We start from the raw sequence: 115,343 nt of genomic DNA on the forward strand, positions 1-115,343 counted from the left end.
GGGGCTCGACCTGCAGGTCGTCTATCATTCCCATCCGCACGACCCTGCCCGTCCGTCTATGACCGACATCAAGATCGCCACCGACTACGAAGAGATTTGGCCGAAAATCAACCTGCCCACCCCCACCTACATCATCCTCTCACTCATGCACAGCACGCCTGAAATCAAAGCCTACTGGATCAAGGGCGGCGCCGTTTCACCGGCCACCATCGCCTCAGCATAGCCGACAAATTCATATTTCCTTCTGTCGGTGTGAATGCGATAATGCCAGCCATCATCGACCTCTTTCCAAGGAGCGATCGTCATGGCCCTCATCCGTACGATACTTCTCGCCGTCTCCCTCACTCTCCTCATCTCCGGCCCAAGCCTCGCAGAGGACAAGAGCTACTACAGCCCGGTCATCCAGATCGATACTGAAAACCACCGCATTCTCATTTCCAAGCTCGGAGGCGTGTTCTACATCGACGTGCCTGAAGCAGGACGCCCTCACATGGAAAAGCTGCCCATTTCAGGATTGGTGGATTTCGTGGTCGAATGGAAGGGCGAGGATCAGATGCCCGTGATCAAGACCTGGAAGGTCAAATCCGGCGAGTCCACCTGCATGTTCTTCAACGGGAAAGAGTGTAAGTAGCCCCCAAGCTACTACTCACAGGTGGCTTTCCAAAAAGCCAATTTCCTTTTCTCCCAACTGCATCTTTTGATGAGATCTGTCCTTGCTTGGATGCCACCTGAAATTTCAGGGCAGGCTGTTCAAAACTCGCCTGATGCCAGGTGCCACCTGCATCAACGCCCTTCTTTATGGACCGATTCTCCTGGCTGTGAATTCATCCAGCGCGCTTTTGAATACACAGCCCGGCCGGTCGCCCTGGCGCACGAACGCAATCTCGTCTCCCGAGATCCGTCCCAGGAATTCGAACGAGTACGGATGTTTCTCGGAGTCGGTGCCTAATACATAGGCGTGCTTTGTGGTGAAAGCGAGACTCTCACCGTCGATTTTTCCATCAACGATCTTGGTTTCACCTGTAATGTGGTAGGCCATCGTTCCGAGCACCCTATCACCCATCACCTTAAACATGAAGCGCATGGGGTAGCACTGGCCGTCGAATGAAAGACCGGGATTATCGGCGACCCATGCCCCACTGATATCGGCAACTTTACGAACCGCAGCTTGAGCCGCTGCAGCTGGGTGAATCCACCCCTCGGCCCCATTCACCATACCGGCCAACACATCGATCAGCCGCAGGCAATCCTGTTGAAACCGCATGTCGCTGATCTCCATGGCCTGCCGGCGAGCCAGCAGGATGAGGGCATCCGGCAAATCCTGCTCGCGAGGCATGACCGCACCGCCGACCAATGTAGGTATCACCGGAATCCGCCGGTCGAGCGCGGTGGCAATTTCGAGTCGAACAAAATCATGCGGATCATCCAGGCGACGATGACCTTGCTGATCGACACAGGCCAGCCACGATTTCCCGATGACGACAACCAGCGCGTCACAGGACGTGACGTTCCGTTGAAGCACCTCGACAAAGTCCTCCCCCGGCGCAATGGCATCAATATCCATAAACACGCGCTCCGGCCCGAAGTGCCTGCTCAGGTGATCGTAGAGCCGTCCCGTATATCCTGCGCTGTCCTCCCGCCGATAACTGATGAAAATCCCGCCCATCCGAAATCCCCTTCTCCGCTGACGTTTCGACCCGACTCTTCAGTTATTTCCCGTTGCCCAAGGCACAGCACCAAGACACCGCTCAGGCACTGCTCGCGCAAGGCGCATAAGCAGTGATTGCTGCGACCCACCTTGCCAGATCGAGTACAAACATTCAAACGCGCGGTTGAGGTGGTTGAAGGCATCGGGGGAATTCGATACGCACCGGACGAGCCACGAGGCTTCTCACTACAAGATCACATTACAAGATGTGACCCTGCTTGCCCCATTCATGTATTTCAATGGGAAAGAGTGTAAGTAGCGGAGAATTGATTGGCGCTCCTCGCCTCTTTCACTTCTCACTCGAGGGTATTTCTTCGACAAGTCGAATCACTGGCTTTTTCTACCCTCGGAGGATGCTCTCTTCCGTGTAAATCGGGCGCCGCGGGCCCCTGCCTTTATCAATTCCAGCAGGGCGTGGTACTTGCTTCAAATCTGCAATGTACAGAACACTCTTGAATCCAGCATAGTCACCCTTATCACCTTGTCGCCATTTCGCAGGCCTGTGGGATGCCTCAGCAAGCAATGCATTCCGATCGAATTCTTCAGCTCGCTTAATTTCCCTTAGTTCGCCTCGATAATACCGATCCTCCCCCGTGATTTTGATCAGAATCGTCGTAGGGAGCACAAACCTTTCTTTTCTAACGACTGAATTCTCAAGCCAGATAACATAGCCATGGTCATCACAAACATCCACGGCTTCTTGAAACTTCCCGTTCTTTTTCTCATTGTAAGAAACGAAAAGGCCCAGGCGCGATTGCCTCGATTCCATGCTAATTCTCCCTTAGAAACCGATTCACCAAGTCTGCTGTCTAACCATGCCTCATAGTACCCGCACCAAATTCCTCCCTACTCCCTCTAATGCAACGCCACCTAGAGATCTGCGTAGTATGCCGTCACAGAATGCGCTGGCCTCCTTCAAAAGTGTCTGTCCAATCTTGCCAAATCTTATCGTCGCCTTATTTTGAGGTGTCCGTAAAACCCGGGCTAGCTCAGCCCCCCTTTATTCCCCCGCAAGCGAAAAGTGTTGAAGTTTAGTGGGCTCCGAAGACAATCTACAGGAACAAAGAGTTATCCATTCGTGCCTGATTGCTGCTGACGCGATTGTGAATCCCGAGTTGCTGCTCGACTCACCGCTCTTCCTACACCTTGCGACAAAACATAGCCACCTATTCCACCAAGGAGTGTCCCGAGAGTATTTTCGGTTAGAAACTTTGACATTCCGAGGACGCATACAACAATCAATAGCACCATAACGGTTGCAAATTGAATAACTTGACCCGACGCTATCAATTCAACCTGCACATCAGGAGAGAAGACTCGGACTGAGAGAAACATCAATATGCCAAATGCGCAGAACACCCCAATTATAAGCCCTAATTGATCTGCTACTTTCGTCGCTGGCGCACTTTGATCCTCGATAGATTTAAGTAGCAAGTCTCGATATTTCTCCCACGCCTCACTAAGCCGCTTAGCTCTTGGTGCCTGCTCTTTGAAAGCCGATATATTCGAGGTCAGTTGCTTGGATGCAATGGCCATCGCTGTGTCGAGTTGAAGGCGCATTGCTTCCATGCTCTGCTTGTCCGGGTATTGATTACAGAGCTTTTCTGGATCTAGCTGTAAGAACTGAGTCACCTCACTAACTGTGGCTTCCTCACTTTCAGGAAGGGACACCATTAAAGGAAAGCCATCAAACCCAAGTCCCTGAAATTGGCCAAGCTGCCTCCTTATAATAAGAAGATTTTCCGCAATCGACTTTCGCTGACATCCTTTTATAGCTAACGCCAATCGTCCAGCAGCTTCCGTTACTCTGTTCTTAGTAGCTTCAATTGAGATTTTTTCAAGTGCAGCGATATGCTCAGAATAACCAGAGTAGGCATCGATGGAGGAACGGGCCTCACCGAGGGACTCTTGATTTAGAGCAGGGCTTTTCGATGGCGCTAGTTTCTGAATTCTCTCGATCTCCTTTCTTGTGGCTTCCTCTGATTGCACAATGGGGGTGACGTCGGGTCCACCGAAGATGCCGGGCCTTGCGGCTGCTTGATCCAGCCACGCTAGACCCAACAAATAGAAAAGAACGAGAACGATTTTTTGCATAGTTGTCTCCCCATGACTCGCAATACCGCGCAAGATGATAATCGGCGAATTTCTATCCGTATAACAGCCAGCGACTCTACCGGTCAGACTTGAGATGGCAATCCCCTAGGTATCTTCGAGCGGGCACATTTTCTGCCGAATCGAGGATTCCGTCAAGCGCACCAATGTAGCCATCGGTGCGAATGGTTCCATTCAGACAAGAGCAGTCGTTCGACGTCGTGATGATCCCCTGGCGATATCACCATCAGATGAGGACGATGCGAGAGTGGACGGAAATGAGAGAGGTTACTCCGAACTGCCCAGCATGTCGTCGATCAGCGGACGATTGATGTCGGTGCAGCCCAGGCAGATCGTATCGAACAGAGCTTCGTGGTCTGCCACAAAATTCCTGGCGTCGGTTAATTTCTCCGCCATGACCTGGTCATAGCAGGTCTCGCACAACATCATCAGCCCCCGCGAGACGGAGACTGTTTTCCGTCCTGCACTTCCCGCCATGATTTATACCGATCCTTTTTGAAGGGCCATGAAGAAGTCTTCCGATTCGAGGTCGATGCCACAATCCGCGCACTCATAGGGTTTATCGGGCTCCGGTACGTTCAAGGGAGTCCGGTCGATCCGTCCCCGACAGACATGGTAGAAACTCCCCCGCGCATGCTCGTCGTCCAGGGGATCGCTTTCGTATATCAACACCATAGTCGTTTCATTCCTCTCCGGCCAAAAGTATAACGACGGGCTTTGCGGATTCGCAACCGCCCCGCTATCTACCTACCCTCACAGGATGCTCAAAAAGGTCGTCCAGCAAGGCCGCAGCAAGTGAAGAGGCGAGGCGTACGCTTCGGTACGTTGAGTCTCTGAGCGCAGCGAGAACGCCGCTGGCGGACTTTTTCAGCATCCTGTTACACCTGAAACTGCGCTTCATACAAACCGGCATACACGCCGCTCTTGGCGAGCAGCGCGTCATGAGTCCCGTCTTCGACCACCTTTCCATGATCCACGACCACAATGCGGTCCACATCCTGAATCGTCGAGAGCCGATGGGCGATGATGATCGTGGTCCGCCCCTTGGTCAGTTCGTTGAGGGCTTCCCGGATCTTCACCTCCGTTTCGGTGTCGATATTCGAGGTCGCCTCGTCGAACAGAACGATCGGCGGATCTTTCAGCAGTACCCGCGCGATCGACACCCGCTGCCGCTGTCCCACGGACAACTTCACGCCCCGTTCCCCGATCCAGGTGTCGTAGCCATCGGGCAGAGCCATGATGAACTCATGAGCGCGTGCCGCTTTGGCGGCAGTCTCAACCGCCTCCTGTCCCGCCAACAGGTTCCCGTACAGAATGTTCTCGCGGACGGTGCCGTTGAACAAAAACGGCTCCTGCTGCACCAGCCCGATCTGGCTGCGGAGAAAGCTCAAGGGCAGCTCGCGGATATCGTACCCGTCAATCGTGACAGCTCCCCCCGTCACGTCGTAAAACCGCGGAATCAGCTTGAGCGTCGTGCTCTTCCCCGCCCCGCTGGGTCCGACCAGCGCGACCCGCTCCCCGGCCCGCACGGCGATCGTGACGTCCATTAGAATCGGCACGTCCGCCCGATAGTGAAACTGCACATGGTCGAACAATACTTCGCCCTTCAAGCGTTTCACCGGCGCCAAGGTTCCGGGCCGGTCATGCACCTCGGGCACCGTGTCGAGAATATCGAAGACCCGCTCGCTCGCGGCCAGCGCATGTTGCAGCATGTGATTAACGGAATGGATCTGATTGATCGGCACATAAAACAGCGCCAGGTACGACACGAACATCACCAGCTCGCCGACCGAGAGATGCGTCGCCAGCACTTCGCCGACCCCGAACCACAGCACCAATGCCCCGCCGAGACTGCCGAGCAGGGTCATCCCCGGCGAATAGAAGGACCAGAGATACATGGCTTTCAAGGTATCCTGACGACAGCGGTCGCTCTTGCGGCCGAACCGGTCCTGTTCATAGGGCTGCCGGTTGAATCCCATGGTCTCGCGGATTCCCGCCAGCGAATCTTGAAGAAGGGCATTGAGCTCGGCCGATCCTTTGCGAATATCCCGATAGTAGGCGTGCACCCGCTTCGTGAAGCCCATCGCGCCCAGGATCAGCAGCGGAATCGGCACCAGCGCCAGCAGGGCCAGCTTCCAGTTCAGCCAGAAGAGCACCCCCATGATGCCGATCAACGTCAGCCCGGCGGTAATGACGCCTTCCAGGCCATCGACGAAGATGCGCTGCATGTGCTCGGTGTCGTTGAGCACCCGCGACATGATTTCGCCCGTCGGGCGGTTCTCGAAAAAGCTGATAGAGAGCCGTTGCAGCGCCCCAAACACCTGCACGTGGAGATCGTGCACCACCTGCTGTTCGAGCGTGTTGTTGAGGCGAATGCGCAGTGAGCTGGAGAGATTTCTGAGGAGATAGGCCCCGACCAATCCGGCGAAGACCCAGCCGAGCAGGTCCAATCGCCGGCCTTGAATCACATCGTCGATCAGGATTTTGATCAGCCAGGCCGGAACCAGTTCAAAGCCTGTCGTCAGGCCGGCGAACAGAAACGTTCCGATCACCATCAGACGATAGGGGCGAAGGTACTGGAGCACACGGAGCAGGGTGTTCACAGGGCAGGATCAGTCCCGTTGCGTCAGATGACCGCGGCGGGATCTTTCTTCCAATAGTGATCGAACTCGGCCAGCTGGGTGAGCGTCGAGAGATCCGTCATCCGGTCGAGAAACACCTTCCCGATGAGGTGGTCCATCTCATGCTGAATGCAGACGGCGTAGAGGCCGGTCGCTTCGATATCCAGCGGCTTCCCTTTTCGATCCAACGCTTGAACCCGGATCACGGACGGCCGCGTCACTTTCCCGCGCAAGCCGTCCACGCTCAGGCAGCCCTCCCAGTTCTCAACCTGCTGCGGCCCGTAGAACGCGATGGAGGGGTTGATCAGCACAGTCTCCGGAAATCCTCCCTCCCCTTCGCAGCCCATGACCACGAGCTGGATCGAGCGGGACACCTGAGGGGCGGCCAAACCGATACCCGGCTCGTCGTACATCGTTTCGAACATGTCGTCGATCAGACGCTGGATGTCGGCGGACGCGATCTGGCGCGGCGTAAGCGCCTCCGCCTGCCGCCGGAGGACCGGGTTTCCAAGTTTCGCAATGCTCAAAATCGCCATCGATTGCGGACTCACTGGTTAGAAGAACAGATCACCGAAGGTCTTAAAAACTAACACACCGATCTTTTTACGCGCAACCGGCCCCATGATCTATCCTTGCGATTTTTGACCTGACCGGCGGGGCTCCGGAATTTCAAAGATCTCCTTGTTCGCATCCCACCATTCCACCCATTCCGAAACCCAGGCCTGCCGGTCCTGCCTGGTCGAAGTATCCCAATCGTGAAACTCGGTTTCATGCCTGGTAAGAATCCACAGCGAGTGCAACGCCGACATCGCCACAAACCGCTCCTCGTCCGTCACCATGGGAATCAGCGTCGGAATCACCGCCTTTTCCCGCACATACCGCGCTTCAAAGGCCGCCGCCTTGCGCACCGAGGGGTTGAGATCCTTGGCCATGACGGCGATCGTGTCCGGCGTCTTGGCCGAATCGAGCCGGATGGCCACGCGTAGCGCATGCTCGCGGACGCGGGGAAGCTCGTTCGGCTCCTGCGCGGCGACCAGCAGCGCCGGCACCCCCGACACCCCCTTCATCATCGACAGCGTTTCAATCGTGTTGTAGCGAATTCTGGGGCTGGGCATCGTCAGCCCCTTGACCAGGACCGGAATCGCCGGCTCGCCGAGATGGACGAACTCACCCATGGCCCAGAACTCCTGCTTGCCTTCCAACAGCGGCAACAGCGCTTCAGCCCGCTTGATCTCCTCCGGACTGAGCGGCTTCGTATTGGGTGGAACCGAGACGTCCGGAATATCCTGGCCCTTCGGCGGCGCTTCATAGGGAATTTGCGCCAGGATCATGGGAGCGTTCTGATACGGCTCTCCCCAGGCCGCTCCTCCCGCGCACAGGACCACCAGGCTCAGCACTCCACTGACTAGGTTACGACTTTTCACAGGCTTCCACTCCTTTCAGACCGGCTCACGCACAGGTTCATCCGACTCGTTCCGATGCACCAACTCATACAACACCGGCAGCACCACCAAAATCAAGAATGCGGCCGTCAACATGCCTCCCACCACCACACGCGCCAACGGTTTTTGCGCCTGAGACCCGATGCCCGTCGCCAAGGCAGCCGGCAAGAGGCCGATGGCCGCCCCCAACGTCGCCATCAAGATCGGACGCATCTGCGAATCCGCCCCTTTGCGCACGGACTCGCGAAGGCTTTCCCCTGTCCGGCGGAACTCTTCGATACGCGAGATGAGGAGCACCCCGCCCAGAATCGCCACCCCCAGCGTGGAAATGACTCCCACCGCCGCCGAGATGCTGAAATTGGTATTTGTCATCACCAGCGCCAGCACCCCGCCGACAAGCGCAAAGGGAACCGTCGATAAGACCAGCAGCGCATTCTTGAGAGAATCGAAGGTCGTATAGAGCAGAAAGAGAATGATGACCAGACTAACCGGAACGATTTTGGCCAGGCGCTGCTGCTCCTCCTTCAACTGATCGTACTGGCCGGCCCATTCCATCCGGTACCGTTCCGGCAGACTCACCTCTTTGGCCATCCGGGCCTGCGCCTCTTCGACCGTGCTCTGGAGATCGCGGTCCCGCACACTGAATTTGATGGGGATATACCGCTCGTTGTTTTCCCGATAAATGATGAAGGCTCCGGTCTGCGTCGTGATGTTGGCGACCTGCTTGAGCGGGATACGGGCGCCGGCCGGCGTGCTCACGAGAATATTCCCGATGGACTCCACATCCTGGCGGAATTCCGGAAAGAAGCGCACCACAAGATCGAACCGCCGCTCTCCCTCATAGACCTGCGTAACGGCCTGGCCCCCCACCGCCGCTTGCACCACGGCGTTGACATCGGCGACCTGCAACCCGTACCGGGCGCTGGCTTCGCGATCCACCTGGATCAGCAAGTTCGGCTGGCCCAGTAACCGGAAAATTCCGAGATCTTTCACCCCGCGAATCTGCCGCATGACCCGCTCGACTTCGACCGCCTTCGCCTCCATCGTCTTGAGGTCGGCACCGAACAACTTGATCGAGTTTTCGCCTTTGACCCCGGACATTGCTTCTTCAACGTTGTCCTGAATGACCTGCGAAAAATTGAAGATCACACCGGGAATATCCTTCAACCGGCCTTCGATTTCTTCAATCAACGCGTCCTTGCTCAAATCAGGCCGCCATTCCTGCTGGGGCTTCAGGTTGGCCAGAAACTCGGCATTGAAAAAACTCGTCGGGTCGGTTCCGTCATCCGGACGGCCGAGCTGGGAGACGATCGTCGTGATTTCCGGCGACTCTTTAAACAGGCGGCGGATCTCCCCGGTCAACCGGGCGGCCTGATCGAACGAGATGTCCACCGGCATCGTGGCACGCACCCACAAATTGCCCTCTTCAAGGGCCGGCATGAATTCTCCGCCGAGAAACTGCAGGGCCGCCCCGGTCAGGAGCAAGGAGCCTCCGGCAAACCCCAGCACGATCGTGCGATGGTTCAGCGCCCAGTCGAGCGTCCCCAGATACACACGGCGCACCCCCCGCACCACCACCGTGTCGGCCTCGCTGATCTGGCCTTTCAGCAGAAAGGAGCACAGCACGGGCGCAAGAGTGAAGGCCATCAACAGCGCCCCGAGCAACGCAAAGCCGTAGGTGATCGACATGGGCGCGAAGATTTTTCCCGGCACGCCGGTCATCGTGAAGAGCGGGATAAACGCCACCACAATGATCGCGGTCGAAAAGAAGATCGGCCGCCCCACCTGCCTCGCCGCGCGTACGATCTGCTGGTGAGTGGTCAGGCCATGGACCTTGCCGTGCGCCAGGTGGAAGAAGATGCTTTCCACCATGACCAGCGTGGCATCAACGATGATGCCGAAGTCGATGGCGCCGAGCGAGATCAGATTGGCCGACTGCCCAATCAGAATCATCGCGGTAAAGGTGAACAGGAGCGAAAGCGGAATCGTGAGCGCCACGATCAACGCGGCGCGGAAGTGCCCCAGGAACACCACGAGAATGACGAACACCAGCACCATGCCGCTGATCAGGATATCCGTCACCGTTTCCACGGTGGTATGGATCAGCTTCGTGCGATCGTAGAAGGTCTTGACCTTCACGCCGTCCGGCAGTTTCCAGGCATTCAAGTCCTCTACTTTGGCGCGCACTTTATCCAGCACGGACAGGGCCTTATAGCCTCGCTGCAGCAGGACGACGCCTTCGACCACATCGTCACGGTCGTCGATCCCGACTTTCCCCAGACGCACCTGGTGGCCGACCGCCACCCTCCCCAGCGTATTGATATAGATCGGCGTCCCGTCTTTTTCCGCCACCACCACGTTTTCGATGTCTTCCAGGCGGTTGATGAGGCCGAGCCCGCGGATGTTGTAATTCTGCGCCCCGATTGTCAGATAGTTGCCGCCCACGTTGGCATTGCTGTTCGTCAGGGCTGTCATCACCTGCGAGAGGCTGACGCCGTAGCTGATCAGTTTTCCCGGATCGATTTCGACGTGGTATTCCTTCGTCGTTCCGCCGAAGGCCGTGACATCGATGACCCCGGGAATCCGTTTGAATTCCCGCCTCACCTGCCAGTCCTGAATCGTCTTGAGCGTCGTCAGATCGGTCCCCTCGCCCGTGAGTTCGTAGCGGAAGATTTCCGCGATTGCCCACCAGGGGGACAGCGCCGGGTCAGCCCCTGAGGGCAGTTGGACGGTGGCGATCCGGTTGAGCACCTCCTGGCGATCACGGAACATGTCCGTGTCGAAATCGAAGTACACTTTGATGTCGCTCAGACCGAAAATCGACAGGGACCGGATATCCGTGAGTCCCGGCATGCCGTTCAGGGCCACTTCGAGGGGAATCGTGATCTGGCGTTCCATCTCCTCCGCCGACCAGCCGGGATACTGCGTGATCAGCTCCACCATGGGAGGCGAGGGATCGGGATAGGCGACAATGTCCAGAAGATGGAAGGCGTAGAGCCCGCCGAAGAGGAGCAGCAGCCCCAACGCGCACAAGAGGAACCGCTGAACCAGCGAGATCTCAACGAGGCGTGTAATCATCGTGGTTCAGCATCCGGGAAGGCTGCCGGGAGACGGTTCACAGGAATCAAAATCCCTTCACTTCTTGGCCCTTGATGAGCACCGCCCCTTTGGTGACGATCCGCTGGCCGCGGGCGAGGCCTTCGAGCACCCGGACTTGCTCAGGGGAAATATTGGCGACTTTGACTTCGCGTTTCACGTACCGGTTCTGATCCTCCACCACGTACACGAACTGCTTGCCGTCCGCTTCCAACACCGCTTCCCTCGGCACCACGATGAATTGCGAGGCTTCTCCCACATCCAGGTGCAGTCGGGCGAACATTTCCGGCTTCAGCTTATGGGCCTCATTATTGACCCAGGCCCGGACCTTGATGGTCCGGGTCACAGGATCGACCACATCGCCGATCGCCGCCAGCGTTGCCGGAAAATCGACTCCGGGATAGGCCTCCACGCTCACGCGCGCAAACTGGCCCTCTCTGACTAGCGCCAGATCCCGTTCGTAGAGGTCGGCCAGGACCTGCAGCATATCCAGATCCGCCACGGTGAAGAGCACCTGGGTCGGATCGCCCCCGACGGACTGACCCGGCGTCACCGCCCGCTCGACGACAGTCCCAGTCAGCGGGCTCTTCATTTCAAATCGAGAGGTGATTTTTTGTTTATCGAGCGGTTTGCTCAACTCCTCGGCCGGCACCCGGAGCGAGAGGAGGCGTTCCTTCGCCCGGCGATACTCCGCCCGGGCTTTCACCAATTCATTCTCCGCCAGCTTCAGGTCCTTGAGCGGCATCGCTTTGTTTTCGTACAAATCCTTGGCCAGCTCGTACGACCTGGTGGCGTAGTGCAGCTCGGAGTCCTCCTTCACGTATTCCGAATAGGCCTGCGCGATATCGGGACTATCGACGATCAGCAGCACGTCTCCCGTCTTCACACGATCGCCGAGATGCACCCGCACTTCGACGACGCGGCCCTGGAGCGGGGAGGAAATTTTGGAATACCGGTCCTCTCCGTAGGCCACCTTGCCGGACAAGGTGAGCGCCTGATGCGAGGGGCTGAAATCGACGATGGCCGTTTCAACCCGCGCTTGCGATTCGCGCTGAGGCGCTGCCGGCGGGGGCGCCGGCAGGGTGGCCGCCTCAGAGGGGGACGGCTGGTCCGCCCGTCCGCAGGCCGAGAGCGTCAGGAGCATGACCGCCATGGTCAGAGAGGCCGCTCGTCCGTGCATCATTGGATCTCCTGCCCCGCGGCGCTCTGCAGTTGAATCACATTTCGCTGATAGGTGAAGAGCGCCTCAAAATAATTCTGCTGAATCGTCCGCGATGTTCTCGCCGCATCCAGCAGATCGAGGATCGTGGCTCCGCCCCGCTCGTAGGCGCGCTCCACAATGGTCAAGGTCGACCGTGCGTCGTCCAGAACGCCTCCCAGGTAGGCCTCCACCAAGCGCCGGCTTTGCATCAGGTTCTTGTAGGCCACATCCACCTCGTTTTCCACCTGATTCAGCGTCTTGTTCAGATCGGCCTCGGCGGTCTGCACCCCCACCTCTGCCTGCATGATACCGCCCTGATTCCGATTGAACAACGGCAACGGCACGCTCAGGTTCAACTGCGCCTGTCCGGGATTATCAGGCCCCTGCGGTCCCTGCACGGCGTACCCGGCGCCGACGGTTAAATCGGGAACCCGATAGGCCTTGGCGAGTTTCAGATCGGCTTCCCGCTGGGAAAAGAGGAGCCGTTTGGCCCGGACATCCGGTCGCACCTCGATCGCCACCGTGCGGAGTTTCCCGATATCGGGATCGATCCGCTTGTATTCGAGGTCGGTCAGCAACTCCAGTTGCGTCACAGGAGAGACTCGCAACAGTTGGCGAAGATCCGCGCGAGCAACCTCGCCCTCCTGAAGCGATTGAATGACCTGCGACTGGAAGTCGATAAACTGGAGCCGGATGCGAATCAGATCCACTTCCGCGATATAGCCCTTCTTGAAGCGGATGGTGTTGATCTCAAGAATTCTGGAGAACCGGTCCCGGTTCTCTTCTGCCAGGGCGAGGCGACGCTGGGCCAACTGGATGCGGTAATAGGCGTCCTTGACCGTGAAGCTCAGTTGACGGACCGCATCCTCAAAACCGGCCTCAGCCGATTGGGTCCCGAAGCCGGCGCTTTCGATGCGATAGCCGCGCTTCCCGGCCAATTCAAAGAGCTGCTGAATCTGGCCAAAGACGCCCCCGCTATTACTGGGTGTGCGCCCCTGAGTAAAAGAGGCGAGCGTCCCCATCGAGGCGACCGGATTAGGAAAGAGCCTCGCCGTGATCTGCTGCCCCCTGGCCGTCTCGATCCCGAATTTCGCGATCAGCAGATCGAGATTCTGGCGCAGGAACAAGGCGACCGCGTCATCCAGACTCAGGCGGAGCGTTGAAGAGACGGCGGGAGATACCGGGGTCTTTCCCGAAGACTCGGCCGGAGCCGCAAGCGCCGGTACGAGAAAAGGAGCAGCGAAAGCGCCCGCAGCCAGGAGCAGAGCCCCGACCACGATGCGACTGCCCAGGTCACTGCGAAGATATCGCCCTGAATTCGTAATACGCACTCCCCCACACATTTCCGGTAGACCGCGGCAGAGGGCTGAATGCAGGAGTAAAGTGTTCGCATTTTATACTGATTTCACGAGTACTTGCAAAGGCATAGCGGAATCGTGCTACCGCATCTTCAGTTCCGTCCAGGCCCGGTCGTAGAGGCGCATCGCTTTGCCCACATCCGTCATCCATTCCAGTCGCGGAATCAACTCGGCCGGCGGATAGACGGCGGGATTGTCCCGCACCTCTTGGTTGACGAGCGCCCGGGCTTCCCGGTTGGAGGCCGCAAACAAGAGCCGTTCGGAGGTCGTTGCCGCCACCCGCGCGTCGATCAGAAAATTGACAAAGGTCAGGGCCAGGGCTTTCTGCCTCGACGACCGGAGCACCACCAGACAGTCCGCCCAGATCGTCCCCCCTTCCTTCGGCACGACATAACGGATCGACGGCCGGTCGGCCATGGCCCGCGCGACGGGACCTCCCCACCCTTGCGCCAGGACGACATCCCCCGAGGCCAGCAGTTGATCGTAATGCTCGCTGGCATACGTCTTCACCAGCGGTTTTTGGGCGATCAGCTTCTGTTTCGCCGCCTCGATCACGAGCGGATCGGTCGTATTCATGGATTGCCCCAACAACCGCAACACCGCGCCGAAGACTTCCCGCTGGTCGTTCAACATGCTGATCCTTCCTCGATACCGCTCATCCCACAGCGCCTCCCAACTGTCAGGCGGCGGCGAGACCACGGCGCTGTCGTAGCCGATCCCCACCGTGCCCCAGAAATAGGGAACGGAATAGCGGTGCGACGGGTCGAACGCGAGATGTTCCAGATGGGCTTCCAGCAAGGCCATGTTGGGCACGGCAGCCGGATCCAGCTCGGCCAGGAGCCCCTGGGCGGCCATGATGGACACCATGAAATCGGACGGCACAGTCACATCGTAGCCGGAGGCCCCGCCTTGGAGCTTCGCCAGCAGCTCTTCGTTGCTGCTGAAGGTATCGACCACCACCTTCGCTCCATGCATCCGTTCGAACTCCCCGATCAGCTCCGGGCTGACATAATCCGACCAGGTGAGATAATGCAGCGTCCGGACGGAGCCGCTCTTGCCGTCCTGCCCCGGCTCAAGCGAGCGATCGCAGCCGATCAGGGCCATGAGGCTGAACACTGAGAGCAGCACGAGCGGTACGTTCATACGGCGCATGGCTACCGACGTTGGAAAATAAGGGAAAGCCCCACCAGCCCCATGGAGACCGTCACTAGCACAGCCGAAAGCGCGTTGATCTCCGGTGAGAGGCCGGACTTGATCATCGAGTAAACCTTCAGCGGCAACGTGGTCGCGCCTGGTCCGGCGACAAAGAAGGTGACGATGAAGTCGTCGAGAGAAATCGTGAAGGCCAGCAGCATGGCCCCGAGGATGGCCGGGAACAGCAACGGCAACGTGATCCGTCTGAATGCCTGCCACGGAGTGGCGCCAAGATCATAGGCCGCATCGAGCAGCCGGGAATCCAGCTTCTGCAGCCGCGCGCGAAGGACGACGATCGCCACGGGGAGATTGAACGCGACATGGCCGATGATCACCGTCGTCAGGCTCAGCGGCATCCGCAGAACAACAAACAACAAGAGGAGCGCCACGCCCATCATGACTTCGGGAATCACCAGCGGCAGGAGGAACATCGGCTCCAATACCCGGCGCCAGCGTGCCCGGACGAGCTCCAGTCCCATCGCCGCCGGCACTCCCAGCAACAGCACAATGACCGTGGAGAGCCCCGCCACCAGCAGGCTGTTCCCCGTCGCGGCACGCAAGGCCTCGTCCCGCCACAAGACTTCGTACCACTGCCAGGACAGCCCCTGCCAGGTCGCCGACAGACGGGAGGCATTGAACGAGAACACCACGAGCACGGCAATCGGCAGGTAGAGAAAGGCCAGGCCGAGCGCGCTCAGCGTCCTCAGCCAGACTCCCGGCGCCCTCATGAGGCCCCTCGTTTGTCATCCACGACCGATTGCGCCCGCAAGTACCAGATCATCGCTCCGGTCACAAGGGCCATCAGGACGATGGAAATCGCCGACCCCAGCGGCCAATCCCGTGCGATCAGGTATTCGTGCTGAATCAGATTGCCCACCATCATGCTCCGGGCGCCGCCCAGCAGATCCGGCGTGATGAAGGCCCCGAGCGAGGGAATAAACACCAGCACGCAGCCGGCCACGATGCCGGGCTTCGTGAGAGGAACCAGCACCAGGCGGAAGACCGACCAGCGGTCCGCGTAGAGGTCCCAGGCCGCCTCGATGAGCGAACGATCGACTCGTTCGATCGCCGCATAGAGCGGCAGGACCATGAACGGAAGATAGCCATAGACCAGGCCGAGCACCACCGCGCTGTTCGAGTAGAGGATCTCGACGGGAGTCGAGATCAATCCCAGCTTCAGCAGAACCGTGTTCATGAGGCCCTCGGTCCTCAGAATGAAAATCCAGGCATAGGTCCGGACGAGAAAGTTGGTCCAGAACGGCACCATGATCAGCACCAGCCAGAGCGCCTGCCGCCGTGGAGGCAGGCGGGCGATGTAATAGGCCAGGGGGAAGCCCATCCCGAGACAAATGATCGTGGTCAGCGCCGCCAGCAGGAGGGATTGCCCGAAGATCCGGCCATAGAGCAGGTGCAGCAGGTCCCGGTAATTCTCCAGACTCAGTTCCCACAGGATACCCCCGTAGGTTCCGCGGGTGGCGAAACTGACCGCGAGGATGACGGCCAACGGCAGGAGACAGAAGAAGGCGGTCCACAGCACGCCCGGCGCCAGCAACCAGCAGAGAGCGCCGCGCGCGTCACCCTTCCGGTTATGGCTCTGTGCAGGCGATGCAGGCATCATGAGAGCGGAAGCACCACCCCGTCCGACACATTCCATTGGACCGACACCTGATCGCCGGCCCTCCAGGGCGGTGATCCGCCCGCATGGTTGGGCATATGGATGGTCCAGGATTGCCGGTCGTTCATCCGAACGACACAATGCCACTCGCTGCCGAGATACCGCAGGGTCTCAACCCTGCCGGGCAGCTCGTTGTCGAACCCGGCCCCGCCGCCGTCCGGCGCCACACGCACACGTTCAGGTCTGAGAATCAGGGCCACGGGCTCGCCGGGCCGGAGAGCGTCGGAGACCGCCACCCGGATGGTTCGCGACAGCCCGGGATCGGAACAGACCAGGGTGGCCCGTCCGGCATGATGGTCGCTGAGGGTGCCGCGCAGTTCGTTGGAGGTGCCGATGAATTGCGCGACGAAATGCGTGGCCGGCGACTCATAGATCTCCTGGGGCCGGCCGATCTGCGCGACACGCCCCTGATGCATCACCGCCAGCCGGTCCGAGAGCGCCAGCGCGTCCTCCTGATGGTGCGTCACGCAGACGAACGTGATCCCCACCTGCGACTGAATCGACTTCAGCTCCACGTGCATCTGCTGACGGAGCTGCTGGTCGAGCGCCGCCAGCGGTTCGTCGAGCAGGACCACGGCCGGCCGGTTCACCAGCGCGCGCGCCAGCGCGACGCGCTGCTGCTCCCCTCCCGACAGCTGGCCCGGCATGCGATCCCGCTTTTCTCCGAGCCGCACCAGTTCCAGGCTCGATGCGACGCGCGCGTCGATGTCACGGCGGGGCACCCGCTTCATTTCCAGGCCGAAGGCGACATTGTCGGCCACCGACAGGTGTGGAAAGAGCGCGTAGGATTGGAAGACCAGATTGACCGGCCTCCGGTTGGGAGGCACACCGGCCATCGACCGCCCGTCGATGAGGATCTCGCCGGAGTCCGGCGTTTCAAATCCGGCCAGCATCCGCAAGAGGGAGGTCTTGCCGGCTCCGCTGGGCCCCAGAATGGAAAAGAATTCGCCCCGGCGCACGTCGAGCGTGACCCGGTCGACGGCCAGCGTGGCCCCGTGGCGTTTAACCAATGAACGGATGTCGATACTCAGATCGGCCACGGAATGGACGTCCTACAGGGCCGGACAAGGGGGCGGGAGGGCAGATCGCGACAGCGGCGGACGCTCAACTATCCAGCCTGCTCTTGGCATGGTGGTCGCGCAGATGTTTCCGCACACGCACCTTTTCGTGATGCTTCCGCAGGAGCTGCTGGCGGATCACATTCCGGTCCTCGGCCACGATCCGCACGAGACGATCCACATCTTCGGCATGGTCGCGGACCAGCTCGGTGAGTTTCTGAAGCTGCGCCTCCAGCCGCTCGATCCGCCACAGGGCATCCTTCACCGGCTCAACCGGCTTGCGGGCCACTTTGCCGTTGCTGCGAGGAAGAGCCGATACAATCAAATCGCGTTTCATAGACACTCCTTTTATACGCCCGGTCGCCCTGTCTCACCCCAAGACCTGGGCTAGTATTATCCGCGTTCTCCCTGAAGTCAATCGTTCAGCTTCCTTTCCATTTCCGGACGGTCCTGTTACAATTCGCGGCCATGCACAATGTATTCACGATGATCCTCGCCGGGGGCAAAGGCGAACGCCTCAACCCGCTCACCGAACAGCGGGCGAAACCGGCCGTGCCCTTCGGCGGCAAGTATCGCATCATTGATTTCACGCTCAGCAACTGCCTGAACTCCGGCCTGCGGAGAATCGCGGTTCTGATCCAATACAAATCGCACTCGCTCGACAAGCACATCCGCAGCGGCTGGAACATTCTCAACTCCGAACTCGGCGAATACATCGCCTCCGTCCCCCCGCAGCAGCGCATCAGCGAGGAATGGTACAAAGGCACGGCCGACGCGGTGTACCAAAACCTGTTCCTTCTGGACAGCGAACACGCCGACTACCTGCTCATCCTGGCCGGCGACCACATCTACAAGATGAATTACGCCGAGATGTATCACTGGCTGATCGCTAAGAACGCCGATGCCGTCGTCGGCGCCCTGGACATTCCGATCCAGGATGCCACGCGCTTCGGGGTCATCAGCGTGGATGAAGAGCTCCGGATCAAACGGTTCGACGAAAAACCGGCCGCCCCCACCCCGATTCCCGGCGATCCCACCCATGCCTTTGCCTCGATGGGGATATACCTCTTCAAGACCGAGGCCATCCGCCGGTACCTGACCGCGGACGCCCAGGAAGGCACCGCCCACGATTTCGGCAAGAACATCATTCCGCGCATGATAGAAGAAGGCCGCGTGTACGCCTTCAAATTCCAGGATGAGAACAAGAAAGCCGTCAAATACTGGCGGGACATCGGCACGCTCGACGCCTACTGGGAAGCCAACATGGATCTCATCGCCGTCGATCCCCTCTTCAACCTCTACGATCCGAACTGGCCGATCCGGACCTATCAAGGGCAGTTTCCTCCGGCGAAATTCGTCTTCGCCCAGGATTTCCAGGGGGGCCGCATGGGCGTCGCACTGGATTCCATCATCTGCGGCGGCTGCATCATCTCCGGCGGCCGCGTGCAGAACTCGATCCTCTCGCCGAACGTGCGGGTCCAGGACCACGCCGACGTGCGCGAATCGATCGTCATGGAAAATGTGGTCATCGGGGAGCAGAGCCGCATCCGGCGGGCGATCATCGACAAAGACGTCATCATTCCGCCCAAGACCGAGATCGGCTATGATCGCGAGGCCGACGCCCAGCGATTCAAAGTCACCGAGTCCGGTCTGGTGGTCATTTCAAAGGGAATGAAACTGCATGCCTCCCTCGATTCATCCGGTTGATCTCATCGCCGCCCTGCGGGACAAGTCGCTCACCCCCGCGATCGTCTTTTTGACCTCCCGCCGCGCCTGCGACGAAGCGATGGAAGCGTTCGACCATGCGAAGACGGTGCTGCCTCCCGCCAGGCAGGAGGCGATCGCCGCCGCGCTCGAGCGGGTCATCGCCCAATATCCCAGCATCGCCGAACATCCGTTGATCCCCACCGTCCAGCGTATCGGCGTCGCCGCCCATCACGCGGGGCATCTCCCGTCCTGGAAAATCGCGATCGAAGAACTCATGCGGCAGGGCTGCCTCGATGCCGTCTTCGCCACCACGACGCTGGCCGCCGGCGTGGACTTTCCGGCCCGCACCGTCGTCATCACGCAATCGAGCATCCGCAAGGCGCGCGACTTCATGGATCTCACGATCGGCGAAGTGCAGCAGATCGCCGGGCGGGCCGGCCGGCGCGGCAAAGACTTCGTCGGCTTCGCCGTCGTGGCCCCCTCGCCCTACATCGACCTCGGCGTCCTGACCAAAGGGCTTACGGGAAATCCGGAAGCCATCGACAGCCAGTTCAACATCACCTACCCGATGGTGCTGAATCTCCTGAAAGCCCATCCGCACAATCAGATCCAGGCGATCCTGGCCAAGAGCTTTGCCCAGTTCCAGCTCAACCAGCGCGCGGAACTGCTGGAGCGCAAACTGGATACCCTCCATGTGCAGATGGAACCCTTCGGACCGCGCGTCTGCACCGACTGGATCACCCAATGGCACACGTTCGATCAGGCCAGGCGGCAGAAATCGCACCGGCACCAGGTCGCTCGCCACGAAGCCCCCGAGGTCACCGCGCGGTTTCACTTCCTCACCCCCGGCCGGGTCGTGGGACTGAACCGGGGACGCGGCATCGTCCTGCGCCAGTACCGGAGCAAGGGCCAGAAGAGCCCCATGGTCACCATCCTGCGCCCCGGCGGCGCGGTCACCGAATGTCCGGCCGGCATCGTCACGGAAATCTTCGACCGCACCTTCGAATGCCAGGAACAACCGGCCTATCCCTGGTGCACCGCCGACTCCCTGGATGAACTGCTCTATCAGCTGACCGAGCTGCCCACACGCCTCCCGGTCCTGCCGATCCTCGTCTCCAAAGAATCGGAACCGCTGCCCGACTCCATCGTCCAGAGCCTGGGCGATTTTCCCTGTCCGACCTGTTCCTCACGGTCGGCCTGCCAGAAGGACTATCTGGTCGCCTCCCGGATGCGCCAGGAGCAGCAGCGGCATATGCGATCCATTCAGGCCCTCCGGACCAGTCTGTGGCACCGGTTCCAGGAGCGCATCGACGTGCTCCAGCAATTCGGTTATCTCACGCCCGCATCGCAGCTCACCGACGACGGGGAATGGGCGCGGCTCATCCGCATCGATCATTCCCTGCTCATCACCGAGCTGATCCGGGCCGAGGCCTTCACCGGAGCCGACCCGGCGGTGCTCACCGGCATCATGGCCAGCATTGCCCACGATGACGACCGCCCCGGCGCCTTTCCCCGCATCAGCTCCGGGCTGAGTTCGCTGCTGGGCCAGGTCCGGAAGCTGGCCGAGAGCCTCTCCCCTTATGAAGATCCGCCCCTGCTCCGGGCCGACATTGCCGCCGTGGCGGAGCGCTGGGTGTCCGACCCGAACCTGACCTGGATCGGACTCTGCCGCTCGACCACCATGGCCGAAGGGGACATCTATCGCCTGCTCGCGCGGACGCTTGAGTTTCTGTCACAGCTCCACACGCTCAAGGCCACCCATCCGGGTCTCGCCGATTCGGCCTCGAAAGCCCTCGCCCTCATCCGGCGGGGCGTACTGGAGGAACTGCCATGATACGGTCTCTCGTCGTTCGTGAATCGTCGTTCGCAATGCAGCAAAGATCGATGGCCGTTTTCTCGCGTTTCACGTTTCACGCTTCACGAGGCATTGATGACAACTGACGAACTGGCACAACTTCTGGCTCAGCAACCGGTGGCCATCCTGCATCGGCTGGCGCGCGGCCGCGTCCAGCGGCATTTCCGGGCTGGCAAGCGCCGCCTCGTCGAGATGATCCTCCAACATTCGGGGAACAATCTCGCCGGGCTTGAATCAGACTTGCAGGCCCTCATCGGAGAACGCCAGGCGCGAGCCCAGGCGGCGCCCCCGCCGGCCACACAGGCGCCCCCGCGCCAGGCGGCGCAGCACACCAGCCGGAGACCGCCGCGCGCCCAGGAGCCGGAATCAACCGAGCCCTGCGTCACGCTGGCCGCCTGGCTGGAAGGGCTCGGCGTGCCGGCCCCGCAGCCCTTCGTCGCGGACCCCTGGCAGGAAGAAGCCCTGGCGGGCCTGGCGGAAACGGATGTCGTCGTGAGCGTCCCGACGGGAAGCGGCAAGACCTACGTCGCCGTGGAAGCGGCCAGACGGGCGATGAGCGAGAACCGGACCGTGATTTACACGTCCCCGCTGAAGGCCCTGTCCAACACCAAGTTCACCGAGTTTTCGAAAATTTTCGGCAGCGACCAGGTGGGTATCCTGACGGGCGACCGCCAGGACAACAGCCAGGCGCCCATCCTGATCATGACGACGGAGATTCTGCGCAACCTGCTCTACGACGCGGCCAGCGGCGAAATCGACGTGCGGCTCGATACCCTCGGCCTGGTGATTCTGGATGAATCCCAATACATCGCTGACCCGGAGCGCGGCGTGGTCTGGGAGGAAACGATCATTTTCTGCCCCTCGCAGGCGAAGCTGCTGCTGCTCTCCGCCTCCATCGGCAACCCGCAGGACATCGCCGACTGGCTGACCTCGATCCGCCCCTCGCCCTGCCGCCTGGTGCGCCACAGCAAACGGACCGTGCCCTTGCGCGCCGGCTATCTGCACCCGAACGGCAAGCTCACGCCCCTTTTCCGCACGGCCGGGATTCCCTACGGCCATCCGGGACAACTCCATCCCGAAGCCAAACGCCTCTTCCTCCAGTATGAAGAAGAGACGCTCCCCTCCGGACGGTCGAGGCGATAACGACGCGGTCCCTGCCGTGCTTAAAATGACGCGGTCAGACCGACGGTCGGTCCGTGGCGGAGGGTCTGAAACTCGGTGAGGGGAAAACTCTGTGAGGCATACCCGACCGGGTGGTTTTCCATCGTGCCAGAGTAGATGACGTTCCACCAGACCCGATAGCCGCCGGTCAGCGCGAGGTTTTTGGTCAGCATGACCTTCACGCCCACATCGGCATCGACACTCGCCCCCGCCCCCCACATCGTGAAGCTGGGCTTCTGCAGATCGCTGCGCTGTTCATGCCGGTCTTCGTTATACAACACACTGATAGGACTCACTGCCACCTTACCGTCCACGCTGAACCAGCGGGTGAACCGATACTCGGTGTCGATGCCGATACGCAGCGGAGTAATCCATTGCGTGGTGTTGGTAATCATCAGGCCACCGGAGTGCGACGCAGGACATGGTGTGACGATGCCTGAATCACACACCTGGACATCCAACCCGGTCGCTTCATATTTGGTCCGCCAATACTGGAGGCCTCCGAAGACATCCAGGTAGCCGCGTCCATTCCGAAATTCCACCGCCCGAAAGCCCAGGTCCCCGTTCACATACCAGGTGCCGCTCCCGGAAATATCGCTCTTCGTTTGTAAATACAGATACTGCCCGGCCAAATAATCCTGATCAACGAAGCTCCCCCGATCAAGCGCGACCGAGAATCCGCCTTCGCCCCGCAGAAACCAGCGTTTCGAGATATTGAATTTCGCTCCGAATTCCAGGATGTGGGTATTGTTGTCCTTGTACGTTAACTTCGAGGTGGGGTTCCCCAAAAAAGGATAGGACCCGGACGCATTGTGGCCCCACGTGGTTTCCCCGTTCGTGAACATCCAGGACCGCATGGACAGCTCCCAGCGCGGCTTCGCTTGTGAATCCAATTCCTCAGCCCGCGAGACGCCCGAGGCCGCCACCAGGCACAAAGCCACCGCCGCAACGAGCACCCGCTTCCGCCACAATAGAATCACCGTCTCACCCCTCCGCGTTGAATCACCACCGTGTCATAGCACCGGTCGGCCGTGTCCGGCATCATCCGCTGGCAGGCCGCGCGTATATCCGCTTCGTTGAAGTTCCGTTGGACAACCACCGAAAACCATACGAGCCAGGTCCCGATCGCGGCCGCCAGCACCCCACCGGCAACCAGCAGCGCCCAAGGCCGCCATATCCGCGCCGGCTTCCGGTGAGCCGGGCCACTCTCGATCGCATCCTGCGCTCCCTCTGAACCTTGCATCTGGTGTGCCACTCCTGCGATTCTAAAACCGATCAGTCATGCGGGAATCATACCCGAGTACGTAGATCCTGAATAGCAATTTCCCACTCCACTCTGACGCGGGGAGAGATGGGATGAACCGTGGCATCACCGTGCCTCCGAACCTCGATGGACCTGAACCAAGAGGCAATCTCTCACTTGACCCTGTCTCCCCGGGGACTGTATAACCTCCCCTGCACTACAACGCCTCGCATACCCCTCCGCTCACTCCCTCATGGATTCGGCGTCCGGGTCCCCGCGAAGCAACGGCTCCCATGCGCCCGTAGCTCAATGGATAGAGCATCTGACTACGGATCAGAAGGTTACAGGTTCAAGTCCTGTCGGGCGCACCACTCCAAAGCACCGCAACTACAACACAGACGCCGCGATTCATGCGAGAGAGGCGTCGACCATCCGATGGGCTGAAACCGGTTTACCGGTTTAAATAGGTGTTTGATGCCGGTTCTTCGTCAAAAAGAGAGCGAAACAGTAGCAGAACCCTAGCAGTCGATCGGCCCGGCGCCATGGCTATCCCGCAGATGCCTGCACCCCTGGCATCCTGACAAACCAGGCCGTCCCTCTGGATGAAGACCACGACCAAGAACGGCAAGCCGCACGTCTTGCCGATGCCGTCGCAGCTCGTCCCGCTGCTCGCCCTCTTGGTCCGGCACAATCCGCCCGGCTGCCCCCTGGCTCTTTTTGGGGCGAGCGGCCTTTCTCGCATACCCTGTTGAGACGCCGCACTGTTCCCTGTAGCATGTGCCGGTCCCAGCCCATCAGAGGAAAGGACGATACACGATGGATCTGACCGACCCGTCTCTGTATATCAACCGGGAGCTGAGCTGGGTGCGCTTCGACGAGCGCGTCCTCGACGAAGCGCTCGACCGCCGCCATCCCCTGCTCGAACGGCTGAAATTCCTCTCCATCTTCAGCAGCAACCTGGACGAGTTCTTCATGATCCGCATGTCCGGCTTGTACTGGCAGTTGCAGACCGGCTCGGTCGAAGCGCCGCCGGACGGGCGCACGCCGGAGGAACAGATTGTGGCGATCCAGCAGGCCCTCGCCCCGCTTCTGGCCCGGCAAACGGCCTGTTGGGAAGAAGAGCTCCGGCCCGCGCTGCGCGAGGCCGGGATTCAGGTCCTGCCTCATGCGGACATCCCGGACGCGGCCGCCCGACAGCTCCGCGAGTACTTCCAGGAGGCCATCCTCCCCACGCTGACCCCGCTGGCCTTCGATGCCGCGCATCCGTTTCCCCACATCTCCAACTTGAGCATGAACCTCGCCATCGTCGTGACACAGCCGGACCGCGGGGAACGATTCGCGCGCCTCAAGGTGCCGCGCCTGTTCCCGCGCCTCCTCCGCGTCCCGCAGCTGGATCCGTCCGGCGTCGAGAGGATTCCCTCCGGTTTTGTCTGGATCGAAGAGGTGATCGCCGCCAACCTGGATCTCCTGTTTCCTGGCTGCGAGGTGGCCGCCGCCTATCCGTTCCGGGTCACGCGCGACGCGGATCCGGATATCGAAGTGGACGAAGCCGCCGATCTCCTGCTGGCCGTTCAGGAAAGCCTGCGACAGCGGGACTTCGGATCGGCCGTGCGGCTGGAAGTCAGCGCGCACATGCCCGACCGGATTCGCGAGATACTCGGGCAGAATCTCCGCCTCTCGGCCAATCAGCTCGTCACGGTCACCGGACCCCTCGGCCTCTCCGATCTGATCCAGCTGACCAAACTCGACCGGCCCGACCTGAAAGATCCGCCGGTGCCACAGAAGATCTGGCCGGTCCTGACCCAATCCGACATCTTCTCCGTCCTTCGCCAGCGCGATGTCCTGCTCTATCATCCCTATGACAGTTTCCTGCCGGTCGTGGAATTCCTGCGCGCCGCCGCGAGGGACCCTGACGTCCTGGCAATCAAACAAACGTTGTACCGCGTCGGCCAGGACTCTCCCGTGGTCGAAGCCCTCATGGAGGCGCGCGCCAACGGCAAGGAGGTCGCCGCGCTGGTCGAACTCAAGGCGCGGTTCGACGAAGAGAACAACATTCTCTGGTCCCGGGAGCTCGAACGGGCCGGCGTCCACGTGGTGTACGGGCTCGTCGGGCTCAAGACGCACGCCAAAATGTGCCAGGTGGTCCGGCGCGAGGGAGACCGTCTCGCCCGCTACGTGCATCTCAGCACGGGCAATTACAATCCCGCCACCGCGCGGGTCTACACCGATCTGGCGCTCATGACCAGCAACCCCGCCATCGCCTCCGACGTGGCGACGCTCTTCAACGCCCTGACCGGCTATGCCGGACAGACCCGGTACCGATGCCTGCTCGTCGCTCCGGATGAACTCCGCGCCCGCATCCTCGACCGGATCGAGCGCGTCATCGCGCGCCACCGCGATGGAGGAGAGGGCTACATCGCCTTGAAGCTGAACTCGCTCACGGACCCGGCCTGCATTCAGGCCCTCTACCGGGCCTCGCAGGCCGGTGTGACCGTCGATCTGCAAGTCCGGGGTATCTGCAGCCTGCGGCCGGGGGTCGGCGGCGTCAGCGAACGGATCACCGTCACCTCGCTGGTCGGTCGCTTCCTGGAACACAGCCGCATCTTCTTTTTCCGGTCCGGCCTGGAGGAGGAGTTGTGGCTCGGGAGCGCCGACCTCATGCCGCGCAATCTGGACGGCCGGATCGAAATCCTCTTTCCCGTCGAGGCGCCCCATCTCCGCCGGGCCGTTCGCGACGACATTCTCTTCGCCCACCTGCGAGACACGGCCCAGCTGCGCCGGATGAACGAGAAGGGAATCTACGAGCGCGTCCTCCCCCCTCCCGGCGAACTGCCCTTCAACTCGCAACAGCGGATGCTCCAGCTGGCCGGGACCTGGAATCACGAGGCCTCCTGACCGCCCGCCGCTGTCTCCTGGTGCCGTCAGCCCTTCCGGGCAAGACATCCCCCTGGAGATCGGTTATCATCCCCTGGCCGGCCCCGGTCGGACGGAGGGATCTCACGATGACTCGATCCGATACCCGGATTCCCGCTCGCCGCCCCGCTCGCGCCCTCTCCTCGACCGTCGAGCGCGAGATCAAGCTGGCTGTGGGCCCCGATTTCCGCCTGCCGCCGATTCCCGGCCTGCCGCTGCCCCCGCGCCTGCTGACTTCCGTCTACTACGACACCGCGGCGCACGACCTCGCCCATGCGCGGATCACCCTCCGCCGCCGGATCGAGCGGGGAAAGCAGGCCTGGCAACTCAAGATTCCCTTGAACAACGACCGGCAGGAGGTCGAACTCGTCGATCGGCAGACCCAGCCCCCGGCAGCGTTTCGCGAGTTGCTCCTGCTCCATCTGGGACCACGGAAACTGGCCCCGGTCGCCACGTTGCGGGTCTCGCGGACGGGCCTGCGCGTCCTGCGCCGCCGCCGGCCCGCCGCCGAGATTGTGCTCGACCGCGTGTCCGTGATGAAAGACCACCGTGCAATCCGGCGGTTCCGCGAAGTCGAAGTCGAGCAGCTCGGGGCCGATGACGGCGTCCTGAAAGAGATTGAATACCTGCTGCATCGTGCGGGCGCCGGCGAGCACGACGGCCGGCCCAAGTTGTTTCACGCCCTCTCTCTGCCGGCTCCCTCCCCCGATCCTCCGCCGGCCCGTGACGCGCCGGTGGCCGCCCACATCCGGTGGGCCCTGGCGCAACATGTCTGTTGGCTCCTGGCGCATGACCCCGGCACCAGGCTCGGGACGGAATGCGAAAGCCTGCATCAGATGCGGGTCGCCACGAGGCGTTTGCGCGCGGTCCTGCGCGCAGCCCGCCCGGTCCTCGTGCCGGACTGGGCAGGTTCGCTGCAAAGCGAATTGTCCTGGCTCGGCCGGTTGTTGGGACCGGCCCGCGATCTGGACGTCCAGATTGAGTATTTCACGAAGGAGGCTGAGGGCCTGGATGCCCGCGACCGCAAGCCGCTGGCGCAATTCGTCGCCCATCTGCAAGGCCGGCGGGAGCACGCGCAGCAGGTCCTGCTCGGTGAGCTGAGGAGCGCGCGCTACCTCGAACTCATCCGGCGGCTCAAGCACGCCGTCCGGGATCCGGCCGTCCTGGAATCCCCGGTGACGTTGCATGAACTGGCGAGGGGAGCGTTCAAAAAACTCCGGAAAGCCATCCGCCGCCTGAGCCCCTCGCCAAGTCATGTCGCGCTCCACAGACTCCGCATCAAGACGAAACGGGCGCGCTACGCCGCTGAACTGGCGGTCTGGTCGACCGGCAAGCCCGCCGTCCGCTTCATGAAACAGGCTGAAACGGTCCAGGATCTCCTCGGAATCAATCAGGATGCTCTCCAGGCGGAAACCTACATTCGCCGCTTCCTCAAGCAGTCGACCGGCGTGCGCGCGGCATTTGTCGCCGGCCGCATGGTCGAGCGCCAGCGCCAGCGCCGGGATCAGGTCCGGAAGAGCATGACCGGGCCGCTGAAGAATTTACTGAAGCAGGGCAGAAAGGCCTGGGACTGACCGACGCCCCCGGCCGGCTGCGAGAAGGACAGGGTCTCCCCCGGTCTCGTTTTCCCCTTCCTTATCCCCTCGCGACAATTTAGGATAGGCCCATGAAGACACCCGCACACCTCGCGCACGAAGATATTCAACGCATCGTCTCGGGAACCCACTGGAACCCGCGTTCGGTCCTGGGACCGCATCCCACCGCGGACGGCGTAGCCATTCGTATCTGGCACCCCTTTGCCGAGACGGCTCACGTCGTGCTGGAGGAGCGTCCGGCGCTCGCCATCCCCGCGCTGCGCATCCATGATGGAGGTCTCTTCGAGGCCGTCGTCCCTCAAGGACATCAGCCTCTTCGCTACCGCGTCAGAACCAGTGGCGCCGACGGCATCGTGACCGAGGGGTATGACCCCTATGCCGTTTCACCGCTGCTGACTGATTTTGAATTGCACCTCTTTGCGGAAGGCACGTTCTACCGCGCCTACGACACACTCGGCGCTCATGTCCGGACCATCGAAGGCATCACCGGCGTCCACTTCGTGCTGTGGGCTCCGAATGCCGCGCGGGTGAGCGTGATCGGCGATTTCAATCGCTGGGACGGACGCTGTCATCCGATGACCAATCGAGGCGCAACCGGGTTGTGGGAACTCTTTCTTCCCGACCTGCCTGAAGGCACGCTGTACAAGTACGAAATCCGTCCGAGGGATCGGGACGCGCTGCTCGTGAAGGCCGACCCCTACGCGCAGGCCGCTGAGCTGCGCCCCCGCACCGCCTCCAGGGTTCGGGATCTCTCCGGCTACCGCTGGCACGACAGCGACTGGATGACCGCCCGCGCCGCGCGGGATCCCCTGACCGGCCCCTTCGCCATCTACGAAGTCCATCTCGGGTCCTGGATGCGGGTGCCGGAGGAAGGGAATCGCTGGCTCACCTACGCCGAACTGGCCGGCAAACTCATCCCCTATGTGAAAGACCTCGGATTCACCCATCTTGAGCTGCTGCCGGTCACGGAACATCCTTTCGACGGATCCTGGGGCTACCAGACCACCGGCTACTTCGCCGCCACCAGCCGGTACGGCACTCCCGAAGACTTCATGGCCTTCGTGGACGCCGCGCATCAGGCCGGCATCGGGGTCATCATGGATTGGGCCCCCGCGCATTTTCCCGACGACCCGCACGGCCTCAACGAGTTCGACGGCACGCATTTGTATGACCATGCCGACCCCCGTCTCGGCTATCACCCGGATTGGCACAGCCGCATTTTCAATTACGACCGGGCGGAGGTCCGCAATTTTCTGCTGAACAGCGCGTTGTTCTGGCTGGACAAGTACCACATCGACGGATTGCGCGTGGACGCCGTGGCCTCCATGCTCTACCTCGACTACGGGCGGAAAGCGGGCGAGTGGATTCCGAATGCGTTCGGCGGACATGAGAACCTGGGCGCCGTGACTTTTCTGAAGGAAATGAACATCCTGGTCCACCGCGACTTTCCCGGCGCCGTCACCATTGCGGAAGAATCCACCTCCTGGCCCGGCGTCTCACGCCCGACCTATACGGGCGGCCTCGGCTTCACCTTCAAGTGGAACATGGGGTGGATGCACGACTCGCTGGATTATTTCAAACACGACCCGGTCCACCGGCGCTTTCATCACAGTCAGCTCACCTTCGGACTGCTCTACGCCTTCACCGAAAACTTCGTCCTCGTGCTGTCCCATGATGAAACCGTTCACGGCAAGGGCACGCTCCTGAGCAAGATGCCCGGGGATCGATGGCAGCAGTTTGCCAACCTTCGCAGCCTCTACGGTTATCTGTACGGACACCCGGGAAAAAAGATGCTGTTCATGGGCGGCGAATTCGGCCAGTGGCGGGAATGGAACCACGACACCAGCCTGGACTGGCACCTGTGCGAGGATCCGTCGCATCGGGGGTTGCAGCGGTATCTGCAGGACCTCAACCGGCTCTATCAGCGGGAGCCGGCTCTGTATGAAGCGGACAACGACTGGGCGGGGTTTCAGTGGATCGATTTCAGCGACGGGGACAACTCGGTGATCTCGTTCTTACGCAGACGGCGGGACTTGGCCGAGCACCTGGTCTGCGTGGGCAATTTCACGCCGATCCCCCGTGAGCACTACCGCATCGGCGTCCCCGCAGAAGGATGGTATCGTGAAATTTTGAACAGCGATGCCGCCGTCTACGGGGGAAGCAACAGGGGAAATTCCGGCGGCGTGCAGGCCACGGCCATCCCCTGCCACGGCCTCCCCTATTCCCTCAGCCTGACGCTTCCCCCGCTCTCGATGCTGTTCTTCAAACCGTCCCCCTGATCAGGGGGACGGTCTACTTCGACGGCGGGGCAGCCGCGCGGATCTCCAGGACCTTCACATCGAAGTACAGGGTCTTCCCGGCCAGCGGATGATTGAAGTCAAGGACCACCGAGTCGGCTTTGACCTCCGTGACACGCAGGAGCATCGACTGTCCATCGGGGCCTTTGGCTTCCAGCTCAGCGCCCACCTTCCAGGCCTTTTCCGGCACCTGGCTTTTCTTCACTTCCTGAAACGCCTTGGGATCGACCTCGCCATAGCCGTCCGCCGGCTTGACCGTCACATGTTTCTTGTCGCCGACCGCCAACCCTTCGAGCGCTTTCTCCAGGCCGGGCACGATTTCCTGCGCCCCGTGGGTGTAGGTCATCGGCTCGCGCCCCACGTTCGTCTCCAACACGTTTTTGTCGTCCAGCTTCAATGTGTACTCCAGGGACACCTGCTTGCCCTTCGACACGACCTGGGTGGACGCCCCCTTGTGGGTCTCGGCCTGGACCGGAGCCCCCGCCATACTCACGCCGGCCACCAACGCCACCACGCATAACGCCATCCGGGAATACCGACGAACCATCATAAAACCCTCCTCAGAATCGATTGAAATAGGCTGGAGAAGTCGCGCAGAACAATCCGGAAGGCGATTGAGTCCAGGCTATCGTGAACCTGCTTTGTTCACGTTACCACAGACGCGCGGCACGAGACGAGCCCCGTCTCGAAGAGGCGCGCGCCATGAGACCGAAGGCCTGATCACTACCAGTGCCGGAAGGGACCGGAGTCGAGATGCACGAACCTGGAGCGCGGATAGTACCCGACCCCGCCGAAGCCCAGCTCCAGGGCGGCCTGCCGGATGACTTTCGGATGCATGCCGGGGATCCGCAGATCGACGGCTTGTCCCTGCATGTGCAGGCTGTTTCTGGCCGCACGCCGGCCGGTCCGAACCAGCTTCGCGTTGTACTCGGGAGAGCGATACCCGGAAATGATGTGAATTTCCCGATCGCCGCCCAATTTTTTCTGCACGAGGTTCACATGCTCCAGCACCCGCACATCGATGACCGAGACTTCCCCGGTCGCATGGCAGCGAAAAATGTGGTTCACATCATCCAACGCATCAAGATCGTACTCCCCCGCCTCGTTGCGGTAGGTCACGGTCAGCCGCTCATCCGTCCAGACATTGAGAAAGGTCAACCGCCCTTCAGGCAACTGACCGGCTCGGGCGCGGGCGGAACTCAGCGCATGAACAGCCCCCGCCATGAGGCCGGCCACAGCGGTGCGCAAGAGCGTACGTCGGGTCCAGGCCCATTCGGATTCGACTCTCATCGGAAGTGCTCTCCAGAAGAATGCACCGTGCAGAAGACCGGCAGCAAACGATAGCGTTTGTACCAAAATGTGCAGGTCCGGTCAATCAGAATATCCCGCGCCTGTTCCCTCGCACCCTCGGAACCTTCGTCGTCCGGCGGACCACGCGGCCCTCGGAGAGAAAGGCGCTAATCAATTTCTTTCTAGACAGGTTGAGAAATGACGGGTCATAATACGACCCGGTTATCATCACGAAGGGCTGAGATTATTCATGGCTACCATCCTGGTTATCGACGACGAAGAATCCATCCGGGGCCTGCTCCGGGATATTCTGAGCAAAGCGGGGTATCGCGTGCTGGAAGCGAGCGACGGCCGGGAAGGCCTCGCCGCCTACCAGAAAGAACCCGTCGACCTCGTCATCATGGATCTCCTGATGCCGAACACCGACGGGCTTGAGGCAACCCTCCAACTCACGCGAGAATATGTCGATGCCAAAGTCATCGCCATGACCGGGGCACAAGGCGACCGCAATTTTCTCGATGTGGCCAACCTTTTCGGCGCGCGCCGGACTTTTCATAAGCCGTTCGACATGACCCAGTTGCTGCAAGCCGTGAAAGAAGAGCTGGCCGCGAAATAGCCGGCGTTCGCGGCCTGTTCCACCGGTATACCTGCGCCATCACGCAGACGCTTCCGCCCTCCCCTCACTCCCATCCCACCGGCTCGTAGCCGCGTTCCTGAAGGCAGCGATTCACGAATTGCTTATAGGCCTGGCTCGGCGGCGACTTGCGAAACAGGCCGCGCAGGAATCCGCCCGTCGCGCCGCTCGCCGCGCCGATCATCGCCCCCCGGCCCGGATGGCCGACCACCGCGCCGCCGACCGCCCCGGCGGCAGATCCGATCGCTCCCCCCGCCGCCGTGCTCCCGGCCACTTGCCCGCCCTTGCCCTGGCTCGGCCTGGCTCCGGCCTCTTTCGCTATCTCGAAACACTCTTCCATATCCCGCTGCGCGGCGGCCTCGCCGACTTGCTTGTAATGGGCGTTGGGATAGAGAATCGGCTTGGGCGCCGCACAGCCGGCAACGAAGAGCGACACAACGAGCAGGGAGTAGGCTTGTGGTGATCGAATCATCACACGAACGTCAACGATTGCCCGCACCATCCATCGACCGCCAGACTACCGGCCACCGGACAATTCTTTCCGCACCAGCGCCCGCATCATCACGGGGTCGTTGTAGGCGACCTCGCTTAAGGCATCCATGAGGTGCATCCCTTTCGCCGCGGCCAGTTCCTTCGCCTTCGCGGAGTTCTTGGCGCTGAACCTGGCCACCGCCGGCTGTCCGTTCACGATCTGGCAGGCCAGCACTTCTCCATTCACCTCCAGCGTGCCCCCCTGCTCGACCAGCGTCTTCGCCTGTGCCGTGCTGATGCCATGCAGTTGGGCAAACTCTTCCAACCCGCCCGTTTCGACCAGCCGCCCGTCCGGCATGATGCAGAGCCGCTTGAAATGCGGCGACCAATCCTTGCGGAAATCGATGTACTTGATGTCGCCGCCCTTGGCCACGGCCCGATCCAGCGTGCGATAGTCGATCCCCAGATTTTTCTGGTCCAACTTCTCCTTCAGTTCATCCGGCAAGGTCCGATGAAAGACCTCGTAGGCAGCCTGGGCAAGAGGAATGGCGCGCGCCCTGGCAAGCTGCTCCGCCTCGGCAAACTGCATCAGGTCCAGGACAAAGGTCCGCTTCGGCTGCGCGCCGGCGGCCTCCGCCACACAGGCAAACAGCCCCCGCGTGAGCAAGCCGCCGATTTGCGGGTAGACATACGTGCCCCCTTCGGTCAGCAACTGCGTCATCGTGTCGAGCGGAACGTCGTAGCTTTCTGAGAGAATCTTCGCGTGCCCCGGCAGATCTTCCTGGTGGGTCATGGCGCAGACCGTGACGTTCCCCGGCGCATCGAACTCCGAATAGTCCTCGATCACGTTGTACAGAACCGGCGCCTTCGGCTTGTCGATTTTCTTCTTGATCTTAAACATGCTTTCCTTCTCGTGAAGAGTGATGCGTGATGGGTTGGAGCCACGCAGCCACTGTGCTGATCACCCTTCACTGATCACATATCACGTTTTCCGTACGGCGGCAGGGTCATCAATCGCCGGTCTTCGACCGGGCCGCCCACCGTAAAATGGTAGAGCGACTGGAATGAGAGCCCCTTCACCCCCACCATCTCATGAACCGGGTCGTCGAAGAAACAGCCGATCCCCGTTCCCCGGAGCCCGGCCGCCTCCGCTTCCAGATACAACACCTGCCCGAGCAGCCCGGCCTCCCAGAAGAGCCGAGGATAAAACCACGACCCGGCCTGACGCAAGCGCCCTTCGAACTCGGCCAGCATTCCCAACGAGAAGGCACTGTCCCCCGCAATCGCCTGATCGCAACTCACCTGGATCGCAGCGCGCCGCGCGTCCCCCTCCAGCAGCCAATAGAGCGGCAGATCTTCCGGACAGCCGTCAGGCCCGGTCCAGGTCAGTTCGTGATTCAATGATTGCTGGATCAGCGGCAGCTTGGCCGGATCGCGGACCAGAAAGTACAAGCCCGGGGTGAGACCATCCACCCGATGCACGAAGATCATCAGATGAACCGCCGGATCATAGGGCCATGCATCCCAGGGCACCGGCCGTTCCAATTGACTTCGATCAGCGTCCGGCATCATGCGCCGCAGGATCCGAAAGAACGTCGCGGCCGCCATCGACGTGCGTCCGTCGAATGACACCGCGCTCCGCCGCTGGCGGATGACCCGGCCGGCCAGAGTCCCGGCGTCACTCGTCAATCGTGACGCGTCACTCGTTACAGGAGGAGCACACGACAACAGTGATTGCTCTGTGGATAGTTTCCATGAGGCATCGGCGGCCTGATCGATCGCGTCCCAATGGACTCCATGCTCGCGGCTTAATCGATTGGCTTTCCCATGCCACGCTCCGTTCGCGATCTCCTTCACCAGAGTTGCATCGACACACAATGGGATCTCATCATCCTTTCCGCTCGCCCCCGGCCAGAGCACGCACAGACAGTCAGGATGTTCCGTCTCGACATCGGCAAAATCGTCGACGCGATTGGTGCCCAGCAGCAACGCCACGGTATTCTGCGCCACCCCGTCCAGCAGCGACATGTGCCAGCCCAACGTGGCTGCGGCAATCCGTGCCGTGCCGATCGCATGACCGACGTCGTGATTGCAGTAGCGGAACGCCCGCTCGCCGTATTTCCAGGCTTCCCGCCAGTGGACAGACGTGAGCCCGAAGAGAAACGCGCCGGGAGGAAAGGGCGCCAGAAGACGAGCCGCTTGTTCAGGCAAAAATTCAGCGCGCAACTCCAGACCATGTTCCTTCGGCGCGTAGTGATAGAGCCCCGGCTTCAGATCGAGCCCATCGAGCTGCGGCAGGACGAGGTAGCCTTCGGTCGGATGCAGATTGCCGGAGGACGGATTGCTTCGCAGCGCCCATTCCGACTCCCCCGCCTTCTTCCAGGCCGAGAGCGCGAGCGCATATTCAAAGAAGCGCGAGAGCGTCCGCAGGCTGACGGGCTGACAAGCGACAGCGTCATGCCGATAGATCGCATCGTATGATGGCGACAGCGGCTCCTCATCCGCCTTCAGAAGCGGGAGCGATGCGAGCGGCGCGCCGACAAAGCGGCGAAAGGGATCAGGCTGATTCGCCCAGTCCAGAAACCCGAGCGACCGGGCATAGCGATTGAAATGATGCTTCGTCTGGATGTGATAGCGGATGACCCGATCGATTGGGTCGGTTGAGGCGGAATCTGTCTCGGTGGCTGGGGATGGCTGTTCGGTGCTCATTGCTTGATTCCAGGCAGTCTACAGAGCGGGAGGAAGGAAAGTAAACGAAACCTCCTTCCCTTTTCGTACCGCCCACCAGACCATTGACCTCCCTTTCTCTCCCCACGTATCCTTCCCCAACACAACTTGAGGCCCTCCATGCAATTCGACGCTGCCCTGGCCGCACAAGATACATTCCGACGAGCCGAAGCTGAGCTGGGTTCCGACTGGGATACGGCTGTCGAGCTGGAAGACACCTTTTCTTCCAACGCCGGAGCGACGGCGCGGGAGGCTTATGAGAGGCTGCTGTCTCTCGCCACCCGCCATCCCGACGCCCATTCCTTTCAGGCCTTCTGCATCTACATCACCTGGCAACAGGTGACGGAAGAGACCATCGCCCGTCATTTTGAAACCGGCCTGAAACTCTGTGAAGCGTACCTCGTCTCTCGTGAAGCAAAAGACCAGCTGGATATCAACTATGTCACGGAACTGTACGAATCGTTCCGGGCCGGATTGGGGCTGGAGGAGGAAGACGAGATCCAGGTCGAATTCAGAAAAGACACGCCGAAAGGCGGAGACTAGCACAGCCCATATCTCGTGAAGCCTCGTTCGTCGCTCGTACATCCGTTCAAGCGAGATACGCTTCACAAGCGACGAGATACCGCACCATGTCAGACGACGACAAACACCGCGCCCGCATTTTTCTCCATCGAGGCCAGCTCGCCCAAGCCAAGGCGGCCTACGAACAGGCCGTGGCGGACGACCGGCTGTCCGGCAACCAGACTGAGCTGTCGTCATCGCTCGGCAATCTCGGCAACGTCTGCGCGCTCTCGGGTAATCTTGAGCAGGCGGAAACCTGCTATCGGGAAGTGCTTGCCATCCAGCGGACTGAGCAGAATCAACATGCCATCGCCCACACGCTGGTGAACCTCGGCAATCTCCACATCGGCGCGGGCCGGCCGGAGAAAGCCCGCCCCTACTATCTCGAAGCGCTCGATCTGCTCAAACCCCTGAACGACCATCGCGCGCTGGGCATTCTGTATCACAATCTGGGAATGGAAGAAGCTCGCCAGGCCCATTGGGACGAGGCGACCGCGCACTTCAACCAGGCACTGGACTGTCATCGCGTCGTCGGAAACGAAGAAGGGCTGGCCGTCACCTACAGCCAGCTCGGCAAGGCGTTCCTCGACTCCGGTGCCCTCCGCAAAGCCGAAGCCTGTTTCAACAACGCGTCCGAGCACTTCATCAAGCTCGGGAATGCGGCCGGCGAGGCGGCGGTGCTGCGCTTACTGGCCGCCACCTATGTGCGCGAGAAGAATTCCGTCCCGGCCCTCCGGTGTCTTGAGCGCATCGTCTCCCTGGACAGTCACCACCGGCTTCCCGAACTGGCCCAGGATACGGCCCTGCTCGCCGAACTCCGTCAGCACATCCCGCGGAGCTGATAGGCTGACCCGGCAAGGATCGGGCGTTCTGCAAGACCGGCTGCGCGTTCCATCTCGACGTCCGCCACGACGGCCGCGCCTTAACCACGTCCCGCCACCAGCCCTCATCGCTCTCTCCTCCCGACCGGCCATAGTCTGGCCTGTCTCATCGCTCTAATGCTATGATGCGCTCCTCAGAAGAGGAGTACCCTATGGACATCGACGCATTTCGCCAGATGGTGGCCAAGAACCCGAAAGGATTCCTCGGCCGCTATGGACTGGGCAATAAAATCATTCAAGAAGGCGGGAACCTCGAAGAAGCCGTCGAACACCTGCGCGTGGCCGTGCAACTCGATCCCGTGCATGTGGCATCGCATCTGGCGCTGGGCCGGGCCCTTATCGGCCTGGGAAGGCCCGAAGAAGCCAGACCGGTGCTGAAAGCCGGCATCGACGCCTCCACATCCGGCCGCGCCAACGGCGGACGCGATCTCGTCCCTGAAATGCAGATGATGCTGCAGGGCTTGCACTAACCAGGGAGACCGCATCATGACACTCGACGTGGCGAAACAGCGGATCGAATCGGCCATCACGCAATACGGCGCACACGCGGCGGCGGCCATCGATCTGGTCATGAACGAAGTCCGTTCGGATATGGGCGCGAACGCGTTTAATCAACTCGTCGAAGAATTCGACCTGGAACTCGAATACAACATCGCCCCGTTGGAATCCGACTACTCGAACAGCTAACCCTCCGGCGAGTCATCGCTCCGTGCCACTGATCTGGTCCGCCATCTCATCCCACGGATACGGTCATGCCGCGCAGATCATCCCGGTCTTGAACGAGCTGGGCCGGCGCAGACCCGACCTTGCAGTCGTCCTGCGCACAAACGTGCCGCGCTCGTTTTTTGAATCCCGGCTGAACCTCACGTGGGAACTCAGTCCCTCCCAGCTGGATGTCGGATGCATCCAACATGGCCCGATCACGATGGATTGGCCGGCCACGTGGCAGGCCCACCGGGCCTTTCACGCGGCATGGGACAGCCGGCTGCGTGGGGAAGTTGAAGCGATCCGGCAGGCCCGCGCGGACCTCGTGATCGGCAATATCCCCTATCTCGCGATGGCGGCAGGAGCGGCAGCCGGCCTGCCCACCGTGGCCGTGGCAAGCTTGAGCTGGGACGAGGTCCTGCGGGAACACCTGTCCCCGCGCGAACCCTGGCAGCAGTCGATCCTGGAAGAGATCGGCCGGGCCTACGCGCAAGCCACCCTGCTCTTGAGGATCGCGCCGGGCCTGCCGATGCGCGCTTTTCCAACAGTGAAAGACGTCAACCCGATTGCGGCCCCCCTCGCCGCGGAACGGACGAGGCTGCGCGAGCTGCTGCAGATCGGGCCACCAGACGCGCTCATTCTGGTGGCGTTCGGAGGCATCCGCCTCGAAGCGCTGCCCTTTGCGGAGATGGAGGCGATGACCGGCCTGCAATTCCTGATTGATGGCCCGGTGCCTTCCGGATCAAGACGGGTACATTCGATCGCCGGGCTGCCGCTGCGGTTCAGCACGCTCCTCTCTTCCGTCGACACCATCATGACGAAACCCGGCTACGGAACCGTCATCGAAGCCGTGGCGGTGCACACACCCGTCGTCTATGTGCGGCGCTACAACTTTGCCGATGAGCAGCCGATTGTCGATTATCTGCATCGCTATGGACGCGGAGTAGAGCTGACCAGGGAAGACTTCGAAGAAGCCCGATGGGAGCCGGTCCTGCGCCAGGCTCTGGCGCTGCCTGAACCGGCAGGCCAACCGCCGACGCCCACCGGCTCGATCGAAGCGGCCGCGATCCTGGAATCGTTCCTCCCCGTCCGTGCCGGATAAGCTTCGTCCCTGCCCGACATTTATCTGAGTTCCCGCGGAGTTCAATACACATCTTTTTGCCGGATTCGTCCGTAGAGTGTTATAGTTGTGACGGATTTCACGCGTAAGCCGGGGTATCATCCTCTACCGAATCCGTTATGGACACACCGTCACAACCAGCCGCGTCGACGATCGACCCTGCGCTTCTTGCCCGTGTGGTCAAAGGCGACGTGCAGGCCTTTAGTCAGCTCTACGATCAATCAAGCACGCTCTTGTACACCATGGCCCTCCGTATGCTCGGCAATAAAGACGACGCGAACGAACTCCTTCAGGACGTCTATCTGGAAGTCTGGCGGAAAGTGTCCCGGTACGATGTGGGACGCGGCACACCTCTCGCCTGGCTGGTGACATTGACCAGAAGCCGGGCAATCGACCGGCTCCGCGCCCGCAATTCTCGGGCGCAGCAGAGGTTGGCCGACTCGCTGGACAGCGCGAGCCAGGTCCCGGATCACAGCCCCAGTCCCTTTGACGCCCAGGCGGACCAGGAAATCCGCATGCTGGTTCTTGGAGCGCTCTCGGCTTTACCCTCGGCTCAACAACAGGCCCTGGAGCTGGCCTACTACGAGGGCCTGTCTCACGCAGAAATCGCCGCCAGGCTCAATCAGCCGCTCGGCACGGTCAAGACCCGCATCAAGCTGGCCATGTCCAAACTCCGGGAATCATTGCGGCATTGCTGGGATCACGGTGAGCGCGTATGACGCACGAAGAACTTGAAGAAGCCGTTCCGCTGTACGCCGCCGGGGCTCTTGAGCGGCCGGAACGCCAGGCGCTTGAAGCGCATCTCCTCTCAGGGTGCGTGGCCTGCCACGGCGCGCTCAAGGAATATCAGACCGTGGCGGCCGTGCTCCCCTTCGGCTTGCACACCACACCGCCCCCTCGCACGCTGAAAGCCAGAATCATGGCGGCCCGGGCCTCGTCCGTCATGCCGGAGGAACCGGCCGACAAACAGGCCCTCAGGCCGAGCCTTGAACCGGGCGAATGGATGAACCATCTTTTCCCGCCGGAATCCTCCGCCTCTTCCCGGTCCCTGCAATGGGGGCTCGGCGTGGCGGCTCTTGGCATTCTGGCCACCGGCGCCTACATCGCCTGGAACTCGTACGCCGCCATGACAGACGGAACCGCCAGGCTCCAAGCCCTGCAACGAACTTCACAGGAACAGGCCGCACAACTGACCTCCGTTGAACAACACCTGCGGGAGCGTGAGCAGACCATCGCCCGCTTGACCGAAGAGGTGCAGCAGCGCCGTGCCGAGACGGAAGAATTGAATGAGCAATTGACCCAGCGAGAGATTGAACTCGAGGACCTTCGACTCCAAATGGTGGCTCGCGGGAGGGCACCGCAGGCCGCCCGCGCGCCGGAAGTCGAACTCGCCGCACTGCTTCGACAGGGCAACGTGCAGGCCATCTCGTTGAGCGGATCGGACATGGCCAGACAGGCCGCAGGTTTTCTGTTGTACGATGCCCGCACCCAAAAGGTGTGGCTCTACTCCCTCAATCTTCCGAAATGCCCCAAAGGCATGAATTACCAGCTCTGGGCAATGCATGACACACCGGTCAGCCTGGGCACGTTTCATAACCACGGCGGGGAAACCGCGCATCACTTCATCACTCGCCTGCCCAACCTCTCCACCGCGAATCAGTTCGCCATCAGCCTCGAACCATCGGGAGAGCGTTCCGCTCCCAAAGGCCCGATCTATCTGGCCAGCCAGTCCTAGTTCCCGTCTCCTCCTCGGGTCTCTTTGGGCAAACCATCTTCCTGTGCTACGATAATTCGTCTAACCGGAGCCCGATAAGCCGCGCGCATCTCATGACCACCCTACGGACAGAAGACATAGCCTTCATGCGCCTGGCGCTGGAACAGGCCGGACAAGCCCCGGCCTTGGGGGAGGTCCCCATCGGCACGCTCCTCGTCCGCAAGGGCGAGATCCTTGCCAGGGCCCACAACCTCCGCGAGGCCAGCCAGGATCCCACCGCCCATGCTGAAATGATTGTGATTCGAGAAGCGGCGGCCAAGCTGGGGAGCTGGCGGCTCACCGAGTGCACGCTCTATGTCACCCTCGAACCCTGTCCGATGTGCGCGGGAGCCATCGTGCAATCGAGAATCGCCCGATTGGTATTCGGCGCCTGGGACCCGAAGGCCGGCGCCTGCGGCTCGCTCATGGACATTCCGGCGGAGCCCCGCCTCAACCACCGCGTGCGGGTCGAAGGAGGGCTGCTGGAAGGGGAGAGCCAAACGCTCTTGCAGGAGTTTTTCCGGAGCCGCCGAAACCCGACTAAGTCCGACGGGATCCATGTCGCGCCGCGATCAACCTAAAGGCCATCGGCGGATATCCATTCGCCACTCATCTTCGCCGGCCGTCACCGCGCCGATCCACCCGTCTTCAAGAGGGAGAAACCGTACCCGCCCCTGTTCGATGGAACCGGAAGTAACCTTCCAGCTTACCGCCGCAGTCGGCCCGTCGGCCGACAGCGTGATCTCGCAGCGATCCAGGGGGAACTGAAGACCGACTCCCTTGCATTTCAAGAACGCCTCTTTAGCGGCCCAATAGCGGAAAAACTGTGCGGCTTGTGCAGGGCCCGATAAACCGGTCACGTTCGCGCACTCCGTCGGCGAATAAAACCGCCGCGCCAGCCTGGCCGCTTCGACCTGCTCTCGAATCCGCTCAAGGTCGACCCCCACCTCCTGCCGCCTGGCCACTGCAATCAGCATCCGTCCGTAGGAATGGGACAGATTGAAACGGATGCGATTCCGGCCATCAGGCATGGCGGCAAGCTCGGGTTTTCCCGTCGCACCCGGTTGAAATGTCAGAGCCGACGGATCGAGCCCCGTATACCGGGCAAGGACGGCCCTCAGACAACCTCGCGCAAGGATATAGCCGGTGCCGTCCTCAGGACGTACAAACCGGCCGGCCCGGGCCTGCTCCTCCACGCTCATCCATAGACGGCATAGTGCGATCGTGGAGGATGCCCCCTCCAGAGAAAATCCCCATATGTGAACCACCCGCTCCTCGAGCTGAACCGGAATACGCCAACAGGAGTCATTGATGTGATCGCTCGACACAAACACGATTGGTTCGACTCCCTGCGGATCCACCAAGCCCCTCACATCATATCCGGCCACGGACCTTCCACCGCGTCCTCATCGCTTCTGCCGTCGAAAGAAAACCGATTGAAAAATCTCCGCCCCCACGTTAAGCTCCCCCCACTGTTGCAATTCCCCCGGGTCTTGCTTCCCAGTCACAGCAGCTGAACGGAGAGGTGCCAGAGTGGCCGAATGGACTCGCCTCGAAAGCGGGCGTCCTCGCAAGGGGACCGTGGGTTCAAATCCCACCCTCTCCGCCAAACAGAGCTTGCTCGACCCGGAGCCCCTATAATTGTACTTGGCGACGGGAGAAACGCCTCCAGTGTTTCTCCAATCCTCACCGGCTCCCCGCCTTCTCCTTCAACGCCCGTCTCAACTCGACCAGCGCCAGCGTATCCCGCTTGCAATAGGCCAGGAGGGCCTCCTGAATTCTCGCGCGCTCGATCCAATCCGTTTCGACGAATACCATCCGGTAATATTCGCTCGCGGCATGGCCGCCTTCCCGAATCCCAAGATCGCCATACCCCAGCGACGGGACGAGAGCCGGCAGCACTTCCTTGAGCGAATACGAACCGTCAAACTCCGGATGGTAATAGTGATCGCGCACGACCGGGTGCAGATCCCAAAGGCGCTTCACGAGGGCCCGCAGCGCGGCTCTCCGTTCCGGCAGGGCCTCGGCCAGTTGCTCGATCACCGACTTCTCGTAGGGCGAGTAGACACAGATACTCCCCTGGCTCCCCAATGAGTCCAGGAGGGCTCCGGCTAACGACTTGCGGGGATCAGTCCCCTCTGCGTGCAGAAATTCATGATGCACCAGCTCACCGGATTCCTGCTCGATGTGGTTCGACCATTGCACCGGAAGCGCTTGATACGGCCGCGTCCCGGCAAAACGGGGCACCGCCATCATCACCGTTTCGAAATCCAGATGGTGGACGGGAAACCGCACCGTCTGCAGCGCGGCGCCCAACTTCTCCGACACCCACTCCGCATTGTCTTTGACCAGGCGCTGGACCGGCGACAGCCTCGCCCCATCGGGAATCTCATCGATCGTCGTCACCCCCTGCCCGGCCAGCTGATTCACCACATGCTTGGTTCCAGGCAGATGAAAAATCCACCGTTCCGGCTTCTGTTTCGTACAGTAAGCCCAGAAGGGACACTCGTAGGGGGCGAGGCAATGTTGATCCGGTTCGATCGCCGGCGGCTCCGGTATGAGCACCATGGCTTTCATCGCGACCAACCGCTCGACCACAGCTTCCCGGCGTTCAAGCACCGCCGCGGACAAGTCTTGAATGGCAAACAGCTGAGCCAGATCGATCTCGCCGCCGGGATAGGTGTAGCCGGTGTTGATGTGCATCAGGTGGCTGCCGATCACGGATAACCCCGCGCTGACCAGCACATGGTGTTGCAGCGCCAGATCGTCCAGATGGACCTCTTTCACCCTGGTCGAGGACTTCACTTCAATCAACCGCCAGCCCAAGGTCTCACCGTCAGAGGCACAGACCCGCTCCAGAATATCCGCGCGAATCAGAACGCCGTCGCCCATGACGGCCGCTTCAAAGATCGCCGGCACCGCGGGATCTGCGAGAAACTCCGCAGTCTGTTTGAGAGCGGCCTCGGTCTGCCTGTATCCCGCCGTCACCAGCCTGCCGCCGGGGAAGCGCTTTCGCGCTAACTCTCCGACCTCTGTTCCCATATCCAGAATCGCCTGCGTTCCCGCATCCGGCGGCGTCGCAAGCTGCGGCTGATAGATTTCAAGGTGCAGGCGCTTATGGCATTGCAGGCCGGACAGAAATTTGGACTTGGACAGTCGCGGCGGCTTCTGAAGGACGATCGAAGAGGGCTCGGAAGACTCCTGTGTCATACCAAGACCCTATGCGAAGAAAGATACATTTGTCTAGCGCAGCCCCCCTTCTGTTAGGATACAGGCCCATGGCCTCCGGCATTGCACAGATCAGAAAATCGGTGTTGACCCTCGCCCTGCCGGTGACCGTAAGCAGTCTGCTCCAGCGCACGGAAGGAATCCTCGCCGTGTTCCTCGTCGGCGGCCTCGGCGCGACCTCGATCGCCGCGGTGGGGCTCGGTCAATTGCTGGCCTTCATCGCCACCACGCTGGTCTCAGGGCTCTCCGTCGGAGCGAATGTGCTGATCGCCCAACTCTGGGGTGCGCGCCGCACCAACGATGTCGAGGAAGCCGCCACCCACCTGCTCGGTCTGGCCGGCATCGTCTCCTGTGGCCTCGCCGCCTTCGGACTCTTGTTGAATGGTCCGGCCATGGAACTCCTGGGCGCCGAACAGGAGGTCATGACACGTGCCCTCCCCTATTCCAATCTGATTTTTCTCGTCATTCCCTGCACCATCTTTCTCCAGGTCCTCTCCTCAATCTTACAGGGCACCGGCGATACCAAAACTCCGATGTACGCGTTGATCGGCGTCAATCTCCTCTATCTACTCGTCGCCTATCCCTTGATCTACGGACGGTGGGGGCTTCCCCACATGGGAATCACCGGCGCGGGCATCGCCGTCGGTCTCGCGGAGGGAGCTGGCGCCTCCTTTCTCCTTTGGCACTGCCGCCATCTCCTGAGCAGGAAGCGGCGGTTGCGCCGCGATCTCTTGCGATCGGCCTGGCACATCGGCGCGCCGGTATCCGGGGAACGCATGTTCCAGCAGGCCGGCATCATCGTCTACACGAAGATCGTCTTATTCTACGGCACGGTGAGCTATGCGGCACACCAGGTCGGTCTCTCAATCGAGTCTTTATCGTTCCTGCCGGGCTATGGCTTCGCCATCGCCGCTTCCACCATGGTGGGGCAAAGCATCGGGGCTGGAAAATACGTGCGCGCAAAACTGGAGAATTGGGAAGCGAACCGGCTGGCGGCCGGCGCGATGGCCTCGATGGGCGTGCTGTTCTTTTTCTTTCCCTACGCGCTGCTCCGCGCCTTTACCAGCGACGGGGCCGTCATTGAACTGGGAACGGTCTTTCTGCGCATCGTCGCCGTCCTCCAGATTCCGCTCGCACTCACGATGGTCCTCGCCGGATCTTTGCGCGGGGCCGGAGACACCCGTTTCATCATGTGGGCCACGACAGTCGGCATGTGGGGCGTGCGCGTGCCCCTGGCGCTCATCACAGGCCTCTGGCTGTCGCTCGATATCCTATTTGTGTGGAGCGCGATGATCGCGGACTGGACGGTACGGATGGGGTTGCTGCTCTGGCGCTATCGATCGGAACGGTGGAAGGCCATTCGCGTCATCAGAGAAGCGCACACGGCATGAGGCTAACTGGATGAAGAAAACGCTACGAGGCCTCGGCTCAACAAGCCAGACAGATGGAGCCGACCCGACAAATCACGGCAGGATGTTCAAAATCGCCGCCCAGCAAGGCCGCAGCGAGTGATGGGCCGAGGCGTACCTTCTGGGGCACGTTGAGGGTTTCAACGATGCGAGAACGCCGCTGGCGGACCTTTTCAACATCCTGCTAGCAATTGGTTCTTTCTTCAGCCGGCGGCCGGGTATCTTTGCCTGACCCGACACGCACTTCAATCCGTCCCACGCCCTTCACGTTGGCGCAGTGATCGCCCAGTCCCGGCGTGATAAGCCGATAGGGACCGCCCCTTCCTTCCGGCAGCGGCTCGCCGTTGAGTTCGTAGAGCAGCAGCCCGAAGTCGCGGGCCTGCTGCAAGGTGAGGGTCGCCGCATATTTGCCGTCCAACGAATGAAACGTGACATGATCGGCCTTGATGCCCAGGGCCGGCACATCGAGCAAGCCCTTCACCTTGATCGCCTTCCCCATCATCCCCGGCATGACGGTGCTCACATCCTGCACATGATACTCGCCGGGCAACTGCTGCATCGCCGCACGATCGAATGCGACGGGCTGCACGACCGATCCGTCGATTCGCACGACACCGGGGCCCGTCTTTTCCTTTTCCGTAATCGTCTTGATCATCGCCGTCAATGCCTCATTCACCGGTGTCGGCACTCCCAACTCACGCCCCAGGCGGACAATGTACCCGTTCAAGTAGTCGATCTCGGTCGGGCGGCCCGCCTTCCAATCGTCGTACATGGAGGTATGGATGTCGCGGATCTCCTGCGTCCAGCGCACGACCTTCTCCGCCATGTCCGGCGACAGCGGCACCTTGACCGATGCCGCGACCGCCGCGACTTCCTGGACGATCTGATGAATGACGCGCAGCATCTCCGGATGCTCCAGCGTCTTCGCCACCTTGTCGTCGACGATCACGGTGAGGGGGTTGAAGACGCAGTTCCAGCACATCTTCTCCCATTTGCTTTTCCGCACGTCGTCCGTGAGCTGGCAGGGAATCCCCGCCTGTTTAAAAATCTCCGCGATCGCGAGGAGGCGGGGGCTCTTGTGTCCCATCAATTCGCCGATGGCGACCGCACCTTTTTTGTAGTGATCGATCACGCCGGGTGCGGCAATCTTGGAATAGATGAAGGCCACGCCGCCGACGACACAATCCCGCTGCAGTCTGGCGATCAGACGATCTTCCGTATCGACTCCGTTTTGCAAGGTCAGAATCACAGTCTGGTCCGTGAGCACCGGATCAAGTTGCCCCATGACCTCGTCCAGATCGTAGGCCTTCACCGAGAGAATGATGAGATCGGGCTTGGGCAATTCGCGAGGATCGGACGCAGCCGGCGGATGAACAGTAAAGGTGCCGCTCGCGCTGCGAATCGTCAATCCGTTCTGCTTCACCGCGGCCAGCGTCTTGGGCCGCAGCAGGAACGACACATTGGGATTATTCTTCGCCAGGTGCGCCCCGAAAAACCCGCCTACCGACCCGGCCCCGACCATCAGAATGTTTTCCATCGCCTTACTCCTCTTGAACAGCCCACGGGAAAACCCGGTTGATCTCTGAAGCATTCACGGATATCTACAACTAAAATGCCCCCGAACCACCTCACAGGATGCTCACAATGGCCGTCCAGCAAGGCCGTCGCAAGTGAAGGACCGAGGCGTACCTTCTGGGGTACGTTGAGGGTCTGAACGATGCGAGAACGCCGCTGGCGGACCTTTTCAGCATCCTGTACTGTAAATGAGGCCGTACTATAGCAGGCCGCTGAAGTAGGATAAAATACCTCGCCATGAGCCCGGAAGAATTATCAGAAGCCCGATCGCGCGTGGCTACCGCACAAGCCATCACAATCCTGACCGGCGCCGGCATCTCTGCCGACAGTGGCGTGCCGACCTTTCGCGGGGCCGACGGCTTGTGGCGGAATTATCGAGCGGAAGACCTGGCGACGCCGGAAGCGTTTCAGCGGGACCCGCGACTCGTCTGGGAATGGTACAACTGGCGGCGGGAATTGATCGCGACGAAACGGCCCAATCCTGCTCATCATGCCGTTGCGGCATTGGAGGCCCGCCTTCCCGATTTCTGGCTCATCACGCAGAACGTGGACGGGCTGCACCGCGCAGCGGGGTCGCACAAGCTGTCGGAGATTCACGGCAACATCTGGATGGTACGCTGCACGGCATGCGGCACCGTAGCGGAGAACCACCAGATCCCTCTGCCGCTTCTACCGTCCTGTGATCGCTGCCGGGGACTTCTGCGTCCGCACATCGTCTGGTTCGGCGAATCGTTAGACCAGGAGGACTTGGCCCGCTGCGCCAAAGCGTTGCAGGACTGTGATGTTCTGATTGTGATCGGGACGTCGGGCGTGGTCTATCCCGCAGCCGGGTTTGCTTCGGTCGCGAAAGAGGCCGGGGCGTTCGTCATTGAAGTGAATCCGGACCCGACGCCGCAATCGGATCTCGTGGACATCGCCTTGCGCGGGCACGCCAAAGACCTGGTGCCGAATTTGTTAGAGACGGGCGAGTAGCGGCAGGAGCTGATCCAGCGAGCTGATGCGGTGAATGCCCGGCGCTGCTTCGGCCGGCGAACGATCGATCAGCACGCTCGTCAGGCCCGCCTTCGCGGCCCCTTCCACATCTTCTCTCAAACTGTCGCCGACATGGACGGCTTCTTCGGGATCGACGGCGTGCTTCTCCAACGCGAGCTGAAAAATCTTCGGCGCCGGCTTGGCCGCCTGCGACAGGCTCGAAATCGTCACGGTATCGAAATACCGTTCGATGCCCAGTCCGCGCAGCACGGGAAATAACCGCGAGTCGAAATTCGAGATGATGCCCAGCTCCATCCCCCGTGCTTTCAGTGTGCCCAGGACATGCTCGGTCTCCGGATACAGCGTCCAGGTCGCAGGATCTGCAAAGACCTCAAAGACCTCCTCAAAAAACTCATCGAATCCCTCGAACATCCCGACCCGATAAAACACATTGTGGACGATATCGAACCACCAGAGCCGCTCGCTTTGTTTAAGCGCCGTCGGTTCCGTGGTCGCAAAGATCGCAGGCGGCGCGTCCTTAAAGGCCCGGCTGAACGCCTGCTTGATCGCCAGCAGCGAATTTGGCGTCTGCTTGAACCCGTGCTGAACGGCATAGTGCTGATAGATCTCCGCAACCGATCCCCTGATATGGAATAGGGTGTCCGCCGCATCGAAAAAAATGACCTGATGAGTCTGCACCGTCACCTCTCCCTTGTACCATCATCGTTCGCGCCGGATTGTACGGCCCGGGAACAGCCTAGTCAAAAGAAGCACAAATCCGGTTTTTTTTGGACAAGGAGCACCGTCGATGATAGGTTCGCGATACTTCAATAAAATTGGAGGGTTTCGTGGCTTCTTCCATTTTTGTCGTCGATAGCAGTCCTGCCGTCAGGCGGATGGTCGAAGAGATCTCAGCTCCGGAGGGCTTCGATGTCCAGGGGTTTCAAGACGGCCCTGCGGCTCTTGAAGCCGCCCGACGGAACAATCCTTCCCTCATCATCGCCGACTACCATCTCGACAGCATGACCTTTTCAGGATTTTGCAAAGAAATCCACAAGCTGGATAACCTGACCGACACCTATCTGGTGTCGCTCATCAACTCCGCCGACCGGCCTGACGAGAGCCACCTTCGCTCCCTGGGCGTGAAGACCTTTTTGAAAAAGCCGTTCCAGGCTGAAGACCTGCTCGCCATCATCGCGCTCATCCAGCAGACGCAACAGAGACAGACCAACCGCCGTGGCCTCAAGCGCCGCGTCTGGCCGCCGGATTCCACCTCGACGGACCTGACCGAGGAGGATGCGGTGATGGATCTGATTGACATCCCCAACGGGGAGGAGACCCTTGCCATGGATCATCCAGCCGACTCGATGAGCGCGCCGACCGTCACGAAATCATCGCCCGCTCCGGAAGACGCCATGTCCGGCCTCTTCAGCCAGATCCTGACCTCCATGACCGAGCGCACGGAGAAGCGGATCGCCGCTCTCCTCCCGCAAGCTATTGAACGGGAGCTGACCGCCCGGATTCACTCCGTCGTCAAGACGGAACTCGACGGACAGCTGGGGGATATCCTCTCCAGGGAGCAACTGACATCCATCATCCAACCGTTGCTGGGCCGGGAACTCCCCCCCCTGCTGAAGAACGAGCTGACCGCCAGCGAACCGCTGATCCGCGAAACCGTTTCCGAACTCGCCGCCGCCTCGATCAAGAAGCGCCTTGATGACTCCATCCGCGAGCAGGTTGACGCCAGCGTGAAACAGCAGCTTCCCGGGGCGATGCGGGAACACCTGGGGACGATCGATCAACTGGTGAAGGAAGAAATCAGGCAGGCAACGCTCAAGCAGACTCCGCTCATCGCCGACGACATCGTAAGGACGACCGCGGAGCAGGCGGTTGAACAGGCTATACAACGAATCGTTCCCGAACTCGCCGAACAACACATCAGGGCGGAACTCAACCGCCTCACGGCGGCCGAGTAAGCCCTTACCCTACTCCGCGTTTAGCTCTTTTTCGTGGTGCGCTTGCCGCCGCGCCGTGCCTTGGCCAGCGCCTTGACCCGCTTCACGTTCTTCTGATGTTTCTTTCTCGTTTTCCGATCTTTCTCGCGTCCTCTCGCCATGATCGCTCCCTTGGGGTGAAAGAATAGACTGCGGGCGACTGTATAGCACAAGCCATGCGTCGCCACAAGCCGAGTGAAGCGGTTTCCCGCCGCCGGCAGACATGTTAAGATGCGCGCTCTTTTTTGGACGAAGGAATCACATGGCTTCCCAACTGGACAAGACCTACGAGCCGAAAGCCGTCGAAGACCGCTGGTACCAGGAATGGATCCGGCGCGGCTATTTTCAGGCCGCGCCCGACAAACCCGGCGCACCCTATTGCATCGTGATCCCGCCCCCGAACGTGACGGGATCGCTGCACGTCGGCCATGCCCTCAATAATTCCCTGCAAGATATTCTGATCCGCTGGCGGCGCATGCAAGGCCGCAACGTGCTCTGGATGCCGGGCACCGATCATGCCGGCATCGCCACGCAAAACGTCGTTGAAAAGCAGCTCATGCAGGAAGGCGCGTCGCGCGAATCCCTGGGACGCGAGGCCTTTCTTGAACGGGTCTGGAAGTGGAAAGCCCAATCCGGCGGAACCATCATCCAACAGTTGAAACGGCTCGGCGCCTCCTGCGATTGGAGCCGCGAACGATTCACGATGGACGAAGGCCTCTCGAAAGCCGTCCTGGAAGTCTTCGTCAGGCTGTATGAGGATGGCCTGATCTATCGAGGCGAACGGCTCATCAACTGGTGCCCGCGCTGCCTGACCGCCCTCTCCGACATCGAGGTTGAGCACGAAGACATCAAGGGCAAGCTCTATTCGATCGAATACCCCCTCGCTGACGATCCCAATGTTCGACTAACTGTCGCCACCACACGGCCGGAAACCCTGCTCGGCGACACGGCGGTTGCTGTCCATCCGGAGGACGAGCGCTACAACCGCCTCATCGGCAAACAGGTTCGCCTGCCGCTCACGGGCCGGACGATTCCCATCGTCGGCGACGCCATCCTCGTGGACCGGGAATTCGGGACCGGGGCCGTGAAAATTACCCCGGCACACGACTTCAATGACTACGAAGCAGGCGAGCGGCACAAACTGCCCAGAATTTCCATTCTTACAGCGCGCGCAGAGATGGATGGGTTTGGTCTACACGAAGCACAAGCAGATGCCTCTCTGAACCTCGCGCTCAAACCAGTTCAAAAAGCCAGAACCATCGTAGTCGAAGCTCTAACCGAGCGTGGCTACCTGGTGAAGACCGAAGACCATAAAATGGCCATTGGTAAATGCTACCGCTGCAAGACCGTGGTCGAGCCCTATCTGTCCCCGCAATGGTTCGTCAACATCAAGCCGCTGGCGGAACCGGCGATCAAGGCCGTTGAAGAGGGCCGCATCCGCATCATTCCGGAAGGCTGGACCAACAACTATCTCGGCTGGATGCGGGACATCAAAGACTGGTGCATCTCACGCCAGATCTGGTGGGGCCACCAGATTCCCGCCTGGTACTGCACAAACTGTAACCGCGAACATATCCTGAAAACCGGACATTCAGCAGGTGCAACGGAAGAACACGGGACACTACACGAAATATCAAAGTGGAATTTTACGGTCACACAAGAAGCCAAACCGATCGTCGCCAAGTCGGCTCCCACCAAGTGTCCGGACTGTGGTGGCGAGGATTTCCTGCGCGATCCCGACGTTCTGGATACCTGGTTCTCTTCAGGCCTCTGGCCCTTCTCCACGCTCGGCTGGCCGGAACAGACTGCCGACCTCAAGACCTATTATCCGACCGCGACGCTCGTGACCGGCCTGGACATTCTCTTTTTCTGGGTCGCGCGCATGATCATGCTCGGCCTGAAATTCATGGGCGACGTGCCCTTCCGCGAGGTTTACATCCACGCCCTGGTCCGCGACGCGGAAGGGCAGAAGATGAGCAAGTCCAAAGGCAACGTCATCGATCCGTTGCACGTCATGGAACAGTTCGGCACCGACGCGCTGCGCTTCACGCTCGCCTCGATGGCCTCGCCGGGACGGGACATCAAGCTGGCCGAAGAACGGATCGAAGGCTATCGTAACTTCGCCAACAAGATCTGGAACGCCGCCCGCTTCGCCCACATGTACCTTGACGGCACGAAAGAAGCGCGCCGCCCGTCCGAGCGATCTTTCCCCGACCGCTGGATCATGAGCCGTTTGAACGACACCATCCGAGTGGTGGGCGCCGAGTTGGAAGCCTACCGATTCGATCGGGCCGCCAACGCCCTCTATCAGTTCTTCTGGCACGAGTACTGTGACTGGTATCTGGAACTCATCAAGCCGGTCTTACAGGACCCGGCCCATCCCCAGGGACCATCCACTAGACACACGCTTTCAGAAACGTTGGAAGTGTGGCTGCGCCTGTTGCATCCCTTTATGCCGTTCCTGTCCGAAGAAATCTGGCAGACCCTGCCACATGAGGGAGAGACCATCGTCCTCCGGCCCTACCCCGCCGCCCGGGAAGATTGGCATGACGGAGCAGCCGAAGACGCCTTCCGCCTCCTCGAACAGAGCATCGGGCTGTTGAGAACCGGGCGCGTGCTGCTGAATTATCCTCCCGGCAAGCAGATCGGGTTTTTTGTGGCGCACGACGATGAGGGTAAATCCCGGCCCCTCGATACGCTGAGAGGGGATCTGGCTCACCTCGGAAAAGGCACCCTGAGTCCGGCACCTCTCTCTCATTGGCCGACGACCAACGTGCTGCGTCTGGTGACGGAAGGGCTCACGGTGGGCATTGCGGTCGAAGGGGATGTCGATCTCAAGAAAGCGCTGGACCGCCTGCTCAAACAGATTGCCGAAGCCGACAAAGAGTCGCAGCGGGTTGAGGGAAAATTGAAGAGCGCCGATTTTGTCTCCAAGGCTCCGCCCGAGGTCATTGCCGAACATCAAGAACGGGTGCGCAGCCTCTCCCGCGACCGGGCGATGCTGGCCAACAGCGAGCAACAATTGCGCGCCATGCTGGGAGCCTGATCGATGATGCCCCTCCCTGCCGCCGAAATCCGGCGAGCCGTCCGAATCGGGTTGCACGAAGATCTCGGCGATGGCGATGTCACCACCTCCGCGCTCTTCTCCAAACGGGTCCCGGCCCATGCCTCCATCGTGGCGCAGCACTCGCTGATCGTCGCCGGTCTTTCGGCGGCCGTGCAAACCTTTCTGGCGGTCGATCCCGCTCTCACGCTGACGGTCCTCCGGCACGACGGCGAACCGGCGGAGGATGGAGAGGTCATTCTCACCATCGAAGGCGATGGCCGGTCCATCCTCCAAGCCGAGCGGGTCGCGCTGAACTTTCTGCAACACCTGTCCGGCATCGCCACCCTGACGCACAGATTCTGCCAGGCTGTCAAAGACTATCCGGTCATCATTCTGGATACCAGAAAGACGCTCCCCGGCTGGCGATCGTTGCAGAAATGGGCCGTGGCGCTCGGCGGAGGAACCAATCACCGGTACTCGCTCGGTGACGGCGTACTGATCAAAGACAACCATCTCGCCCTATTGCAAGGCGGCAAGACCTCAGTCCGCAGAGCCTGCCAGCTGGCGCATCGCAAAGCCCCGCAGGCGATGTCGCTCATCGTCGAGGTCGAAACCCTGGCGGAGGTCCGGCACGCCCTCGCGGGCAACGCCGACGTGATCCTCCTGGACAATATGACCCCGGCCATGGTCCGGCAGGCGGTCAAGCTCATCGGCCATCGCGCCCTCGTCGAAGTCTCCGGCGGGATCACCCTACAGAATATCCGCGCGATGGCGGCAGCCGGCCCCGATCGCATTTCGATCGGAGCCTTGACCCATTCGGCGCCGGCCGCCGACCTGAGTCTCGTGCTGACCCCATTGCCTCCTGCGCGCAGGCGGCGGGCCTGATCCGTGTCACCCTCTGCCCCGCTCACAGTTGAAAACATTCGCAGCACCCTCGCCACAAGGGCTCTCGGACAACAGATCCATCTGTACCGGGAACTGGCATCAACAAACTCTGAGGCCATGTCGCTGGCCCAAGCAGGCGCCGCGCACGGAACCGTCGTGGTGACAGAGAGCCAAACCGCCGGGCGGGGCCGTCATGCCCGCGTCTGGTTTTCCCCTCCCGCTGTGAATCTCTATTGTTCAATCATCGTGAGAGAGGCAGGACCTGGGCTTTCACTTTCAGAATGGCTCTCCTGGGTGCCCCTCACCGCCGCCCTTGCGATAGCCGAAACCGTGCAAGCAGTCGCGGGCCTCTCCCTCGCGCTCAAATGGCCGAACGACCTCCTGCTAAACGAATCAAAAGTGGGCGGTATTCTCTGCGAAAGCTCACTATCAGCGGCCAATGATCCGATTGTCGTGATAGGAATCGGTCTCAATGTGAACGTGCCTCGTGAATCCTTCCCCGAAGAGTTGCGCCCGATCGCCACATCACTCTGTGAAGCAACGCACCGGCCCATAGACCGGAACCGGCTCCTTGCGCAACTGTTGCTTGAACTCGAGCAGAGCCTCGACGAACTGCGATCCCATGGTCCGACTCGATTACGACAGGCCTACCAGACTCGCTGTGGAACTCTGGGCAGGCATGTGCGCGCCATTTTGGGAGCCGGACAGGAACTGCTTGGCACCGTGGAAGCGATCGGATCCGATGGCGCGCTGCAAGTGCGCCCCGTGCCGGCCTCACCTGATTCATCGTCGCCCTCCCCGCTCATCGAGGTGCGGGCCGCCGACGTGATTCATCTCCGGTGAGTAGCGAAACGGTAGCCTGCCGGGTACAATAAGCCTCATGTTACTGACCATCGACATCGGCAATACCAACGTCGTCTTGGGGATTTTTGAAGGCTCAAGCCTCCTGGCCCATTGGCGGCTGGCGACGGACCCCAAGACCACGGCGGATGAGTACGGAGTCCTCTGCCTGAACCTGCTGACACGAAGCGGACGGGTCCCCGAACAGATCACCGGCGCCATCATTTCCAGTGTCGTGCCTGCGCTGACCGGCACCTTCGAGACCATGGTCGAGACCTATTTCCACCGCACGCCGCTGGTCGTCTCAGCCGACATGGATATGGGCCTCACGCTCAAATACACGAATCCAAAAGAAATCGGCAGCGACCGCATCGTGAACGCCGCCGCGGCCTTTCACAAATATCGCCGCGACCTGATCATTGTCGATTTCGGCACAGCCACGACCTTTTGCGCCGTCACAAAGGACGGGGCCTATCTCGGTGGAGTGATTGCCCCGGGCCTGGGCATCTCAGCCGAAGCCCTCTTTGCGCGCGCCGCCAAATTGAGCAAAGTCGAACTCGCCAGACCCAAAACCGTCATCGGGACCGATACTGCCGGCAGCATTCAATCCGGACTCCTCTTCGGTTATGCCGGATTGGTCGATGCACTCGTCCGGCGGATGGAGCAGGAACTGGGCCGACCATCCTACGTCATCGCCACAGGCGGTCTCGCTTCTGTGATCGCTCCGGAGACGACGTCGATCCAGAAAATCGAACCCCTCTTGACCCTTGAAGGGCTTGAACTCTTGTACCGGCGGGCCCACGGAAACATTCCGACTACCTGGACCTGACCAGCCAATTCTTATCCCTCTCATTTTTCTCAGAAATTTGTTTTGCCCCCGTTGACTTCCATCCCTCTATGGATATCTCCAGGGCTGTAGAGGAGTAATGATGAGCCAAGAACAAGACAACACTAATACAATCGAGGACTTAGACAAAGGTTCTTCAACGTCAGGTGAATCAGGCACTGCAACGCAGGATTCCCTGGCTGCCAAAATAGAAGAATGTCAGGCGCTCAATGAAAAGTATCTCCGGCTGGCCGCCGAGTTTGAAAACTATAAGCGGCTGGCGCAGCGCGATCAGCGGGAGCAGATCAAATTCGGCAACGAACAGCTGCTGAAGGAACTGTTGCCGGTGGTCGACAACATGGAACGGGCGATCAAAGCCGCCCGCGACAGTGGCGGGAGTGCCGCATTGGTCCAGGGCGTGGATCTCACCCTGAAGCAATTGGCCGGCGCTCTCACGAAGTTTGGCGTGCAAGCCGTCGAGACCGTCGGGCAAGCCTTCGATCCGAATACGCATCAAGCGGTTTCGCATGTCCCGTCCGACAGCGTCCCCCCCGATCACGTGGTGGACGAGTTCCAGAAAGGCTATCGCCTGCACGACAGAATTCTGCGTGCCGCCATGGTCAGCGTGTCGTCAGGTCCGGCGAATACGGACGAACAGAGTTCCGCCACGAACTAACAGATTGATCTCAGTCAGTCGCTGATATCGGGAAGGAAGGAGTCTATCCATGGGTAAAGTCATCGGCATCGATCTTGGAACCACCAATTCATGCGTCGCCATTATGAGCGGCGGCGATCCTGTGGTCATCGCCAACGCGGAAGGCAGCCGCACCACCCCTTCCATCGTCGGCATCACGGAGAAAGCGGAGCGCCTCGTCGGCCAGATCGCGAAGCGTCAGGCCATCACCAACCCTGAAAATACGATTTTCTCAGTCAAGCGTCTCATGGGCCGCAAGTTCAAAAGCCCGCAAGTGCAGGAAGCCATGAAGCGCCTCCCATACAAGGTCGTGGAAGCCGACAACGGCGATGCACACGTCCAGATCCGCGGGAAGAGCTACAGTCCGCCGGAAGTCTCCGCCATGATCTTGCAGAAGATGCGGCAGACCGCGGAAGATTATCTGGGCGAAAAGGTCACGGAAGCGGTCATTACCGTCCCGGCCTATTTCGACGACAGCCAGCGCCAGGCGACGAAAGATGCGGGCCAGATCGCGGGACTGAACGTCCTGCGCATCATCAACGAGCCCACGGCGGCCTCACTGGCCTATGGACTCGACAAGAAAAAAGACGAGCGGATCGTCGTGTATGACCTTGGCGGCGGTACCTTCGACGTTTCCATTCTCGAAATCGGCGAAGGCGTCTTCGAAGTGAAATCGACCAACGGCGATACCTATCTCGGCGGCGACGACTTCGATCTCCGCGTGATGGACTGGCTCGTCGATGAATTCAAGAAAGATCAGGGCATCGACCTCAAGAAAGACCGGATGGCCTTGCAGCGGCTCAAGGAAGCGGCGGAACGCGCCAAGATCGAACTGTCCTCCTCGCAGGAAACTGAAATCAATCTGCCGTTCATCACGGCCGATGCCAGCGGCCCGAAACACCTGGTCACCAAGCTGACCAGGGCGAAGCTGGAACAATTGGTGGACGACTTGATCCAACGCACCATCGAGCCCTGCCGGAAGGCCTTGGCCGATGCCGGCGTCACCGCCAAAGACATCCAGGAGGTCGTGCTCGTCGGCGGCATGACCCGTATGCCGAAGGTGATCCAGGTTGTGAAGGAGTTCTTCGGGAAGGAACCGCATCGGGGCGTGAACCCGGACGAAGTCGTCGCCATCGGCGCAGGCATTCAGGGCGGCGTGCTCAAGGGTGAAGTGAAGGACGTGCTCCTGCTGGACGTTACCCCGCTCTCGCTGGGTATCGAAACCCTCGGCGGCGTCTTCACGAAGCTGATCGAGCGCAACACGACCGTCCCGACCAAGAAGAGCCAGGTGTTCTCCACAGCGGCCGATAACCAGACCGCCGTGACGATCCGGGTCTTCCAGGGCGAACGGGAAATGGCCAACGACAACAAGCTCCTCGGCCAGTTCGATCTCGTCGGCATTCCTCCGGCACCGCGCGGGATGCCCCAGGTCGAAGTGACGTTCGATATCGACGCCAACGGCATCGTGCATGTCTCGGCCAAGGATCTGGCGACGCAGAAAGAGCAGTCGATCAAGATCACCGCCTCCAGCGGTCTCAGCAAGGAAGAAGTCGAAAAACTGGTCCGGGACGCCCAGTCGCACACGGAAGAGGACAAGAAGCGGCGCAAGCTGGCCGAAGCCAAGAACCAGGCGGATAACTTGGTGTACCAGACCGAGAAAAATCTGACTGAGTATGGCGACAAGGTCGATCCGGACGAAAAGACAAAGATTCAGGACGCGGTGGCGGCGGTAAAGAAGGCCCTTGAGGGCACCGATGCCGACGCGATTGAATCGGCCACCCAAACCCTGATGACCGCCTCGCACAAGCTGGCCGAAGAGATGTATAAGAAGGCGGCGGCCAGTGCGACCCCGGGGGCCGGAGCTGATGCCACAAATGCCCATGCCGGCGGTGAGACGAAGACAGACGAAAAAGTCGTGGATGCAGAGTTCGAAGAAGTAGATAAAGAGAAGAAGTAGTTTAGAATATCCATCAGGCTGACCGAGTTTCCTAACACAAGGGAACTCGGTCTTTCTGTACTTTCCTGAGAGCACAGGCATCCGTGGCAAAACGAGACTACTACGATATTCTCGGCGTCGAAAAGACCGTTTCCGACGAGGAACTGAAGAAGGCCTATCGGAAACTGGCCCGCCAGCACCATCCTGACCTGCACACCGGCGATCACCAGAAAAAAACCGCCGAAGAGAAATTCAAAGAGATCAACGAGGCTTACGAAACCCTCAGCGACCAGGAAAAGCGCAAACGCTACGACATGTTCGGCCATGCCGGCGCGCAGCAAGGCGCGGGATTCGAGGGCTTCGGCGGGTTCGGAGGGCAAGGCGGAGGATTCGGCGATGTCTTCAACGACATCTTCGAAGACTTCTTCGGCGGCCAGCGTGGCGGAGGACGGGCCGAACGCGGGAACGACCTGCAATATAATCTCGAGCTGAGCTTTGAAGAGGCGGTCTACGGGAAAGAAGCCAAGCTGAAGATTCCCCGCTGGGAAACCTGCGGCGACTGCAAAGGAACGGGCGCCAAGTCCGCGGCCTCGATCAAGACCTGCCCGAGCTGCAAAGGCGCCGGCCAACTCCGGTTCCAACAAGGATTTTTCAGTGTCAGCCGCCCCTGCGGCCAGTGCGACGGCGCCGGCCAGGTCGTCACAGAGCCCTGCCCCGCCTGTCAGGGCCGGCAACGGGTGTATAAAGAACGGACGATTGCCGTTCATATTCCCGCCGGGATCGAGACCGGCATGCGGCTCCGCCTTTCCAATGAAGGCGAGCATGGCGCCAACAACGGTCCCCCGGGAGATCTCTACGTCGCGATCACGGTAAAACCCCATCCCGTTTTCCAGCGCAAAGGCGTGGATATCCTCTGCGATGTCCCGGTCAATTTCATTACCGCCACGCTGGGGGGAAAGATCGAAGTTCCCACACTCAAGGGCGATACCGTCATCAAGATTCCGCCTGGAACCCAGCACGATAAGATCATGCGCCTGAAGGGGCTCGGAATACCCAGCCTCAAAGGAAACCAGACCGGCGATCAGCTCTATGTCATCAAGGTCCAGATCCCGACCAAGCTCACGGCGCGCCAGAAAGAGCTCCTGACAGAATTTGCGAAGGAAAGCGGCATGGTCATGGAGGCCGACGGGGATGGATTCTTCGATAAGATGAAGACCTTTTTCGAATAGCCTCCCTCGCCAAACCCTGTCTCCAGGCGGCTACGCTCCCATGCCGATCTTCTTTCTCCCCGCTCACGCCATCACCCCGCCGTCGATCACCGTGCCCCGGGACCTGTTGGCGCATCTGCGCGACAGCCTGCGCGTCGAAGCGGGTGATGAAATCATCTTCGCCGACGGCCAGGGTACGCGCTATCGCACAGAGATCACACACAGTTCCAAACAGGGCCTCACCGGGCGGATTCTTGACACTTTCCATGAACCAGCCGGGCAGGCTCCAGCCGTGATTCTTGGACAAGCCCTCCTCAAGGGCGAAAAGATGGATTGGGTGATTCAGAAAGCTACCGAACTGGGCGTGAGCCGGATCGTCCCGCTCCAGAGCAGAAATACGATCGTCCAGCTCAGACCGGAACGCGTCGAGGCACAACTGGCCCGCTGGCAGCGCATCGCGCTCGAAGCGGCGCAGCAATCAGAACAATGGCGGGTGCCGGCAATTGCTCACCCGCAACCGATGATGGAATTCTGCACAGGCCCATCCGCTGAATCCGTCCGTCTCCTGCTGGCCGAACGGCGTGACGGTCAGAGTTTGCGTACCGTACCGCTGCCTACGTCAGCGAATGCCTCGATCGTGGCGCTGGTAGGTCCCGAGGGTGGATGGACAGCCGAAGAAATGGGACTTGCAGAACGATCCGGCTGGCTGGCGGTCACACTTGGTCAAAAAATTCTCAGAGCCGAAACCGCTGCGATTGTCACAGTGGGAATTCTGCAGCACCGGGTAGGAGAACTGGGATAACTCTTTCCTAGCGGCTGGCTTCGAGGTGCACGATCGTTCCGCCTTCGCCGCTTGCCCAGCCGTGGTTGGCATCAGCGAACGTCAGCCCGAATAAAGAGGCTGTCGTCACCGGCTTGCCTTCACTCCAGGTGAAGCCGGCATCAGTCGTCCGATACAACATGCCGCGCTCGCCAACAATCCAGCCTTCTTGAGGACTTGTGAAGCGAACCTTCAAGAGATCGATGACCTTTGTGCAGGTCTTGCCGCAGGGCAATGTCCGGTCGATCCACTTGGCCCCGCCGTCATTCGTCTGAAACAGAGCGCCGGCATTTCCAACCGCCCATCCCGTCGACGCATCAGTAAAGTAGACATCGAACAGCGTGACCGCCCCCTGCGTCACCTGCGGAACCCAGGTGCTTCCCCCATCCTGTGTGGACAACACGGTGCCCAACGCGCCGACGACGGTTCCCCGGCGGTCATCGAGAAAATGAACCGCATAGAGAGCCGCGCTCGTCCCGCTGGCCTGCTCTACCCAATGGGCCCCGCCGTCGGTGGTGTGCAGGATCGTCCCCCCTCCCCCGACCGCCCATCCCACCGTTGGAGACGCGAAGTAGAGTCCGTAGAGGGGCTGCTGCGTTTCCAGCGGATGACCAGTCCAACTTTCCCCGCCGTTCACCGACCGGCGGAGCGTGCCCCCGGCCCCCGTCACCCATCCGGTCTTTTGATCGATGAAAAACACTCCGGTGAGCAGCGCCGTCGTCCCGCTCGCCTGCTTCTTCCACTTCTTCCCGCCATCGGCCGTGCTGAACATAGCCCCGCCTGACCCAACCGCCCACCCGGTCTTGGCGTCCTTAAACTGCACCGCCATCAGGGTCGTGGGTGTATTGGTCTTCTGCTGACTGATGACCAGAGCCGGATCGGCAGCGCGCGCCGACAGAGAGCCACAGGCGGCCAGCACCGAGAGAATGAGGACCAACCGAAGGGCGGCTCTAGTTGAGTGGGGAGACCGTGTCATGCGTTCCTTTAGTAGGCTGCGAGAATCGAATTTCTCTCAATACGCTGCAATCACTGTGTACCTGCAGCCATGCCAGAACAGCTCACAGGATGCTCAAAACGTCCGTTCAGCAAGGCCGCAGCGAGTGAAGAGGCGAGGCGTACTAAGCCCGTACGTTGAGCCTCTAAGCGATGCGAGAACGCCGCTGGCGGACGTTTTCAGCATCCTACTATTGGCTCGTGCTGGCATCAGGCCGATTATTCTTCCAGTAGCTGTCGTCCGGCAGTCCCTTCGCCTCGATAGTGAATTGCCCCGCTTCCAGCGTCAGCCACTGCTTGGGCGAACAGCAGGTGCCGTCGGGCAACACATCCCACGAGCCTCGCCGAACCACGAGCGGCCCGGTCGCCAGGTCGTCGAAAAACGCCCCGCGTTTGCCGATGCCGTAGAGGTTGCGATGGGGCACTTTCACGACGATCTCGGTATCGGTCCAGGATTGCACCAGCGCCGCCGCGCCATTGAACAAGACTTCCGTGCGCGACACATTGGAGACCACGGTGCTGCCGGAATCCGGCTCGTTGATCTCCACATCCAGCCGTCGCTTGTAGGCCTTCTGGCTCAAACCCAACTCCGTATGTTCCGCCGTCTTCAGGAATGTCCCGAACCCTTTACCTTTGATCGTCACGAGCGCATCCAGGCCCGCCGACTTCGGATCGTAGGACTCAATCACCGGCGTCACCAGCGTAAACTCACCGGCTTCCGTCATCACCTCACCGCGTTCCTCACAACAAGACCCGTCCGCCTTGGGCTTCGAGGCGCTCCGATAGATCCGCACCGGTCCGCTCTTCGCGCTGAACGGCACCCAGACATCGATCCGGTCGTCGTGCCAGCGGTAGATCACCGCCTGCACCCCGCCGATTTCGACGCGGTTGTCCCCTTTATTGAAATCCATGAAGCTGTAGGGCGTCGCCCCGCTTTCAGAGTAGAACCCGAAATGTTCGCCGTGAATCTTCAACAACGTCCCGATCGGCGCGCTCGTCGGAGTGATCGACGCGGCTTTCGGGACATGGACGGTAAAGGTGCCGAGCGCGCGCTGCCGGCCTTGATTCTTGAGCACCAGCGGCCCCGTCTCGGCCCCGAGCGGCACGTGCACCACGATCACATCGTCTTTCCATTGCGCCACGGTCGCCGGACTGCCGCCGATCAACACCGCATCGTCCGGGCCCTTCGTGGCGCCGAAGCCCTGGCCGAACAGCACGACTTTCGTCCCGGCCGGGCCGCTCATCGGATCGACGCGCACACTCGGAACCAACGCCAGCGACACCGCATTGCTCTTCACATATTCCACCGGCGCGCAGCAGGACCCGTCCGGCAGGGGATCGGAAGAAGCCAGTCGCACCACCACATCGCCGGAAACGGCATTGGTCGGAATCTCCACTTCGATCTTGTCGTCTTTCCAGCGCCGGGGCCGCACGACCACTCCACCGATCACCACGTCGTTCACCCCGAACATGGTGTTCGGATCGCGCGCGCCGGCCGTGGCGCCGAAGTGCTGACCGGTAATGGTGAGCAACGTCCCGCGCTCCGCCTCTGTCGGGGTGATCGCATCGATCTTCGGAGCCACCACCGTAAAAGTACCGGCTGCCAGTTTTTTCTTCCCGACGAACACCTCCACCGGCCCGGTCGTCGCTTTCATCGGCACCTTGACCTCGACCAAGTCGGACTCCCACCGCTGAATCAACGCGGGCAGGCCTGCGAAGGTCACCTTATTGAACTGGACGGACTTAAAACTCCCGAGGCCCTTGCCGCTCAACACCACGGTCGCTCCCGGCGTCGCCGTCGTGGGAGTGACCTCAATGGCAGATTGGCCGGCATATGATGGATTAGGAAGCAGGGCTCCGAAAGCCGCCGCCGCGATGATGACTCGTAGAAGCGTCATGGCACCTCTCCTCAAGGCCTGCGTGATGAATCACGCGATCAGGTTCAGAGTCGGCAAAGAATGGTCTTCTAAAGAAACTTCCCTGCACGTGGCACGAGAACCCCACGCACCGGATTCAGGAGGGAGCAACCGGGGTACAACGTGAAGCGAGGGACGGTCGGACTATAACAAGCAGATTTTTCGAGTGTCAAGGCGAACGACGGCTGCTTCCGCGGAACTCGTGTCTATTACTACCTCCCTCTTGCCTCATACTATCAAGGGGGTATTCCCAGACTCAGTTGGAGCAGCTGGGAAGGTAGGATGAGTTACTTGCAGCAAACCATCACGGCAGTGATTCGACCCGGGGAGGAGTCCGGGTACGTGGCTGAATGTCTTGAAATTGCGGTTGTCACACAGGGACGGCCGCTGGATGAAACCGTCAAGTACCTGCAAGAAGCGACAGCGCTCCATCTGGAGGGCGAAAATCTCGCAGCGTTCGGCCTGCGCATCTTCATACGCGATGTGGACCACAGGATAGTTCCCACGGTCCTTGATCGTGCTCTTGTGGCCTTCCGGGCGTCGCCAATTTGCCCCGTCGACGTAGGACCACCATTGGAAGTAATCGTTCAATTTCACCGGATGATCGGGCGGCGAGAAGACGACGGACCCGGCCACGAGATTGTCCGGCGGCGCGCCGGGAAAATCCTCCGCTCGCGGCGTCCGCTCGGCGACCGTCACATACTTGGTGGCCGTCACGAACTTCTCGAACTCGTCATTCGTGACTTCCGTCTTGTCCATCCAGAATCCGTCCAGGGATATCCGATGCCACGGCTGCGCGTCCGGAAACTCCTCCGCCCCCATCCAGAACTCCCCGCCGGGAATCCAGACCATGCCTTCCGGTGCAGGCCCGGGTGGAGGCTGAACCTTCGTGCCTGGCGAGTTGCTGACAGATTGGGCTGTGTGGACAGTTGCCGCAACCGGTTGGACGGTGGCAGGGGCTACGGCGCCTCGACCGGCCTTCGCAGCAGATACGCCCATGTCGCAGGTCATTCCGGACACTGGCGATGGGGTGACCAACGGGGAGGTCTTACCGGAGCTGTACCACCAGGCACCCAGCAGGAGACCGGCGCATAACGCCGATCCGAGTATGATGACGACCGCACGCGGCGTGTTCGTTGCCGGACGCTGTCTCTGGACCACAGTGGCGTTCTCCCATCAGGTCAATAGGTGAATATCGACTTCGGCGACAGCCCGCCATCTGAACGCCTCACATCTGTCCGGTCTTGAAAAAACCGCCCTACCCCTCGCCCTTCAACCGTCGCGAGCCTTCAAGGATTTTGTGCCACCCGTACACGAGTGAGACCATGAAGCTGTCCATGCGAAGGTCCCCGGGAGCATTGTCATTAATCGTTGACTTATAGCCGAAGGTGAGGTTGAGGTTATCGTTAAGATGATATCCGAGCGTAATTCCGGCACCGAAGTTGTTGAGCGTCTTTCCCTGGACGCCGTTGATGCTGGCCTGGCCGCCGCTGTAATAGGCCGCATCGAGCGATCCCCAGAAGCGCTCGGTGAAGTCGCGCGTCAGGTGCGCGTCCAGCTGGAACATCGGCTCGCTCTTCAAGGTCTGCCCGACATAATTGTTGTTCGTTCCCAAGATCCAGACGGCAGGCAGAAGTTCCACGGTCGTGCGTCGGCCAGGCACCCACGGGCCGATCTGCCAGATGACGGGCATGCCCACGCGCCCGTACCAGCGATTCTGCCCGAGATTCAAAGGCTGGCTGCTGTTGTACTCACCGATCGGCACCGCCAGGTCGGCAAGCAGATCGATGGACAATCCCGGCTCATAGCGCAGCATGTCGGGGATGTTCTTCTGCGCCCGCGGACCGAACAGATTGATATCGAATTCGAGCATCGGGTCGCCGAACCCGTTCGTTGACTGACTGTACGTCCTGCCGGCTACGGTGACATCGCCCGAGATCCGTCCCATGGGCAGGATGATCGCGGCCATGGCCGAGCGATCGAACAGAGAAAAGGTATGCGCATACCCCGTCAGGGCCATCAATCCGTCGACTTTCCCTCCCGGCGTCACAGTATGCGCGCGGTCGAACGGGTTCGAGTTGCCGCTCATCGATGTGACAATGAGCGGCACCGCATCCGCATCCGACAGCGTCTTCCAATAGAAGCGCGGCGGGACCTGGGCGAGAGTCTGCGGCGGGCATAGTGCGCTCATGATGAGCATCGTGGTCACGACCAACGCCAAGCACAATACCGGTTTCATCGGACCCCCTTCGTGTTGTAAGAGACTGCCGTCCCTCTTGATGAATGCCCGGATGGCCCACCGCTCACGGTTTGGGATCTGCCATCATCTCCTTGGGCGGCACGAACTGGCGCTTGTAGAGCAGCGGCGGGTATCCAGCCTCCACCGGGTAACGGTCCGGCAATTTCTTCGTCATACCTTCCCAAAGAACGCGATTGGGCAGGATAACATCGTATTCCCTGACGTATTCGTCCCAGTGCGCCAGCAACTCCTTGACCTTGTCCGGATGCTTGGCGGCAAGGTCATGGCGTTCCGCCACGTCCTCGGCCAGGTTGAACAGTTCCCACTCTTCTGTGCCGTAGGGCTTGTATTCCCAACGCAATTTCCAGTCGCCCTGGCGAACGGCGCGGTTGCCGAACACTTCCCAGGCCATGTAATCCCTGTCCGAGCGGGGCGAGTCCTGCTTGCCGGCAAGAACGTCGGCCCAGGACTTGCCAATCAGCGGAGGCGCCTTTTCGCCGTTGATGGTTGCGGGGTAGTGGGCGCCGGCCACCTCCAGCAGGGTCGGCATGATATCGGCCACATGCAGGTAGCCGGCGGTGTTGATGCTGCCTCGGGGACGTTGGACAATGGGGCCGCTGACGATCAGCGCGTTGCGGATGCCGCCCTCGGCGGCGAGGCCCTTGTACTGGCTGAAGGGCGTCATGGAAACCTGGGCCCACATCGGGCCGTAACCGACATACGAGTGCGGATCGCCCCAGGCATTGGGATGATTTTGCGACCACATCACCGATGCCCAGAGGAAGTTCTTGGTGCCGGGGGTGCCCGCGATCATGGCGAACAGATCGGTTCCCTCCGCGCCGTTATCGCCAAATACAATAAAGATCGTATTGTCGTATTCGCCGATTTTCTTCAAATGATCGATCAACCGCCCCACATGGTGGTCCATGTTTTCCACCATACCGGCATAGAGTTCCATTTTCTTGCCCAGTACGTATTGCGCGGCCGGCGCCAGCACGATCGGATCGGGCAGAAACCACATGCGTTCAGAGAGTTCGGTATCCGGCGGCATGATGCCCATTTCCTTTTGGCGATTGAGCCGCTCGTTGCGCACGGCGTCCCATCCCTTGTCGTATTCTCTGTCGTGCCGGTTGCGCCAGTCGCGTGGCAGGTGATACGGATCGTGGGGCGCCTGGTGCGCCACGTAGGCAAAGAACGGTTTGCCGTCGCCACGGTTGGCGTCGATGAAATTGATAAGCTTGTCCGTGTAGGTCTTCGTGGCGTAATAGTCCTCGGGAAGTCTGGTCAGGTATTTTCCGTCTTCCGTGTACGTGGATTTGGGCGTGTCGGCGGTAAAACTCCACATATCCCAATAACTGCCCCCGCCGTCGAGCAGGGAGAAGTCACGCTCGAAACCGCGCGCGGCGGGAATAAGATCCGGCGCCTTGCCCAGATGCCATTTGCCGACCATATAGGTGTGATAGCCGCTATCCTTGAGTAATTGAGGAAGCGTGGTCACGCGATGGTTCAAGTGGCCTTCATAGCCCGGCTTGTCCATCTGGTTCGGGGCCGTCCATTCATCCATGCTGCCCAGACCGTTGATATGCGTGGCCGTGCCGCTCAGCAACATCGAGCGCGTCGGCGAACAACTGGCATGCGTGTAGAACTGGGTAAAGCGAACCCCTTCTTTGGCGAGCGAATCCATGTTCGGGGTCCTGATCTCGCCGCCGAACGAGCCCATGTCGGCGAAGCCCATATCATCGCCGAGGATGATGACTATGTTCGGCCGGCGGGGTGCGTCCGCGGCGGACGCGATGGCGGGCGCGGCAAGCGACGCCACCATGCCGGCGATGCCCAGCATGCTCACCAACCGGCTCAGGTTGCCCGGCTTCCAGACGATCGTGGACTTCAAACCTTGCAGCACGTTCTCCATTGTTGGCTCCCTTCTCCCGCGGCTCATCAGAACTCTGCCTCGATTCCTCGCGCCTTCGCCACTTGGTAGATAGCATCGAAGGTGGCGGCCTGGTCCCAGGGCGCGTCAGGAGGTTCGTTGCGGAATTCACGATACGCCCGTTCGACGTTCATGAACAGCCGCGCCGGGGCACGCCACTCACTGGAAGGACCAAGCTCGATCCGCTTGGCGGCATCCAGCGAAGTGAGTCCGGCATCGAAGCATTTCTTCGACTCATCACGAATGTACTGGAGGTACGCTTTCATCTCAATGGCCCCCTCGACTCCGCAGAGCGGACCGTGACCGGGGACGATGACTTTCGGGTTCAGTTGCACGATCAGGTCGAGGCACTGGAACCACTTCTCGTATGATCCCGTCCAGCCGATCGGCGCACATTGCCGGAACAGCACGTCGCCGGCGAACACCACGCGCTCCTTGGGTACATGGATGATCGTGTCCCCGACCTGATGACACGGCCCGACGTAGATTACATGGACCTCTGTGCCGTCGAGGTTCAGCTCGTAGCCGGTGTCGAACAAGGTCGTCGGGAGCACGAGTTCAATCCCGTCAAAGTTATAATCCTCCAGCAATTGCCGCCCCGCGGCCACGATGCCGGGGTGGAGGGTCTTGAGGACGAGGCGTGTGAGGAAATGCCCGACGCCGTGCAGCAGTTTCTGACTCTCCTTCGGATCGGCGACATGCTTCATCCGCTCCGGAACCGACCGGTGGGCGATGATCTCCGCGCCCTGGAAGAGCTGATTGCCCCAGACATGGTCCGCATCTTCATGCGTGTTGATCACGCGCCGCGGCATGGCGGGCCACACCCGGCTGAAGAGTTCGATCATCTGCCGTGCATGAGCCAAGTCCGACTGCGTGTCGATCAGAACACCCCCGGCCAGGTTGATGAGGCCGGAGTTGGCGTCGCACACGCGGTTCTTCTCGTTCAGGACCGCAAAGCAGTGGTCGCTGACCTGCTTCATCTCCATCGGTTCAGACTCCTTATAGAGCTGGTTGCTTCACGAACCCCGCGACCATGCCGCCGATGACCAGCGGCCTCTCCGACCGTTTCAGGAAACCGGCCCCATGCATGAGACACACAGTCTACTGAAGCGGCTGCTCCAAAAACTTCTGAATTTCTGCTTTCTTTGCCTCGACCAGCTTCGCCGCCGCGGTGGTCACCAAATCACGATCGCAATGGGACTCGATCCACAGCCTGGTGACGATGCTTGAGAGCCGTTGTTTGACCATCGGTGGGGAGACGAGTTCAACACCCTCTTTCCGGCAGGATTCCGGCAGATCGCTCAAATCCTCCTTCCACTCCGCATCAATGTGCCTCAAGTGGAGGAATTTGAATCGTTTCTCGTCAGGGAACACCCCCTGCTCCACCATGATGCGGGCCAGAATCAGACGGTAGGCCAACGCCCGTTCCTCCATGATCCCGGGTATCCGGCCATAATCATAGTTGAACAGCGTAAATCCTTCCGGAAAGTGATTCAGTCGTTCGTTTCCCACCGAAAATGGGAATGAACTGTCAAATGCGATGACGAGCGCTCGACGGGTAGGGTTCTCCTGCAGTTGTTTCATCACAGCCATAAAGAGCGACTCGATCCCCATATTGTCGGACAAGCCACCGTCCCCCGCGTGATAATATTGTTCCTCTCCTTCAACCTTGAAGGTATTGGGGCCGATGATCGGTGGGAACGACATGGACGTGGCCACCGCTGCTGCCAATTTAATGGGGCACAAATCCAGGTCCAGCGCCTGCGGGGTCACGGACTGCAAGGACGTCCATTTCGTCCTTATCAGGTCTTCGACTGCTTTCGTCCGCCCGCTCCCGCTGCCCGCTCGATGGACGTCCTCCAGCAAATCGTACTGGGCCTCCTCCTGCGGCAATGTCGTCATGAGCAGGCGACGCCCATCGTTATACAACGTGGTATTGATGAGAAGCCGGGGAATGTCCCCGCGTGCTTCCCGCTCCATCACGTCCTTAAAGCTCATGTCCTTCAAGAACTCTGCATTCAAGTATTCAGCAAGGGATCTGGCCGTCCAGGCCGGATTGAACCAGCGCAAGCGCAGGATATTGCGCCACAACAGGGGGTTTTCATAATCGTTGTCCATGGTGGTTTTGTAGGCCGCAAAAAACGTGCGGTAGTCTTCGCTGAGGTCGCCCGCGGGAGTTAAGACCGGCACCTCCCGTGGCGGCTTCTGAGAGGCAAAATAGGAGGTCGCCATGCTGCCCCCCGACACACTGGAAATCATGGACACGTCTTCTATCAATGAATGTGCCGGTGGCCCGACCGGTAGCTTTGCCAACGCTTCCAGGCCGGCCGCCCCGAACAGGGCGGCTCGACTGCCCCCTCCCGATATCGCAACCCCGATCAGCATCTCTGCCGGTTTCACGGGACGGACACAGGTAGGCTGGTCCGGTTTTGGACGGGGAAGCGTATAGACCGGGGAGGTCACGCACCCGGGAAGCCAGGCCAGGAAAAGCCCCACCGCAACCCAATTCTTCACCCGGCGTGGTATGCCACCGTTGATCAGGTGCCCTTCTCCGTTTGCCATACGCCTCCTCATTGCTTCATCTCTGTTTAGGTCTGAAGGTGAAAACCTTCTTGAACCATATCCTGCATCCCGGCTCATCCTGCGCACGAATGAGTCCGGCGGCGCGGGGGCGTTGTGTGCGGGTGACATCCATTGTCGTCTTCATGGGATGTCGAGCCCGAACGGACGTCTTCTTCGTCTTCCTCCCTGTAACGGGGCGAATCTATACTCGTCCCACAATCCTGTCAATTCGATGTGCCTCGGCCTGGGCACAGACAGTGCGATCCGGCGACAGCCGGACGGAGGGGAAGGATACCCGTCTCAGTAACAAGGGAGGCTGGCGATGCAAGGAGCGGTCACGCTGTCTCTCTATGATTTCTTTTTGGCGCTTCCGGATATCGAAGCGGGTCAGGCATCCCGCTGATCAGCCTCTTATAGCCGGTGCCTATTTCTCTCCCTCCCCGTTGTAAGGGCAGGGAAGGTGGGGGTAGAGGAGGGGCCTCCCGGGAATACTCGCGCCAATCCAAACGGGCACCCTGCTCACAGACCCGCACGAAATCCTGACGCACCTTATTTTTGAACCATCGGAAGGAGGAGGGTTTCTCCCTTTAAAATTGCGGCGGCACCAGGGGTCGATTCCAGAGTTTTTGCCCACCCTTCTTCAGGCGCTGCTGTGGCAGAACTATCCTGTTCAATCAGTTTGGATCGGCTCCTCCCCTAGCTCTGGCTCATCTGTAAGTGATCGAGAACGAAACGATGGGATACGATCAGGACCTATGGTCTCTGAGGCCGGTGGGGCTTCAAATCTCGCAGCCGCTGATGGTCGATACCCCCGGCAATCCGGGCTAGGACATCACCTGCACGATCAATTCGATTTCGACCGGGGCTTGACGGGGAAGTTCGGCGGCGCCGACGGCCACGCGGGCGTGCTTGCCTGCTTCGCCGAAAAGCGCCACGAACAGATCGGACGCGCCGTTGAGGACTTGCGGCTGGTCGGTAAAGCCGGGCGCCGAGGCGATGTGGCCGACCATCTTCACGATCCGCTTCACGTTATCCAGCGATCCGATTTCACCTTGAATGATCGCCAGCGCGTTCAGTGCCGCGACTTTGGCCGCTTCCATCCCCTGCTCAATCGACAACCCCTGTCCCAGCTTGCCGGTCATGACGAGCTGCCCGTCGCGCGACGGCAGCACCCCGGACAAAAACAAGAGGTCCCCCGCCCGGACGACCGGCACATAATTGGCCACCGGCTTCGGTGCCGCCGGCAATTCAAGGTTCAGCGCTTTCAACTTCGCATCAATCGACATCCCGTACTCCTCATCCCACACGCAGCGCGTCGAAAAAGCTCTCGCCGATAGGAAAGCGCTCCGCGCGCAACGCCTCGACGATCGTCTGGCCCAGGTCGGCGGCCGTGGCCCTGGTGCCAAGATTCACGCCCTGAGCCAGCTTGGGGCCCGTGGTCAATATCGGCACATATTCACGCGTCGGCGTCCTGGCGCCACGGGTTAAATCCCGTCCATGGTCGCTCGTCAGCACCAGCAAATCCCCCACCCGCAGGTCCTCGAATAACTCCGGCAGGCGACGGTCGAACTCCTCGAGCGCGCGCGCCGCAGCGGCCGGCTCCTCCGGGAACAAATTCATGCTCACATACAACAGACCGCGCGGCATCTTCTTCAGCATCTTGACGGTTTCCTCGAACGCCGCCGCCGCCGTGAGCGCCGGAATTGCCCTCGTGAATCCTCGTCCGGCAAACAAATCATGCGCTTTCCCGACGCCCATCACAATCTGCCCGGATCGATTCAACACATCGAGCATCGTGACGACCGGCGGCTCGGCGATAAAGTCCTGCCGGCTCGCGTCGAGCTGAAACGCCCCGGCCTCGCCGGTAAACGAGTGCGCGACAATCCGCTGCGGTCCCGCGGTGTCTTTGAACAACTTTCTGATTTCACGACAGCGTTGTTGCAGCTCGACGACCGGCAGCATCGATGGATGAGCCGCCACATGGCAGGTCCATCCGCCGTCGGTCCAGACGATGGGAGCGCCGTGCGACAGATGCTCGGCCCCATGTTCCTCGACCAGCCCCTTCAAGGACCCGGCCCGGTTGCCGATTACCTTGCGCCCGAACGCCTGTTCGAGCTGCTGGATGACGTTGAGTGGAAACCCGCATCGAAACGGAGACGCCGCGCGCGATTGGATCACGCCGCAGGTCTCCCAATATCCGGTGACCGAATCGGCGCCCTGCGAGGCAAACCCCATCCGCCCGAAGCAGCCGTTCATCTGCGTCATCGGGCGGACACCCGCGATCTGCGCCAGGTGGCCGATGCCCAGGGTCTCCAGATTCGGCAGACTCATGCCGCCGGCGGCCTCCGACAGATGCGCCAGCGTGTTGGCGTCGGCGTCGCCATAGTCGGCGGCATCGGGCAATGCGCCGATGCCGAACCCGTCAATGACCAGCAGGATGACTCGATTAATCATGCGCGCACTATAGCAAAAAGGCCCGGGAGGACAAAGATCATTCCACGTATGAGCAAGAAGAGGGTTGAGACAGGTCCCTGCTACGCAGCCTGAGAGCGGAACAGATAGCGCTCGATGCGTTTTCTCGCGGACCGTGTGATCACGCGGAACTCGAGGCCGAACTCACGCCTGGTCATCCAGCACACACGCGCCAGCTCCACGACCAGCTGATCGGGCATACCGGGAATCGTGATGGTGAGCGACGCATACCCTTCCTGCGGCACCGCCACATCGCTTTCAATCGCACAACCCCGTTCTGACAGGTTGTAGATCGTTCCGGTTCCCGCCACGTTCTCGATGACAAAAGACACCGGACAATTCACTGATAGCCGTGGAGACTGTCGTGCGTCCTGCATACATCCACCCCTTATTTCATTCCCCGGTCCTTCCACTCCCCGACGATCTTGAGGCTCGCGCTGGTGCCGATGCGGTCCGCTCCCGCTTCGAGCAGCGCCAGCGTCGTCTTCCAATCCCGGATGCCCCCCGACGCTTTCACCCTGGCCCTGCCGGCCACGGCCTGCTTCATCAACCGCACATCCTCTACCGTGGCGCCGGCGGCGCCGAATCCGGTCGACGTCTTCACGTAATCCGCCCCGGCTTCGACGACCAGGCGGCAGGCCGTCACCTTTTCCTCTTGCGTCAGATAGCAGGTTTCGAGAATGACCTTGTGCTCGACGTGCGGCGTCGCCTGCACCACTTCCGCGATGTCCTGGCGAACGTACGCCTGGTCGCCCGATTTCAACCGGCTGACGTTGATGACCATGTCCAGGACCTGAGCGCCCCGCGCCACCGCCTCAACCGCTTCCGCCACCTTGGCCTTGGTCGTATGCCCTCCGAGCGGAAAGCCGATCGGGATGCCGACCCGGATCGCCGTGCCGGCCACCGCCGCCACCGCTTCATCCACATAACAGGGCGGCACAAAGATCACGATGAATCCGTACTCTTTCGCTTCACGGCACAAGCGAAGCACATCGGCCTTCGTCGCATCCGGCTTCAACACGGTGTGATCCAGCAAGACAGGCAAATTCCATTCAGCCATGATCGAGAACACTCCTTCTAGGTTCGCGTTCGGTGCGGGCGGGAGAAAAACTGCTTCTGGTACTTCTCGACCGCTTTGTTATGCTCGTCCAGCGTCGCGGAGAACTGATGGGTGCCGTCATTCCTGGACACGAAATACAGATACCGGGACGCCGCCGGGTAGAGCGTGGCCCTGATCGACTCCGCGCCGGGACTGGCGATCGGACCGGGCGGAAGCCCGGCCCAGCGATAGGTGTTATAGGGACTGGGATTCGACAGATCCTTCTTATGCAGATTGCCGTCGAAATTCGGCAAACCATAGATAACCGTGGGATCGCTCTGCAAGGGAATCCGTTTCTTCAGCCGGTTGTGAAAGACCGACGAGATCTGCGGCCGTTCGTCGCCCGCCCCCGTCTCCTTCTCGATCACCGAGGCAAGCGTGAGCACCTCGTGCTTCGTCAGATGAATATCATTCGCCCGGGCCTGCCATTCCGCGTTAAAGACCTGGTTGAGCTGCTCAACCATCGTCCGGATCACATCCCTGGCCGCCGCGGGTCTGGGAAACCGGTAGGTATCCGGATACAGATACCCTTCCAGCGTCTCGGCCGCAATACCCAGAGTCTTGACGAACGCCTTCTCTTGCGCCAGCCGAAGAAACTCCGCCCGATCCGTGATCTGTTGCCGGGCCAGCACGTCGGCAATCTGCGCCATCGTGTAGCCCTCGGGAATCGTCACGGAATGGAGCACAACGCGACCGGCAATGAGCTTGGCCAGAATATCCGCCGGCGCCATCGCCGGGTTCAACTCATATTCGCCCGGACGGATCTTGCGATCCGCCTCCTGGGCCTTGCCGAGCAGCACGAAGGCCGCCCGGCTCTTGATGAGCCGCTCCCGTTCCAACAGGGCTGCCACCTTCTGGAAGGTCGCGCCTTCTGGAATCACGACGACTTGCGAGGGGGGATGTTCGGCTTCGGAAACGACCGGGGCCTCAGCCCATTTCATCATCATCCGATACCCGACCAGGCCGGCGAGTGCGACGGCGAGGACGAGTACGATCAGAGTCGCGCGAAAGGTCATAGGAGCGATCGACTGGTTCGTGGTGTGGATCACCGGGCTCATTGCCTTCTCCGGTCTCGGCAGCCCTGTTCTGAACCGGCGGCGCCTGGGCCTCCAGATAACTCTGCAAGAGGAACGCGGCGGCAATGCGATCGACGGTGCCTTTGCGCTTCTTGCGGCTGACATCGGCGGCGATGAGCAGCTCTTCCGCCTCCACCGTCGTCAGCCGTTCGTCCCAGGTCACCACCGGAACCGGGAGCGCCTCGGCCAGGGGGGCCAGAAACTGATGGACCGCCTGCACCGCCGGCCCTTCTTCGCCGCCTAACCGCAGGGGGAGCCCGAGCACCACCCGTCCCACCTCGTGCGTCCGCACCAGATCCTGAATGTGGGCAATGTCCTGATCCAGCGTGCGCCGCTCGTAGGTTTCCAGCGGCTGCGCGGTCCAGCCCATTTCATCGCTCAACGCCACGCCGATCCGTTTGGTGCCGTAATCCAGTGCCAGAATGCGGCGTGGCATCAGTTTACCGCTGAAGGGAGGATTCGACCAGACCAAAGACCTTTTCAAGCGCGGCATCCAGACGGGCGGGGTCCTTGCCGCCGGCTTGCGCCATCTCGGGGCGTCCGCCTCCGGTGCCGCCGACCTCCGCCGCCATCGCCTTGATGAGCTCCCCGGCCTTGAGCTTCCCGATGAGATCCTTCGTGACGACGACCAGCAGCACCACCTTGCCGTCATCCGTCGCCGCGCCGAGCGCCACGACGCCGCTCTTGAGCTTATCGCGCAATTGATCGGCCAGCGCCCGCATGCCGTTCACGTCCAACCCGTCGGTCCGCTGCACGTGCACCGGCACGCCGGCGACCGTCCTGGCCGTCGACGCGACCGCGGAGCCGCTCGCCATCTTCAATTTCAACTCTTCCAGTTCCCGCTCTTTGTCCTTGAGCTGCGCGAGCACCTTGCGTGTCTTGGACACCAGCTCAGGCTGCCCGACCTTCAACAGCTCGGACATCTCCCGCACCTCGGCTTCCAGCTCCTTCACCAGCGCGAAGGCCCCGCTCCCGGTCTGCGCCTCGATCCGGCGCACGCCGGCCGCCACGCCGGTTTCCGAGACGATCCGGAACAAACCGATCTCCCCCGTGTGCCGGCAGTGAGTCCCGCCGCAGAGTTCCTTGCTGAAGGCTTCGACCGTCACCACGCGCACCTGCTCGCCGTACTTATCGCCGAAGAACGCCAGCGCTCCTTTGGCCACCGCGTCTTGAATGCTCATCACTTCCGTCGTCACCGCTTCGTTCTTCCGGATCTCGTTGTTGACGGTCGTTTCGATCTCATCGATATCGCGGGATGACAAGGGCCTGAAATGCGCGAAGTCGAACCGCAGGCGATTGGGCCCCACCAGCGATCCATATTGCTTCACGTGCGGGCCGAGCATATCCCGCAAGGCCGCATGCACGAGATGCGTGGCCGTGTGATTGCGCGCGGCATCCTGCCGGGTCGTCGCGTTGACGGACATGCGCAGCTGTTCGCCTTCCCTGATGCGCCCCTTGCTCACCGTCCCCTTGTGCAGAATCAGCGTCGGCACGGGCCTGGTGGTTTCCTTGATGTCGAGCCGCCCTTCCGGTCCGACGAGCACGCCCTGATCGCCGACCTGGCCGCCGCCTTCGGCATAGAACGGGGTTACGTCGAGCGCGACTTCCACGTCATCGCCTTCGACCGCTTCCTTGACCATCCGTTCGCCCTTGAGGATCGCCTGCAGCACCGCGTCGGTTTCGAGCCGGTCATAGCCGACGAACTTCGTCGCGCCCAATCGTCCGGCCAGCTCCGACACCACCGGCCTGGCGGTCTCCTGCTCGAAGCCGCCGGTCTTGCGGGCGCGAGTGCGCTGCTCCTCGATCGCCTGATCGAAGCCCTTCTCATCGACCGTCATCCCCTGCTCGCGGCAGGACTCGCCGATGAGGTCCATCGGGAACCCGTACGTATCGTAGAGCTTGAAGACATCCGGACCGGACAGGACCGTCTGCCCGGCCGACCGCGTCTTGGCGATCATCTCGTTGAGGATCGGCAATCCCTGATCGAGGGTGGCGATGAACCGTTCTTCCTCGCCACGCGTCGCTTCGGCGATCGTCCCTGCCGCCGCCTTCACTTCGGAATAGACGCCCGCCATCTGCTCCACCACCACCGAACTCAGCTCATGCAGAAACGGTTCGACGATGCCGAGCAGACGGCCATGGCGCGCCGCACGCCGGAGAATGCGCCGCAGGACGTAGCCGCGACCTTCATTGGACGGCAGCACGCCGTCGGTCATCAGGAAGCTGATCGCGCGCAAATGATCGGCCACGACGCGCATCGAACGATCGGCCGTGTCTGTGTGTCCGTACTGCGTCCCCGCCCGCTTCGCGATGGCCGTGAGCAACGGCCTGAAGAGATCGCTGTCGTAGTTGCTAAACACCCCCTGCGCCACCGCCGTCAGCCGCTCCAGCCCCATGCCGGTGTCGATGCTGGGCTTGGGCAGGGGATTCAACTTCCCGGACGCGTCCCGGTTGTACTGCATGAACACGAGATTCCAGATCTCGATGACGCGATCGCCCTCGCCGTTCGGCATGTCGTCGCCGGGCACGGAGGGACCCTGATCGAAGTGAATTTCCGAGCAGGGGCCGCAGGGACCGGTATCGGCCATCTGCCAGAAGTTATCCTTCTCGCCGCAACGGACGATGCGCGACGGCGACACCCCGATCTTCCGCCAGAGCTGATCGGCCTCGTCGTCCTCCCTGAAAACCGTCACCCACAGACGGCTCTTGTCGAGCCCGACCGTCTGCGTCAGAAACTCCCAGCCGAACTTGATGGCGTCCTCCTTGAAATAGTCGCCGAAGGAGAAGTTCCCGAGCATCTCGAAGAAGGTGTGGTGCCGTCTCGTGTACCCGACGTTTTCAAGATCGTTATGTTTGCCCCCCGCGCGCAGGCATTTCTGCACGGTCACGGCACGCTTGTAGGCCCGCGTCTCCTCGCCGAGAAAGACCCGCTTGAACTGGTTCATCCCGGCGTTGGTAAACAGCAGGGTCGGATCGGCCTGGGGAATCAGCGCCGAGCTCGGCACCGCCTGGTGCCCCTGCTGTTCAAAGTACCGGATAAACGCCTGCCGAAGTTCGTCTGCGCTATGCTTCATCAATCAGATCCTTCACGCTCTGAACGAGCCCCGATAATACGGTCAATCGTCTCTTCCTCGAAACCCCACTGACGTAGGAGACGCACCGCCTGGACCGGCGTCACTCGACGCCCGTTGCGCTGCCTGGCCTTGAGCGCCCTTCGCGCCAGGGCCTCTTCGTCCACCTCTTGCAGGGACGTGCCAATCGCCTCGTCGGCGACCGCCTCCCCGATTCCCTTGGCCTGCAGTTCCGCTTTCAGCCGTTCACGCCCCATGGGCCGGCGGGTGAGACGGCTCTCGACCCACCGCTCGGCATAGGCGCGATCGTTGAGATAGCGGAGGTCGGACAAGCGGCCAATGATCTGCCTGGCCTGGGCGGGAGAGGCCCCTTTGCTCCTGAGAAACTGCTCGACCTGAGCGACCGTCCGATCCCAGCGCGCCAGGTACCGGACAGCCAGATGCATCCACTCGTCGGGAGACGACGGGCCGGTCCGTCTCTGGGCACCCATGCTCACGCTACCTACTTATGAGCCTTCTTCTCGTCGGCCTTGCTCGCCGACTTCTCTTTCTCGTCCTTGGCTTCAGCCTTCTTTTCGCTCCGCGCCGGCACCCCGGCCAGCTCGCGCAGCTTCGCTTCCACCTCAAGCGCCGCCGCCGGATTATTCTTGAGGAAGGAACAGGCCGCCTCGCGGCCCTGGCCGATCCGCTCACCTTTATAGGAGTACCAGGCGCCGGACTTATCGATCACCTTCTTTTCGACGCCGATATCGACCAGCTCGCCCACCTTGGAAATGCCTTCCGCGAACATGATGTCGAACTCCGCCTGCCGGAACGGCGGGGCCATCTTGTTCTTCACCACCTTCACGCGGACCCGGCTGCCCATCACATCCTGGCCTTCTTTAATGGACTCGATCCGGCGGATATCCAGCCGCACCGATGAATAGAACTTCAGCGCGTTGCCGCCGGTCGTCGTTTCCGGGTTGCCGAACATCACGCCGATCTTCATGCGGATCTGGTTGATGAAAATCAGCGTCGTCTGCGACTTGGAGATCGCCGCCGTGAGTTTGCGCAACGCCTGCGACATGAGCCGCGCCTGCAAGCCCATATGGGAGTCGCCCATCTCGCCTTCGATCTCGGCCCGCGGCGTAAGCGCCGCCACCGAGTCCACGACGATCAGGTCGATCGCCCCGCTGCGCACCAGCGTTTCGGCGATTTCGAGCGCCTGTTCGCCGGTATCCGGCTGCGACACCAGCAGATCGTCCGCCTGCACACCCAGCTTCTTGGCATAGGTCAGGTCCAGCGCATGTTCCGCGTCGATGAACGCCGCCACCCCGCCGGTCTTCTGCACTTCGGCGATACAATGGAGCGTCATCGTCGTCTTGCCCGAGGCTTCCGGACCGAAAATTTCGATCACCCGGCCGCGCGGCAAGCCACCGACCCCGAGGGCGATATCCAGGCCCAGCGACCCGGTCGAAATCGCCGGGACATCGGCCGCCCGGTCCTCGGCTCCGAGCTTCATGATGGCACCCTTCCCGTACTGTTTTTCGATCTGGGACAGGGCCAAATCCAACGCGCGCTTCTTGTCCTCTTTCTCAGACATCAGTGCACTCCTCTAAATCTACAACCGTGAAACGTCCGCTCGTGAAGCGTATCCCGGGAGAACTGAAGACCTCAGATTTTGCGAGATACGAACAACACTTCACGAACGACAAACGAGCGGTGGGGATTATACCCAAAGCAGGAGGGGGAAACCTAGCCTCTCGCGGCCCTAATGGTCTCAGTCAGAGACTTGGAAAATCGGCTAGGGAAAGCGCACTTCCCACAGCTTCGTATAGACCGGCCCGGCGGGGCGCAATTCGCTTTTCATCAGGACCAGTGATTCCACTGGCAGCGTGCCCAACGAAAGCGGTTGATCCATCACGCCGCTCTTGGCCAGGGCCTGCCCCAGGTGACGCTCTCCTGCTTTGATCCGCGCCAGGGTGAGATGCGGGCTCAAGGGCCTGGATTCCGGCGCGAAATCCAGCAACTCGCCACAGTCTTCAACCGCTCGATGCAGCGCGGCCAGCCGCTTTGCCTCCTCGCCTTTCTCCCACTGTTCCGACGCGCCCACCCACAAAACCCGCGGCTGTTGAACATGGGGGAAGGCCCCGAGTCGTTCGATCGGGATCTGTATCGCTCGATGGCCCTTCACCGCCTGATTAATGGCCTCGCGCATGGGCTCGACCAGCGCTTCATCGGTGTCGCCGAGAAATTTGATGGTGAGATGGATGGAAGCAGGCTGCACCCAGGAAATGCGAACGTCCTTGCTCAAATCGCGGCCGAGCCGTTGTTTGAGATCCTGCTGAACCTGCCCGAGTTGTTTCCTGAGATCTTCGCTGAGTTCGACGGCAAGAAAGGCTCTGATCATAGACCACCTCTATCCAGCACCCAGCGCCGCAGAAGATCCAGCGCCGCCTGGGAAGACCGCTGTTTGATGACCTGGCGATCCCCGTGAAAGCGAAACTCCCTCGTGATGACATCCCCTGCCCCGCCATCCAGTCCGACATAGACCAATCCGACCGGCTTCGTCTCCGTCGCCCCGCCCGGCCCGGCGATGCCGGTCACGCTCAGTCCCACCGACACACCGGCCCGCTCGCGAATCCCCTTCGCCATGGAAGCTGCGACTTCCCGGCTGACCGCCCCATGTTTCGCAATCAGCTCCGCCGGCACACCCAGCATATCGCTCTTTGACTGGTTGCTGTAACAGATCGCGCCCCGATCGACATAGGCGGACGAGCCCGGCACCTGTGTGAGCCGATGACCGATCAGTCCGCCGGTGCAGGACTCCGCCACGGCCACCGTGAGTTTCCGCTCCGCCAGGAGCCGCCCGACCACGTCTTCCATGGTCTCCCGTCCCTCGGCAAAGAGCCACTCGCCCAATCGGGAACGGACCTGCCCGGCGAGCCGTGGCAACGGATCGGCCTTCACCCTCTTTCCACCCGGCCTGGTCGTCAACGAGACGAGCACCCCCATGGGCGAGGCGAGCAGACCGAGATCGATGGGCGCTCCCTTCGGCATCAATCCGGATAGTCTGGCATCGACCTCCGCCTCCGGCAGTCCCCACGTGTGAAAGACCAGGCGGGTGATCGGTTGCGGGCGCCGTCCTTTGGACTGAGCGAGTTGAGCGGTCAACAGGGGGAGGACCGATTGCGTCATCATCGCTTCCATCTCGCGCGGCACGCCGGGAAGCGAGACGACCGTAGCCCCTTTCCACGACACCCAGAACCCCGGCGCGGAGCCGACAGGATTGGGAATTACCGTGGCGCGGGAGGGAATCATCGCCTGGCGCAGCTGCCCTTTGTTCGGCGTCCTGCCCCATTGGGCCAGACGCGCGGTCATCCCATCGAGCGCTTCCTTGCGGCGCGCCAGCCGACGTCCCGTCGCCTCAGCGATCGCCTCTCTCGTGAGGTCATCCACCGTCGGCCCCAGGCCGCCGGTCATCACGACGACACCGGCGCGGCTTGCCGCAGTCTTCAAGACCTGGACCATGTCCGCCTGGTCGTCCCCCACCACCGATTTAAAACGCACTTCGATGCCCAGGGTGCCCAGCAACTCCGCAATGAACAGCGAGTTGCTGTCGGATCGCCCGCCGACGAGCAGTTCGGAACCGATGGCGATGGTTTCAGCGGTGAACGGCGACCGACGGGGTTTCTTGAGCATGATACGTGAGCCTGTCCGGACTAGCGGATGCCGGAGAAGTCCAGCATGAATGACGTCTCGCCGCCGTTGGCCGGAAAGACCGTGATGGTTGTCCTGGCTGTGGGATCGAAGTCGCTGTAGTCGAACGAAGCCACGACTTTGGCCTTGAAGCGAGGACTGTCCGGCCAGGCCGCGCTCCGGTTGGCCTGTCCGTCGAAACGCACCGTGACAGGCTTGACCGTCCGGCCTCCCTGATCGAGCACCATATAACTATCCACGGCGAAGTTCGGCAGATTCCCGAAGATCACCGTGCTGATGAGCATCGTCTTCGCCTCGATCACCTGCGCGACATCCGCCTCGCCCGGTTGGAGACCTCTCAGCGCCATGTGCGTCGCCATGACCGAGAGCGCCCCCAGCTTCGTAATGAGAAATCCGCCCGGATGCAGATCATCCCCGGCCCCGAAGCGGACATAGAAGCTGTCCGGCGGCCCTCCCTGTCGGGCCATCGCCTTGCCCGCCTCGAGCGCGGCCCGGATCTCTTCAGCCCCCGGTTGAACCTCGATCGCAAAAGCCGCAGGCGCGTTCAACGCGAGCGCCGCAACGGCGCAACGGACGAGCCAATGACCCATCGAGCTCCGCATGCTGTGAAGCCGTACCAGATCGATTTTCGCCTGTCAACGAAGGCCCGCCGGGTCGCCAGCCCGTTGACAAGACCGAAGATGAAGTGCTAAAGAAACCAGCCTTTACTACCGTGCATTTTCAAGAAGTTACACGGAGGAGTTTCCATGTCCAGCCCTGAACAAACACAGCCAGCCCAGGCGCCAAAGCGTCAGTACGTGAATTTCGTGTTCTATAAAATCGACCCGGCCTGGCGCCGCCTCCCGGAGGATGAGCGCACCAAGGGGAAGCAGGAGTTCCTGCGCGCCGTGGAAGACTACGCCGGCAAGGTGATGGTCATCGCCTATTCGGCGGTCGGTATCCGCGGCGATTGCGACATTATGCTCTGGCGCATCAGCTATGAGTTAGAGCTCTTCCAGGAAATGAGCACCAAGATCCTGGCCTCGGGGCTGGGCAAGTACATCACGACCCCGTATTCCTACCTCTCCATGACCAAGCGGTCCATTTATGTGGACAACCACACGCACGAAGGGCAGGAGAGCAAGCGCCTGACCGTTGTGCCGGGCAAGGGGAAGTACATTTTCGTCTACCCCTTCCTGAAGACCCGCGAGTGGTTCCTGCTGACCAAAGCCGCCCGGCAGGGGATGATGGACGAACACATTGAAGTCGGCCACCGCTTCCCGTCCGTGAAGCTGAACACGACCTACTCATTCGGCCTCGACGATCAGGAATGGGTCGTGGCGTTCGAGAGCGATAAGCCGGAAGATTTCCTCGACCTGGTCATGGCCCTGCGTGAAACGGAAGGGTCGCGCTACACGTTGCGCGACACTCCGATCTTCACCTGCATTCGCCGCAGCCTGAAAGAAACCCTCGATACGCTCGGCGGCTAGGGCGTGAGATAAGATGGAGCATGAACGGCCTTCGATCGTCCGATCGAAGGCCGTTTGTTTTTCCCGACGATGAGCCCACCGGTTGACCCACGCGCCGCGCTGCTGTCGGTCCTGATCCCCGGGCTGGGACAACTGTCCCAGGGACGGCGTCTCCAGGCCCTCGCGGCGTTCATCGTAACGCTGCTCCTCCTTGTACTCAGCGCCTGGCTCGGACGGATCACCGACCGGGCCGTCGAAGTCCTCGTCTTCATGGTCCTGGCGCTGCCCTGCTGGGTCCTCCAGAGTTACGATGCCTACCTCGGACCGGGCAATGGCCGATCCGATATGCTCCGGACCTGGAGTCTCGTGTGGCAACGGGGACACGACATCCGGTTCCTCGGACTCCTCCTGCTCATCAGTGCGCTGAACGACACCTGGATCATCCTCAAGAATCTGGACTATCTCCTCCCCTTCTACTGCACCAGGCTGGACGGAGTCGCCGGTTTCGCCACCAAGGCCATCTCGCCCGCGCTGCATCTCGCCGTCGGCTATGGCTTTATCCGCCTGCGCCGGTGGGCCCTCTTCGTCTATCTGGTCTATGCGGCATACGGGTTCACCAACGGCATGGTCAACCTGACCTGCTTCGGCCCCGGACGCATCCGGAATACCCTCTTGGCGGCCATCGTTCTCTCCACGCTCTACATTCTCCGGCGGCGGCACGTCCTGCTCGAGAAATCCCCTGGTGGATAATCATCCGGCAGGCTGGTCAAACCGGCCGTCCAGCAAGGCCGCAGTGCTGCAGGGATACGAGGCGTACTGGATGTGGTACGTCCAGCATGCCCGTAGCGCGAGAACGCTGCTGGAGGCCGGTTTCAGCAGCCTGCCATGGCTTTGACAGCCAAATCGCGCATGTGTTACCTCTACTGGGTCACCTTTCACTAACCAACCTGGTCTATCGATGGCTGATACCACCGCCCTCTATGCCCTCCGGTTTCCGGATGGTTCCGTCAGTCTGTATATCGACGAAGTCTATGCCCAGGAACGCGGCGTGGACCCGTCCAAACTCGTGCGCATTGAAATCCCCCGCGAAATGTTCATCAGTGGAAGCGTCCAGGAAGTCCGCGAATACGTCGCCCTCTACCTGGAAACCCATCAACAGCAAACCGGGAACGCCTAATCGGGGCAGACAGGATTCACCCACAACTATGCCGTCCACCATGACCTCCCCCCTCACCGCGGAACTGATCCAAGACGTCATTGCCGGCATGCCGATTCAAGGCCGGATCATGCTGCGGCTCATGCTGCTCCAGCATTTCGACGTCACGCAGGACGAAATTCTGTTTATGGTTTCGGACCGGCCCGATCCCCGCTGCGTCTCCGGCACCAAACCCATTACCACAATGACCCAGGAAGCCATTACGGCCATGAAGAACCGGCGGGATGAATATCGCAAGCGGGCGCGCCTGAAGCGGGAACGGACCTGGCTCCAATGCACGGCGCTGCGCAAACTGGCCGCCACGTCGGAATTGCTGGCCGACCGCGCCGCGACCTTGTTGCGCACCACCTATGGCGTCTCCGCCGAAACGATCGCCGACCTCGAAGCAAAAGCCCGGGTCGCCGTGCCACGGCCCCTCTTGCGGATGCTGGAAGAGCGCTGGGATGCCGACGAAATTTCCGCCGAGGAATATCAAAAGCAGCGGCTCGCGGTTGAATTGCAGCTCCAAGTCCGCATGGCCGAACGGTTCCGGAAACGCCTCGCCCTGGCGGAACGGGAACAGCAGACCGCGGACGGCAACACGCTCCAGGACCATGAGATCGGACACATCTGGGGCATTCCGGCCGGCACCCTGGCTGCCAGAAAAGTGAAGTTTCTCTCGCAATATCTGATGGCCTTGCAGGCCAAACTGACCGGCGCGCCCGTGCAGCCGAATACCGCGCCGCCGCTCGACCTCTGGAAGGAGACGCTGGCCGTCCTCTCCCGCACCCCTATCGAGCGGTCCATCGCGACCTACGACGGGCTGGAAAAGACCGAGACCGCCTTGATCGACAAACTGTCGCTCTATGTGGTCGGCGCGCTCCCCGAAGAAACCGAAGTAAAGTTCTGGAACTCGCTCGTCTATGGCGCCAGTTCCCAAGCCGTGCATACTGAAATCACACGGACCCTGTTCGGCCTGCAGCGGCTCGTCTCCCTTCAGAACGATACCGACACCAGCCCCGAGGCCCTCGATGAAGAGCTCATGAAACGCACCGCGCCACGCGCCAAAGCGGAAGCGCTCGAAGGTCCGGGCGAAGAGGCCAAACCGGAAATCACCGATATGCAGAAACAGATTCTGCACAACTTTATCGGAGAGGACGTCAGCGGCCGGGCATCGGACAAGTGGTAAGACGCGCGGCGCATTGCCAATCACATTTGTTGCGGTATAATCGGATCACGCTATGCTCAGACCAGCCATCAACCAGCCGGCCGCTTCCGCATCGATCCTGACAGGCCTGTTCATCAGCCTGATCGTCGCTCTCGGACTCCCCTGCGGCGTATCGGCAGCCGGTCTGCTGGAAATTGCCGAATTGATCGCGCACCCGGAGCAGTACGACCATCAGGATGTGGTCGTGAGCGGAAAAGTCACCAACATTCAGCTCGCCACCAACCGGCAGGGACAACCGGCTTATGGCTTTCTCCTGCAGGACCAGGCCGGCACCCTCAAAGTCGTCAGCCTTGGCCAGGTGGAAGTCCGCGAGGGCGACCAGGTGATTGTCGAAGGGGTCTTCAGCCGGTTGCGTCAGGCGGGCCGGACCATTGTCTACAACGAAATCAAAGCGCTCTCCGTGAAACCGATGAACCGGCTGAATCCCGACCTCGTCGGCTAGGGAGTTGAACAGCCGCCCCGTCAACGCCCGGACGAGGCCGACTGTGACCGTTCCTGTTCCCATCTGAACAGACAACCATCCGATCCATGCACTCCCCACTACGGACCCATATCAACGGCATCTTCACCCTGAGCCTCGGCGTGATCGCCCTCGCATGGTTCAGCGGTTGCGCCACCGCCGCCCAGGTCGGCGAGTACCCCAATCAACAGCGCATGGTCGGTAAGTCAAAGGCCGCGATCCTGGCCTGTGCCGGGAAACCGGTCAAGGAACAGACCAGGAACGACGTGACGCTCCTGCAGTATTATCGTGAAGCGCCGATGCTTGAAGAATCGGCAGCGGTCGGGAAGGGCAGCTTTCCCACCATCCACCATGGCTGCTGGGCCACCGTGATTATCGCCGAGGACCGCGTCACTGAAGTGCGCTACCGCTTCGCCCCCCCCACCTTCGACGCCTCCAACGACTGCGAAGAAATTTTCGAGCCCTGCCAATAGTAGTTCGAGCTGCCCGGCCGCCACAGCCCGTTGTTTTTTTCGGCCTGGCCGATAGACACAAATCGTGGTACTGCTAGCCGCTATGACACGGTTTCACCCACTCCGTCCGATCGCGCGAGGATTCCTCCTCATGCTCCTGTTCCTGTGGCCGTTCGAGGCGCAGGCGCTGGAAAAATACGGCCGTCCCCTGCCGTCGATGGAGGGAGCGGATGAGAACGGCCATGAAGCGGAGGAAACCCTCTTCGGCGGCTACCTCCTCACCGGCGTATTCGCGAAGAATCCCTCGTTCGCCGCCAGACCGGACAACACGGGCCTGGTCGGCCTGCGCCACATGCTCCACCTTGAAACCGACCTGTACAAACAGTATCTGACCTTCTACACCGACCAGAACTTCTTTTCGGACCGCACGAACGGTTGGATCGAGCTGAGCGAGTGGGACGGCACTTACGCCTTTACCGGCGTCCTCGATCATTTCGCCTGGCGGCTGCAATATGAGCGGGATGCGCCGCTCGACCGCACCGGCCTCATCCAGGCCTACGCCGACGGGCTCGTGACGGCCAAACTTCAGTCAGCCCAGGACATGGCCTGGTGGCGCCGCATTTTCCCGAACCAGAGCCTCACCATGTATGGAGGAGCCGGCTGGCTCTTTCACAACAGCAATTATTTCGCCAGACCGGACAACAGCGGTCGGGCGCTCTTTCGATACGTCGCCCACGCCGACCTCGACCTCTACAAGAACAAGGTCGTGCTCTACGGCGATGTGAACATGTTCACCGACCGGGAAGCCGGCAATCAGGCACGGCCGACAGAACTGGATTGGATCGTCGGGCTTGCCCTGCGGTGGCGCCAAACGGAATTAGCCATCTACCATGAGCAGGATCAACCTCTGGATCGAGCGGGCCTGGTCCAGAAATATCTCGCGGTCCAGCTCCGCTTTTCCTTCGACGTCTCAAAGCAGGATCTGGGCATCGGGAAATCGGCTGGCGGCGCGCCGGCTCAATGAGGCAGGTTCAAGATCCTGGTCATCAGCCGGTCCGACAGGCGATCGGGAAGCAGTTTGACCATGATCGCGCGCAACTTCGCATCACGTCCGACCAGATACCGGGTCTTCGGATGATCCGCCGTCAGGGCATGCTCCACCACTTGGGCCACCGCCTCCGCGGGAATCGCCCGCGCCGCCGCTTCAGCCACCCGGGCCCGCACCCCTGCCACCACGCCCGCATACAGATCTTTCAATTCACCCGAGGTCGTGGCTTCCAACTCGTCGGCCTTCGCGCCCGACTTCTCCCAGATCGGCGTCGCAATCGCCCCCGGCTCCACAATCGAGACCTGAATCCCCCACTGCTGCACCTCCAGCCGCAGCGCATCCGTGAGCGCCTCCAGCGCGAACTTCGACGCGGAATAGGGCCCCATCAGCGGCATCGCGGCGCGGCCCGCAATCGACCCCATATTCACGATACGCCCTCGCCCCTTTCGCAACAGGGGAAGAAAGGCCTGAATCACCGCCACCTGGCCGATTACATTCACCTCAAACTGCCGCCGAAGGTCCGGAATCGGCACCGCTTCCAGCGGGCCGGCCACAGCAATTCCTGCATTATTCACCAGCCCGGCCAGGCCCGCCTCCCTGAGCAGGCTCGCAATCAGTTGCCGCGCCCGGTCGATCGACGCCGTATCCGTCACATCCAACAGGACCGGCTGCAACCGCGGCGACGCCTCAGCCTTCAATAACTCTCCGTCCGCCTCTCTCCGCACCCCTGCAAAGACCGTAAAACCCAGGCGATCAAGATGCAGGGCACAGGCCGCCCCGATCCCGGTCGACGCGCCTGAAATCACCACCGTCCGCGCTCGTTCCATCTCCACCCTCCACAGACCTGAATGAACCGGTTCGAAGAGTAGCAGCTTTCCCCTGGCGAATCAGTATCCACCAACCGTCTGCGTCACGTTTCGGCGAGTCCGGAAAGCATCCTACAGGGGAAAGCAGGGCATTTCTCCCGCCATGAATCCCTTTTGATCCAACATGGATGCTTTCCGGTTCTCCTGACGAGGTCAGATCCGTCCGACGATCTCAATGCCAAGTGAAGCAGATCTTCTCAGTACCCACGCCAATCGGGCAATTCCAGGTATTCCAACCAGGGAAAGCCCCACTGCCTGGTACAGGCCTGTGTTTTGCACAATGGCTAGGACATGACGATGGACGACTCGACAGAAACTTCGCCAAGAGACTGGCCGGAATGGGAAGGAGGCCATCATGGATCTCTCACTGATCATATTTATCTCGAACGTCCTCTTGGCGCTCTTCCTATACATCGTCATACGCTGGATCTGGCAGGACTGACCGGCCGCCACAGGAGAGAGCGGAGAGGGCCCGTCTGCTTCATCAACCGGACCGTGCGACAGACGGGCAGACACAGAAGAGCCTGCACAGCCTCGGCGTGGAGCCGACCAGGCGTCACCCGGCTCACAAGCCGGGTCGCATCGCTCCACATCGTCTGGATTGTGCCCAATCCAGACCGCAGTGTCGCCCCCACACCGAGGGCACGGGAGCCGCGGGTCCAACCTTCATGGAGCCGCGGCCCCTTCAATACCCTTCAGGGGGACATGAGGACCCTAGAGTAAGGACATATCAAAACGAGGCCATCGCTCATTTGCCTGGGCTCAGACAACCAGTGAGAGCCTAAACAGACAGCAGCAAAACGGGCGATGCCCACAGGACTCCACCAGGCCTCCTCCGTCAGCAGTCAGCGTTTCTGTAATGGAAACGCCGGGGAGACCTGAAGGACATGGGAATGCAAGCAATGGTGCCCAACCGGAATATCTTGGGGGAGGGCTGCGCTCTGGCTGTGTTCTACTAGGGCAGATCGACCCTACCCAAAAGGGTTATTGCCAAATTGCCAGCAAAAGCCTAGCTACAAGATACTGAGTGGTAGGTGGCACGCAGTCCACGACCGGATCGGTCGAATGCGAGACAAGGAGATGCCACGGATGGGCTCTCAGGTTCGCATGATACCCCCCCTTCTTCTCCCTTCTCAGAATCTGACCACTTCCTTAGCTGCCAGTCCCATAACGCGGGAAAAATGTCCTGACACCTTTCCCCTACTCAACAGAACCAGTGCTGTTCGAGTCCTTGAGGCTCCAGAAGGGCGCCACATGAAACCTTTAATTGTGCTGATGCGTAGTCTGATGGCAGCGCAGTTGCTGCTTTTGCTGCTGCCCTCAGTAGTTGCGTTCGGACAGGTGGCACCTCCCATCACCTCCTCAGGTCTGAACACCCAGGTCAGCGCGCCAGTCACGCTTCCCTCTGGACAAACCCAATACAACATCACCGGTGGCACGAGACCCGGAGGTGGGGCCAATCTGTTTCACAGCTTCGGCAACTTCAACGTTCCGAATAACAACATCGCCAACTTCCTTAATGACTCCGGCCTTGCCACATCCAATATTCTTGGTCGCGTCACGGGCGGCAATATCTCGAACATCTTTGGGACCATCCAAACCACCGGCTTCGGCAGCGCGAATCTCTTCTTAATGAATCCGGCCGGCTTTTTGTTCGGCCCCAATGCCACAGTGAACGTCGGCGGGATGGTCGCCTTCACGAGTGCTGATTATCTCCGACTGGCCGATGGGGTGCGATTCAATGCAACCCCTAACGCGACCGCCGATGCGTTGTTAACTCCCTCCCCCGTCGCCGCGTTCGGCTTCTTGGGATCAAATCCAGGTGCGATTACCGTTCAAGGCAGCCAGTTCACGGTAACGGAAGGAACAGGCATTTCCCTGGTCGGCGGGAACGTCTCGATTCAATCCGGCACACCGGAAAATGGAACGGTTCAACCCGCTCGACTCTCCGCACCGAACGGCAAGATTCAACTGGCCAGTGCCGCATCGCCCGGAGAGTTCGATGCCGCGACACTCCAGCCGCTGCCAAACGTGAATGGGTCATCCTTTACCTCCTTTGGATCGGTCACGCTGGCGCCAGGCTCAACTATCAATGTCAGCGGCGCGAACACGGTCTCCATTCGCGGCGGACAATTTGTCATTTCAGTGGACAATGCCGTGCTCACAACTGCTGCAACCCCTGCGCAAGCTGACAGTGTCATCCTCAATAACGGGAGTGTGATCGCAGCGGAAACGAGTGGTGCTACATCATCTGGAGACATAACGCTCAACGCAAATACTGTGCAACTGAATGATGGCTCCTTAATCGCAACGACCAGCCAGGGTGGCGGCGCTGCCGGGAATATCAATCTCACCGTGTCGCAATCACTAACTCTCCAGGGAGTTGATTCCTCAGGAAATCCAAGCCGCCTTTTGAGCGATAGCAATTCGAGCGGCAATAGCGGAGCCATAAACATTCAAGCTCCCTCGGGTTCAGTATTGCTTGATGGAGGACTAATTAGGACCTCTACGAACTCCGACGGTTTGGCTGGCGATATCAACCTGAATGTTCGCAATCTCACAGCCCGAGCAGGGGGGCAGATCCTTACGAGTGGAAGTGACGCAGCTCCCTCCGGTTCAATCACTGTCAACGCTTCGGACCTCATTTGGCTCACAGGTCGGCCTAATCCTTCAGACCCATCGTCGTCAAGCGGCATATTCAACGTAAACAATGGATTCAACGGCACGGGAAGCATTTCCATCACAACGAACAACTTGCTTATGGAGCAGGGAGCAAGAATCAGAAATGATGCTTTTTTCGACCTTGGTGGCACCGAGGCACCAAAAATTTCCATTGCGGCTAGCAATAATGTGACACTCTCAGGAGGAAGCGGGATCATAGTTGACACCAATTTTGGCGACGTCGGCTCGCTCGCGATCACCGCACACTCGATCTCACTTTCTGACGTCAGCGTCATTTCCACACGAACTATCGGGCCAGGTGCAGGGGGACCAATCACATTAACCGCCGACACTATTTCAATCAGCGGCGGCAGCCAAGTCGTGAGCTCCACCGAACAAGACGCGGGCCGAGGCGGCGATGTGACAATCGTAGCGACGGATCGACTTAGCCTCTCGGGACAGGGTGTTGATCAGAACGGCAGTACCATCTCAAGCGGCATCTTCACATTTAGCAGTCCCTTTGCTACAGGAGATGCAGGTACCGTGTCGGTATACGCGGGCACGGTGGAGATTTCCGGTGGCGCGCAGATCAACAGCAGCACCTTCGGCTCCGGTGCGGCGGGGAACATCACCTTGCAAGGCACGGCGAGCCCAGCGCAATCCATCCTGATCGACGGCTCGGGAAGCGGCATCTTCACGACCACCTCGGGCACCGGCGCAGGTGGCAACATCAACATCAACGCCAACTCGGTCACGCTCCAGAACGGCGGCACCCTTTCGGCTGCCACGGCCGGCACAGCCCCCTCCGCCACCGGCGGCACTATCACAGTGCAGGCGGATCAGATTGTGCTTCAGAGTGGCGCAACGATCAACAGCAGCACGTCAGGAAGTCCAGGCGACGGCGGCACAGTGACACTCTACGCAACCGACTCGATTGCTCTCTCGAATTCCACCATCTACAGCAATAGCCAATCATCACTGGGAACACCAAGTCTCGGTAATGGGGGCCAACTTAATCTCACGGCACCACTGATCACCCTCACACAAGGGAGCGCTCTCCTTGCCACAACTAATGGCCCTGGCCACGCCGGCACTATCGAACTGAATACAAACACCTTGAGCCTCACCGACATGAGTGTGATCCAGACATCAACCCAAGGTCCCGGCCCCGCAGGCAGCATTACCGTGCAAGGGCTTGGAGGAAGCGGGACCAAGGCCCAAACCGTCTCATTAGCTGGAGGAAGCGCACTCTCAAGTACGTCGAACGGCAATGATGAGGGGGAAGGCGGAGCCGCAGGCAATATCCTAGTAGAAACTCAAACGCTCAGCCTTTCCGGAGGCAGTCAGATCACAACCTCATCCCTCTTTAGTCCGGGCGATGCGGGCACCATCACGATCAATGCGGGGAAAGAGGTCATCCTCTCGCAGGGCATTCTCACAAGCCGTAGTGAGAGCAACATTCCTGATGAGTTCGTCACGGACTACGCCATTGGCAATGCCGGATCCGTTATTGTCTCCGCGCCTACAGTGACCCTGATGAACCACAGTAAGATTTCCTCTACTACAGACTCGCGCTATCCGGGCGATCCATCGAAGGGCAATGCTGGATCAGTTACAATCCGCACGGCCAATCTGAATCTCAGTGAAGGTAGCCAGCTGACAAGTAGCAGCATTATCGGTGATTCAGGTCAGTCCCCGGTCGGCAATGCCGGCAGTGTGACGATTGAAGGGCAGGCCGGAGCAGGCACCAAAGCAAATACGGTCACAATTGACGGAATCAACAGCGGCATATTGACGGAGACGCAAGGCACCGGCGCAGGCGGCAACATCAACATCGCGGCCAACTCGGTCACCCTCCAGAACGGAGGAATGCTGTCGGCGACGACCTCCGGCAGCGTTCCAGAAGCCACCGGCGGCACGATCACGGTGCACGCAAATCAAGTCCGGCTGAACAACGGCGCGCTCATCACTGCCGCGAGCACTGGAGCTGGAGCCGGCGGCTCGATCACGATCGGTGCTGACAGCACCTTCGCAAGCAACGCCGGCACGGTGAGCAGTACGGCCACGCAAGCCACAGGCGGCGACATCACCATTACCGCCGGGCAATCGGTCACGCTGGACAACGGCTCGCTCATCACGGCCAGCAGCAGCGGACCCGGCGATGCCGGGAACATCCTCATCAACGCGGGACACAACTATACAAGCACGAACAGTGCAGTGACCACGCGAGCCACGGCACCGGACACTGATGCCAGTGGAGGAAACATCACGGTACTGGCGACCGATATGGTGCAGCTCACCAACAGCCAACTCGACGCCTCGGTGCAGGGATCCTTGACGACGGTTGGCGGCAACATCACGATCGATCCTCAATACGTAATTCTGACGAACAGCCAGATCCTCGCTCGAGCCAGCCAGGGCCAGGGTGGCGTGATCTCCATCAACATCACCAACGGAGGGCTCTATCTGCCCGATGCAATCAGCACTGTCAGCGCCTCCTCGCAATTCGGCGTGAACGGCACCGTAACGATTCAGTCGCCAAACTCCCCGGCCAGCGGCAAGATCAACCCGCTCTCGCAAAAGCCCTTGATCGTCACATCGCTCCTGAGTCAGCGCTGTGCGGCCCTGGCCAGCGGCGAGCTCAGCAGCCTCACCGTGGCGGGACGGGACAGCCTGCCGGCCGAGCCTGGCAGCTGGCTCTCGACCCCCTTGGCCCTGTCGAGCGAGTTTGGCGACGGCACGTTAACCCAAGGAGGCACGCACACGAGCCTGAACGACCCACAGGAGGAAAGGCCCCTCCTCTCCCTGCGGCAGATCGCCCCGCCGGGGTTTTTGACCCGAGCGTTTGCCCAGAGTGAAGCCAATGGGTGTGACTCATAGCCTTAACGCAAACCACGGTCATTCAATACGTGGGCATAATAAAAAAGGGGGAACAACTATGGCACCAAAGTTTGCAACGAGCCCTTCAAGCGATCCGGCAGAGAAGCAAAACTATAGTAAAGGCGGTCATGGGGGCGGGCCACTTTATACCTTCAAATGGCAAAATTCTCATGGATTGCACGCGGCAGTCAATGCCACGAAGTGGGTCATTTGGATTGGCCAAAACGCAGGTGGGGGAGAGAAATACAAAACACAGAACCCCATTCAAGACACCGGCAGCAACATCATCACTGATACAAATATCCCGGATGCCGCCCTGCCGATTGGGGCAACTTTGTGGGTTACACCAAAGTATCAGAAAGCTGATGGCTCATGGAATGATGGCACATCGACACAATTTACAGTTGTGGCCTAGTGGTACTTCATGAGGACCCACGATCCAATCGATGACCTGCGGGCTTCTGAATCACTATGGCAATGGTTCATCAATACAGGGGCTTTTCCCAACTAGGCTGACCAGGAGGTGTGAGATGCCAGCTGTATTCATTAGTGATCCACCTAATGGAACCGTACTGGATTATTCAAAGAAACTGACGGTTCGGTGGGACAGTGATCCCAAAGGGGCGGTCAAGAGCTGGAAGTTGTATCTCGGGACTGAGGATGGACGATGGGACCTTCTTATGTGCGAACAAGGTGCCGTGAAACAGATCGACCTTGATCCCCATGATTTGCCGCTCGGCGGTCGATTGTTTGCTCAGGTTAGAGGAACCTACGATGGGAAATCGAGACCAGAACCCGGGAAACCACCCGAAGACATAGAAGAACGCGTGGTTTCAAACATTGTCCAGTGGATTTGTCCAGATGCGACTCAGGCGCCACCTCCGCCTCGCGGCCTGAAAGTAGGGTGACGGCGCTTGTCCAGTGGATTTGCCCGGATGCGACTCAGGCACCTGCGTGGTGTAAAGAGACGGTGCATAGCGAGAAAGCGGCACAGGAGCACGCATGAACAACCAGCCAGGGAAGACTCCCCACCTCTCCTTGCGGCAGATCGCCCCACCGGGCTTCCTGATTCGGTCCTTTGCCGTAGAAGGGTCGGTGGGCTGTTCATCATGATTAATGACAAGGAGGATCCTGGGGAGGGACATTTCCTACGATTCGGACGACACCACTTGAGTGCGATTGGTTTAATAATGTGTACGGTACTGGCAGATCCTCCAACCTTTGCACAACTTCCTCCGATCGATCCGATTCCTCCGTTCGATCCGACAGGCCGATCAGGTCAACCGCTGGGCCCGTTAGAGGAAGAGTATGTACGTCCGCAGCCGCCTCCGCGTCCCGTCCTTCCGATTGTCCCCGTCCCCCCGGAGGGCGAGATACAGAGACAGCCCGGCGCCGCCAGGGTCTTCGTGCGCGATGTGCGGGTCGTCGGCAACACGGTCTTCCCGGAGGCCGAGATCGCCGCAATCACCGACCCCTATAAGAACCGGACGCTGGTGACGGAGGATCTTGAACGGCTCCGCTTGGCGCTGACCCTCCTCTACGTCAACAACGGCTACCTGACATCCGGCGCGATCATCCCCGATCAGGACGTGGTCGCAGGCGTCATCACGATCCAGATCATCGAAGGCAAGCTGACGCAGATCAACGTCGAGGGCAACCGCTGGTTCAGGTCTTCCTACCTCCACGATCGTCTGGAACTCGGCGTGCAGACCCCGGTTACCCTTGCACCCTTGCAGGAACAGCTGCAGCTCTTGCAGCAGGATCGCCGGATCGAGCGCGTCAACGCGGAACTGCGCCCCGGCGACGAACGCGGCGAGAGCGTGCTGAATGTGCGCGTGACGGATCGCCAGCCGTTCCATGCCTCCCTGGAAGTGAGCAACTACCAGACACCCCTCGTCGGCGAGATACGCGGAATCGGCACGTTGACCCACGACAACCTGACCGGGCACGGCGACCCGCTCAGCCTGAGTTATGGCCAGTCGAGCGGCGCGCTTCCGATCGTGTATGGATCCTACGAACTCCCGTTGAACCGCTACGGGACCAGCTTTTCGCCCTACTACCGACGCTACGACTTCAAACTGGTCGAGTCGCCGTGGGATCCGCTGAACATTAAAACCAACACGGAAATCATCGGGATGACCCTACGCCACCCGATCTATCGGACCGTCACCGATGAGATCGCGCTCTCGATCATCGGCGAGCACCTGTTTACGCAATCCTTTCTCTTTCACGGCACCCCGGACGAGATGCCGCTCAATAGTTTCCCCGGATTTCAGAACGGCGCCGCCACGGTGTCCGCTCTCCGCTTCGCGCAGGACTGGACCCACCGCACGGTCGACACGGTGCTGGCGCTCCGCTCACGATTCAGCTTCGGCCTGAACGTCCTTGGGGCGACGATCAATTCCGACTCCGACACGCCGGACGGGCAATTCTTCTCCTGGTTGGGGCAGTTTCAGGGGATCAAGCAATTCGGCGAGGACCTCCTCGGCATGCAGCTCCTCGGCCGCATGGATCTGCAGCTGACCAACTCGCCGCTGTTTCCGCTCGAGCAGGTCGCGCTGGGCGGACGGTATTCGGTGCGGGGCTACCGCGAGGTGACGATCCTGCGGGATAACATGTTCATCGCGTCGGTCGAGGCGCGCTTTCCATTGCTCCGTTGGGCCAGCGGCGAACCGCTGGTGCAATTGGCGCCCTTCGTGGACGTCGGGCACGGATGGAGCCTCGGCGAGAACCGCCCGTCCCCGATTACCCCGAACCCCAACCTGCCCGACACCCTCGCCAGCGCGGGCGTCGGGCTCCGGTGGAACATCCTGCCGAAGGATCGGGCGAGCTTCGAAGTCTATTGGGGCCAGCAACTCAATCATGTGCCGAAGGTCGGGAACAGCATTCAGGATCAGGGCGTACACCTGGGCCTGGTGGTCAACGTTTTCTAACGGGAATCGAGGCACACCCCATGCGTCAGTTTCATGCGATGACCTCGACATTATCCAGGCTCCTCCTCGTCCTCCTCGCCCTGACCAGTCTGATACTGACCCGGACCTCCGGCACGTTTGCCGCGGTCGCCCCTTCTCCTGAGGCCCTGATGCAGCAGGGAGCGCAAGCCTATCAACGCGGGGCGTTTGAGCAGGCCCTCGCCGCATGGAAAGAGGCCGCCCGGCTCTATGAGCGTGACGGGAAGACCGGGGACCAGATCGAGGCGCTCACGTTGTCCGCCCGGGCCGCGCAGACCCTCGGCCAAACCTCACAGGCGCTGCTCCAGCTCGATCTGGCGCTCGTCCTCTCACAGAAGCACGGCGACCCGCTGGTGATGGCAGGCGTCCTGGCTCATCTCGGACGCACCTACCTCGCCGCCCGGCAACTCGCCGAGGCCGCTGAACGATTGAATGAGGCGCTGGAGCTGGCCCGCCGCCATAACTCCCCTTCGCTTGCCGCCGCCACGTTGAACGACCTGGGCGTGCTTCAGGCCATCCGGCGCCAGGACCGGGAGGCCCTCGCGTCCTTTCAGGAAAGCGCGACGATCGCGCAGGATGCCCGGCTGCCTCTGGTCGCGATCACCGCGCAGATCAACGCGGCGCGCGCGGAACTGCGCCTCGGAAAGCCGCAGGGCAGCCGCCTCTTCCTGGATCACGCGTTCGAGCAGATATGGGAGCTGCCTCCTTCCCACGACAAGGCTGTCGGCTTGATCAATATCGGCTTGGGGTACGGGCAACTCCCCGCGCTCCTGCCTGCCATCAGCGCCCCGTTGCTGCTCCGCGCCGCCGGAGTCCTGCAGGAATCGGTGGCGCTGTCCGAGCAATTGGGCGATATGCGGAGCTTGTCCTACGGGCTCGGCTATCTCGGGCATCTGTATGAAACGGAATATCGGACGGACGAGGCTCTGCGGTTGACCCGCCGCGCGGTGTTTGCGGCCCAATCCGCCGGCGCGCCGGAATCTCTCTATCGTTGGCAATGGCAGCTGGGCCGCCTGCAGGCGTCGAGCCGTCACCTCGACGAGGCCATCGCGTCCTACCGGCAGGCCGCGGCCACCTTGCAACCCATCAGACCGGAGGTGGCCCGCGCCTCCTATAACGCCTCGAGCCAGGACCAGGAGTCAGTGCGCCCCCTGTTTGTTGAACTCGCGGATCTGCTGCTCCAGCGCGCCGGATTGACCAAGGATCCCCCGGCTGCGCAGACCGATCTCCTGGCCGCGCGCGACGCTATCGAGGCCTTCAAGGCGGTCGAGCTGCGGGAGTACTTCAGGGACGATTGCGTCGATGCGCTCCAGGCCCGCATCGCCAGGCTGGACACCCTCTCGCCGACCACGGCGGTGATCTATCCGATCCTGTTCGCGGACCGCCTGGACATGCTCGTCAGCCTGCCGACCGGCATGACGCGGATCTCCGTCCCAGTGCCTGCCGTGACATTGTCGCAGGAAGTGCGCGCCTTCCGCCGCACAGTCGAGAAGCGGACGACCAGGGAATATCTCCCTCATGCCCAACGGCTCTATGACTGGCTTGTGCGCCCGATCGAGGCCGAGCTGACCCGCTTGCAGATTCACACGCTGGTCTTTGTCCCGGACGGGGCGCTTCGCACCATTCCCCTGGCAGCCCTGCACGACGGAAGCGAATTCCTCATTCAAAAGTTTGCGGTGGCCCTGACCCCCGGTATTACGCTGACGGATCCCCACCCGTTGAATCGGGAGAAGATTCGCTTCCTGGCCACCGGACTCACCAAAGGGGTCCAGGGTTTCCCCCCTCTCCCCTACGTGGCGGAGGAAATGGATTCGATTCATACGCTCTACGCCAGCGATCAACTCCTCAACCAGGACTTTCTCACCGCCAAACTGGAACAGGAGTTGCGTGCGGGACGATATGGGATCTTGCACATCGCCACCCATGGGAAGTTCTCGACCGACGCCAACGATTCCTTTCTCCTGACCTTCGATGGCCGGCTGACCATGAACAAACTGGACCAACTCATCGGCCTCTTCCGCTTCCGGGATGACCCGCTTGAACTCCTGACGTTGAGCGCCTGTCAAACCGGGATCGGGGATGATCGCGCCGCCCTCGGACTGGCCGGGGTCGCGATCAAGGCCGGAGCCCGCAGCGCGCTGGCCACCCTGTGGTTCATCAACGACGAAGCGTCGGCCGCCCTGATGGCCGAGTTCTACCGTGAGCTGCGCGACCCGTCGCGGTCGAAAGCGGTCGCGCTGCAGCATGCGCAGCAGAAACTTCTGAGCGATCGGGTCTATGAGCATCCGGCCTATTGGTCGCCGTTCCTGCTGCTGAACAACTGGTTGTAATCGCCGAGCCGTCCTGTGATACAGTAGAGGCGATGCACATGCTTCCATACCTCCTGCTCCGTACGCGAAGGTGGATCGTGCCCAAGATGACCTGGCAGGTATTGAGCGGACTGCTTGCGGTCGTGCCTCTCGGCATGATGCCCGCTGCTCATGCCGAATCCAACATGCCGGTCCTGGAGCAGGCCGCCTCCTCCGACGACATCCCTATCTACACCCCGCCCAAGAAATTCACGCCGCGGGCCCGGGTAGGCGGCAGTTTGCGCGGGACGGAAGGGAGCGACCCGGAAATTGTCGCCCTGGTTCCCGACCACGTCGGTCTCACCGTGAAACAGAACCCCGTGCTCAACTGGTTTCTCTCGAAGCCGACCACCTACCCGCTCCGGTTCACCCTCAGCGATACCCGCGCGGTCAAGCCGATTTACGAAGGCCCGGTTCCCGCCCCGACCCAGCCAGGAATTCAGTCGCTCGACCTCAAAAAATTGGGACTGACCCTGGAGCCCGATATTCAATACCGCTGGTACATCTCCGCCATTCGCAACGCGGATTCGCCGTCCAATGATATCGTGGCCGGCGGGGTCATTGAGCGATGCGAGTTCAGCGCCTGCCTCGTGGAAACATCCGTGAACCTGACCTGTGACAGGCAGAGTGTCCAGCGGAACGCCGTGAAGGGTTTCTGGTACGATGCCATGGCTTGCCTCTGCACCCTCATCGATGCCAGCCCCACAGACGCTCCGCTCCGGCGCATGCGCGCCGCGCTGCTGAAACAAGTCGGGCTTCATGGAGTAGCCGAATGGGATCTCCAATCGCTCTCAAAAGCGAGCCGCTGAACTCCAAGCCTCTTTCTATTCAGGCCTACGAATCTTTTTCGATTCAGCACCGAATCACTTCCGATTCAGCCCGTTCCCTTTTCGCGATCCATCAAGGCCGCCCCTGGTCCGCCTGCTGTGATTTCCTCAGCCTTCTCCGGTTGTCGCCTCTGTACCGGCCTCCTCACCAATGGCATGTGGTTTGCGAAGTTATTCCCTCGACTCCACCGGCTGCTTCCGGAACAGAGCGGATACTCAGGAGGGCAGACCATGACACAGGAACTGATCATCTGGGTATTGCTGGCAGGACTGGTAGCACTCTCGTGGCTTATGGTCCTGGCAGTCACCACCGACGATCGCCGCGCCCGCGGAAAGGATCATGCTGATGACACATCAAATGTCCAAGATGACGGGGCCACTCCCCGCCACAGACCCTCGCAACGAGGAATGGCCGCCTGATCGTCTGTCCTGCGGCCTCGTACCCCTATCGAGTTCGGCCAGGGGGCTCGCCCTCCGCGAGCCGGGCGCCTCTCTCGCCCGCGCCGGAGCCTCACCCAATGACCGCGTCACGACCCTCCTGCCGGCGCCACTGAACCTGGACCTCCGCAATGCCCTGTCCTCGACCGTACAAGGCACGCTGGCCGGAGTCATTCCCGACGCCATGCCCGATGCGGCAGCCGGGTGGTTGGCTTAGGTGGTGTATGTCCATCAGGTGTGCGCCCTGCTCGTGATCCCGTGCTGTGGCGCACAAGACCTTCGCATCGTGCAACGGTGAGTCACGCTGCTTTTTATTCCGGAGCCGGGACTGACTGAGGGAGCCATGGCCGGTGAATCCCGATCCTATGCGGTCCTCGTCGTAGAAGACAATCCGGATATAGTCGTGGGCCTGCACGACCTGCTCACCCACGACGGCTATGCGGTCCACACCGCGGATTCCTGCGCCAGCGCCCTCGCCCATCTCCGCTCCAGCCATTTCAATGCCGTCCTACTCGATGTGACGTTGCCGGACGGCGACGGCCTTGACCTGCTCAACACGATCCAACAACTGGACCCGCAGCTGCCCGTGATCATCGTCACCGCCAGCACCGCGACGGACAAGACCGTAGGATCGTTGACACGAGGCGCCTTCGCCTATTTGACCAAACCGTACCATCGGGAGGAACTGCGGCAGACACTCCGCCGCGCCATCGGCGTGAAGGAATTGGCGGTGAAAGCGCAGCGCGCCGAGCATCTGCTGACGGAAAGCGAGGACCGCTTCCGCTCCCTGGTGGAATCGGCCACGGACGCGATCGTGGTCGCCGACGGCCGCGGGACCATCCTCTCGCACAACCATTCGGCGGCGAGGCTGTTCGGCTATCACAACCACGATCTGATCGGACAACCGCTCACCAGGCTGATGCCGGCGCGCTATCATGCGCGGCACAACGCCGGCCTCGCCCGTATGGAAGCGGGCGGAGCCAGCCGTCTCATCGGGTCGCTCGTCGAGTTGCAGGGACTCAGGCAGGACGGCACCGAATTTCCGATCGAGCTCTCGCTGGCCACCTGGAAAACCGCGACCGGCCATTTTTATAGCGGCATCATCCGCGACGTGTCCCGCCGCAGGGAGACGGAGCGGGCGCTGGACGCGCTGCGCCGCCGCCACTCGCTCATCCTGACGCAGGCCGGTGAAGGGATCTACGGCATCGACCGTCAGGGGCTCGCCACGTTCGTGAACCCCCGCGCGGCCGCGATGGTCGGGTATTCGGTAGAAGACTTGATCGGACGCCCCATGCATGCGCTCCTGCACCACACCAGAATGGACGGGACCCCGTACCCTGACGAATCCTGCCCGATCTATGCCGCCCTGCACGACGGCGAAATCCATCGCGTCACGCATGAAGTATTTTGGAAACGCGATGGCACCAGCTTCCCCGTCGAATATGTCAGCTCCCCGCTGTGGGAGGACGACACCGTCACCGGAGCGGTCGTCGTCTTTCACGATACGACCAAACGGTGGCGTATTGAATCGGGATTGCGGAAACGGGAAGACCGCCTGGCCTATGTGATCCGCGGATCGAGCGACGGATTCTGGGATGGACAGATCCTGCCCGACCAGCCGTGGCATCATCCCGACACCCCGGTCTGGTGGTCTGCCCGGGTCCGCGAGATGTTGGGCTATAGCGAGGAGGAATTTCCGGACATCCTGGAGAGCTGGACCTCCCGGTTGCATCCCGACGATCGCGAGCGCGTGCTGACCGCATTGGCCGCGCACCTGGAACGGCGGGACCCCTACGACGTGGAGTATCGGCTGCTCGCAAAACACGGCGAGTATCACTGGTTCCGCGCGCGCGGCCTGGCCGTCTGGGATGAACAGGGCCGCCCCACCCGCATGGCCGGTTCCCTGCAGAGCATTACCGACCGCAAACAGATGGAAGAAGCGCTCCGCCGCAGCGAACGCCTCTTGAAAGATGTGATCGACAATACCACGGCGGTCATTTACGTGAAGCAGGCGGACGGACGATTCCTGCTCACGAACCGGCGATTCCAGCAGCTATTCAATCTCCCCGCCGATCGCATCGTCGGCCGCACCAACCATGATATCTTTCCCCCGGAGATTGCCGAGGCCTTCAGCGCCAACGATCGCCAGGTGTTGGAACGCAACGCGCCCATTGAATACGATGAAGTCGCCCCCCATCAGGACGGGCTCCACGACTATCTCTCCATCAAGTTTCCGCTCTGTGACGAGACCGGCAGGCCCTACGCCGTCTGCGGCATCTCCACCGACATCACGGAGCGCAAGCGGATCGGGAACTATCTCCGGGCCAGCGAGGAACGGATCCAGCTCGCGCTCATGAGCGCCCGAATCGGCATTTGGGATTGGGACCTCCTCACCGACCGCTGCTACTGGTCCCCGACCGTCTATCAGCTGCTTGGCAGGCCCATAGGGACCACGCTCGTGACCCGCGAGGAATTCCTCAGCATGGTCCATCAGGACGACCGGGCTGCGACGCTTGCGACGCTGCGCGCGGCGGGACAATCCTCCCAAACAGACCTGACCTTGACCCATCGCCTGTGCGGGACCGGCGGCGCCCTCCAGTGGCTCACATGGTCCGGCCAAGTGTTCCGTGATGCCACCGGTGCCGCCGTCCGCATCCTGGGCACCGTCCAGCCACGACCACCCGCTCATGACGCGATGGCATCCCCCTCGCCGACGGGCAGGGACACGAGGGAGGGAGAGCGGCCCGACGCCTCAGCTGCGCAATGATGCCAAAGAAACCCCGCACAGCGCGCGCCCCCCTCAGCGGCGGGCCCCCGTCTATCAGATGGCGGCCGGGACTAGTGTGGCTCGTCCTGCTGGGCCTGCTTGCGACCGCCACCGCCCAGGCCGGGGAGATTGCCATCCTGAAGTCCTCCGACCTGCCGGCCTATACCCAGGCCATCGAGGGATTCAAAGTCACCGCGCCCCCTGCCACAAATTATGTCGAATACGATTTGCGCGGCGATCCCGAACTCGGCAAGAAGCTGGCCCGCCGGATCAGGGCTTCCGACGCATCCCTCGTGCTGGCCGTGGGGCTCAAAGCCGCTCTGGCCGCTCAGGTGGAAATTCCGGACACCCCCATCGTCTATATGATGATCCTGGACCCTGCGAAACATCGCCTCGCCGCCCCCAACATGACCGGCACATTGCTGGAAATTCCCGGCGAACGACAGTTCAAGATTCTCCGCTCGTTTCTGCCGTCCCTCCGTCGAGTCGGCGTCCTCTACGATCCCGGGAAGACCCCCTCCCGCCTCAAGGAGGCCATTCCCCAGGCCGCCGCCAACGGAATCCATCTGGAGGGATTTCCCGTCGAGAGCGAGAAGGACGTGCCGCAGCAGCTGCGCGCCCTGCTCGCCAGCACCGAGGCCCTGTGGCTGGCTCCCGATTCAACGGTCTTGACCGAAGAATCCGTTCGTTTCATCCTTGAATCAGCTCTGGCGCGCCATATCCCCGTGATCGGATTTTCACCGGAGCTGACCAGGCTGGGGGCCCTCCTCAGCATTTCGGTCTCCTACAGCGATGTCGGCCGGGAAACCGGCCTGCTGGTGAAACGGCTGCTCAACGGAGAGAAGAAGCTTCCGATACGACCGGTGCCGATCGAGCGCCTGAACATCACCGTGAATCAGAAGACAGCCAACTTTCTGAGCATTGTCTTTCCCGACGACCTCGAACGCATGATCGATGAGAAGTATTAGGAGCTAACCGCCATGTCACTCGAGTCCGCCTCATCCGGAGCCCGGCTTCTGCCATCCGGCACACCGATGAGGCCCTTCGTCAGCCTGCGCACGAAATTTGTGATCTTCTTCAGTCTCATTCTGGTCCTCGCCTGTTCGACGTTGAGCTGGTTCTTTGTCACTGCGCGTCGCGACGTGATGGTGGACAATCTGCATCGGCTCGGCACGATCCTCCTGACCAATATCGCGCACAACGATCATTTCCGGTTTGCGGGCCTGCTTGCGGAAGACCAGACGACGCTCCACCGGTACATCGAAGGGCTCGCCTCCATCGATGAAGTGGTCTATGTGATCGTCACCGGCTCAGACGGACGGATCCTCGCTCAGTACAGCAAGGGCGCTCGCCGGTCTGCGACCGACTCAGAACGGTCCTCCACCGATCCCTTGTACCCCGACGTCGGGATCTCCCGCCGGGTGGCGCGCGCGCCGGCCACGGTCCCGCAGATTACCCCCCTCGTCGTCTCGGACCGGCTCACGCTCGAACCCCGGGAACCGGACGACTCCTGGTTTTTCCCCTTCCCCACGCTCTCCGAAACGCTGTACGATTTCGCGTTGCCGGTGCTCCGGAAGTCGGTCACCCCGCTCAACCTGTTCCCTGCCCTCGCCCCCGACGATCCGCTCGCCGGACTCGGCGGCATGGACAGACCGGCCGTCTATGGCATCGTTCAAATCGGCCTCACCGACGCCTTCGTGCTCGCCTCCGTGCTCACCATGATCCAGAAGGTCTCCCTCCTGACCGCGCTCATTATCGGTGCCGGCATCCTCGGCGCCCATCTGCTGACCTTGCGCATTACCACGCCGCTGCGGAGTCTGGCCGGCGTGGCCCGCCAGGTCGCCGAGGGAACCGAACCCGTCCAACTGCCGTACTCGACGAACGACGAAGTCGGCCAGCTGACCGGCCTCTTCAATGTCATGACCCGGTCCATCCAGGAGCGGAACGAAGCCATTACCGAGAGCCTCCACACAATCCGGATCCAGGTCAGCCAGCTCACCACCCTCCACCAGGCCAGCGCCGCCATTGCGAGCACCCTGAACATGAACGAGCTCCTGGACTCTGTGCTGCAGCTTCTGGTCGGTAATCTCGGCTTCGTGCGGATGGTGCTGGTGCTGCGCCATGAGGATCGGGATGTCTCCTACGTCGCCCGCGTCACCGGGATCGCGCCTGACATCGCCGAGATGGCCACGCGCGTCGAAATCCCCATTCAGGAGGACGGCAGCGTGACCGCCGACCTCTTTCTGCACCGCGAACCGGTGCTCATCCAGCATCTCGACGAAGCCGTCGACCGGATACATCCGCCCGTTCTGGAACTCCTGCGACGCATCGGCGTCTCGTCATTCATTGCCGTCCCGCTTCAAAGTCACCATCACACGCTCGGGTACTTAGCCGGGGACCGTGGCGCCCAGGCCTGCACCGACGCCGATCTCCATATCCTCCTGACCATCGCCAGCCATGTGGCCGCCGCGATCGACAACGCCCGCGCCTATGCCCACCTCTCGGAAATGACCCAGCATCTCGAAGAGCGCATTCGCGAGCGCACGGAGGAACTGTCGCGCGCCAACAACCAGCTCCAGGAACACGACCGGCGGCGCTCGACCTTCCTGTCGGTCGTCTCCCACGAATTGCGCACTCCCATGACGGCGATCCGCAGTTTCGCCGAGAATATGCTCGACGGCGTGACGGGTCCCCTGACCAGCCAGCAAACCACCTATCTGACGCGGATCGAACACAATGTGGCGCGCCTGGCCCGCATCATCAACCAGCTCATCGACTGGTCCCGCCTGGATACCCAGAAAGACATCCTGCGGCCGGAGCCTGTCTGCATTGCGGGAGTCGCCGTGACCGCCGGCGAAAGCCTGCAGACCCTGGCGGCGGACAAACAGGTCACCCTTACCATCGACGCCTGCGAGTCCCTGCCGAAGATTCACGGAGACCGCGACAAGCTGGAACAGATTCTCTGGAATCTTATCGGCAATGCGATCAAGTTCACCCCGCCCGGCGGAACCGTGACCGTCTCATTCGCCCTCGATCCTGCGGGCATGGTCCGGACCTGCGTGGCCGATACCGGGTGCGGGATCGACGCCCAACACCTGCCGCACGTGTTCAATGAGTTTTCAAAAGTGCCGTCCTCGATGCCGACCTCGCAGGGCGCCCAATTAGGCCTCTGTATCACCAAGACCCTGGTCGCGATGCATCAGGGGGACATTTGGGTGGAGAGCGCGCCCGGCCGCGGAACCTGCGTCTGTTTCACGCTGCCGATCGCCCCCATTCCCCGGAACGACGGGCAGTCGCACAGTGGAGACCGGACCGAATGCTAGAGAAATCGCCGTGGTCATGCCATCCGGGAGCGGGGCGTATATTTTCGCGCACCACGTCGCTAGACTCCCGCAAGAGAGAGAGGGGACAAGCACCGTATGCGCGCCAAAATTCTTCTCGTCGATGATGACCGGGATATCCTGCTCGGCCTGGAAAACCGCATCACCTGGATGGGGCACGAACCCCTGACGGCCGGGGACGGCGAGGAGGCGTTGCGGCTCATCGAACAGGAATCCCCGGACCTCGTCCTCCTCGATCTGGAACTTCCCCGTCGTTCAGGCCTCGAGGTGTTGCAGCAGGTCCGGAACGCGAGCGCCGGCCCGGCCGGATCCGATTCAGATCCCCCCTCCCCCCTCTACACGACGCCGCTGGTCATCATCCTGACCGCGTTCGGGACGATTGAACGAGCGGTGCAGGCCATGCAGTTGGGCGCGTTCGACTTTCTCACGAAACCCTTTACCGCCGACCACCTGACCGTTGTCATTAAGAAAGCGCTCGACACCCTGGCGCTCGACCGCCACGTCGACGTCCTGCGGAAAGAAGTCGAGGGCCATTACGACCCCGTCGTGAGCACGAACCCAAAAATGGCGGCGCAACTGGCCATTGCCAAGCAAGCGGCGGCCTCCCCGGTGACCGTCCTCCTGCTCGGCGAAACCGGCACCGGCAAGGAAGTGATCGCGCGCGCCATTCACCGCTGGAGCCCGCGACATGCCAAGCCCTTCGTGGCGGTGAACTGCGCCGCCCTGCCCGACAACCTGCTGGAGAACGAGCTGTTCGGACATGAACGCGGGGCCTATACCGGCGCGCTGAAACGGGAACCGGGCAAGATCGAAATCGCCGAAGGCGGGACATTGTTTCTGGACGAAATCGGCGATATGCCGCTCCTCATGCAGAGCCATCTCCTGCGCGTGCTTCAGGATCAGACCTTTTACCGGGTCGGAGGTACCCAGCTCATCCGGGCCAATGTGCGCTTCATCGCCGCCACCAACAAAGACCTGCATCAGGCGATCCGCCACGGCACGTTCCGGGAGGACCTTTACTATCGACTGGCGGTCATCACCAGCACCCTGCCGCCCTTGCGGGAACGGCTGGATGATCTGCCCGCCCTGGCCGGTCATTTTCTGCGACGCGCCGCCGCGCTCAGCTCCCACCGCCGGTATCAGCTGAGCGAGCGGGCCCTGGGACTGATGCGCCGATACCAGTGGCCGGGAAATATCCGCGAGCTGGAGAATGTGCTCACCCGCGCCGTCATTCTTTGCGAGGGGACCACGATTGAGCCGGACCATCTGTCGCTGACGGCCTTCCCCTCCGCGCCTTCGCAGGATTCCTCGATGGACACGTCGAACCGGGCCTATCACGAGATCATGGAGGCCTACAGCAGGAAAGTGCTGGAAAGCGCGCTCCAGCAGAACGGATGGAACCAGACCAGAGCCGCGGAAGCGCTGAAGCTTCAACGCACCTACTTCACCAAACTGCTTCGACAGAAACAGATCCCCGGACGCCCCCCTCAACCGCCTTCCGCTTCCGACGCAGACGAATGACGGTGGAAAAATTGCGCAAGTCTCCAGTAGACACCCCGACAGCTCTTCGGATATCATTCCCCCTCGATTGCGGATCTCCTCATCGGTATGGCGGTGTAGCTCAGTTGGTAGAGCAGCGGACTCATAAGCCGCGGGTCACCCGTTCAATCCGGGTCACCGCCACCAATAAATCCCGCAACTTATAACTCGGCTGCTTATAGCCCCTGGACCGTCTTTCCGGTTCCAGGTCCGGTTGCAGCAGAACTGAGGACTTCCTCCGGCTCCGCCATTTCCACCCGTTCCGGTTCCTGCTTCCCCTCGGGCTTCGCCAGCTCTTTCGCCTGAGCCTTCCCAAACGCAGAAACTCTTTCGACCGCCTCTTGCAGATATGAGGGCTCAGATGCGTGTAACGTCGCACCAGATGCGTTACGGCTGACTCCTGCGTATTGTTGCATCCACTGTCTTAACTCCGCTTTCCCGATTTATCTTTGTGTGTCAATGGCTTGAAAGCGTTACGTTCATCCCGTTAATTCCGCTTTTTAGCTTGTGCTGGACAGGATCGGCATTCCATCAAATTCCCCTGGTCATCGCCATCAAACCCAACCCGACACTTTTAGACCATTCTCTTCGTTAATACGCCCGTAACATTGCCGAAGTATAGTTCCCCCACTAGGCTGAGGCAGGCTGATTGGCCCACCTCTGGAACCCTGTCACCCTATGACCACTTCCAACCCCAAAAAAGTTCTCATCGTCGAAGATGAGGCCGATATTGCCCGGTTAGTGAAGATCTATCTGGAGAAGGAGGGGTTTCGGACCCTCCATGCCAACACCGGAGGCGAGGGACTGAGGCTCACCAGGAGCGAACATCCCGACATGATCGTTTTGGATTTGATGCTCCCTGAAATGGACGGGTTGGAGCTGTGCAAAAAAGTCCGGAGCGCACCGGAGACCGCCCTCTTGCCCATCATCATGCTGACGGCCAAATCCGAAGAGTCCGACACGATCGTCGGCCTCGAGCTTGGAGCCGACGACTACATCTCCAAACCGTTCAGCCCCAAGGGGTTGGTCGCGAGGGTCAAAGCTCTGTTTCGCCGCCTCGAACGGGCGAACGACACCAAACACACGTCGTACAGTTACGGCCCATTGATCATGGACCTCTCACGCCACGAGGTGATTGTCGAGGGAAAAGAAGTCACTCTGACGGCCAAGGAGTTCGGCCTCCTCGAACACCTGCTGCGGAATCCCGGACGGGTGCTGACACGCGATGTCCTCCTCAATGCCGTGTGGGGCTATGACTACTTTGGCACCACGCGAACCGTGGATGTCCACATCCGTCGCCTCAAACAGAAACTTCCATTACTGAATGAGGCGATCGTGTCCGTGAAATCGCTCGGGTATAAGCTGTCTGACCTCATCCCCAACAAGTAGCTTTCACCCGCTCCATCCCTAATCCTGCCCCCTTGGCCCAATGCCTTTAGAAGGCGCTTCCTCCAGCTCCACCTTCCTCCTCTCGAATTTACGGAGGACTCACCGTGAGTTAACGTCTTTGTTACACCGCCCCGCCAGGCTTACGACAGGCCATCACACACGTACAGGAGAAGGCATTGTGGGCCCGCTCATGAGGGACGGCACCGAGCCACCGCAGTTGGTCGTGACTCTGGCCAAGTCCGCATGGGAACTGCGCGAGGCGCAGCGGCTCCGATATCGAGTCTTCGCCGATGAGTGCGGCATCGCGCTCCCCAATCGTTCGGCGGGCATCGATGCGGATATATTCGACCCCTATTGCGATCACCTGATTGTCCGTGACATCGACTCTGATGACGTGGTGGGCACCTGCCGTGTTCTTTCCCCCTCGCAAGCCAGAGAGGCCGGCCAATTTTATGCAGAAACAGCATTCGACCTCATCAATTTGAAACCGCTTGTCCCCCGCATGGTCGAAACCGGCCGGCTCTGTATCCATCGCAACTATCGCAGGGGCGGGACCATCCTGCGGCTTTGGGCCGGACTGGTTCAGTACCTGCTGACCGGAGGGTACGAGTACCTGATGGGCTGCGCAAGCATCAGCCTTGTTGACGGAGGAAGCCTGGCGGCTGGGACCTACCTCAGCCTCCGTAATACCCGCCCGAGTCCCGACTACTGGAGGGTCGTCCCGCATCGCCGCTACCCGATCGCTTCCCATCAGCACGACGGCAAGCCGGGCCTTGCTCCGTCGGCAAAGGAGTATCTGCGCCTCGGGGCCTATATCTGCGGCGAACCAAGCTGGAATGAGCGGCTCAACACAGCGGATTTGTTGCTGCTCTTGCCTCTGTCTGGAATGGATCCACGGTACGTCCGGCATTTCAGGGGAACACCATGCCACAATCACGCACGAGTCGCCTGACCCGGCTGACACGAGGCTGCCGCCTCGTCATGAAGCTGCTGGAAGGACTGTTCCTCATTGGAGCCGTCTTGCCTCACCTCCGCTCTGCCGATCGGGACATGATCATCCAGCGCTGGTGCCTCGAGACCCTGGACATCCTGGCAATTCGTCTCAAGCTGCGCGGGGAAACACCCCCCGGCCGAGTGTCATCCGTATTGTTTGTGGCCAATCATGTGTCGTGGGTCGACATCCTCGTCATCAACACCTGTCGCCGCGTGCGTTTTGTCGCCAGGGCGGAGGTGAGGCAATACCCGCTGCTAGGCTGGATGGCCGCCAGGACCGGTACACTGTTCGTGACACGAACCAGCCCGCGCGACGTGGCGCGGGTGGCGAAAGGAGTGAGTGCATCCCTCCGGCGCGGCCATTGCGTCGCACTACTCCGTGAAGGAACGACGAACGATGACACATCGCGCCAAGCCTTTCATTCTGAGTTGCTTGCATCGGCCATCGAGGCCGAAGCGTTGGTCTGGCCCCTGGCCATCACATACAAGCGGCCGGATGGCTCGCGCGACGCCGACAACGTCGTTGCCGGCAACCAGTCGCTGCTGTCGTCAATCATGAATGTCCTGGCTCGGCCGGCAACACAGGTACAGCTATCATTTTCGGCTCCGGTCGAAAGCTCGACCAGCAATTGCCGCGAATTGACTGTATGGTGTCAACGGGCCATTGAACGGAGTCTGGTCAGCCACCCGCAGCTCAGCATTCCTGGCCAATCTCCGGTGAAATTTCCGCCGGACGAATACGTTCCGCCCTTGACGGCTGCTTGATTTCCTTGCCCCGACACTGCATGATTCGAACGCAAGATCACCGGGTCGCAGTCTTCCGCCATGACGATGACCTTCATCCGTAGACTCTGCTTCTTCGTCCCATTCTGTTTTCTGCCTCTCCTTCTGTCTTGCGGCCATCCCCGGGTTGAGGCCTTCGAAGCCGGCGTCGGACGGCTCACACAGGACGACATGATCCGTCAATTCGGCTACCCCCAGCGGCTCAAACAGCTACCGAGCGGCACCGAGGTCTGGGAGTACGAATTCCTTTCGGGAAACTCTCGCTGTGTGGGGTACCGCGTCTTTTTCGATGAGGACCGGCGCTCCACGAAGTGGGAACCGCTCGCCTGCCGGCCAGACCGCTAACAGGCAGGCAGTCATTTAATCGCCCGGAGAAGACCGAATCGACGTTTCCTGACGATCCTCTTGCAGTCATCGCGCACCCGCCATGCCTGTCGGCCCGTCCTTGTAACGCGCCGTCTCGCGACACAACGCCTGCGCACCTGTTACAGAAACTTGATCAAGCCCTGACCATCCTGTGCACAGTCATGCGGTATGTTCCTCCACAACAAGGAGCGCCGCATGGCTCATACCGAACCATCGCCACGACAGCCACTCATCCCCGCAGCCAAACGCGTTCTCCTGTCTGTCCTGCCTCACCGGCGTCGAGCAGGAGACCGCAGGAAATTCAAACCTATGTTGGACACTGCCACCGCCATGCCCGTCGATTGGAGTCCAGCCGCCCGTCCTTCGCGCACCTGGCTCCCCGCGCTTGCCCCTTCCTGCCAGGAGAAGGGGTAAGCCCCGGGCGGCGACTTTACCGAGGAGACCACGATGCCAGGTACCAACCATCAACCCCGCCACATTCTGACCTTCGATCTTGAGGAGCATTTTCACGCCTCGCGGTTCGACTCGCCCATGCGGCGGCGCGGTTGGTCGTCGTATCGGAGCCGGATCCGGGCAAGCGTTGAACGGCTCCTTGACATACTGGCGCTCCGGTCAACCAGAGCCACGTTTTTTGCGCTCGGGTGGCTGGCCGAGCAGCACCCGTCGCTGATCCACAGGGTTTCGGAGGCCGGCCACGAGATCGCCTGCCTCGGCTATGGACACCAGTTGGTCGCCGCTCAAACACCGGACAGTTTCCGGCAGGACGTTCGTCAGGCCAAACGCATCCTGGAGGATGTCACCGGACGCCCGGTCGTCGGATTCCGTGCCCCCAGCCTGAGCATCACCACCCACACGCCGTGGGCTCTGCCGATCGTGGCCGAAGAAGGCTTTCTGTACGACAGCAGCGTGCTTCCCATCGTGCATGACCTGGCGGGGGTTTCCGGCGCCAGCGAATGGATCCACTCACAGGAGTGGAATGGACACCGCCTCTGGGAAATTCCCCCTTCCACCATCAATGTCGGAGGATTTCGCATCGCCATCGGAGGAGGCGGGTGTATCCGGGCGTTCAGCTACCCGCTGACAAAATCCCTCTTGTCCCGCATCGAAGCCCTCAACCAACCGATCGTCATCTACATGCGATCCTGGGAGCTTGATGCCGGGCAACCGCGCATGCAGGGCACCCTACTCTCCGAATTCCGTCATTACTTGAATCTCGATAAAACGGCGGGCCGGCTTCAGCAGCTGCTGGCGGATTTTCAGTTCGGGCCGGTCTGCGAGGGAATCCTCCCGATTCGTGAACAGGTCGGGAGCGCAACCGTGCCTGTCCTGTCCGATTCAGCCGGGAGAGCCCCCCACGTGGGCTCTCCGGTACTGACCACCGCGTAACCAAGGAGCAGTCATGCAGTGCGCCCGCTGTGCCGGTTTGAGTGTGCCAGAACTCATCTGCGAGGGAGGATTGCGACTCACCGCCCTTCGCTGTCTCCACTGCGGAGATGTCGTCGACCGGGTGATTGCTCATAATCGCCACCGCCGCCGCTCTCCACAACCCAGCCGGGCCCGCACCCCGATCTATGGCAGCGACCGCTGGAGAAAGAGCAAGATCGTCCCATCTTGACTCCCCGTCTCGAACTTCGTGTTCATCGATTGCTGTCGGCAGCACCTGTGGGATCCGCGGGCTCGACCAACTTCACTATCCGCTCCTTGAGCATAAACAACCTCTGATCGAAGGCCGCTTCAATTTCACGCTCAGTTCCCCGGACTCTTGCAGGATCGGGCCTGCTCCAATCACTTTTTCGCGGCCGGCCTGGAAAATTCGGGCAGCTTTGACCGGCTGCCCGATCACAGACGGTGACCACAGCCTCCCTTGCGTTCAGAGAGCCTCAAACTGATCACATCCGCCGGAGCTTCCGGCTCGCAGCAGGCGCTTTCTGAAAGCGTGCATCCCCTCCAGCATCTCGACTCGGCGGTCGACTCGAAGGATGGAGTGACAGGCACCTGATGCGGATGGAGCGTCCTCGTTCGGCGATGCGCGCGCCGGACTGACCGGCGCGCGCATCGCTTCACACAAACAGGAGATGCGTAATTCTCACGCACCTATCGTTCAAATCGGAACGGAATACGAAATCCGGTGATCTTGATGATATCGTCGGTTGCGTAGTCGTCGACCTTCGCCATCGACCCGTCGTTGCTGTGCTGAATCGAGAGATAGGCAGTTCTGCCATCCGCCGTAAACTTAAAGCCGGTCGGCTCCGCGGAGAAATCCTTGACCGAAAGAATCTTTACACAACCGTCGGTCTTGATATCGCGGTCGGTGCCATCCGGCAGGCAGGCAAAGATATCGCCGTTTGGATTATCCTCGATGACGTAGTGATTGCCGGTCTTCGGTTGAAACGCGAAGTTGTCCGGCTGATTGAAATCGGCATCGCCCTCAACAAACCGATTTACGACAACGGTACGCTGGGTCGCGCTCCCTGTCAGAGGTGCGGAATCGACACCGCACAGGACTTCCCCATAGTTCCCTCCCTCAGCCAAGCCGGTATTCGTCCAGCAAAAGCGAATTCCCGGTCCCTGATACATTTCATCGACTTCGAGATCTTCCGGACGATAGAAACCGGTAGCGCCCAGGCTATTGGCATCCGTACGGGCGTTCGCCGCGCTCACATTGATCCAGGCACCATTGCCGATTTCGCACCCCTGCCCAAATTGCTGGGAGGAGCTCTGACAGGATACCTGCAACGCATAGACATTGCCGGCAACCAGCGGAGAATCGGCCAGCGAGGCGATTGGACCAGTGGCTGTTCTCGGGACAACAGGAACGAACTTAAACATAGCACCCCCATCGGCGTTGGCCGGGCTTCCGGGACGAAGCTCGTCCCCCGCATACACCACCCCTTCGGGCGTGATACCGATCCCTTCCCATGCCATCCTGGGTAATGCGGTCCGTTTAACAATTGAGGTAGACGGCAGCCCGTTCTGGTCGACGATGCTGCCCAACGCACGGTCTGTAATCGTCTGGTTCGTCACGGCCAGTGGATTGATGATCTCATACGCACCGCCGTCGCTGGCTTCTTCGGTCGCCAGGATCGTCTGCCAGGGTGTTCGGCGAATACCATCGCAGGACGAAGTCCCGCGGAGGATGGTCTCCACCGACCCGTCCGACAGCTTGATACGCTGCACGGCAGGATTGAACTTCCTCAGAAATCCACCGGGCAAGAAGGTTCCGAGATCTTGACGGCCCCCCTCAATGCAGAAAATGAGGTGGGACGGATTATCATCGCTCGGCCAGAACGCAAACATGTCGGCGGCATTCGCGGCATTGCGTGTGACATATTCCGCCCTGAGGCCTTCGGCGAGAAGCACCTGCTCCGAGGCTTGTTGCGCCGGCGTCCGGTAATTTCCAGTCGTCGGCGATGCAGATTCCTTGAGCGGCTTGCCGACGCCAAACCATGTCAGAGATGACCGCTCCATTCCCCGCTGGACAATCGTCCCGAAATCCAGTCCATCAAACCCGTCGAAATCACTCGCCTGAGTCGGCACCGCAGGTGCCGCCGCAATGGAAACCGCCAGGCCGACCTGCGCTACCGAAAGCCCCCATTTCGTCATCGACTTTCTGATTCGCGTCATAAATGTCTCCTCGTTGGATTTCCTCACTGCCCCGGATGAGACCAGGAGCAGCGAGCCTGCTGTTACGAACCTTGTTCTCTCGAATTGACCGGATACACCTCATCCTAGCGGCTGTGCCATCGCGCCCTTCCGCCTGGTGCATGCGTGAACGGCCGCGAAACGGGTGGCTGCGTGTGCGATGCCGAGGTTCCGAAGCGGCATAAGAGAAGCTGCAGTCTTCTTTTGGCCGCCCCGTTTCTGCGTTCACACACGGCGGCACTCTCACAGAAGTCCGTTACGGATCGATCTGTCCATTCTCAACAACTCATAACGGGGGCGTTAAGAAATGATGTCCGTCTGACAAGGGAAGAATCAGAAAAGAGGAAGGTTTAGATTCCGTGAAAAATGGTAAGATGAGGCCTCAAAGAAGGTTCGCATGACTGCTCCTATATGACCATCGCCCCTCGTCGCCAAAGGAACCTGGCATGCGGTCTCGGTCCTTCCGGCCAGCGGATACTAAACAGACCTTTTGAGTGAAGGGAGACATGCAATGACCGTCACAAAAGCCCGATGGCCTTTCTCGCTCATTGTGTGCTGTATCGGAATTGGCTGCCTAATGGGGCTGTCGTCCTGCGCGACCGATGCCGACCGGTCGTCCTGGATCCAGATCGGCGTGACGACAAAGGACGAGGTCATCGAACGATACGGCCAGCCGGACATGGTCCGCCTCTCATCGGAGGGCGAAACCGCGACCTATCGCCCGGTCGCCTCTCTGCCCGCCTCGCCTCCCCCGCCGGTAGCCCAAGTAGTTGAGGCCGGCCCGGAGGGCAAAATGACCTTCACATCCCGACCCGTCATTCGGGGATTGGGCGCTCGACACGTCGCAGCAGGG

At 60.8% G+C, this 115,343-nt stretch carries 101 protein-coding genes and 3 tRNA genes (1 of these 104 running past the window's edge); 56 read left to right on the top strand and 48 right to left on the bottom strand.

Annotated features, from left to right (window positions below):
- Both ACO9S2_RS11945 and ACO9S2_RS11950 read left to right on the top strand, forming a co-directional pair.
- Positions 1-223, top strand: a 223-nt coding sequence (locus tag ACO9S2_RS11945) for a Mov34/MPN/PAD-1 family protein (protein WP_423722509.1), incomplete at its 5' end; no start/stop codon positions are given.
- Positions 224-304: 81 nt separating this feature from the next.
- Positions 305-631, top strand: coding sequence for a hypothetical protein (locus ACO9S2_RS11950; RefSeq protein WP_423722511.1), 327 nt, complete (start codon positions 305-307; stop codon positions 629-631).
- Between the two features lie 165 nt (positions 632-796).
- Here the strand turns inward: ACO9S2_RS11950 and ACO9S2_RS11955 are convergent, their stop codons facing one another.
- From ACO9S2_RS11955 to ACO9S2_RS12030, 16 genes are all read right to left on the bottom strand, one after another.
- Complete coding sequence (locus ACO9S2_RS11955; RefSeq protein ID WP_423722513.1) at positions 797-1,666, bottom strand: toll/interleukin-1 receptor domain-containing protein; 870 nt, start codon at positions 1,664-1,666, stop codon at positions 797-799.
- A gap of 382 nt (positions 1,667-2,048) precedes the next feature.
- Entirely contained in the window at positions 2,049-2,477 is a 429-nt protein-coding gene (locus tag ACO9S2_RS11960; RefSeq protein WP_423722515.1) for a hypothetical protein, read from the bottom strand.
- Between the two features lie 299 nt (positions 2,478-2,776).
- Positions 2,777-3,802, bottom strand: a complete 1,026-nt coding sequence (locus ACO9S2_RS11965) for a hypothetical protein (protein ID WP_423722517.1) — start codon at positions 3,800-3,802, stop codon at positions 2,777-2,779.
- A gap of 285 nt (positions 3,803-4,087) precedes the next feature.
- Positions 4,088-4,297: a hypothetical protein gene (locus ACO9S2_RS11970; RefSeq protein WP_423722518.1), complete on the bottom strand. Its 210-nt coding sequence runs from the start codon at positions 4,295-4,297 to the stop codon at positions 4,088-4,090.
- 3 nt (positions 4,298-4,300) lie between these two features.
- Positions 4,301-4,495, bottom strand: a complete 195-nt coding sequence (locus ACO9S2_RS11975; RefSeq protein ID WP_423722519.1) for a hypothetical protein — start codon at positions 4,493-4,495, stop codon at positions 4,301-4,303.
- Between the two features lie 203 nt (positions 4,496-4,698).
- The gene (locus tag ACO9S2_RS11980; RefSeq protein WP_423722520.1) at positions 4,699-6,423 is read right to left on the bottom strand and encodes an ABC transporter ATP-binding protein; all 1,725 of its coding nucleotides are present in this window, start codon (positions 6,421-6,423) and stop codon (positions 4,699-4,701) included.
- 23 nt (positions 6,424-6,446) lie between these two features.
- Positions 6,447-6,977: a peptide deformylase gene (gene def / locus ACO9S2_RS11985; protein WP_423722521.1), complete on the bottom strand. Its 531-nt coding sequence runs from the start codon at positions 6,975-6,977 to the stop codon at positions 6,447-6,449.
- A 90-nt stretch (positions 6,978-7,067) separates the two neighbouring features.
- Positions 7,068-7,865, bottom strand: a complete 798-nt coding sequence (locus ACO9S2_RS11990) for a HEAT repeat domain-containing protein (protein ID WP_423722522.1) — start codon at positions 7,863-7,865, stop codon at positions 7,068-7,070.
- Between the two features lie 15 nt (positions 7,866-7,880).
- The gene (locus ACO9S2_RS11995) at positions 7,881-10,961 is read right to left on the bottom strand and encodes an efflux RND transporter permease subunit (protein WP_423722523.1); all 3,081 of its coding nucleotides are present in this window, start codon (positions 10,959-10,961) and stop codon (positions 7,881-7,883) included.
- A 46-nt stretch (positions 10,962-11,007) separates the two neighbouring features.
- On the bottom strand, positions 11,008-12,162 hold the full coding sequence (locus ACO9S2_RS12000; RefSeq protein ID WP_423722525.1) for an efflux RND transporter periplasmic adaptor subunit: 1,155 nt from the start codon (positions 12,160-12,162) through the stop codon (positions 11,008-11,010).
- On the bottom strand, positions 12,159-13,511 hold the full coding sequence (locus ACO9S2_RS12005) for a TolC family protein (protein WP_423722527.1): 1,353 nt from the start codon (positions 13,509-13,511) through the stop codon (positions 12,159-12,161). Before ACO9S2_RS12005 ends, ACO9S2_RS12000 begins: the two co-directional genes overlap by 4 nt.
- 108 nt (positions 13,512-13,619) lie before the next feature.
- Positions 13,620-14,681, bottom strand: a complete 1,062-nt coding sequence (locus tag ACO9S2_RS12010) for a polyamine ABC transporter substrate-binding protein (protein ID WP_423722529.1) — start codon at positions 14,679-14,681, stop codon at positions 13,620-13,622.
- Positions 14,682-14,692: 11 nt separating this feature from the next.
- Positions 14,693-15,460 (bottom strand): ABC transporter permease, encoded by a 768-nt coding sequence (locus ACO9S2_RS12015; RefSeq protein ID WP_423722531.1) that lies wholly within the window; start codon positions 15,458-15,460, stop codon positions 14,693-14,695.
- Entirely contained in the window at positions 15,457-16,350 is an 894-nt protein-coding gene (locus ACO9S2_RS12020) for an ABC transporter permease (protein WP_423722533.1), read from the bottom strand. The genes ACO9S2_RS12015 and ACO9S2_RS12020 overlap by 4 nt, the downstream gene beginning before the upstream one ends.
- The gene (locus ACO9S2_RS12025) at positions 16,347-17,447 is read right to left on the bottom strand and encodes an ABC transporter ATP-binding protein (RefSeq protein ID WP_423722535.1); all 1,101 of its coding nucleotides are present in this window, start codon (positions 17,445-17,447) and stop codon (positions 16,347-16,349) included. Before ACO9S2_RS12025 ends, ACO9S2_RS12020 begins: the two co-directional genes overlap by 4 nt.
- 64 nt (positions 17,448-17,511) lie before the next feature.
- Entirely contained in the window at positions 17,512-17,802 is a 291-nt protein-coding gene (locus ACO9S2_RS12030) for a hypothetical protein (protein WP_423722536.1), read from the bottom strand.
- 131 nt (positions 17,803-17,933) lie between these two features.
- Here ACO9S2_RS12030 and glgC point away from each other — a divergent pair, with 131 nt between their 5' ends.
- The 3 genes from glgC to ACO9S2_RS12045 all read left to right on the top strand — a co-directional run bounded on the left by glgC (position 17,934) and on the right by ACO9S2_RS12045 (position 22,170).
- Positions 17,934-19,172: a glucose-1-phosphate adenylyltransferase gene (glgC, locus tag ACO9S2_RS12035; RefSeq protein WP_423722538.1), complete on the top strand. Its 1,239-nt coding sequence runs from the start codon at positions 17,934-17,936 to the stop codon at positions 19,170-19,172.
- Entirely contained in the window at positions 19,147-21,006 is a 1,860-nt protein-coding gene (locus ACO9S2_RS12040; RefSeq protein ID WP_423722540.1) for a helicase-related protein, read from the top strand. Before glgC ends, ACO9S2_RS12040 begins: the two co-directional genes overlap by 26 nt.
- Positions 21,007-21,102: 96 nt before the next feature.
- On the top strand, positions 21,103-22,170 hold the full coding sequence (locus ACO9S2_RS12045) for a DEAD/DEAH box helicase (protein WP_423722542.1): 1,068 nt from the start codon (positions 21,103-21,105) through the stop codon (positions 22,168-22,170).
- 20 nt (positions 22,171-22,190) lie between these two features.
- On the opposite strand, the gene ACO9S2_RS12050 is transcribed toward ACO9S2_RS12045, so the two are convergent.
- The gene (locus ACO9S2_RS12050) at positions 22,191-23,168 is read right to left on the bottom strand and encodes a hypothetical protein (RefSeq protein ID WP_423722543.1); all 978 of its coding nucleotides are present in this window, start codon (positions 23,166-23,168) and stop codon (positions 22,191-22,193) included.
- A complete protein-coding gene (locus ACO9S2_RS12055; RefSeq protein ID WP_423722545.1) occupies positions 23,165-23,431 on the bottom strand; it encodes a hypothetical protein in 267 nt (88 codons plus the stop codon). Before ACO9S2_RS12055 ends, ACO9S2_RS12050 begins: the two co-directional genes overlap by 4 nt.
- A 295-nt stretch (positions 23,432-23,726) precedes the next feature.
- Here ACO9S2_RS12055 and ACO9S2_RS12060 point away from each other — a divergent pair.
- The 4 genes from ACO9S2_RS12060 (at position 23,727) to glgB (ending at position 30,218) form a co-directional block, all read left to right on the top strand.
- Positions 23,727-23,802: transfer RNA gene (locus tag ACO9S2_RS12060), tRNA-Arg, on the top strand.
- Positions 23,803-24,208: 406 nt separating this feature from the next.
- The gene (ppk1, locus tag ACO9S2_RS12065) at positions 24,209-26,326 is read left to right on the top strand and encodes a polyphosphate kinase 1 (RefSeq protein WP_423722546.1); all 2,118 of its coding nucleotides are present in this window, start codon (positions 24,209-24,211) and stop codon (positions 26,324-26,326) included.
- 107 nt (positions 26,327-26,433) lie between these two features.
- The gene (locus ACO9S2_RS12070; RefSeq protein WP_423722548.1) at positions 26,434-27,918 is read left to right on the top strand and encodes a CHAD domain-containing protein; all 1,485 of its coding nucleotides are present in this window, start codon (positions 26,434-26,436) and stop codon (positions 27,916-27,918) included.
- A 92-nt stretch (positions 27,919-28,010) separates the two neighbouring features.
- Positions 28,011-30,218 carry a 1,4-alpha-glucan branching protein GlgB gene (gene glgB, locus ACO9S2_RS12075; RefSeq protein WP_423722550.1) on the top strand — a complete coding sequence of 736 codons (2,208 nt, stop codon included), beginning with the start codon at positions 28,011-28,013 and terminating at the stop codon, positions 30,216-30,218.
- A gap of 13 nt (positions 30,219-30,231) precedes the next feature.
- On the opposite strand, the gene ACO9S2_RS12080 is transcribed toward glgB, so the two are convergent.
- Together ACO9S2_RS12080 and ACO9S2_RS12085 are read right to left on the bottom strand one after the other, a co-directional pair.
- Complete coding sequence (locus ACO9S2_RS12080) at positions 30,232-30,786, bottom strand: FKBP-type peptidyl-prolyl cis-trans isomerase (protein ID WP_423722551.1); 555 nt, start codon at positions 30,784-30,786, stop codon at positions 30,232-30,234.
- 173 nt (positions 30,787-30,959) lie between these two features.
- Positions 30,960-31,526: a YcbK family protein gene (locus ACO9S2_RS12085; RefSeq protein WP_423722553.1), complete on the bottom strand. Its 567-nt coding sequence runs from the start codon at positions 31,524-31,526 to the stop codon at positions 30,960-30,962.
- Positions 31,527-31,776: 250 nt separating this feature from the next.
- Between ACO9S2_RS12085 and ACO9S2_RS12090 the strand changes: the two genes are divergently transcribed.
- On the top strand, positions 31,777-32,142 hold the full coding sequence (locus ACO9S2_RS12090) for a response regulator (RefSeq protein ID WP_423722554.1): 366 nt from the start codon (positions 31,777-31,779) through the stop codon (positions 32,140-32,142).
- Positions 32,143-32,206: 64 nt separating this feature from the next.
- On the opposite strand, the gene ACO9S2_RS12095 is transcribed toward ACO9S2_RS12090, so the two are convergent.
- The 3 genes from ACO9S2_RS12095 to ACO9S2_RS12105 all read right to left on the bottom strand — a co-directional run bounded on the left by ACO9S2_RS12095 (position 32,207) and on the right by ACO9S2_RS12105 (position 35,340).
- Complete coding sequence (locus tag ACO9S2_RS12095; protein WP_423722556.1) at positions 32,207-32,632, bottom strand: glycine zipper family protein; 426 nt, start codon at positions 32,630-32,632, stop codon at positions 32,207-32,209.
- A gap of 45 nt (positions 32,633-32,677) precedes the next feature.
- Complete coding sequence (locus tag ACO9S2_RS12100; RefSeq protein WP_423722558.1) at positions 32,678-33,532, bottom strand: hypothetical protein; 855 nt, start codon at positions 33,530-33,532, stop codon at positions 32,678-32,680.
- 74 nt (positions 33,533-33,606) lie between these two features.
- The gene (locus ACO9S2_RS12105; RefSeq protein ID WP_423722559.1) at positions 33,607-35,340 is read right to left on the bottom strand and encodes a SagB/ThcOx family dehydrogenase; all 1,734 of its coding nucleotides are present in this window, start codon (positions 35,338-35,340) and stop codon (positions 33,607-33,609) included.
- A gap of 138 nt (positions 35,341-35,478) precedes the next feature.
- Here ACO9S2_RS12105 and ACO9S2_RS12110 point away from each other — a divergent pair, with 138 nt between their 5' ends.
- The 8 genes from ACO9S2_RS12110 (at position 35,479) to tadA (ending at position 40,959) form a co-directional block, all read left to right on the top strand.
- Positions 35,479-35,901: a hypothetical protein gene (locus ACO9S2_RS12110; protein ID WP_423722561.1), complete on the top strand. Its 423-nt coding sequence runs from the start codon at positions 35,479-35,481 to the stop codon at positions 35,899-35,901.
- Positions 35,902-35,987: 86 nt separating this feature from the next.
- The gene (locus ACO9S2_RS12115) at positions 35,988-36,761 is read left to right on the top strand and encodes a tetratricopeptide repeat protein (RefSeq protein WP_423722562.1); all 774 of its coding nucleotides are present in this window, start codon (positions 35,988-35,990) and stop codon (positions 36,759-36,761) included.
- Positions 36,762-36,952: 191 nt separating this feature from the next.
- Complete coding sequence (locus ACO9S2_RS12120; RefSeq protein WP_423722564.1) at positions 36,953-37,270, top strand: tetratricopeptide repeat protein; 318 nt, start codon at positions 36,953-36,955, stop codon at positions 37,268-37,270.
- Between the two features lie 16 nt (positions 37,271-37,286).
- Positions 37,287-37,487 carry a hypothetical protein gene (locus tag ACO9S2_RS12125; RefSeq protein ID WP_423722566.1) on the top strand — a complete coding sequence of 67 codons (201 nt, stop codon included), beginning with the start codon at positions 37,287-37,289 and terminating at the stop codon, positions 37,485-37,487.
- A gap of 22 nt (positions 37,488-37,509) precedes the next feature.
- Complete coding sequence (locus ACO9S2_RS12130; RefSeq protein ID WP_423722567.1) at positions 37,510-38,607, top strand: hypothetical protein; 1,098 nt, start codon at positions 37,510-37,512, stop codon at positions 38,605-38,607.
- Between the two features lie 137 nt (positions 38,608-38,744).
- Positions 38,745-39,344 (top strand): sigma-70 family RNA polymerase sigma factor, encoded by a 600-nt coding sequence (locus tag ACO9S2_RS12135; protein ID WP_423722569.1) that lies wholly within the window; start codon positions 38,745-38,747, stop codon positions 39,342-39,344.
- A complete protein-coding gene (locus ACO9S2_RS12140) occupies positions 39,341-40,360 on the top strand; it encodes an anti-sigma factor domain-containing protein (protein ID WP_423722572.1) in 1,020 nt (339 codons plus the stop codon). Before ACO9S2_RS12135 ends, ACO9S2_RS12140 begins: the two co-directional genes overlap by 4 nt.
- 92 nt (positions 40,361-40,452) lie before the next feature.
- A complete protein-coding gene (gene tadA / locus ACO9S2_RS12145; RefSeq protein ID WP_423722574.1) occupies positions 40,453-40,959 on the top strand; it encodes a tRNA adenosine(34) deaminase TadA in 507 nt (168 codons plus the stop codon).
- On the opposite strand, the gene ACO9S2_RS12150 is transcribed toward tadA, so the two are convergent.
- On the bottom strand, positions 40,951-41,739 hold the full coding sequence (locus ACO9S2_RS12150) for a 4'-phosphopantetheinyl transferase family protein (RefSeq protein ID WP_423722575.1): 789 nt from the start codon (positions 41,737-41,739) through the stop codon (positions 40,951-40,953). The two genes, tadA and ACO9S2_RS12150, sit on opposite strands and share 9 nt — an antisense overlap.
- Before the next feature lie 158 nt (positions 41,740-41,897).
- Between ACO9S2_RS12150 and ACO9S2_RS12155 the strand changes: the two genes are divergently transcribed.
- Positions 41,898-41,987, top strand: a tRNA-Ser gene (locus ACO9S2_RS12155).
- 77 nt (positions 41,988-42,064) lie between these two features.
- On the opposite strand, the gene ACO9S2_RS12160 is transcribed toward ACO9S2_RS12155, so the two are convergent.
- On the bottom strand, positions 42,065-43,588 hold the full coding sequence (locus ACO9S2_RS12160) for a DUF2779 domain-containing protein (RefSeq protein ID WP_423722577.1): 1,524 nt from the start codon (positions 43,586-43,588) through the stop codon (positions 42,065-42,067).
- A 68-nt stretch (positions 43,589-43,656) separates the two neighbouring features.
- Between ACO9S2_RS12160 and ACO9S2_RS12165 the strand changes: the two genes are divergently transcribed.
- Positions 43,657-44,997: an MATE family efflux transporter gene (locus tag ACO9S2_RS12165; RefSeq protein WP_423722578.1), complete on the top strand. Its 1,341-nt coding sequence runs from the start codon at positions 43,657-43,659 to the stop codon at positions 44,995-44,997.
- A 202-nt stretch (positions 44,998-45,199) separates the two neighbouring features.
- Here the strand turns inward: ACO9S2_RS12165 and ACO9S2_RS12170 are convergent, their stop codons facing one another.
- Positions 45,200-46,552: a 2-dehydropantoate 2-reductase gene (locus tag ACO9S2_RS12170; protein ID WP_423722580.1), complete on the bottom strand. Its 1,353-nt coding sequence runs from the start codon at positions 46,550-46,552 to the stop codon at positions 45,200-45,202.
- Positions 46,553-46,827: 275 nt separating this feature from the next.
- Here ACO9S2_RS12170 and ACO9S2_RS12175 point away from each other — a divergent pair, with 275 nt between their 5' ends.
- Positions 46,828-47,562: an SIR2 family NAD-dependent protein deacylase gene (locus ACO9S2_RS12175; protein WP_423722581.1), complete on the top strand. Its 735-nt coding sequence runs from the start codon at positions 46,828-46,830 to the stop codon at positions 47,560-47,562.
- Here the strand turns inward: ACO9S2_RS12175 and ACO9S2_RS12180 are convergent.
- Positions 47,545-48,261: an HAD-IA family hydrolase gene (locus tag ACO9S2_RS12180; RefSeq protein WP_423722583.1), complete on the bottom strand. Its 717-nt coding sequence runs from the start codon at positions 48,259-48,261 to the stop codon at positions 47,545-47,547. The two genes, ACO9S2_RS12175 and ACO9S2_RS12180, sit on opposite strands and share 18 nt — an antisense overlap.
- A 149-nt stretch (positions 48,262-48,410) precedes the next feature.
- On the opposite strand from ACO9S2_RS12180, the gene ACO9S2_RS12185 reads away from it, so the two are divergent.
- From ACO9S2_RS12185 to ACO9S2_RS12225, 9 genes are all read left to right on the top strand, one after another.
- Positions 48,411-49,538: a response regulator gene (locus ACO9S2_RS12185; RefSeq protein ID WP_423722585.1), complete on the top strand. Its 1,128-nt coding sequence runs from the start codon at positions 48,411-48,413 to the stop codon at positions 49,536-49,538.
- 280 nt (positions 49,539-49,818) lie between these two features.
- Positions 49,819-52,602 (top strand): valine--tRNA ligase, encoded by a 2,784-nt coding sequence (locus ACO9S2_RS12190; RefSeq protein WP_423722587.1) that lies wholly within the window; start codon positions 49,819-49,821, stop codon positions 52,600-52,602.
- Positions 52,603-52,605: 3 nt separating this feature from the next.
- Positions 52,606-53,487 carry a carboxylating nicotinate-nucleotide diphosphorylase gene (gene nadC, locus ACO9S2_RS12195; protein ID WP_423722588.1) on the top strand — a complete coding sequence of 294 codons (882 nt, stop codon included), beginning with the start codon at positions 52,606-52,608 and terminating at the stop codon, positions 53,485-53,487.
- Positions 53,488-53,490: 3 nt separating this feature from the next.
- Positions 53,491-54,330 (top strand): biotin--[acetyl-CoA-carboxylase] ligase, encoded by an 840-nt coding sequence (locus ACO9S2_RS12200; RefSeq protein ID WP_423722590.1) that lies wholly within the window; start codon positions 53,491-53,493, stop codon positions 54,328-54,330.
- A gap of 37 nt (positions 54,331-54,367) precedes the next feature.
- The gene (locus ACO9S2_RS12205; RefSeq protein ID WP_423722592.1) at positions 54,368-55,156 is read left to right on the top strand and encodes a type III pantothenate kinase; all 789 of its coding nucleotides are present in this window, start codon (positions 54,368-54,370) and stop codon (positions 55,154-55,156) included.
- A 100-nt stretch (positions 55,157-55,256) separates the two neighbouring features.
- Positions 55,257-55,829 carry a nucleotide exchange factor GrpE gene (gene grpE, locus ACO9S2_RS12210; protein ID WP_423722595.1) on the top strand — a complete coding sequence of 191 codons (573 nt, stop codon included), beginning with the start codon at positions 55,257-55,259 and terminating at the stop codon, positions 55,827-55,829.
- A gap of 49 nt (positions 55,830-55,878) precedes the next feature.
- Entirely contained in the window at positions 55,879-57,804 is a 1,926-nt protein-coding gene (gene dnaK / locus ACO9S2_RS12215; RefSeq protein WP_423722597.1) for a molecular chaperone DnaK, read from the top strand.
- An 83-nt stretch (positions 57,805-57,887) separates the two neighbouring features.
- Positions 57,888-59,012, top strand: coding sequence for a molecular chaperone DnaJ (gene dnaJ / locus ACO9S2_RS12220; RefSeq protein ID WP_423722599.1), 1,125 nt, complete (start codon positions 57,888-57,890; stop codon positions 59,010-59,012).
- Positions 59,013-59,052: 40 nt separating this feature from the next.
- Positions 59,053-59,793 (top strand): 16S rRNA (uracil(1498)-N(3))-methyltransferase, encoded by a 741-nt coding sequence (locus tag ACO9S2_RS12225; protein ID WP_423722600.1) that lies wholly within the window; start codon positions 59,053-59,055, stop codon positions 59,791-59,793.
- 7 nt (positions 59,794-59,800) lie between these two features.
- Here ACO9S2_RS12225 and ACO9S2_RS12230 read toward each other — a convergent pair whose 3' ends face one another.
- From ACO9S2_RS12230 to ACO9S2_RS12240, 3 genes are all read right to left on the bottom strand, one after another.
- Entirely contained in the window at positions 59,801-60,787 is a 987-nt protein-coding gene (locus tag ACO9S2_RS12230; RefSeq protein ID WP_423722602.1) for a WD40/YVTN/BNR-like repeat-containing protein, read from the bottom strand.
- Between the two features lie 208 nt (positions 60,788-60,995).
- Entirely contained in the window at positions 60,996-62,702 is a 1,707-nt protein-coding gene (locus ACO9S2_RS12235) for an IPT/TIG domain-containing protein (RefSeq protein WP_423722604.1), read from the bottom strand.
- A gap of 246 nt (positions 62,703-62,948) precedes the next feature.
- Entirely contained in the window at positions 62,949-63,719 is a 771-nt protein-coding gene (locus ACO9S2_RS12240; protein ID WP_423722606.1) for an SUMF1/EgtB/PvdO family nonheme iron enzyme, read from the bottom strand.
- Between ACO9S2_RS12240 and ACO9S2_RS12245 the strand changes: the two genes are divergently transcribed.
- Positions 63,718-63,912 carry a hypothetical protein gene (locus ACO9S2_RS12245; RefSeq protein ID WP_423722607.1) on the top strand — a complete coding sequence of 65 codons (195 nt, stop codon included), beginning with the start codon at positions 63,718-63,720 and terminating at the stop codon, positions 63,910-63,912. The genes ACO9S2_RS12240 and ACO9S2_RS12245 overlap by 2 nt on opposite strands.
- A gap of 66 nt (positions 63,913-63,978) precedes the next feature.
- Here ACO9S2_RS12245 and ACO9S2_RS12250 read toward each other — a convergent pair whose 3' ends face one another.
- From ACO9S2_RS12250 to ACO9S2_RS12325, 16 genes are all read right to left on the bottom strand, one after another.
- A complete protein-coding gene (locus tag ACO9S2_RS12250; RefSeq protein ID WP_423722609.1) occupies positions 63,979-64,959 on the bottom strand; it encodes a transporter in 981 nt (326 codons plus the stop codon).
- A gap of 64 nt (positions 64,960-65,023) precedes the next feature.
- The gene (locus ACO9S2_RS12255; protein ID WP_423722610.1) at positions 65,024-66,871 is read right to left on the bottom strand and encodes an arylsulfatase; all 1,848 of its coding nucleotides are present in this window, start codon (positions 66,869-66,871) and stop codon (positions 65,024-65,026) included.
- A gap of 26 nt (positions 66,872-66,897) precedes the next feature.
- Positions 66,898-67,875 carry an MBL fold metallo-hydrolase gene (locus ACO9S2_RS12260; protein ID WP_423722611.1) on the bottom strand — a complete coding sequence of 326 codons (978 nt, stop codon included), beginning with the start codon at positions 67,873-67,875 and terminating at the stop codon, positions 66,898-66,900.
- 115 nt (positions 67,876-67,990) lie between these two features.
- Positions 67,991-69,451, bottom strand: coding sequence for a patatin-like phospholipase family protein (locus ACO9S2_RS12265; RefSeq protein ID WP_423722613.1), 1,461 nt, complete (start codon positions 69,449-69,451; stop codon positions 67,991-67,993).
- Between the two features lie 824 nt (positions 69,452-70,275).
- On the bottom strand, positions 70,276-70,737 hold the full coding sequence (locus ACO9S2_RS12270) for a RidA family protein (RefSeq protein WP_423722614.1): 462 nt from the start codon (positions 70,735-70,737) through the stop codon (positions 70,276-70,278).
- 10 nt (positions 70,738-70,747) lie between these two features.
- Positions 70,748-71,905 (bottom strand): phosphopentomutase, encoded by a 1,158-nt coding sequence (locus ACO9S2_RS12275; protein WP_423722615.1) that lies wholly within the window; start codon positions 71,903-71,905, stop codon positions 70,748-70,750.
- Between the two features lie 80 nt (positions 71,906-71,985).
- A complete protein-coding gene (locus ACO9S2_RS12280) occupies positions 71,986-72,300 on the bottom strand; it encodes a PilZ domain-containing protein (protein ID WP_423722617.1) in 315 nt (104 codons plus the stop codon).
- 11 nt (positions 72,301-72,311) lie between these two features.
- On the bottom strand, positions 72,312-72,983 hold the full coding sequence (gene deoC / locus ACO9S2_RS12285) for a deoxyribose-phosphate aldolase (protein ID WP_423722619.1): 672 nt from the start codon (positions 72,981-72,983) through the stop codon (positions 72,312-72,314).
- Between the two features lie 17 nt (positions 72,984-73,000).
- On the bottom strand, positions 73,001-74,038 hold the full coding sequence (mltG, locus tag ACO9S2_RS12290; RefSeq protein ID WP_423723108.1) for an endolytic transglycosylase MltG: 1,038 nt from the start codon (positions 74,036-74,038) through the stop codon (positions 73,001-73,003).
- Positions 73,950-74,534 carry a Holliday junction resolvase RuvX gene (gene ruvX / locus ACO9S2_RS12295; protein WP_423722621.1) on the bottom strand — a complete coding sequence of 195 codons (585 nt, stop codon included), beginning with the start codon at positions 74,532-74,534 and terminating at the stop codon, positions 73,950-73,952. Before ruvX ends, mltG begins: the two co-directional genes overlap by 89 nt.
- Before the next feature lie 4 nt (positions 74,535-74,538).
- Positions 74,539-77,172, bottom strand: a complete 2,634-nt coding sequence (alaS, locus tag ACO9S2_RS12300; RefSeq protein ID WP_423722622.1) for an alanine--tRNA ligase — start codon at positions 77,170-77,172, stop codon at positions 74,539-74,541.
- Entirely contained in the window at positions 77,172-77,660 is a 489-nt protein-coding gene (locus ACO9S2_RS12305) for a regulatory protein RecX (protein ID WP_423722624.1), read from the bottom strand. The genes alaS and ACO9S2_RS12305 overlap by 1 nt, the downstream gene beginning before the upstream one ends.
- Positions 77,661-77,671: 11 nt before the next feature.
- Positions 77,672-78,751, bottom strand: a complete 1,080-nt coding sequence (recA, locus tag ACO9S2_RS12310; RefSeq protein WP_423722626.1) for a recombinase RecA — start codon at positions 78,749-78,751, stop codon at positions 77,672-77,674.
- 201 nt (positions 78,752-78,952) lie between these two features.
- Positions 78,953-79,558 (bottom strand): RNA 2',3'-cyclic phosphodiesterase, encoded by a 606-nt coding sequence (gene thpR, locus ACO9S2_RS12315; RefSeq protein ID WP_423722627.1) that lies wholly within the window; start codon positions 79,556-79,558, stop codon positions 78,953-78,955.
- Entirely contained in the window at positions 79,555-80,850 is a 1,296-nt protein-coding gene (locus ACO9S2_RS12320; RefSeq protein WP_423722629.1) for a competence/damage-inducible protein A, read from the bottom strand. The genes thpR and ACO9S2_RS12320 overlap by 4 nt, the downstream gene beginning before the upstream one ends.
- Positions 80,851-80,870: 20 nt before the next feature.
- A complete protein-coding gene (locus ACO9S2_RS12325; RefSeq protein ID WP_423722631.1) occupies positions 80,871-81,458 on the bottom strand; it encodes a hypothetical protein in 588 nt (195 codons plus the stop codon).
- 156 nt (positions 81,459-81,614) lie between these two features.
- Here ACO9S2_RS12325 and ACO9S2_RS12330 point away from each other — a divergent pair, with 156 nt between their 5' ends.
- The 7 genes from ACO9S2_RS12330 (at position 81,615) to ACO9S2_RS12360 (ending at position 86,675) form a co-directional block, all read left to right on the top strand.
- Entirely contained in the window at positions 81,615-82,337 is a 723-nt protein-coding gene (locus ACO9S2_RS12330) for a chlorite dismutase family protein (RefSeq protein ID WP_423722633.1), read from the top strand.
- A gap of 69 nt (positions 82,338-82,406) precedes the next feature.
- Positions 82,407-83,066 (top strand): hypothetical protein, encoded by a 660-nt coding sequence (locus tag ACO9S2_RS12335; RefSeq protein ID WP_423722635.1) that lies wholly within the window; start codon positions 82,407-82,409, stop codon positions 83,064-83,066.
- 208 nt (positions 83,067-83,274) lie between these two features.
- Entirely contained in the window at positions 83,275-83,493 is a 219-nt protein-coding gene (locus ACO9S2_RS12340) for a hypothetical protein (RefSeq protein ID WP_423722637.1), read from the top strand.
- 28 nt (positions 83,494-83,521) lie between these two features.
- The gene (locus ACO9S2_RS12345; RefSeq protein ID WP_423722638.1) at positions 83,522-84,700 is read left to right on the top strand and encodes a hypothetical protein; all 1,179 of its coding nucleotides are present in this window, start codon (positions 83,522-83,524) and stop codon (positions 84,698-84,700) included.
- Positions 84,701-84,752: 52 nt separating this feature from the next.
- On the top strand, positions 84,753-85,181 hold the full coding sequence (locus tag ACO9S2_RS12350) for a hypothetical protein (protein ID WP_423722640.1): 429 nt from the start codon (positions 84,753-84,755) through the stop codon (positions 85,179-85,181).
- 86 nt (positions 85,182-85,267) lie between these two features.
- On the top strand, positions 85,268-85,672 hold the full coding sequence (locus ACO9S2_RS12355; protein ID WP_423722642.1) for a hypothetical protein: 405 nt from the start codon (positions 85,268-85,270) through the stop codon (positions 85,670-85,672).
- Positions 85,673-85,802: 130 nt separating this feature from the next.
- Complete coding sequence (locus ACO9S2_RS12360; protein WP_423722643.1) at positions 85,803-86,675, top strand: hypothetical protein; 873 nt, start codon at positions 85,803-85,805, stop codon at positions 86,673-86,675.
- Here ACO9S2_RS12360 and ACO9S2_RS12365 read toward each other — a convergent pair.
- On the bottom strand, positions 86,669-87,526 hold the full coding sequence (locus ACO9S2_RS12365; protein WP_423722645.1) for an SDR family oxidoreductase: 858 nt from the start codon (positions 87,524-87,526) through the stop codon (positions 86,669-86,671). The genes ACO9S2_RS12360 and ACO9S2_RS12365 overlap by 7 nt on opposite strands.
- A 1,293-nt stretch (positions 87,527-88,819) precedes the next feature.
- On the opposite strand from ACO9S2_RS12365, the gene ACO9S2_RS12370 reads away from it, so the two are divergent.
- The 17 genes from ACO9S2_RS12370 to ACO9S2_RS12450 all read left to right on the top strand — a co-directional run bounded on the left by ACO9S2_RS12370 (position 88,820) and on the right by ACO9S2_RS12450 (position 112,234).
- Complete coding sequence (locus tag ACO9S2_RS12370; protein WP_423722646.1) at positions 88,820-93,106, top strand: beta strand repeat-containing protein; 4,287 nt, start codon at positions 88,820-88,822, stop codon at positions 93,104-93,106.
- Positions 93,107-93,164: 58 nt separating this feature from the next.
- Positions 93,165-93,521, top strand: coding sequence for a hypothetical protein (locus ACO9S2_RS12375; protein ID WP_423722647.1), 357 nt, complete (start codon positions 93,165-93,167; stop codon positions 93,519-93,521).
- Positions 93,522-93,636: 115 nt separating this feature from the next.
- Positions 93,637-94,014: a hypothetical protein gene (locus tag ACO9S2_RS12380; protein WP_423722649.1), complete on the top strand. Its 378-nt coding sequence runs from the start codon at positions 93,637-93,639 to the stop codon at positions 94,012-94,014.
- Between the two features lie 498 nt (positions 94,015-94,512).
- Positions 94,513-96,039, top strand: coding sequence for a ShlB/FhaC/HecB family hemolysin secretion/activation protein (locus ACO9S2_RS12385; protein ID WP_423722650.1), 1,527 nt, complete (start codon positions 94,513-94,515; stop codon positions 96,037-96,039).
- 20 nt (positions 96,040-96,059) lie between these two features.
- Positions 96,060-98,387, top strand: a complete 2,328-nt coding sequence (locus tag ACO9S2_RS12390) for a CHAT domain-containing protein (RefSeq protein ID WP_423722652.1) — start codon at positions 96,060-96,062, stop codon at positions 98,385-98,387.
- Positions 98,388-98,473: 86 nt separating this feature from the next.
- A complete protein-coding gene (locus ACO9S2_RS12395) occupies positions 98,474-99,214 on the top strand; it encodes a DUF928 domain-containing protein (RefSeq protein ID WP_423723109.1) in 741 nt (246 codons plus the stop codon).
- A gap of 364 nt (positions 99,215-99,578) precedes the next feature.
- Complete coding sequence (locus tag ACO9S2_RS12400; RefSeq protein ID WP_423722654.1) at positions 99,579-99,887, top strand: hypothetical protein; 309 nt, start codon at positions 99,579-99,581, stop codon at positions 99,885-99,887.
- Positions 99,888-100,013: 126 nt separating this feature from the next.
- Complete coding sequence (locus ACO9S2_RS12405; protein WP_423722655.1) at positions 100,014-102,437, top strand: PAS domain S-box protein; 2,424 nt, start codon at positions 100,014-100,016, stop codon at positions 102,435-102,437.
- 74 nt (positions 102,438-102,511) lie between these two features.
- Positions 102,512-103,405 (top strand): ABC transporter substrate-binding protein, encoded by an 894-nt coding sequence (locus ACO9S2_RS12410; RefSeq protein ID WP_423722657.1) that lies wholly within the window; start codon positions 102,512-102,514, stop codon positions 103,403-103,405.
- Between the two features lie 12 nt (positions 103,406-103,417).
- Positions 103,418-105,760, top strand: coding sequence for an ATP-binding protein (locus ACO9S2_RS12415; protein WP_423722659.1), 2,343 nt, complete (start codon positions 103,418-103,420; stop codon positions 105,758-105,760).
- Between the two features lie 96 nt (positions 105,761-105,856).
- The gene (locus ACO9S2_RS12420) at positions 105,857-107,299 is read left to right on the top strand and encodes a sigma-54-dependent transcriptional regulator (protein ID WP_423722660.1); all 1,443 of its coding nucleotides are present in this window, start codon (positions 105,857-105,859) and stop codon (positions 107,297-107,299) included.
- A gap of 89 nt (positions 107,300-107,388) precedes the next feature.
- Positions 107,389-107,464 (top strand) — tRNA-Met (locus tag ACO9S2_RS12425).
- 531 nt (positions 107,465-107,995) lie between these two features.
- Complete coding sequence (locus ACO9S2_RS12430) at positions 107,996-108,706, top strand: response regulator transcription factor (protein WP_423722662.1); 711 nt, start codon at positions 107,996-107,998, stop codon at positions 108,704-108,706.
- Positions 108,707-108,884: 178 nt separating this feature from the next.
- Positions 108,885-109,658 (top strand): GNAT family N-acetyltransferase, encoded by a 774-nt coding sequence (locus tag ACO9S2_RS12435; protein WP_423722663.1) that lies wholly within the window; start codon positions 108,885-108,887, stop codon positions 109,656-109,658.
- Positions 109,631-110,464 (top strand): lysophospholipid acyltransferase family protein, encoded by an 834-nt coding sequence (locus ACO9S2_RS12440; protein WP_423722664.1) that lies wholly within the window; start codon positions 109,631-109,633, stop codon positions 110,462-110,464. Before ACO9S2_RS12435 ends, ACO9S2_RS12440 begins: the two co-directional genes overlap by 28 nt.
- Positions 110,465-110,524: 60 nt before the next feature.
- Positions 110,525-110,827, top strand: coding sequence for a hypothetical protein (locus ACO9S2_RS12445; RefSeq protein WP_423722666.1), 303 nt, complete (start codon positions 110,525-110,527; stop codon positions 110,825-110,827).
- A gap of 468 nt (positions 110,828-111,295) precedes the next feature.
- The gene (locus ACO9S2_RS12450; protein WP_423722668.1) at positions 111,296-112,234 is read left to right on the top strand and encodes an XrtA system polysaccharide deacetylase; all 939 of its coding nucleotides are present in this window, start codon (positions 111,296-111,298) and stop codon (positions 112,232-112,234) included.
- A 708-nt stretch (positions 112,235-112,942) separates the two neighbouring features.
- Here the strand turns inward: ACO9S2_RS12450 and ACO9S2_RS12455 are convergent.
- Positions 112,943-114,472, bottom strand: a complete 1,530-nt coding sequence (locus tag ACO9S2_RS12455) for an alkaline phosphatase PhoX (RefSeq protein ID WP_423722670.1) — start codon at positions 114,470-114,472, stop codon at positions 112,943-112,945.
- Between the two features lie 529 nt (positions 114,473-115,001).
- Here ACO9S2_RS12455 and ACO9S2_RS12460 point away from each other — a divergent pair.
- Positions 115,002-115,343: the 5' portion of a hypothetical protein gene (locus ACO9S2_RS12460; RefSeq protein WP_423722671.1), read on the top strand. 75 nt of this gene lie beyond the right edge of the window; only the first 342 of its 417 coding nucleotides appear in the window; its start codon is at positions 115,002-115,004; its stop codon lies off the right edge, out of view.

This window comes from Nitrospira sp. NS4, assembly GCF_049546785.1.
Classification (GTDB): domain Bacteria; phylum Nitrospirota; class Nitrospiria; order Nitrospirales; family Nitrospiraceae; genus Nitrospira_D.

What these genes read in the sequence shown, in the direction of transcription:
- ACO9S2_RS11950 (WP_423722511.1), top strand. Translation starts at nt 305, where the DNA reads ATGGCCCTCATCCGTACGATACTTCTCGCCGTCTCCCTCACTCTCCTC.
- ACO9S2_RS11955 (WP_423722513.1), bottom strand. Translation starts at nt 1,666, where the DNA reads ATGGGCGGGATTTTCATCAGTTATCGGCGGGAGGACAGCGCAGGATAT.
- ACO9S2_RS11960 (WP_423722515.1), bottom strand. Translation starts at nt 2,477, where the DNA reads ATGGAATCGAGGCAATCGCGCCTGGGCCTTTTCGTTTCTTACAATGAG.
- ACO9S2_RS11965 (WP_423722517.1), bottom strand. Translation starts at nt 3,802, where the DNA reads ATGCAAAAAATCGTTCTCGTTCTTTTCTATTTGTTGGGTCTAGCGTGG.
- ACO9S2_RS11970 (WP_423722518.1), bottom strand. Translation starts at nt 4,297, where the DNA reads ATGGCGGGAAGTGCAGGACGGAAAACAGTCTCCGTCTCGCGGGGGCTG.
- ACO9S2_RS11975 (WP_423722519.1), bottom strand. Translation starts at nt 4,495, where the DNA reads ATGGTGTTGATATACGAAAGCGATCCCCTGGACGACGAGCATGCGCGG.
- def (WP_423722521.1), bottom strand. Translation starts at nt 6,977, where the DNA reads ATGGCGATTTTGAGCATTGCGAAACTTGGAAACCCGGTCCTCCGGCGG.
- ACO9S2_RS11995 (WP_423722523.1), bottom strand. Translation starts at nt 10,961, where the DNA reads ATGATTACACGCCTCGTTGAGATCTCGCTGGTTCAGCGGTTCCTCTTG.
- ACO9S2_RS12000 (WP_423722525.1), bottom strand. Translation starts at nt 12,162, where the DNA reads ATGATGCACGGACGAGCGGCCTCTCTGACCATGGCGGTCATGCTCCTG.
- ACO9S2_RS12010 (WP_423722529.1), bottom strand. Translation starts at nt 14,681, where the DNA reads ATGAACGTACCGCTCGTGCTGCTCTCAGTGTTCAGCCTCATGGCCCTG.
- ACO9S2_RS12015 (WP_423722531.1), bottom strand. Translation starts at nt 15,460, where the DNA reads ATGAGGGCGCCGGGAGTCTGGCTGAGGACGCTGAGCGCGCTCGGCCTG.
- ACO9S2_RS12020 (WP_423722533.1), bottom strand. Translation starts at nt 16,350, where the DNA reads ATGATGCCTGCATCGCCTGCACAGAGCCATAACCGGAAGGGTGACGCG.
- ACO9S2_RS12030 (WP_423722536.1), bottom strand. Translation starts at nt 17,802, where the DNA reads ATGAAACGCGATTTGATTGTATCGGCTCTTCCTCGCAGCAACGGCAAA.
- glgC (WP_423722538.1), top strand. Translation starts at nt 17,934, where the DNA reads ATGCACAATGTATTCACGATGATCCTCGCCGGGGGCAAAGGCGAACGC.
- ACO9S2_RS12040 (WP_423722540.1), top strand. Translation starts at nt 19,147, where the DNA reads ATGCCTCCCTCGATTCATCCGGTTGATCTCATCGCCGCCCTGCGGGAC.
- ACO9S2_RS12045 (WP_423722542.1), top strand. Translation starts at nt 21,103, where the DNA reads ATGACAACTGACGAACTGGCACAACTTCTGGCTCAGCAACCGGTGGCC.
- ACO9S2_RS12055 (WP_423722545.1), bottom strand. Translation starts at nt 23,431, where the DNA reads ATGCAAGGTTCAGAGGGAGCGCAGGATGCGATCGAGAGTGGCCCGGCT.
- ACO9S2_RS12070 (WP_423722548.1), top strand. Translation starts at nt 26,434, where the DNA reads ATGACTCGATCCGATACCCGGATTCCCGCTCGCCGCCCCGCTCGCGCC.
- glgB (WP_423722550.1), top strand. Translation starts at nt 28,011, where the DNA reads ATGAAGACACCCGCACACCTCGCGCACGAAGATATTCAACGCATCGTC.
- ACO9S2_RS12080 (WP_423722551.1), bottom strand. Translation starts at nt 30,786, where the DNA reads ATGATGGTTCGTCGGTATTCCCGGATGGCGTTATGCGTGGTGGCGTTG.
- ACO9S2_RS12085 (WP_423722553.1), bottom strand. Translation starts at nt 31,526, where the DNA reads ATGAGAGTCGAATCCGAATGGGCCTGGACCCGACGTACGCTCTTGCGC.
- ACO9S2_RS12090 (WP_423722554.1), top strand. Translation starts at nt 31,777, where the DNA reads ATGGCTACCATCCTGGTTATCGACGACGAAGAATCCATCCGGGGCCTG.
- ACO9S2_RS12095 (WP_423722556.1), bottom strand. Translation starts at nt 32,632, where the DNA reads ATGATTCGATCACCACAAGCCTACTCCCTGCTCGTTGTGTCGCTCTTC.
- ACO9S2_RS12100 (WP_423722558.1), bottom strand. Translation starts at nt 33,532, where the DNA reads ATGTTTAAGATCAAGAAGAAAATCGACAAGCCGAAGGCGCCGGTTCTG.
- ACO9S2_RS12105 (WP_423722559.1), bottom strand. Translation starts at nt 35,340, where the DNA reads ATGAGCACCGAACAGCCATCCCCAGCCACCGAGACAGATTCCGCCTCA.
- ACO9S2_RS12110 (WP_423722561.1), top strand. Translation starts at nt 35,479, where the DNA reads ATGCAATTCGACGCTGCCCTGGCCGCACAAGATACATTCCGACGAGCC.
- ACO9S2_RS12115 (WP_423722562.1), top strand. Translation starts at nt 35,988, where the DNA reads ATGTCAGACGACGACAAACACCGCGCCCGCATTTTTCTCCATCGAGGC.
- ACO9S2_RS12120 (WP_423722564.1), top strand. Translation starts at nt 36,953, where the DNA reads ATGGACATCGACGCATTTCGCCAGATGGTGGCCAAGAACCCGAAAGGA.
- ACO9S2_RS12125 (WP_423722566.1), top strand. Translation starts at nt 37,287, where the DNA reads ATGACACTCGACGTGGCGAAACAGCGGATCGAATCGGCCATCACGCAA.
- ACO9S2_RS12135 (WP_423722569.1), top strand. Translation starts at nt 38,745, where the DNA reads ATGGACACACCGTCACAACCAGCCGCGTCGACGATCGACCCTGCGCTT.
- ACO9S2_RS12140 (WP_423722572.1), top strand. Translation starts at nt 39,341, where the DNA reads ATGACGCACGAAGAACTTGAAGAAGCCGTTCCGCTGTACGCCGCCGGG.
- tadA (WP_423722574.1), top strand. Translation starts at nt 40,453, where the DNA reads ATGACCACCCTACGGACAGAAGACATAGCCTTCATGCGCCTGGCGCTG.
- ACO9S2_RS12160 (WP_423722577.1), bottom strand. Translation starts at nt 43,588, where the DNA reads ATGACACAGGAGTCTTCCGAGCCCTCTTCGATCGTCCTTCAGAAGCCG.
- ACO9S2_RS12165 (WP_423722578.1), top strand. Translation starts at nt 43,657, where the DNA reads ATGGCCTCCGGCATTGCACAGATCAGAAAATCGGTGTTGACCCTCGCC.
- ACO9S2_RS12170 (WP_423722580.1), bottom strand. Translation starts at nt 46,552, where the DNA reads ATGGAAAACATTCTGATGGTCGGGGCCGGGTCGGTAGGCGGGTTTTTC.
- ACO9S2_RS12175 (WP_423722581.1), top strand. Translation starts at nt 46,828, where the DNA reads ATGAGCCCGGAAGAATTATCAGAAGCCCGATCGCGCGTGGCTACCGCA.
- ACO9S2_RS12190 (WP_423722587.1), top strand. Translation starts at nt 49,819, where the DNA reads ATGGCTTCCCAACTGGACAAGACCTACGAGCCGAAAGCCGTCGAAGAC.
- nadC (WP_423722588.1), top strand. Translation starts at nt 52,606, where the DNA reads ATGATGCCCCTCCCTGCCGCCGAAATCCGGCGAGCCGTCCGAATCGGG.
- ACO9S2_RS12205 (WP_423722592.1), top strand. Translation starts at nt 54,368, where the DNA reads ATGTTACTGACCATCGACATCGGCAATACCAACGTCGTCTTGGGGATT.
- grpE (WP_423722595.1), top strand. Translation starts at nt 55,257, where the DNA reads ATGAGCCAAGAACAAGACAACACTAATACAATCGAGGACTTAGACAAA.
- dnaK (WP_423722597.1), top strand. Translation starts at nt 55,879, where the DNA reads ATGGGTAAAGTCATCGGCATCGATCTTGGAACCACCAATTCATGCGTC.
- ACO9S2_RS12225 (WP_423722600.1), top strand. Translation starts at nt 59,053, where the DNA reads ATGCCGATCTTCTTTCTCCCCGCTCACGCCATCACCCCGCCGTCGATC.
- ACO9S2_RS12230 (WP_423722602.1), bottom strand. Translation starts at nt 60,787, where the DNA reads ATGACACGGTCTCCCCACTCAACTAGAGCCGCCCTTCGGTTGGTCCTC.
- ACO9S2_RS12235 (WP_423722604.1), bottom strand. Translation starts at nt 62,702, where the DNA reads ATGACGCTTCTACGAGTCATCATCGCGGCGGCGGCTTTCGGAGCCCTG.
- ACO9S2_RS12245 (WP_423722607.1), top strand. Translation starts at nt 63,718, where the DNA reads ATGTCGCAGGTCATTCCGGACACTGGCGATGGGGTGACCAACGGGGAG.
- ACO9S2_RS12240 (WP_423722606.1), bottom strand. Translation starts at nt 63,719, where the DNA reads ATGGGCGTATCTGCTGCGAAGGCCGGTCGAGGCGCCGTAGCCCCTGCC.
- ACO9S2_RS12250 (WP_423722609.1), bottom strand. Translation starts at nt 64,959, where the DNA reads ATGAAACCGGTATTGTGCTTGGCGTTGGTCGTGACCACGATGCTCATC.
- ACO9S2_RS12255 (WP_423722610.1), bottom strand. Translation starts at nt 66,871, where the DNA reads ATGGAGAACGTGCTGCAAGGTTTGAAGTCCACGATCGTCTGGAAGCCG.
- ACO9S2_RS12260 (WP_423722611.1), bottom strand. Translation starts at nt 67,875, where the DNA reads ATGGAGATGAAGCAGGTCAGCGACCACTGCTTTGCGGTCCTGAACGAG.
- ACO9S2_RS12265 (WP_423722613.1), bottom strand. Translation starts at nt 69,451, where the DNA reads ATGGCAAACGGAGAAGGGCACCTGATCAACGGTGGCATACCACGCCGG.
- ACO9S2_RS12270 (WP_423722614.1), bottom strand. Translation starts at nt 70,737, where the DNA reads ATGTCGATTGATGCGAAGTTGAAAGCGCTGAACCTTGAATTGCCGGCG.
- ACO9S2_RS12275 (WP_423722615.1), bottom strand. Translation starts at nt 71,905, where the DNA reads ATGATTAATCGAGTCATCCTGCTGGTCATTGACGGGTTCGGCATCGGC.
- ACO9S2_RS12280 (WP_423722617.1), bottom strand. Translation starts at nt 72,300, where the DNA reads ATGCAGGACGCACGACAGTCTCCACGGCTATCAGTGAATTGTCCGGTG.
- deoC (WP_423722619.1), bottom strand. Translation starts at nt 72,983, where the DNA reads ATGGCTGAATGGAATTTGCCTGTCTTGCTGGATCACACCGTGTTGAAG.
- mltG (WP_423723108.1), bottom strand. Translation starts at nt 74,038, where the DNA reads ATGACCTTTCGCGCGACTCTGATCGTACTCGTCCTCGCCGTCGCACTC.
- ruvX (WP_423722621.1), bottom strand. Translation starts at nt 74,534, where the DNA reads ATGCCACGCCGCATTCTGGCACTGGATTACGGCACCAAACGGATCGGC.
- alaS (WP_423722622.1), bottom strand. Translation starts at nt 77,172, where the DNA reads ATGAAGCATAGCGCAGACGAACTTCGGCAGGCGTTTATCCGGTACTTT.
- ACO9S2_RS12305 (WP_423722624.1), bottom strand. Translation starts at nt 77,660, where the DNA reads ATGGGTGCCCAGAGACGGACCGGCCCGTCGTCTCCCGACGAGTGGATG.
- recA (WP_423722626.1), bottom strand. Translation starts at nt 78,751, where the DNA reads ATGTCTGAGAAAGAGGACAAGAAGCGCGCGTTGGATTTGGCCCTGTCC.
- thpR (WP_423722627.1), bottom strand. Translation starts at nt 79,558, where the DNA reads ATGATCAGAGCCTTTCTTGCCGTCGAACTCAGCGAAGATCTCAGGAAA.
- ACO9S2_RS12320 (WP_423722629.1), bottom strand. Translation starts at nt 80,850, where the DNA reads ATGCTCAAGAAACCCCGTCGGTCGCCGTTCACCGCTGAAACCATCGCC.
- ACO9S2_RS12325 (WP_423722631.1), bottom strand. Translation starts at nt 81,458, where the DNA reads ATGGGTCATTGGCTCGTCCGTTGCGCCGTTGCGGCGCTCGCGTTGAAC.
- ACO9S2_RS12330 (WP_423722633.1), top strand. Translation starts at nt 81,615, where the DNA reads ATGTCCAGCCCTGAACAAACACAGCCAGCCCAGGCGCCAAAGCGTCAG.
- ACO9S2_RS12335 (WP_423722635.1), top strand. Translation starts at nt 82,407, where the DNA reads ATGAGCCCACCGGTTGACCCACGCGCCGCGCTGCTGTCGGTCCTGATC.
- ACO9S2_RS12340 (WP_423722637.1), top strand. Translation starts at nt 83,275, where the DNA reads ATGGCTGATACCACCGCCCTCTATGCCCTCCGGTTTCCGGATGGTTCC.
- ACO9S2_RS12345 (WP_423722638.1), top strand. Translation starts at nt 83,522, where the DNA reads ATGCCGTCCACCATGACCTCCCCCCTCACCGCGGAACTGATCCAAGAC.
- ACO9S2_RS12350 (WP_423722640.1), top strand. Translation starts at nt 84,753, where the DNA reads ATGCTCAGACCAGCCATCAACCAGCCGGCCGCTTCCGCATCGATCCTG.
- ACO9S2_RS12355 (WP_423722642.1), top strand. Translation starts at nt 85,268, where the DNA reads ATGCACTCCCCACTACGGACCCATATCAACGGCATCTTCACCCTGAGC.
- ACO9S2_RS12360 (WP_423722643.1), top strand. Translation starts at nt 85,803, where the DNA reads ATGCTCCTGTTCCTGTGGCCGTTCGAGGCGCAGGCGCTGGAAAAATAC.
- ACO9S2_RS12365 (WP_423722645.1), bottom strand. Translation starts at nt 87,526, where the DNA reads ATGGAACGAGCGCGGACGGTGGTGATTTCAGGCGCGTCGACCGGGATC.
- ACO9S2_RS12370 (WP_423722646.1), top strand. Translation starts at nt 88,820, where the DNA reads ATGAAACCTTTAATTGTGCTGATGCGTAGTCTGATGGCAGCGCAGTTG.
- ACO9S2_RS12375 (WP_423722647.1), top strand. Translation starts at nt 93,165, where the DNA reads ATGGCACCAAAGTTTGCAACGAGCCCTTCAAGCGATCCGGCAGAGAAG.
- ACO9S2_RS12380 (WP_423722649.1), top strand. Translation starts at nt 93,637, where the DNA reads ATGCCAGCTGTATTCATTAGTGATCCACCTAATGGAACCGTACTGGAT.
- ACO9S2_RS12390 (WP_423722652.1), top strand. Translation starts at nt 96,060, where the DNA reads ATGCGTCAGTTTCATGCGATGACCTCGACATTATCCAGGCTCCTCCTC.
- ACO9S2_RS12395 (WP_423723109.1), top strand. Translation starts at nt 98,474, where the DNA reads ATGACCTGGCAGGTATTGAGCGGACTGCTTGCGGTCGTGCCTCTCGGC.
- ACO9S2_RS12400 (WP_423722654.1), top strand. Translation starts at nt 99,579, where the DNA reads ATGACACATCAAATGTCCAAGATGACGGGGCCACTCCCCGCCACAGAC.
- ACO9S2_RS12405 (WP_423722655.1), top strand. Translation starts at nt 100,014, where the DNA reads ATGGCCGGTGAATCCCGATCCTATGCGGTCCTCGTCGTAGAAGACAAT.
- ACO9S2_RS12415 (WP_423722659.1), top strand. Translation starts at nt 103,418, where the DNA reads ATGTCACTCGAGTCCGCCTCATCCGGAGCCCGGCTTCTGCCATCCGGC.
- ACO9S2_RS12420 (WP_423722660.1), top strand. Translation starts at nt 105,857, where the DNA reads ATGCGCGCCAAAATTCTTCTCGTCGATGATGACCGGGATATCCTGCTC.
- ACO9S2_RS12430 (WP_423722662.1), top strand. Translation starts at nt 107,996, where the DNA reads ATGACCACTTCCAACCCCAAAAAAGTTCTCATCGTCGAAGATGAGGCC.
- ACO9S2_RS12440 (WP_423722664.1), top strand. Translation starts at nt 109,631, where the DNA reads ATGCCACAATCACGCACGAGTCGCCTGACCCGGCTGACACGAGGCTGC.
- ACO9S2_RS12445 (WP_423722666.1), top strand. Translation starts at nt 110,525, where the DNA reads ATGACGATGACCTTCATCCGTAGACTCTGCTTCTTCGTCCCATTCTGT.
- ACO9S2_RS12450 (WP_423722668.1), top strand. Translation starts at nt 111,296, where the DNA reads ATGCCAGGTACCAACCATCAACCCCGCCACATTCTGACCTTCGATCTT.
- ACO9S2_RS12455 (WP_423722670.1), bottom strand. Translation starts at nt 114,472, where the DNA reads ATGACGCGAATCAGAAAGTCGATGACGAAATGGGGGCTTTCGGTAGCG.